Origin of the sequence: Micromonospora polyrhachis, from assembly GCF_014203835.1 — a bacterium.
Taxonomy (GTDB): domain Bacteria; phylum Actinomycetota; class Actinomycetes; order Mycobacteriales; family Micromonosporaceae; genus Micromonospora_H; species Micromonospora_H polyrhachis.
On sequence record NZ_JACHJW010000001.1, the window covers coordinates 3031766 to 3144728 of the forward strand.

General features: G+C 67.9%; 120 protein-coding genes, 3 tRNA genes and 2 pseudogenes (2 of these 125 cut by a window edge). 82 read left to right on the top strand and 43 right to left on the bottom strand.

The window, feature by feature from the left end:
- Together FHR38_RS12925 and FHR38_RS12930 are read right to left on the bottom strand one after the other, a co-directional pair.
- Window positions 1–570, bottom strand: the start of a protein-coding gene (locus tag FHR38_RS12925) for a hypothetical protein (protein WP_184534906.1). 8433 nt of this gene lie to the left of the window's left edge; the window shows 570 of its 9003 coding nt (coding positions 1–570); it begins with the start codon at window positions 568–570; the stop codon falls past the left edge of the window.
- Window positions 571–811: 241 nt separating this feature from the next.
- Complete coding sequence (locus tag FHR38_RS12930) at window positions 812–9511, bottom strand: hypothetical protein (protein ID WP_184534907.1); 8700 nt, start codon at window positions 9509–9511, stop codon at window positions 812–814.
- 255 nt (window positions 9512–9766) lie between these two features.
- Between FHR38_RS12930 and FHR38_RS12935 the strand changes: the two genes are divergently transcribed.
- On the top strand, window positions 9767–10054 hold the full coding sequence (locus tag FHR38_RS12935; RefSeq protein WP_184534908.1) for a hypothetical protein: 288 nt from the start codon (window positions 9767–9769) through the stop codon (window positions 10052–10054).
- Between the two features lie 37 nt (window positions 10055–10091).
- Here the strand turns inward: FHR38_RS12935 and FHR38_RS12940 are convergent, their stop codons facing one another.
- Window positions 10092–10835 carry an SDR family NAD(P)-dependent oxidoreductase gene (locus FHR38_RS12940; protein ID WP_184534909.1) on the bottom strand — a complete coding sequence of 248 codons (744 nt, stop codon included), beginning with the start codon at window positions 10833–10835 and terminating at the stop codon, window positions 10092–10094.
- A gap of 322 nt (window positions 10836–11157) precedes the next feature.
- Here FHR38_RS12940 and FHR38_RS12945 point away from each other — a divergent pair, with 322 nt between their 5' ends.
- The 3 genes from FHR38_RS12945 to FHR38_RS12955 all read left to right on the top strand — a co-directional run bounded on the left by FHR38_RS12945 (window position 11158) and on the right by FHR38_RS12955 (window position 13605).
- On the top strand, window positions 11158–11781 hold the full coding sequence (locus FHR38_RS12945; protein ID WP_184534910.1) for a TetR family transcriptional regulator: 624 nt from the start codon (window positions 11158–11160) through the stop codon (window positions 11779–11781).
- A 441-nt stretch (window positions 11782–12222) separates the two neighbouring features.
- Complete coding sequence (locus tag FHR38_RS31580) at window positions 12223–12615, top strand: hypothetical protein (protein WP_221450233.1); 393 nt, start codon at window positions 12223–12225, stop codon at window positions 12613–12615.
- Window positions 12616–13122: 507 nt separating this feature from the next.
- Entirely contained in the window at window positions 13123–13605 is a 483-nt protein-coding gene (locus FHR38_RS12955) for an NUDIX domain-containing protein (protein WP_312882083.1), read from the top strand.
- A gap of 51 nt (window positions 13606–13656) precedes the next feature.
- Here FHR38_RS12955 and FHR38_RS12960 read toward each other — a convergent pair whose 3' ends face one another.
- The 3 genes from FHR38_RS12960 to FHR38_RS12970 all read right to left on the bottom strand — a co-directional run bounded on the left by FHR38_RS12960 (window position 13657) and on the right by FHR38_RS12970 (window position 14645).
- Window positions 13657–14124: a hypothetical protein gene (locus FHR38_RS12960; RefSeq protein ID WP_246446481.1), complete on the bottom strand. Its 468-nt coding sequence runs from the start codon at window positions 14122–14124 to the stop codon at window positions 13657–13659.
- A 320-nt stretch (window positions 14125–14444) separates the two neighbouring features.
- Window positions 14445–14520, bottom strand: a tRNA-Arg gene (locus FHR38_RS12965).
- 35 nt (window positions 14521–14555) lie between these two features.
- A tRNA-Ser gene (locus FHR38_RS12970) sits at window positions 14556–14645 on the bottom strand.
- A gap of 191 nt (window positions 14646–14836) precedes the next feature.
- Between FHR38_RS12970 and FHR38_RS12975 the strand changes: the two genes are divergently transcribed.
- Window positions 14837–16081: a hypothetical protein gene (locus FHR38_RS12975; protein ID WP_184534911.1), complete on the top strand. Its 1245-nt coding sequence runs from the start codon at window positions 14837–14839 to the stop codon at window positions 16079–16081.
- Window positions 16082–16100: 19 nt separating this feature from the next.
- Here the strand turns inward: FHR38_RS12975 and FHR38_RS12980 are convergent, their stop codons facing one another.
- Window positions 16101–16832 carry a CPBP family intramembrane glutamic endopeptidase gene (locus tag FHR38_RS12980; RefSeq protein WP_184539603.1) on the bottom strand — a complete coding sequence of 244 codons (732 nt, stop codon included), beginning with the start codon at window positions 16830–16832 and terminating at the stop codon, window positions 16101–16103.
- A 153-nt stretch (window positions 16833–16985) separates the two neighbouring features.
- On the opposite strand from FHR38_RS12980, the gene FHR38_RS12985 reads away from it, so the two are divergent.
- Complete coding sequence (locus FHR38_RS12985) at window positions 16986–18101, top strand: globin domain-containing protein (RefSeq protein WP_184534912.1); 1116 nt, start codon at window positions 16986–16988, stop codon at window positions 18099–18101.
- A gap of 175 nt (window positions 18102–18276) precedes the next feature.
- Here FHR38_RS12985 and FHR38_RS12990 read toward each other — a convergent pair whose 3' ends face one another.
- Window positions 18277–19797: a peptide deformylase gene (locus FHR38_RS12990; protein ID WP_184534913.1), complete on the bottom strand. Its 1521-nt coding sequence runs from the start codon at window positions 19795–19797 to the stop codon at window positions 18277–18279.
- A gap of 519 nt (window positions 19798–20316) precedes the next feature.
- Here FHR38_RS12990 and FHR38_RS12995 point away from each other — a divergent pair.
- Complete coding sequence (locus FHR38_RS12995; RefSeq protein ID WP_246447264.1) at window positions 20317–21039, top strand: IucA/IucC family C-terminal-domain containing protein; 723 nt, start codon at window positions 20317–20319, stop codon at window positions 21037–21039.
- 102 nt (window positions 21040–21141) lie between these two features.
- Here FHR38_RS12995 and FHR38_RS13000 read toward each other — a convergent pair whose 3' ends face one another.
- The gene (locus tag FHR38_RS13000; protein ID WP_246446484.1) at window positions 21142–23082 is read right to left on the bottom strand and encodes a DUF6311 domain-containing protein; all 1941 of its coding nucleotides are present in this window, start codon (window positions 23080–23082) and stop codon (window positions 21142–21144) included.
- Window positions 23083–23294: 212 nt separating this feature from the next.
- On the opposite strand from FHR38_RS13000, the gene FHR38_RS13005 reads away from it, so the two are divergent.
- On the top strand, window positions 23295–24005 hold the full coding sequence (locus tag FHR38_RS13005; protein ID WP_184534914.1) for a class I SAM-dependent methyltransferase: 711 nt from the start codon (window positions 23295–23297) through the stop codon (window positions 24003–24005).
- A 240-nt stretch (window positions 24006–24245) separates the two neighbouring features.
- Here FHR38_RS13005 and FHR38_RS13010 read toward each other — a convergent pair whose 3' ends face one another.
- On the bottom strand, window positions 24246–24788 hold the full coding sequence (locus FHR38_RS13010) for a YbhB/YbcL family Raf kinase inhibitor-like protein (RefSeq protein WP_184534915.1): 543 nt from the start codon (window positions 24786–24788) through the stop codon (window positions 24246–24248).
- A 131-nt stretch (window positions 24789–24919) separates the two neighbouring features.
- On the opposite strand from FHR38_RS13010, the gene FHR38_RS13015 reads away from it, so the two are divergent.
- On the top strand, window positions 24920–25543 hold the full coding sequence (locus tag FHR38_RS13015; protein WP_184534916.1) for a TetR/AcrR family transcriptional regulator: 624 nt from the start codon (window positions 24920–24922) through the stop codon (window positions 25541–25543).
- Between the two features lie 121 nt (window positions 25544–25664).
- The gene (locus tag FHR38_RS13020) at window positions 25665–27284 is read left to right on the top strand and encodes an MDR family MFS transporter (RefSeq protein WP_184534917.1); all 1620 of its coding nucleotides are present in this window, start codon (window positions 25665–25667) and stop codon (window positions 27282–27284) included.
- A gap of 87 nt (window positions 27285–27371) precedes the next feature.
- Here FHR38_RS13020 and FHR38_RS13025 read toward each other — a convergent pair whose 3' ends face one another.
- Window positions 27372–29027 carry a TlrC/CarA/OleB/SrmB family ABC-F type ribosomal protection protein gene (locus FHR38_RS13025; protein ID WP_184534918.1) on the bottom strand — a complete coding sequence of 552 codons (1656 nt, stop codon included), beginning with the start codon at window positions 29025–29027 and terminating at the stop codon, window positions 27372–27374.
- 187 nt (window positions 29028–29214) lie between these two features.
- Between FHR38_RS13025 and FHR38_RS13030 the strand changes: the two are divergent.
- Window positions 29215–29541: pseudogene (locus FHR38_RS13030) on the top strand (response regulator transcription factor); the annotation flags it as partial.
- 29 nt (window positions 29542–29570) lie between these two features.
- On the opposite strand, the gene FHR38_RS13035 reads toward FHR38_RS13030, so the two are convergent.
- A complete protein-coding gene (locus FHR38_RS13035) occupies window positions 29571–30308 on the bottom strand; it encodes a GbsR/MarR family transcriptional regulator (RefSeq protein ID WP_184534920.1) in 738 nt (245 codons plus the stop codon).
- 221 nt (window positions 30309–30529) lie between these two features.
- Here FHR38_RS13035 and FHR38_RS13040 point away from each other — a divergent pair, with 221 nt between their 5' ends.
- Together FHR38_RS13040 and FHR38_RS13045 are read left to right on the top strand one after the other, a co-directional pair.
- Complete coding sequence (locus FHR38_RS13040) at window positions 30530–31204, top strand: DUF4097 family beta strand repeat-containing protein (RefSeq protein WP_184534921.1); 675 nt, start codon at window positions 30530–30532, stop codon at window positions 31202–31204.
- Window positions 31205–31419: 215 nt separating this feature from the next.
- Window positions 31420–32643, top strand: a complete 1224-nt coding sequence (locus FHR38_RS13045; protein ID WP_184534922.1) for a serine hydrolase domain-containing protein — start codon at window positions 31420–31422, stop codon at window positions 32641–32643.
- 151 nt (window positions 32644–32794) lie between these two features.
- On the opposite strand, the gene FHR38_RS13050 is transcribed toward FHR38_RS13045, so the two are convergent.
- The 6 genes from FHR38_RS13050 to FHR38_RS32195 form a co-directional block, all read right to left on the bottom strand.
- Window positions 32795–33694, bottom strand: coding sequence for a 2-hydroxyacid dehydrogenase (locus tag FHR38_RS13050; RefSeq protein WP_312882087.1), 900 nt, complete (start codon window positions 33692–33694; stop codon window positions 32795–32797).
- A 111-nt stretch (window positions 33695–33805) separates the two neighbouring features.
- Window positions 33806–34912: an oxidoreductase gene (locus FHR38_RS13055; protein ID WP_184534924.1), complete on the bottom strand. Its 1107-nt coding sequence runs from the start codon at window positions 34910–34912 to the stop codon at window positions 33806–33808.
- Between the two features lie 58 nt (window positions 34913–34970).
- A complete protein-coding gene (locus FHR38_RS13060; protein ID WP_184534925.1) occupies window positions 34971–35354 on the bottom strand; it encodes a MerR family transcriptional regulator in 384 nt (127 codons plus the stop codon).
- A gap of 153 nt (window positions 35355–35507) precedes the next feature.
- Window positions 35508–35897: a fluoride efflux transporter FluC gene (locus tag FHR38_RS13065; RefSeq protein ID WP_184534926.1), complete on the bottom strand. Its 390-nt coding sequence runs from the start codon at window positions 35895–35897 to the stop codon at window positions 35508–35510.
- A 5-nt stretch (window positions 35898–35902) separates the two neighbouring features.
- Window positions 35903–36250 carry a fluoride efflux transporter FluC gene (locus FHR38_RS13070; protein ID WP_281385064.1) on the bottom strand — a complete coding sequence of 116 codons (348 nt, stop codon included), beginning with the start codon at window positions 36248–36250 and terminating at the stop codon, window positions 35903–35905.
- A gap of 881 nt (window positions 36251–37131) precedes the next feature.
- The gene (locus FHR38_RS32195; RefSeq protein ID WP_246446494.1) at window positions 37132–37539 is read right to left on the bottom strand and encodes a hypothetical protein; all 408 of its coding nucleotides are present in this window, start codon (window positions 37537–37539) and stop codon (window positions 37132–37134) included.
- A 649-nt stretch (window positions 37540–38188) separates the two neighbouring features.
- Between FHR38_RS32195 and cutA the strand changes: the two genes are divergently transcribed.
- The gene (gene cutA, locus FHR38_RS13080; protein ID WP_184534928.1) at window positions 38189–38512 is read left to right on the top strand and encodes a divalent-cation tolerance protein CutA; all 324 of its coding nucleotides are present in this window, start codon (window positions 38189–38191) and stop codon (window positions 38510–38512) included.
- Here cutA and FHR38_RS13085 read toward each other — a convergent pair.
- Together FHR38_RS13085 and FHR38_RS32200 are read right to left on the bottom strand one after the other, a co-directional pair.
- On the bottom strand, window positions 38469–39692 hold the full coding sequence (locus tag FHR38_RS13085; protein WP_184534929.1) for a helix-turn-helix domain-containing protein: 1224 nt from the start codon (window positions 39690–39692) through the stop codon (window positions 38469–38471). The genes cutA and FHR38_RS13085 overlap by 44 nt on opposite strands.
- Window positions 39693–39833: 141 nt before the next feature.
- Window positions 39834–39999: pseudogene (locus FHR38_RS32200) on the bottom strand (NUDIX hydrolase); the annotation flags it as partial.
- Between the two features lie 83 nt (window positions 40000–40082).
- On the opposite strand from FHR38_RS32200, the gene FHR38_RS13090 reads away from it, so the two are divergent.
- Both FHR38_RS13090 and FHR38_RS13095 read left to right on the top strand, forming a co-directional pair.
- The gene (locus tag FHR38_RS13090) at window positions 40083–40589 is read left to right on the top strand and encodes a helix-turn-helix domain-containing protein (RefSeq protein ID WP_184534930.1); all 507 of its coding nucleotides are present in this window, start codon (window positions 40083–40085) and stop codon (window positions 40587–40589) included.
- A 12-nt stretch (window positions 40590–40601) separates the two neighbouring features.
- Complete coding sequence (locus tag FHR38_RS13095; protein ID WP_184534931.1) at window positions 40602–41141, top strand: DUF6036 family nucleotidyltransferase; 540 nt, start codon at window positions 40602–40604, stop codon at window positions 41139–41141.
- Between the two features lie 290 nt (window positions 41142–41431).
- On the opposite strand, the gene FHR38_RS13100 is transcribed toward FHR38_RS13095, so the two are convergent.
- Entirely contained in the window at window positions 41432–42598 is a 1167-nt protein-coding gene (locus FHR38_RS13100; RefSeq protein WP_184534932.1) for a tyrosine-type recombinase/integrase, read from the bottom strand.
- 5 nt (window positions 42599–42603) lie between these two features.
- Complete coding sequence (locus FHR38_RS13105) at window positions 42604–43023, bottom strand: helix-turn-helix domain-containing protein (protein ID WP_221449006.1); 420 nt, start codon at window positions 43021–43023, stop codon at window positions 42604–42606.
- Between the two features lie 275 nt (window positions 43024–43298).
- Here FHR38_RS13105 and FHR38_RS13110 point away from each other — a divergent pair, with 275 nt between their 5' ends.
- The 33 genes from FHR38_RS13110 (at window position 43299) to FHR38_RS13265 (ending at window position 64380) form a co-directional block, all read left to right on the top strand.
- Entirely contained in the window at window positions 43299–43523 is a 225-nt protein-coding gene (locus FHR38_RS13110) for a helix-turn-helix domain-containing protein (protein ID WP_184534934.1), read from the top strand.
- Complete coding sequence (locus FHR38_RS13115) at window positions 43520–43936, top strand: HNH endonuclease signature motif containing protein (RefSeq protein ID WP_184534935.1); 417 nt, start codon at window positions 43520–43522, stop codon at window positions 43934–43936. Before FHR38_RS13110 ends, FHR38_RS13115 begins: the two co-directional genes overlap by 4 nt.
- Before the next feature lie 73 nt (window positions 43937–44009).
- Entirely contained in the window at window positions 44010–44399 is a 390-nt protein-coding gene (locus tag FHR38_RS13120; protein WP_184534936.1) for a hypothetical protein, read from the top strand.
- Between the two features lie 46 nt (window positions 44400–44445).
- On the top strand, window positions 44446–44676 hold the full coding sequence (locus FHR38_RS13125) for a hypothetical protein (protein WP_184534937.1): 231 nt from the start codon (window positions 44446–44448) through the stop codon (window positions 44674–44676).
- Window positions 44673–45239, top strand: a complete 567-nt coding sequence (locus tag FHR38_RS13130) for a hypothetical protein (RefSeq protein ID WP_184534938.1) — start codon at window positions 44673–44675, stop codon at window positions 45237–45239. The genes FHR38_RS13125 and FHR38_RS13130 overlap by 4 nt, the downstream gene beginning before the upstream one ends.
- Window positions 45239–45793, top strand: a complete 555-nt coding sequence (locus FHR38_RS33725; RefSeq protein ID WP_446685672.1) for a WhiB family transcriptional regulator — start codon at window positions 45239–45241, stop codon at window positions 45791–45793. The genes FHR38_RS13130 and FHR38_RS33725 overlap by 1 nt, the downstream gene beginning before the upstream one ends.
- Window positions 45793–45972: a hypothetical protein gene (locus FHR38_RS32840; protein WP_184534939.1), complete on the top strand. Its 180-nt coding sequence runs from the start codon at window positions 45793–45795 to the stop codon at window positions 45970–45972. Before FHR38_RS33725 ends, FHR38_RS32840 begins: the two co-directional genes overlap by 1 nt.
- Complete coding sequence (locus FHR38_RS13145) at window positions 45969–46481, top strand: hypothetical protein (RefSeq protein WP_184534940.1); 513 nt, start codon at window positions 45969–45971, stop codon at window positions 46479–46481. The genes FHR38_RS32840 and FHR38_RS13145 overlap by 4 nt, the downstream gene beginning before the upstream one ends.
- Before the next feature lie 72 nt (window positions 46482–46553).
- Window positions 46554–47456 carry a hypothetical protein gene (locus FHR38_RS13150; protein WP_246446497.1) on the top strand — a complete coding sequence of 301 codons (903 nt, stop codon included), beginning with the start codon at window positions 46554–46556 and terminating at the stop codon, window positions 47454–47456.
- 65 nt (window positions 47457–47521) lie between these two features.
- Entirely contained in the window at window positions 47522–48091 is a 570-nt protein-coding gene (locus FHR38_RS13155; RefSeq protein WP_184534941.1) for a hypothetical protein, read from the top strand.
- A gap of 113 nt (window positions 48092–48204) precedes the next feature.
- Entirely contained in the window at window positions 48205–51066 is a 2862-nt protein-coding gene (locus FHR38_RS13160) for a hypothetical protein (protein ID WP_184534942.1), read from the top strand.
- Window positions 51067–51256: 190 nt separating this feature from the next.
- Window positions 51257–51598: a hypothetical protein gene (locus FHR38_RS13165; protein WP_184534943.1), complete on the top strand. Its 342-nt coding sequence runs from the start codon at window positions 51257–51259 to the stop codon at window positions 51596–51598.
- Between the two features lie 10 nt (window positions 51599–51608).
- Complete coding sequence (locus tag FHR38_RS13170; protein WP_184534944.1) at window positions 51609–51974, top strand: hypothetical protein; 366 nt, start codon at window positions 51609–51611, stop codon at window positions 51972–51974.
- On the top strand, window positions 51971–52330 hold the full coding sequence (locus FHR38_RS13175; protein WP_184534945.1) for a hypothetical protein: 360 nt from the start codon (window positions 51971–51973) through the stop codon (window positions 52328–52330). Before FHR38_RS13170 ends, FHR38_RS13175 begins: the two co-directional genes overlap by 4 nt.
- A complete protein-coding gene (locus FHR38_RS13180) occupies window positions 52323–52520 on the top strand; it encodes a hypothetical protein (protein WP_184534946.1) in 198 nt (65 codons plus the stop codon). The genes FHR38_RS13175 and FHR38_RS13180 overlap by 8 nt, the downstream gene beginning before the upstream one ends.
- Window positions 52517–53350 carry a WDGH domain-containing protein gene (locus FHR38_RS13185; protein WP_184534947.1) on the top strand — a complete coding sequence of 278 codons (834 nt, stop codon included), beginning with the start codon at window positions 52517–52519 and terminating at the stop codon, window positions 53348–53350. Before FHR38_RS13180 ends, FHR38_RS13185 begins: the two co-directional genes overlap by 4 nt.
- Entirely contained in the window at window positions 53347–53634 is a 288-nt protein-coding gene (locus FHR38_RS13190; RefSeq protein WP_184534948.1) for a hypothetical protein, read from the top strand. Before FHR38_RS13185 ends, FHR38_RS13190 begins: the two co-directional genes overlap by 4 nt.
- A 106-nt stretch (window positions 53635–53740) precedes the next feature.
- A complete protein-coding gene (locus tag FHR38_RS13195) occupies window positions 53741–54208 on the top strand; it encodes a DUF5662 family protein (protein WP_221449007.1) in 468 nt (155 codons plus the stop codon).
- Between the two features lie 82 nt (window positions 54209–54290).
- Complete coding sequence (locus FHR38_RS13200; RefSeq protein WP_184539615.1) at window positions 54291–54731, top strand: DUF7341 domain-containing protein; 441 nt, start codon at window positions 54291–54293, stop codon at window positions 54729–54731.
- A 144-nt stretch (window positions 54732–54875) separates the two neighbouring features.
- Window positions 54876–55133, top strand: coding sequence for a hypothetical protein (locus FHR38_RS13205; protein WP_184534949.1), 258 nt, complete (start codon window positions 54876–54878; stop codon window positions 55131–55133).
- An 88-nt stretch (window positions 55134–55221) separates the two neighbouring features.
- Window positions 55222–55572 carry a DUF8602 domain-containing protein gene (locus FHR38_RS33760; RefSeq protein WP_512698622.1) on the top strand — a complete coding sequence of 117 codons (351 nt, stop codon included), beginning with the start codon at window positions 55222–55224 and terminating at the stop codon, window positions 55570–55572.
- A gap of 176 nt (window positions 55573–55748) precedes the next feature.
- Window positions 55749–56276: a hypothetical protein gene (locus FHR38_RS13210; protein WP_184534950.1), complete on the top strand. Its 528-nt coding sequence runs from the start codon at window positions 55749–55751 to the stop codon at window positions 56274–56276.
- Window positions 56269–57957 carry a terminase large subunit domain-containing protein gene (locus FHR38_RS13215; protein ID WP_184534951.1) on the top strand — a complete coding sequence of 563 codons (1689 nt, stop codon included), beginning with the start codon at window positions 56269–56271 and terminating at the stop codon, window positions 57955–57957. Before FHR38_RS13210 ends, FHR38_RS13215 begins: the two co-directional genes overlap by 8 nt.
- A gap of 15 nt (window positions 57958–57972) precedes the next feature.
- A complete protein-coding gene (locus FHR38_RS13220) occupies window positions 57973–59412 on the top strand; it encodes a phage portal protein (RefSeq protein ID WP_184534952.1) in 1440 nt (479 codons plus the stop codon).
- On the top strand, window positions 59402–60010 hold the full coding sequence (locus FHR38_RS13225; RefSeq protein ID WP_184534953.1) for a hypothetical protein: 609 nt from the start codon (window positions 59402–59404) through the stop codon (window positions 60008–60010). Before FHR38_RS13220 ends, FHR38_RS13225 begins: the two co-directional genes overlap by 11 nt.
- 16 nt (window positions 60011–60026) lie before the next feature.
- A complete protein-coding gene (locus FHR38_RS13230; protein ID WP_184534954.1) occupies window positions 60027–60314 on the top strand; it encodes a hypothetical protein in 288 nt (95 codons plus the stop codon).
- Window positions 60315–60352: 38 nt separating this feature from the next.
- The gene (locus FHR38_RS13235) at window positions 60353–60946 is read left to right on the top strand and encodes a hypothetical protein (protein WP_184534955.1); all 594 of its coding nucleotides are present in this window, start codon (window positions 60353–60355) and stop codon (window positions 60944–60946) included.
- Between the two features lie 46 nt (window positions 60947–60992).
- Complete coding sequence (locus FHR38_RS13240) at window positions 60993–62201, top strand: SU10 major capsid protein (protein WP_184534956.1); 1209 nt, start codon at window positions 60993–60995, stop codon at window positions 62199–62201.
- A 5-nt stretch (window positions 62202–62206) separates the two neighbouring features.
- Entirely contained in the window at window positions 62207–62560 is a 354-nt protein-coding gene (locus FHR38_RS13245) for a hypothetical protein (protein ID WP_184534957.1), read from the top strand.
- A 21-nt stretch (window positions 62561–62581) separates the two neighbouring features.
- Window positions 62582–63166: a hypothetical protein gene (locus FHR38_RS13250; protein ID WP_184534958.1), complete on the top strand. Its 585-nt coding sequence runs from the start codon at window positions 62582–62584 to the stop codon at window positions 63164–63166.
- The gene (locus tag FHR38_RS13255; RefSeq protein ID WP_184534959.1) at window positions 63166–63567 is read left to right on the top strand and encodes a DUF6093 family protein; all 402 of its coding nucleotides are present in this window, start codon (window positions 63166–63168) and stop codon (window positions 63565–63567) included. The genes FHR38_RS13250 and FHR38_RS13255 overlap by 1 nt, the downstream gene beginning before the upstream one ends.
- 1 nt (window position 63568) lies before the next feature.
- Window positions 63569–63958, top strand: coding sequence for a hypothetical protein (locus FHR38_RS13260; RefSeq protein WP_184534960.1), 390 nt, complete (start codon window positions 63569–63571; stop codon window positions 63956–63958).
- Window positions 63955–64380 carry a hypothetical protein gene (locus FHR38_RS13265; protein WP_184534961.1) on the top strand — a complete coding sequence of 142 codons (426 nt, stop codon included), beginning with the start codon at window positions 63955–63957 and terminating at the stop codon, window positions 64378–64380. Before FHR38_RS13260 ends, FHR38_RS13265 begins: the two co-directional genes overlap by 4 nt.
- On the opposite strand, the gene FHR38_RS13270 is transcribed toward FHR38_RS13265, so the two are convergent.
- On the bottom strand, window positions 64377–64574 hold the full coding sequence (locus FHR38_RS13270; protein ID WP_184534962.1) for a hypothetical protein: 198 nt from the start codon (window positions 64572–64574) through the stop codon (window positions 64377–64379). The two genes, FHR38_RS13265 and FHR38_RS13270, sit on opposite strands and share 4 nt — an antisense overlap.
- A 79-nt stretch (window positions 64575–64653) precedes the next feature.
- Between FHR38_RS13270 and FHR38_RS13275 the strand changes: the two genes are divergently transcribed.
- The 13 genes from FHR38_RS13275 to FHR38_RS13335 all read left to right on the top strand — a co-directional run bounded on the left by FHR38_RS13275 (window position 64654) and on the right by FHR38_RS13335 (window position 74652).
- Entirely contained in the window at window positions 64654–64989 is a 336-nt protein-coding gene (locus tag FHR38_RS13275) for a hypothetical protein (protein WP_184534963.1), read from the top strand.
- Between the two features lie 7 nt (window positions 64990–64996).
- On the top strand, window positions 64997–65224 hold the full coding sequence (locus FHR38_RS13280; RefSeq protein WP_184534964.1) for a hypothetical protein: 228 nt from the start codon (window positions 64997–64999) through the stop codon (window positions 65222–65224).
- 4 nt (window positions 65225–65228) lie between these two features.
- Complete coding sequence (locus tag FHR38_RS13285) at window positions 65229–65711, top strand: phage tail tube protein (RefSeq protein WP_184534965.1); 483 nt, start codon at window positions 65229–65231, stop codon at window positions 65709–65711.
- 83 nt (window positions 65712–65794) lie between these two features.
- On the top strand, window positions 65795–66355 hold the full coding sequence (locus FHR38_RS13290; protein ID WP_184534966.1) for a hypothetical protein: 561 nt from the start codon (window positions 65795–65797) through the stop codon (window positions 66353–66355).
- Between the two features lie 104 nt (window positions 66356–66459).
- Complete coding sequence (locus FHR38_RS13295) at window positions 66460–66717, top strand: hypothetical protein (protein WP_184534967.1); 258 nt, start codon at window positions 66460–66462, stop codon at window positions 66715–66717.
- Between the two features lie 3 nt (window positions 66718–66720).
- The gene (locus tag FHR38_RS13300; RefSeq protein ID WP_184534968.1) at window positions 66721–69534 is read left to right on the top strand and encodes a phage tail tape measure protein; all 2814 of its coding nucleotides are present in this window, start codon (window positions 66721–66723) and stop codon (window positions 69532–69534) included.
- 12 nt (window positions 69535–69546) lie between these two features.
- Window positions 69547–70911: a hypothetical protein gene (locus tag FHR38_RS13305; RefSeq protein ID WP_184534969.1), complete on the top strand. Its 1365-nt coding sequence runs from the start codon at window positions 69547–69549 to the stop codon at window positions 70909–70911.
- The gene (locus FHR38_RS13310) at window positions 70908–72551 is read left to right on the top strand and encodes a hypothetical protein (protein WP_184534970.1); all 1644 of its coding nucleotides are present in this window, start codon (window positions 70908–70910) and stop codon (window positions 72549–72551) included. The genes FHR38_RS13305 and FHR38_RS13310 overlap by 4 nt, the downstream gene beginning before the upstream one ends.
- Before the next feature lie 16 nt (window positions 72552–72567).
- Window positions 72568–72762 (top strand): hypothetical protein, encoded by a 195-nt coding sequence (locus FHR38_RS13315; protein ID WP_184534971.1) that lies wholly within the window; start codon window positions 72568–72570, stop codon window positions 72760–72762.
- Complete coding sequence (locus FHR38_RS13320; protein WP_184534972.1) at window positions 72762–73628, top strand: peptidoglycan recognition protein family protein; 867 nt, start codon at window positions 72762–72764, stop codon at window positions 73626–73628. The genes FHR38_RS13315 and FHR38_RS13320 overlap by 1 nt, the downstream gene beginning before the upstream one ends.
- A 5-nt stretch (window positions 73629–73633) precedes the next feature.
- Complete coding sequence (locus FHR38_RS13325) at window positions 73634–73927, top strand: hypothetical protein (protein ID WP_184534973.1); 294 nt, start codon at window positions 73634–73636, stop codon at window positions 73925–73927.
- The gene (locus FHR38_RS13330) at window positions 73924–74163 is read left to right on the top strand and encodes a hypothetical protein (RefSeq protein WP_184534974.1); all 240 of its coding nucleotides are present in this window, start codon (window positions 73924–73926) and stop codon (window positions 74161–74163) included. The genes FHR38_RS13325 and FHR38_RS13330 overlap by 4 nt, the downstream gene beginning before the upstream one ends.
- A gap of 231 nt (window positions 74164–74394) precedes the next feature.
- Complete coding sequence (locus tag FHR38_RS13335) at window positions 74395–74652, top strand: hypothetical protein (protein ID WP_184534975.1); 258 nt, start codon at window positions 74395–74397, stop codon at window positions 74650–74652.
- A gap of 860 nt (window positions 74653–75512) precedes the next feature.
- Here the strand turns inward: FHR38_RS13335 and FHR38_RS13340 are convergent.
- Together FHR38_RS13340 and FHR38_RS13345 are read right to left on the bottom strand one after the other, a co-directional pair.
- A complete protein-coding gene (locus FHR38_RS13340; protein WP_184534976.1) occupies window positions 75513–75917 on the bottom strand; it encodes a hypothetical protein in 405 nt (134 codons plus the stop codon).
- Between the two features lie 65 nt (window positions 75918–75982).
- The gene (locus FHR38_RS13345) at window positions 75983–76387 is read right to left on the bottom strand and encodes a hypothetical protein (protein ID WP_184534977.1); all 405 of its coding nucleotides are present in this window, start codon (window positions 76385–76387) and stop codon (window positions 75983–75985) included.
- Window positions 76388–76929: 542 nt separating this feature from the next.
- On the opposite strand from FHR38_RS13345, the gene FHR38_RS13350 reads away from it, so the two are divergent.
- The gene (locus tag FHR38_RS13350; RefSeq protein ID WP_184534978.1) at window positions 76930–77148 is read left to right on the top strand and encodes a winged helix-turn-helix domain-containing protein; all 219 of its coding nucleotides are present in this window, start codon (window positions 76930–76932) and stop codon (window positions 77146–77148) included.
- On the opposite strand, the gene FHR38_RS13355 is transcribed toward FHR38_RS13350, so the two are convergent.
- The 6 genes from FHR38_RS13355 to FHR38_RS13380 form a co-directional block, all read right to left on the bottom strand.
- The gene (locus FHR38_RS13355; protein WP_184534979.1) at window positions 77145–77711 is read right to left on the bottom strand and encodes an NUDIX hydrolase; all 567 of its coding nucleotides are present in this window, start codon (window positions 77709–77711) and stop codon (window positions 77145–77147) included. The two genes, FHR38_RS13350 and FHR38_RS13355, sit on opposite strands and share 4 nt — an antisense overlap.
- 25 nt (window positions 77712–77736) lie before the next feature.
- The gene (locus FHR38_RS13360; RefSeq protein ID WP_184534980.1) at window positions 77737–77952 is read right to left on the bottom strand and encodes a hypothetical protein; all 216 of its coding nucleotides are present in this window, start codon (window positions 77950–77952) and stop codon (window positions 77737–77739) included.
- Window positions 77953–78100: 148 nt separating this feature from the next.
- Entirely contained in the window at window positions 78101–80017 is a 1917-nt protein-coding gene (locus FHR38_RS13365; protein ID WP_184534981.1) for an FtsK/SpoIIIE domain-containing protein, read from the bottom strand.
- A 2-nt stretch (window positions 80018–80019) separates the two neighbouring features.
- The gene (locus FHR38_RS13370; protein ID WP_184534982.1) at window positions 80020–80388 is read right to left on the bottom strand and encodes a TraA-like protein; all 369 of its coding nucleotides are present in this window, start codon (window positions 80386–80388) and stop codon (window positions 80020–80022) included.
- Between the two features lie 86 nt (window positions 80389–80474).
- Window positions 80475–81077, bottom strand: coding sequence for a hypothetical protein (locus FHR38_RS13375; RefSeq protein WP_184534983.1), 603 nt, complete (start codon window positions 81075–81077; stop codon window positions 80475–80477).
- A 69-nt stretch (window positions 81078–81146) separates the two neighbouring features.
- Complete coding sequence (locus FHR38_RS13380; protein ID WP_184534984.1) at window positions 81147–82586, bottom strand: hypothetical protein; 1440 nt, start codon at window positions 82584–82586, stop codon at window positions 81147–81149.
- 149 nt (window positions 82587–82735) lie between these two features.
- Between FHR38_RS13380 and FHR38_RS13385 the strand changes: the two genes are divergently transcribed.
- Both FHR38_RS13385 and FHR38_RS13390 read left to right on the top strand, forming a co-directional pair.
- Complete coding sequence (locus FHR38_RS13385; RefSeq protein ID WP_184534985.1) at window positions 82736–82969, top strand: hypothetical protein; 234 nt, start codon at window positions 82736–82738, stop codon at window positions 82967–82969.
- A gap of 76 nt (window positions 82970–83045) precedes the next feature.
- Window positions 83046–84173, top strand: coding sequence for a helix-turn-helix domain-containing protein (locus FHR38_RS13390; protein ID WP_221449008.1), 1128 nt, complete (start codon window positions 83046–83048; stop codon window positions 84171–84173).
- A 776-nt stretch (window positions 84174–84949) separates the two neighbouring features.
- On the opposite strand, the gene FHR38_RS13395 is transcribed toward FHR38_RS13390, so the two are convergent.
- Window positions 84950–85036: transfer RNA gene (locus tag FHR38_RS13395), tRNA-Ser, on the bottom strand.
- A gap of 88 nt (window positions 85037–85124) precedes the next feature.
- On the opposite strand from FHR38_RS13395, the gene FHR38_RS13400 reads away from it, so the two are divergent.
- Both FHR38_RS13400 and FHR38_RS13405 read left to right on the top strand, forming a co-directional pair.
- On the top strand, window positions 85125–85709 hold the full coding sequence (locus tag FHR38_RS13400) for an AAA family ATPase (protein WP_246446504.1): 585 nt from the start codon (window positions 85125–85127) through the stop codon (window positions 85707–85709).
- Window positions 85710–85712: 3 nt separating this feature from the next.
- Window positions 85713–86690 carry an NAD(P)H-quinone oxidoreductase gene (locus FHR38_RS13405; RefSeq protein ID WP_184534987.1) on the top strand — a complete coding sequence of 326 codons (978 nt, stop codon included), beginning with the start codon at window positions 85713–85715 and terminating at the stop codon, window positions 86688–86690.
- A 45-nt stretch (window positions 86691–86735) separates the two neighbouring features.
- On the opposite strand, the gene soxR is transcribed toward FHR38_RS13405, so the two are convergent.
- Window positions 86736–87176, bottom strand: coding sequence for a redox-sensitive transcriptional activator SoxR (gene soxR / locus FHR38_RS13410; protein WP_184534988.1), 441 nt, complete (start codon window positions 87174–87176; stop codon window positions 86736–86738).
- Between the two features lie 47 nt (window positions 87177–87223).
- Between soxR and FHR38_RS13415 the strand changes: the two genes are divergently transcribed.
- Both FHR38_RS13415 and FHR38_RS13420 read left to right on the top strand, forming a co-directional pair.
- A complete protein-coding gene (locus tag FHR38_RS13415) occupies window positions 87224–87922 on the top strand; it encodes a thiamine pyrophosphate-binding protein (protein WP_246446506.1) in 699 nt (232 codons plus the stop codon).
- Window positions 87923–87945: 23 nt separating this feature from the next.
- Window positions 87946–88824: a transketolase family protein gene (locus FHR38_RS13420; protein ID WP_184539619.1), complete on the top strand. Its 879-nt coding sequence runs from the start codon at window positions 87946–87948 to the stop codon at window positions 88822–88824.
- A gap of 2 nt (window positions 88825–88826) precedes the next feature.
- Here FHR38_RS13420 and FHR38_RS13425 read toward each other — a convergent pair whose 3' ends face one another.
- Window positions 88827–89534: a glycosyltransferase family 2 protein gene (locus FHR38_RS13425; protein ID WP_184534990.1), complete on the bottom strand. Its 708-nt coding sequence runs from the start codon at window positions 89532–89534 to the stop codon at window positions 88827–88829.
- Window positions 89535–89782: 248 nt separating this feature from the next.
- Here FHR38_RS13425 and FHR38_RS13430 point away from each other — a divergent pair, with 248 nt between their 5' ends.
- Together FHR38_RS13430 and FHR38_RS13435 are read left to right on the top strand one after the other, a co-directional pair.
- Window positions 89783–91918: a hypothetical protein gene (locus FHR38_RS13430; protein ID WP_184534991.1), complete on the top strand. Its 2136-nt coding sequence runs from the start codon at window positions 89783–89785 to the stop codon at window positions 91916–91918.
- Window positions 91919–92124: 206 nt separating this feature from the next.
- The gene (locus tag FHR38_RS13435; protein WP_246446508.1) at window positions 92125–93750 is read left to right on the top strand and encodes a ricin-type beta-trefoil lectin domain protein; all 1626 of its coding nucleotides are present in this window, start codon (window positions 92125–92127) and stop codon (window positions 93748–93750) included.
- A 58-nt stretch (window positions 93751–93808) separates the two neighbouring features.
- Here FHR38_RS13435 and FHR38_RS13440 read toward each other — a convergent pair whose 3' ends face one another.
- Window positions 93809–94264, bottom strand: a complete 456-nt coding sequence (locus tag FHR38_RS13440) for a hypothetical protein (protein ID WP_184534992.1) — start codon at window positions 94262–94264, stop codon at window positions 93809–93811.
- Between the two features lie 158 nt (window positions 94265–94422).
- A complete protein-coding gene (locus FHR38_RS13445; protein ID WP_184534993.1) occupies window positions 94423–95595 on the bottom strand; it encodes a thiolase family protein in 1173 nt (390 codons plus the stop codon).
- A gap of 131 nt (window positions 95596–95726) precedes the next feature.
- On the opposite strand from FHR38_RS13445, the gene FHR38_RS13450 reads away from it, so the two are divergent.
- Window positions 95727–96164 carry a PH domain-containing protein gene (locus tag FHR38_RS13450; protein ID WP_184539624.1) on the top strand — a complete coding sequence of 146 codons (438 nt, stop codon included), beginning with the start codon at window positions 95727–95729 and terminating at the stop codon, window positions 96162–96164.
- A 72-nt stretch (window positions 96165–96236) separates the two neighbouring features.
- Here FHR38_RS13450 and FHR38_RS13455 read toward each other — a convergent pair whose 3' ends face one another.
- On the bottom strand, window positions 96237–97148 hold the full coding sequence (locus FHR38_RS13455; RefSeq protein ID WP_184534994.1) for a rhomboid family intramembrane serine protease: 912 nt from the start codon (window positions 97146–97148) through the stop codon (window positions 96237–96239).
- 53 nt (window positions 97149–97201) lie between these two features.
- Window positions 97202–97732: a peptidylprolyl isomerase gene (locus FHR38_RS13460; protein ID WP_184534995.1), complete on the bottom strand. Its 531-nt coding sequence runs from the start codon at window positions 97730–97732 to the stop codon at window positions 97202–97204.
- Window positions 97733–97850: 118 nt separating this feature from the next.
- Here FHR38_RS13460 and FHR38_RS13465 point away from each other — a divergent pair, with 118 nt between their 5' ends.
- Complete coding sequence (locus FHR38_RS13465) at window positions 97851–98579, top strand: hypothetical protein (protein ID WP_184534996.1); 729 nt, start codon at window positions 97851–97853, stop codon at window positions 98577–98579.
- Between the two features lie 57 nt (window positions 98580–98636).
- Here FHR38_RS13465 and FHR38_RS13470 read toward each other — a convergent pair whose 3' ends face one another.
- From FHR38_RS13470 to FHR38_RS13480, 3 genes are all read right to left on the bottom strand, one after another.
- The gene (locus tag FHR38_RS13470; protein WP_184534997.1) at window positions 98637–99794 is read right to left on the bottom strand and encodes a magnesium and cobalt transport protein CorA; all 1158 of its coding nucleotides are present in this window, start codon (window positions 99792–99794) and stop codon (window positions 98637–98639) included.
- A gap of 281 nt (window positions 99795–100075) precedes the next feature.
- Window positions 100076–101176: an aminotransferase-like domain-containing protein gene (locus FHR38_RS13475; protein WP_184534998.1), complete on the bottom strand. Its 1101-nt coding sequence runs from the start codon at window positions 101174–101176 to the stop codon at window positions 100076–100078.
- A 127-nt stretch (window positions 101177–101303) separates the two neighbouring features.
- Window positions 101304–101696 (bottom strand): CBS domain-containing protein, encoded by a 393-nt coding sequence (locus FHR38_RS13480; RefSeq protein WP_184534999.1) that lies wholly within the window; start codon window positions 101694–101696, stop codon window positions 101304–101306.
- A 114-nt stretch (window positions 101697–101810) separates the two neighbouring features.
- On the opposite strand from FHR38_RS13480, the gene FHR38_RS13485 reads away from it, so the two are divergent.
- The 5 genes from FHR38_RS13485 (at window position 101811) to FHR38_RS13505 (ending at window position 105721) form a co-directional block, all read left to right on the top strand.
- Window positions 101811–102260: an NUDIX domain-containing protein gene (locus FHR38_RS13485; RefSeq protein WP_184535000.1), complete on the top strand. Its 450-nt coding sequence runs from the start codon at window positions 101811–101813 to the stop codon at window positions 102258–102260.
- Window positions 102257–103009, top strand: a complete 753-nt coding sequence (locus FHR38_RS13490; protein ID WP_184535001.1) for a hypothetical protein — start codon at window positions 102257–102259, stop codon at window positions 103007–103009. Before FHR38_RS13485 ends, FHR38_RS13490 begins: the two co-directional genes overlap by 4 nt.
- 225 nt (window positions 103010–103234) lie before the next feature.
- Window positions 103235–103966, top strand: coding sequence for a phosphocholine cytidylyltransferase family protein (locus tag FHR38_RS13495; RefSeq protein WP_184535002.1), 732 nt, complete (start codon window positions 103235–103237; stop codon window positions 103964–103966).
- Complete coding sequence (locus FHR38_RS13500; RefSeq protein WP_184535003.1) at window positions 103954–105021, top strand: iron-containing alcohol dehydrogenase family protein; 1068 nt, start codon at window positions 103954–103956, stop codon at window positions 105019–105021. Before FHR38_RS13495 ends, FHR38_RS13500 begins: the two co-directional genes overlap by 13 nt.
- Window positions 104996–105721, top strand: a complete 726-nt coding sequence (locus FHR38_RS13505) for a CDP-alcohol phosphatidyltransferase family protein (RefSeq protein ID WP_184535004.1) — start codon at window positions 104996–104998, stop codon at window positions 105719–105721. Before FHR38_RS13500 ends, FHR38_RS13505 begins: the two co-directional genes overlap by 26 nt.
- Before the next feature lie 58 nt (window positions 105722–105779).
- Here the strand turns inward: FHR38_RS13505 and FHR38_RS13510 are convergent, their stop codons facing one another.
- The gene (locus FHR38_RS13510; protein ID WP_184535005.1) at window positions 105780–106952 is read right to left on the bottom strand and encodes a glycosyltransferase family 4 protein; all 1173 of its coding nucleotides are present in this window, start codon (window positions 106950–106952) and stop codon (window positions 105780–105782) included.
- A 328-nt stretch (window positions 106953–107280) separates the two neighbouring features.
- Here FHR38_RS13510 and FHR38_RS13515 point away from each other — a divergent pair, with 328 nt between their 5' ends.
- From FHR38_RS13515 to FHR38_RS13530, 4 genes are all read left to right on the top strand, one after another.
- Window positions 107281–108141 carry an Fpg/Nei family DNA glycosylase gene (locus FHR38_RS13515; protein ID WP_184535006.1) on the top strand — a complete coding sequence of 287 codons (861 nt, stop codon included), beginning with the start codon at window positions 107281–107283 and terminating at the stop codon, window positions 108139–108141.
- A gap of 320 nt (window positions 108142–108461) precedes the next feature.
- A complete protein-coding gene (locus FHR38_RS13520; RefSeq protein ID WP_312882100.1) occupies window positions 108462–109991 on the top strand; it encodes a sugar transferase in 1530 nt (509 codons plus the stop codon).
- 70 nt (window positions 109992–110061) lie between these two features.
- Window positions 110062–111282 carry a sensor histidine kinase gene (locus FHR38_RS13525; protein ID WP_184535008.1) on the top strand — a complete coding sequence of 407 codons (1221 nt, stop codon included), beginning with the start codon at window positions 110062–110064 and terminating at the stop codon, window positions 111280–111282.
- 120 nt (window positions 111283–111402) lie between these two features.
- Window positions 111403–112158 carry a LytR/AlgR family response regulator transcription factor gene (locus FHR38_RS13530; protein WP_184535009.1) on the top strand — a complete coding sequence of 252 codons (756 nt, stop codon included), beginning with the start codon at window positions 111403–111405 and terminating at the stop codon, window positions 112156–112158.
- A gap of 144 nt (window positions 112159–112302) precedes the next feature.
- Here FHR38_RS13530 and FHR38_RS13535 read toward each other — a convergent pair whose 3' ends face one another.
- Window positions 112303–112963 carry the end of an erythromycin esterase family protein gene (locus FHR38_RS13535; protein ID WP_184535010.1) on the bottom strand. 695 nt of this gene lie beyond the right edge of the window, so 661 of the gene's 1356 nt are visible here — the last part of the coding sequence; the start codon falls outside the window, past its right edge; the stop codon is at window positions 112303–112305.

Below are 112963 nucleotides of genomic sequence, written 5' to 3' on the forward strand. Positions count from 1 at the left end.
AGACTCCCCCTCACCCACCCGCACACTCATCGCCGCACCAGAAGCAAGCCCAGCCAACTCCCGCCACAGCCCAACCACACCACCACGCACCACACGCGGCGCACCCACCGCCACCGCCGTGACGAAAGAACCACCATGACGAGCAGCAACAACCGCCAACGGCAACCCAAACTCGACCCCACCAGAGGTCAACCGCACCTGACCCGGCATCGGCCCACCCGAGCGCACCCGACCCAAATTCCGGTCAGCACCCGACGACACATGCTCCGCAACCAAATGCGCCGCCGGCAACACCAACACATAAGCAACCCGACCAGCATCCGCCGGCCCACCCCGCTCATCGACCGGCAACACCCGATCACTACCCAGATCGGCAAGAGCACGCCCCGGCCCACCATCCACCCGAACCGGCAACCGCAACCGATCAGCCCACCCCAGCGCCCCCACCAAATCAAGCGAGGCCACCACCGAAGCCGGCGGCACCACCACCATCCGCGCCACCACATCCAACGACGCAGCCAACAACCCCTGCGCCACCAACCCCGCCGCACCCGCCGCACCCTCAGCCACATGAACCAGATGCGCCCCCGACACCGACGGGAAAACCCGAACCTCCTCCGGCACACCCCCCGGCTCAAGACTCAGAAACTGACCAGAACGCACCCAAGACGAAAGAAACTCAGGACACGCCACACCCGTCGCATCCACCATCTGCCGCCTCCAGGATCACCTGTCGTACCCGCTGCCCCCTGCAACGGCCACGCCGACGCTCCGGTTCACACCAGCAGCAGAACAACCGATATGTCCAAGATCAGCAGTTCAGTACGGCCTCCGACAACATCTGAAGCTCCCTCACACGACCCGGCATAGCAGAACCCAACCCAGTGATCGCATCAACCCACTGACCCCGCTCCACCACCGAAAGCTTGCCCCGATTGTCATCAATAAACTGCCTGACATCCGTAAACTTCCCCGCCCGGATATCACCAATCACCGCCAACACCGGCACCGAAATATCCCTGACACCAACACCAGCCGCGACCACCATCGCCGCCAAACGATCCGTGGTAAGCCCACCACCAAGCTGCCCGACGCTCTCAAGCTGCGCCACCGAATCAAGCAACACCCTCGGACGATCCACCACCTCAGCAGCGGCATAGTCGAACACAATGTCCGACTGCCCCACCGCACCAAACTCCAAAACCGGCTCAAAAACCGCCAAAGCAGGCTGATCCGGCACCCGCAGCACCATCTCCCTGACACTGGCCAAGTGAGACTTCATCTGATCAGGCGACCAACCCAACCGCCCGAACGTCGACCGCGCCACCCCAAAATCAGACGCCCAGATCAGCTCACCGAGTCCGTCATCAACCCGCTTCACCGCCGCCGTCGGACGAGCAAGCCTCACCGCCGCATCCAACACCGCAGGCGTAACCCGATCCCACACATCCGACGCGCCGCTAACCCCCTGAGCAGCATTCGACGCGGTAACCGTCCAATTGTTGTCCACACTCAGCTTCAGCCCACCCAGGCCACCCAACCCAGCGCCAGCCGACTTCTTCAAAGTCTGGTGAACCACCGCCGCCCCATAGCGACCAACCACACTGAGCAAATCACCACTCACACGACCCCGCGTCACCACAACAACCGACTGCCCACGCTGAGCGAACTGCTCCAAAAGAACATTCACCCCAGCCACATCACCCGACAACGCATCACGACCAGGCCCCGCCACACCAAGCACCACCACCGGACGATCCACACTCGCCCCCGCACGAAGATCAGCAATCAACCCAGCCGGCTCACCCCGCACCTGCGACGACACCACAAACACATTGCCCTCAACAACAACCCCATCACCCAACCGCAAATCCCACGACGGCGGACCCACCGCCACCCTCACCGGTGGATCCACCGACCCGGCCGACACCGAACCCACCTGCCCGGGCCCGGCCCCGTCCCGCTGTTCTGGCACCCACCCACGCTCGGCGAAGGATTCACCGAGACGTTGGAGCCGTGCTGGGTCAGGCAGGCCAAGGGCAAGCAAACTGCTCACCGCCGGCGCCCGCACCCCGGTCAACAACCGGCCAAGACCATCAGTGAGCGCAACCCCCACACCAATCCGGGCCTGGGACAACCTCGGCCCGTGCTGCACCACCATCGGAGTCCGTACGCCCGAAACCCGTACGGCATCCGGCGCTTCCCGCACCTCACGCACCCCACCGGACACCAACCGGAACCGACCATCATCACCAAGCACCGTCGGAGAAACCACAACCTCCGTCAACGCACCAGCCGCAGCCTCGCCGGCCGTCAACGGCATCACCTTCGCGACCCCGCCCATCGCCAAAACCCGCCGATTGCCCTCCGGCAGCAGAGCAAACAACCTCGTGGCGAAATCGTCCAACACAGCACCAGCCTGCACCGGCACCGCCGAATCACACTGCACCAACACAATGTCACGGCCCCGCGCCCGAGGATCAGCAACAATCAAATCACGCACCTGCGCCGGAGTCAGCAACCGGCCATTCACCACCGGACCAGCAACAGTGCCCTCAACAAAAACCACATACTCCCGATCCGACGCACGGAAACCCTCCGCAGCCCGAATATGAGCCCCACGATCCGCACCCAACAAACGCAACCCCGGAAAGTCCGGCAAATACCTCGCCACAGACCCAGGAGCATCATGCACCAGCAGATCGCCGGCTACCGCCACACCAAACGTCGGACCACCACTCCCACCAACACCGCCACGATCATCCTCACTGTCGCTATTAGCGGTACCCAAAGCCTCATCGTACGAGTGAATGGTTGACCAATATTGCGACATTCCTCGGTAGTCTCCGGTGGGATTCGACACCTCCTCAAGCGGATACGACGGCACCTTGCTCCAAGCGACCATTCTGCGCCCGTAGGCGAAGAAGCCGACTCTTCTTTCTGTTGGCGTAAAGGTATGGGTTTCCTCAACTTTGTTCTGCCGCAGCCAGTAGTTCCTGACTGTGACCGAACTGGGCCGCAAGGGCCACGGGTCGATCACCAGCGAGTTCGGATGCCCGAGCGGACCAACCACGAGATACACGTGGTCGTCGAGATGCGATACCACCGTGATCGGAATACCGACCATCTTCGGATCGTCCCACAGGTATCCGAGAGCCACCGCCGCGTGCTCGTGGCAATTCCCGGTCTTGAAGTGCTTGGCGAGAACTGCACTTATCGCCAGCTGCAAGAACCTGTTGTTCATCCTGTCCTGTTGGAAGATACCAAGAGGCCGCTTCGTAAGATCGAGATAGGCTATAGATCGAATATGCCCCACCAGCCGCATAGCCCCGCCATCGTATTTCGTGCCGATGGCTTCATTATTGGCCGGCCCATACGAGAGCTCGCTCCGCACATAGGAAATTACGTCTCTGGCCACATCTCGCGAGACTCGACGCCACGCAGTCTCCGCGGTCAACAGTTCTTTGAACCTACCGACGTGGCGCTCTAACTTATCAGCATTTTTGTTGAGGGCCACTACCTCTCCCGCTCGCGCTGCCTCCAGGTTCTTGACCAGGCGGGCAATTTGCTCAGCGGGATTAATGCCGTTCAGTTCATCCTGTCGAGTCTTCCGTTGATCACGCAGGACACTCCGCTTCTCTTGCAGCTCATCCAATCGCTGGGACAAGTCGACCCGCTGCCGCTCCAATGATCCAATCCGGCCGATCAGATCCTGAAGGGTGTCCTGATACGAGATCAGACGACTTCTTTCCGTAAGCAGCTGCTGTTGCGACCACTCGGCATAACGACTAGGAGCATCCGGATAGTAGAGAGTTGAATCTATCTCCTGCAAAACTCGGCCGACCTCGGCAAGCTTGTTGTCAACGCGGCGAAGACTCACCCCGGCGTGAGTAACAAGCTCCGCCCTGAGGCTCGCCAACTCGCCTTCCACGCCGGAGTACGCCTGCTGGCTGGCCGACAGGTCCTGCTTAATCCCGGCTATTTCCCGGGAAGTATCGTCAGCCTTGTGCTGAATCAGGCTCAGCTCATAGGCGTACGCGATGTATCCTTCGAAATTTCTTCGCTGGCCTGCGCCAAGGTACTGCTCGACCATCTCGGCGAAAGCATCAGGGTCCCCGTCCCATGCCAGATTCAGCAGGCGTTGCGGCTCGCCCTTCTGGCGGTCCAGCTCAGCGCTTTCACCCCTGACGCTCTCCGCCATCTCCTCGACGATCTCGATCAGATTCCAGAGGATGGTGTCGTATTTCCCGCCCAAGCTCCCGAGGCGAGTCCACTGATCAGGAGAAATCTCACCCGGAGCCACATCCAGAGAATTGTAGAGGTCGACATACTCTTGTACGACCTCTTGCATATACACAAGATTGCCGTCGTGACCGCCGGGATTTCTTGCCTCTGCGTACCCATGCAGGGCCTTGCCGCTGTTGTACGCGGCCAGCCGCGCATTGGTGACCCCGTGGAAAGCCTGACTGAAGTTGACTCTTCTGCTTTCCTGCGACGGGGCGTATGTCGTGCTCGGCCAAGGAAACGCGACCCCGGTCTGCTCGACATTCCCCGTAACGTTCTCCTGTGTCTCCTGTGGTGTGTTCAGACCGAGCCGCCGTAGATCCCCAGGCTTGGGTGCCTGCTCACCGACGAGCACCACGCCCCGGACATCGGTCAACGGCACACCACGCCCCGTCCGAGCCGCAGACAACCGCGGACCGTGCTGAATGACCAGCGGAACCCGCTGACCAGACCCCACCGAAGCATCAGGAGCATCCACGTAACTCCGGATACCACCCGACGACAGTCGGAACCGGCCATCCGCCCCCAACACCGTCGGCGACACCAACACCTCAGACAGTTCACCCGTCGACCCGCCGGCCGACCAGGGCTGCACCCGAGCAACACCGCCCATCGCCGTCACCCGGCCATGCTCAGACGGCAACACAGCAAAAAGCCTGGCCCCATAGTCGGCCAAAACAGCGGCAGACCCCGCCGAATCACAAACCACCAGCAGAATGTCCATACCCCGGGCACGAGCATCCGCCGCGATCAGATCCCGCAGACTCTCCACGGTGATCAACTTCCCGTCATAGACCGGCCCCGCCACCGTCCCATGCACAAACACCGGATACTCGTTGTCCGCCGCCCGGAAACCCAGCGCCGCCTCAACCTGCTCACTCTGCCCCGGATCCAACAACATCAACCCCGGACGAGGCCACACAAACCGAGCCACCTCATCAGGCGCCTCATACACCGACAAAACAACATCCGGCTCGGCCAAGGACGCCAAATTCCATTCCCCATACCGCACAGCAACCGGGGTCACCGCGACAGTGCTCAACTCACCCGGCAACACCGCCCCCACCAACCCCGACGGGGTCTCCCTCGCGCGCTCGGCGAAGGATTCACCGAGACGTTGGAGCCGTGCCGGGTCAGGCAGGCCAAGAGCAAGCAACCTGCTCACCGCCGGCGCCCGCACCCCGGTCAACAACCGGCCAAGACCATCAGTGAGCGCAACCCCCACACCAATCCGGGCCTGGGACAACCTCGGCCCGTGCTGCACCACCATCGGAGTCCGTACGCCCGAAACCCGTACGGCATCCGGCGCTTCCCGCACCTCACGCACCCCACCGGACACCAACCGGAACCGACCATCATCACCAAGCACCGTCGGAGAAACCACAACCTCCGTCAACGCACCAGCCGCAGCCTCGCCGGCCGTCAACGGCATCACCTTCGCGACCCCGCCCATCGCCAAAACCCGCCGATTGCCCTCCGGCAGCAGAGCAAACAACCTCGTGGCGAAATCGTCCAACACAGCACCAGCCTGCAACGGCACCGCCGAATCACACTGCACCAACACAATGTCACGGCCCCGCGCCCGAGGATCAGCAACAATCAAATCACGCACCTGCGCCGGAGTCAGCAACCTGCCATCCACCACCGGACCAGCAACAGTGCCCTCAACAAAAACCACATATTCCCGATCCGACGCACGGAAACCCTCCGCAGCCCGGATATGAGCCCCACGATCCGCACCCAACAAACGCAACCCCGGAAAGTCCGGCAAATACCTCGCCACAGACTCAGGAGCATCATGCACCAGCAGATCGCCGGCTACCGCCACACCAAACGTCGGACCACCACTCCCACCAACACCGCCACGATCATCCTCACTGTCGCTATTAGCAGTACCCAAAGCCTCATCGTACGAGTGAATGGTTGACCAGTAGCCGTCCTCCTCTAGGTATTCACCGACCGGATCAGCCACCTCTTGAAGTGCCGGAAACGCCGGCACCTTATTCCAATCGATCAGACTGCGCCCGTAGGCGAAGAAGTCGATTCTTCCGTTCGGCACAAAGGTGCGGACGGATTCAACTTCGCCCTGCCGTAGCCAGTAGTTCCTGACTGTGACCGAACTGGGCCGCAAGGGCCACGGGTCGATCACCAACGAGTTCGGATGCCCAAGCGGACCAACCACGAGATACACGTGGTCGACACCGTGTTCTACCTGCGAGATCGGGATGCCGACCATCCTCGGATGGTTCCATAGGTAGCCGAAAGCCACTGCCGCGTGCTCTGCACAGTTCCCGGTCTTGACATGTTTGGCGAGAGTAGCGTTTTCCGCCAGTGCCCAGAACGCATAGTCTTCCTCCTCGTCCTGGAAGACAGCAGGAGGCGGTGAGGAAGGTTGATAGTCTTCATCCCTAATTTGTTCGACCCGCAGCTGAGCCGCGCCGTCGTATTTAATGCCGTTGACCACATTATTAGCCGGCCCATACGGAAGCTTTCTCCGCACATAGGCTATCGCCTCTCTGGCCATGTCTCGCGAGACTCGACGCCACACCGTCTCCGCAGTCAGCAGGCCTCCGATCCTACTGCCGGCGCGCGCTATTACATCAGCATTTTGGTTGAGGGCCAGCACTTGCCTTGCTCGCGCTGCCTCCAGGTTCGTGACCACGAGGGCAAGTTGCCCAGCGGGATTAATGCCGTTCAGTTCATCCTGTCGAGTCTTCCGTTGATTACGCAGGGCTCTCGACTCGTTTTGCAGCTCACCGATACGCTGAGACAGGTCGGCTCGCTGTTGCTCCAGCTGCCCAATTCGGCCAAGCAACTCCTGATGAGTCTCTTGATACGAGATCAGACGGCTTCTTTCCGCAACCAACTGCTGCTGCGACCATCCACTATAGGGACCAGGCTCGTTTGGGTAATACAGGGCCGCTTCGACGTCTCGTAAATCTCGGCTGACCTCGGCAAGCTTGTTGTCAACGCGGCGAAGACTCACCCCGGCGTGAGTAACAAGCTCCGCCCTGAGGCTCGCCAACTCGCCTTCCACGCCGGAATACGCCTGCTGACTGGCCGACAAGTCCTGCTTAATCCCGGCTATTTCCCGGGAAGTATCGTCAGCCTTGCGTTGAATCAGGCTCAGCTCATAGGCGTACCCGATATATTCTTCGACCTTGTCTCGCTCGCCTGCGCCAAAGTACTGCTCGACCATCTCGGCGAAAGCATCACGGTTCCCGCCCCATGCCAGATTCAGCAGGCGTTGCGGCTCGCCCTTCTGGCGGTCCAGCTCAACACTTGCACCCCTGGTTCTTCCCGCTACCCGCGTGGCGGCCTCGACCAGATTCGAGAGGATTGAATCGTATCTTCCCCCCAATTCCTCGATGCGGCTCCGCTCATCAACAGAAAGCTGATCCCAGCCTTTTCCCAGAAATTCGAGTAGCTCCGTGTACTCTCTCGCGAAACTTTGCATGTTCGCGAGATCGGGGTCGTGGCCGCCGGGATTGTTGGCCTCTGCGTACCCATGCAGGGCCTTGCCGCTGTTGTACGCGGCCAGCCGAGCATTGGTGACCCCGTGGAAAGCCTGACTGAAGTTGACTCTTCTGCTTTCCTGTGACGGGGCGTATGTCGTGCTCGGCCAAGGAAACGCGACCCCGGTCTGCTCGACATTCCCCGTAACGTTCTCCTGTGGTGTGTTCAGACCGAGCCGCCGTAGATCCCCAGGCTTGGGTGCCTGCTCACCGACGAGCACCACGCCCCGGACATCGGTCAACGGCACACCACGCCCCGTCCGAGCCGCAGACAACCGCGGACCATGCTGAATGACCAGCGGAACCCGCTGACCAGACCCCACCGAAGCATCAGGAGCATCCACGTAACTCCGGATACCACCCGACGACAGTCGGAACCGGCCATCCGCCCCCAACACCGTCGGCGACACCAACACCTCAGACAGTTCACCCGTCGACCCGCCGGCCGACCAGGGCTGCACCCGAGCAACACCGCCCATCGCCGTCACCCGGCCATGCTCAGACGGCAACACAGCAAAAAGCCTGGCCCCATAGTCGGCCAAAACAGCGGCAGACCCCGCCGAATCACAAACCACCAGCAGAATGTCCATACCCCGGGCACGAGCATCCGCCGCGATCAGATCCCGCAGACTCTCCACGGTGATCAACTTCCCGTCATAGACCGGCCCCGCCACCGTCCCATGCACAAACACCGGATACTCGTTGTCCGCCGCCCGGAAACCCAGCGCCGCCTCAACCTGCTCACTCTGCCCCGGATCCAACAACATCAACCCCGGACGAGGCCACACAAACCGAGCCACCTCATCAGGCGCCTCATACACCGACAAAACAACATCCGGCTCGGCCAAGGACGCCAAATTCCATTCCCCATACCGCACAGCAACCGGGGTCACCGCGACAGTGCTCAACTCACCCGGCAACACCGCCCCCACCAACCCCGACGACGTCTGCCGAACAACCGACACACCATCCGGATCACCCAACACCAAAAACTCGGAAGCAGACTCCCCCTCACCCACCCGCACACTCATCGCCGAACCAGAAGCAAGCCCAGCCAACTCCCGCCACAGCCCAACCACACCACCACGCACCACACGCGGCGCACCCACCGCCACCGCCGTGACGAAAGAACCACCATGACGAGCAGCAACAACCGCCAACGGCAACCCAAACTCGACCCCACCAGAGGTCAACCGCACCTGACCCGGCATCGGCCCACCCGAGCGCACCCGACCCAAATTCCGGTCAACACCCGACGACACATGCTCCGCAACCAAATGCGCCACCGGCAACACCAACACATAAGCAACCCGACCAGCATCCGCCGGCCCACCCCGCTCATCGACCGGCAACACCCGATCACTACCCAGATCGGCAAGAGCACGCCCCGGCCCACCATCCACCCGAACCGGCAACCGCAACCGATCAGCCCACCCCAGCGCCCCCACCAAACCAAACGAGGCCACCACCGAAGCCGGCGGCACCACCACCATCCGCGCCACCACATCCAACGACGCAGCCAACAACCCCTGCGCCACCAACCCCGCCGCACCCGCCGCACCCTCAGCCACATGAACCAGATGCGCCCCCGACACCGACGGGAAAACCCGAACCTCCTCCGGCACACCCCCCGGCTCAAGACTCAGAAACTGACCAGAACGCACCCAAGACGAAAGAAACTCAGGACACGCCACACCCGTCGCATCCACCATCTGCCGCCCCCCAAAACACCAGCCGCACCCGATATCCCCCTGCAACGGACACAACGGCGCCCCGGTTCACCGCCAGCAGCACAATCAGTAATTAACGCGACCGGAGGGTGTCTGCGGCTGGGTGGCGTGCGGCGGTCATCGCGGGAAGGGCGGCGAAGCGCGGCGATGGCAAGCGGGACTCCGCACGCCGTGGTGAGCAGCCCGGACGTGGGTGCGTACCGAAGATCGCCGTTACCGAGGAATAGGAATAGTCCAATGTCGACGGGCGTTCCGGCGACGACGCCCGGGTATGGCGGGTGGCTGTGCTACCGCCAGGCCGGTGCCGGCGGCGGCGGCGGCGAGCCTGATCACGAGGTACTCGGCGAGGTGAACGGCGGCGATCATGGCGGGTCCGGCACCGACGGCCTTGAGCAGCTTCACCCGGCGACGCTGCGCCACCCGCAACCGCCGCCGAGAACGGTCTACAGCTACTCGCCAGCTGGTCCGTCACGGACCGGACAGGGGCAGGACGCGGAATCCGTCAGCAAGCCGCCAGCCCGGTAGCCCTTGACGGACCGCACCGGCCCCCGCCTGACGTTGTTCAGCGAAGCTGAACCCCGCCCCCATCGGCCATGAGCGTCTGACCCGTCATGTATTTGGAGTCGTCGCTGGCGAGGAAGGCAACGATCGGTGCGACATCCTCTTCGGGGTCGCCGAAGCGGCCCAGCGGGATTTTCCCGACCGACGCCGCATACAGCTCGGGAAAGGCCTCACGCCAGGCCTTCACCCCGCTGGTGAGGGCGGCCGGACTGACGACGTTGACGCGAATGTTCTCGTTGGCCCACTCGTTGGCGACCACCCGGGACAGCCCACGAATCGCCTCCTTGGCCGAGGCGTAGGAAGCCTGGGTCACCTGGCCGAGAAGTCCGGCACCGGAGGCGAAGTTCACCACCGAGCCACCTTGCTTCCTCAGCTCCGGATAGGCGGCGAGCATGAACCTCTTCGTAGCCTCGAAGCCGGTCCCGAAAGACAGTGCCCACTGGTCGTCGGTGAGGTCGGTGAACGGTGCCTGCCGGGAGGCATGCGCGTTGTTGATCAGGGTGGTCAGCAGACCGAACCGCTCCACGGCGATGCTCACCGCCCGGGGTGCGATGTCAGGGTCGCGGACGTCCCCGTGCAGGAACGCCACCCGCTCACCCAATTCGGCGGCAAGGGCGTTGCCGGCCTCGGGATTCGTGTCCACCGCGACGACCTTGGCACCGCGACGTACGAAGACCCGGGACACCGCACCACCGATGCCGGTTGCGCCACCGGTGACGATGGCGACCTTGCCATCGAGCTGCATAGTCGATTCCTTTCGTTGAGCTACCGCCACCCACGGTCCAGTACTACCGCGCGATAAAATGCGGTATTTTCGTAGTTAATCACGAATGGCCGGATACGCCTGGCCTATACGGATGCAAGGAGCAGTTCAGCCTGCAAGGTCGTCGCCTACCGATGCCGGACCCGCCCGCGTGGCGAGAACTCCGTCTGTCCCCACACGCCGCATGCCGACTCCTTCCGTCGGGGGCTCCGCGCCTGCTGTAGAAGCATCCGCCGAGGCAACCGCGATGGCAGCCTATGCCAAGCTGGCACTTCATGCCAAGGCTGGCTCGTAGACTGGCTCCGTGACGAGCGTCAACCTCACCGAACGCCGTAAACAGGCCACCCGGCTGGAAATCGCCCGGGCTGCGGCCCGGTTGTTCGCGCAGCGTCAACCTCGCGATGTGACCGCCGAGGAACTGGCGACCGCCGCGGGGGTCTCCCTCCGTACGTTCTTCCGCTACTGCCCGACCAAAGAGGATGCGATCGAGCCTCTCGTGGCCGCGGGAGGCACCGCCTGGATCGCCGCGTTCCGGGCCGCACCCCCGGACCTGCCACTCGGGGAGGCCCTCAGTCGTACCGCCGTCGCCGCGCTGACACCCGGCACCGACAACCGCATGTCCGAGGACCAACGAGCGCTGCTGCGCATCACCATCGACGACTCCTGCCTTCGACGGGTATGGCAGCAGGTCAACTTCGACTGTGAGCGGGAACTCGCCATCGCGATACGCGAGCGGCTGGGGCACGGGCCCAGCGACCTGGAAGTACGACTGTGGGCCGCGGCCACCACTGCCGCCATCCGGGTATCACTCGAACACTGGGCGTGCGACGACTCGACGTCGGTGTTGTCCCCCGCCGAAATCGTCGTTCATGCGATGACCGCGTACACCCGGGGACTGCCGGGTTACCCCTCGGATGGCCCGCCATGATCGAGATACCAGCACCGGCAGGGATGCGGTGATCGCCTCACTCGACTCTTCCTCGCCTTGACATTCAGCACCGGAGGGCAGCCGACACGGTCGGGGAGCTATTGAACCTGCTGACCGTCGGACACCCGCCCGAGTTGGCCCGGAGCCGTCTACTTGCCGTGCTCGCCCACTCCGAGCCCAGCCGGTCCACGGTCCGGCCCCCGCCCCGGTCCACGGTCCGATCCCCGGCCCGGTCGACCGCCCGCCCAGCCGGCCGAGGCGGTCAGCCGCCGGTCGCCGCCGGTACGCCGTGCGCCTGGACGAAGGGTTGCTTGAGGTGTGCGGTGGCGAGCAGGGCCCGACGACGACCTGCCTCGGCCAGCAGTGCCCGTCGGCTGCGCCGAGCGGCGTCCGAGTCGCCCTCGAACCGGTAACCGACGTCGGGTTTACGAGCTGCACCGTGTGCACCAACACGTCACCGGTGATCGCGATCTGCCGCTGGCCGTGCTCGACGAGCACCGACTGGTGACCGGGAGTGTGACCGGGGGTGGGGACGACCCGGACCGTGCTGCCACCCCGACCCCTGGCGCCACCGATGAGCGCGGTCGCACCGTCCACCTCATGCAGTTGTCCGGCCCGCCGCAATGGCTCGACAAGGTAGTCCAGCATGGCGTCAGCACCGGCTTCCAGGGCCGCGACCTCGGTGTGCTGGAGCACGTAGCGGGCATTCGGAAAGGCGGGTGCCCCGAGGTCCAGGTTCCACCTGCCGTCCGGTCCGAACGCGGTGTGCGGCGGCACGAAGAACTCGTCCGGCAGAACGGTGCGCGCATGGACGAGCGCGCCGACGGACGATGAGGTTCTGAATCTCGACTAGCACCGCATCAGCGACCCTGTGCTGTGGTGCGGTGACGCGTCGTCCGGATTCCGCCCGGGGCCCTCACGCCGACACCGAAGCTGTTCTTCACCCCCGCAGAACCCGTCCCACTATCTCGGACTTGAGGGCCGACTCGGGACGCCATGATCAAACCAATGCGGACACAACAAACCTTTTACGGACCGGGTCGGACCTGAGGGACGTTTGCTCGCCGCACAAGCACCCACCGACAGCCGGCCGTCCACAAGGTACGAAAACTTCAGGGGCCGGACCCGCGTTTCCGCAGATCAGGCCACTGACGATCTTGCGAGCCCGAAGACACTCGAACCCTACGTCCCTACGCGACATCCTTCTGACAAAAGGGCAAAAGGTTCCACCTGACGCGACGCATCGTGTCTGCGGTGCGCCGCCACGGACTGGCTCGCCCTGCCAGTGTTGGACCGCCGGAGGTGACGTGCCGGGCCGGCTGGCGCGGGTAGCCTGCGGAGGTGAGCACACCGTCCGGCGACTACACGGCAACGCTTCCACGCAAGCGCATGGGCGCGGCAGTTCTGTTCACCGACGCTGGCGGGCGGGCGTTGCTGGTCGAGCCCGTCTACAAGAACTACTGGGAGATCGTCGGCGGGTGCGTTGACGCGGATGAGTCCCCTCGGCAGGCGGCGGTCCGCGAGGTGAAGGAGGAACTGGGCAAGTCGATCGTGCCCGGCCGGCTGCTGGTGACCGACTGGGTGCCGCCCCGGCCGGGCCGCACCGAGGGGGTCATGTTCGTCTACGACGGCGGCGCCCTCGATGAGGTGGGCACGGCCGACATTCACCTGCCGCCGGAGGAGCTCAGCAGTTGGGCTTGGTGCACGGAGGAGCAGATCCGGGAGCGGATGTCGGAGTTGCTGGCACGCCGGGTCATCGCTGCGCTGCGGGCCAGGGCCGAGGGCACGATGGTCGATCTGGAGAACGGCTTCCACATGCACTGATGTGCGTCGGCGGCGCGCTTCCCTGGTGAGGAGGGAGCGCCGCCTGGCTGTTCAGGCCGCTTTGTCGTAGCGGTCGGTGGCCGCGATGCCGGGCCGGACGGGCACCGCAGGGGTGACCAGGTCAGTCAGGAGGGTGGCACCACTGGAGCAGTAGAGGCTGTCGTGGATGCCGTCGGCGTACAGCAGTCCGGTCAGGTCGGCGCGGGCCTTGGCGACCGGGTGGGCCCGCTGGAATTTCGCCGCGCCGATCAACGGCGCGAGGTCTGCCACTGCGCTGTCGCGCACCCGGGGCAGCATCCCGACCCGGGTCTTGGCGGCCAGGGCATCGGTGACCAGGGTGTGCACCCCGGCGGCGACGCCCAGTGCGGTCGCGGTGACCAGCGGCCGGAACCGGGCGAAGTGCCGCCGGAACACCCCGAGGCCGTCACCGGTGCGGCCGACCAGCTCTCCCGCAACAGCCACAGCCTGCCAGGCAGGCGTGAGTTCGCCGGCCGCGTCGGCGTGCTCTGACTGCCTCACGCCACTGGCATCCACTCACGCCAAGCTAGGGACGGCCCGTCAGGGGTTGTCTGCCAACGCTGAGAAAAAGCTCTTCGTTCGGTAGGGCGGCTTGCGGCGAGCGCTCAGCAGCCGCTGTCGACCCTCTGATCACTAGCCACTGCACCCCGTACCAGTTCCGCCACCGCCTGACCGCCGAGACACCGCCCGAGGGATGCGACGGCCAGAAAAAACCCTCTGACCTGCCCAAGCATGGGTCAAACGTGGGCTGCGGCCGCATCCCACACGTGCCCCACATAAAAGCAGGGAATATAGCCAGTCGGCTATATTCCCTGCTTTAGTGGTGCGCCCGAAGGGACTCGAACCCCTAACCTTCTGATCCGTAGTCAGATGCTCTATCCATTGAGCTACGGGCGCAGCTGCTGGGCCAGTCTACACACCGACCTCTAGCGCGGAGACTCCGGGATTCGAACCCGGGTGGGGCTTTAAGACCCCTCCGCATTAGCAGTGCGGCGCCATAGACCAGACTAGGCGAAGTCTCCTCGGTGGCCTGTAGACCACCGCCGGTCGAGAATACATGGACCCGGCGGTCGGGGGCAAAGCAGCTACCCAACGACCTCACGAACGTCGTCGGACTGGCGTGACGCAGATCGCAAGACCTCTTGAGCAACCGCACCTCCGTCGATGCCCCACGAGGTGAGAACAGCCACCCACCCGACTAGGCTCCCTGGTCATGGAGGAGCAGCCGGCCACCGAGCCATCGCGAAACCGCCAGCCACGGTCGAAGTCGACACCTCGTACGCGTCCCGGCGAGGCGGGCTTCGAGCCGGGTTCCGGGTCGGCATCAGCCACACCGGCGAAATCGACCCCACCAGCGAAAGCGGTTCCCCGGTCCCGATCCGGCAAGACGGCACCGTCGGTGATCTTCCAGCCGCCCACCGAGCAGGCTGGGCCGTCCGTAACCGAGCAGGCCGGGCCGTCCGTAACCGAGCAGGCCGGGCCGTCCGTAACCGAGCAGGCCGGGCCGTCCGTAACCGAGCAGGCCGGGCCGAGCCCCAGCGAGCCGGGCGGCACACCCCGGACGACACCCCGGAAGCGGACGAGCAAGACTGCGGCCGCCGGAGGTCGGACGACCGGCAAGACCATCGGAGGGCGGACAACCGGCAAGACCGCCGCGACCGCCGGGGCCACGGCCGAACCGCTCGACTCGCCACCGCTCGACTCGACTCCCAGCAAGCAAGCCGCCCGCAAGGCGACCTCCGCCACACAGGCAAAGCCGCGCAAGACGGCCACCGCAAAGCCACCCGCCACGCCAACCGACGACCGCACCGACGACCGGCCAACGACAGCTACACCGGTCACGGCACGGATCATCCTGACGCACCCGGGCTACGCCCCGGAACTGCTGGCCACCGCCGCTGTCGAATCGCTCGGACCAACTGCCGCAGCCTGGGCTCGACGTACCCGGTCGACCTATCCGACCGCGTCCCCGGCGGGGCTGGCCCGGTTGGCGACCCAGCGGTTCGTCCGGTCGGCCAGCATCGGCGGAGTGGTCTCCATCACCGCCGCCGGTCTGCTCGCCCCGCTCGCCGAGCTGGCCACCGTCTCCTGGGCCCAGGCTGCCCTGGCTCTGCACCTGGCTGCCGCGTACGGGCACGATCCGGCCCACCCGGACCGGGCCGTCGACCTGCTGGTGCTGACCCAGGTGCATCCGGACGACGAGAGTGCCCGGGTCGCCCTGGCCGCCAGCCGCCAGGCGGGCCCGGAGGGCGAGCTGCCGGCGTACCGGATCATGGAGGCCGCGTGGCGACTCGCCGCGCCGCTCGCTGCCCAGACCGGTGGCTGGCTGGCACTGCGCCTGGCTGCGCGGCTGCTGCCCGGCGCGGCGGCCCTGGCCGTCGCGGCTGGGGACGCGGCGATGACCCAACGGCTCGCGGCACGGGCGGTGGCCCGCTACCGGCCCCACCGGCACCCCTGAACCACATCGCCGCACCGGTTCACAGCCAGTCGAACCATTCCCGGGGCAGCAGCGCGTAGCCGACGAACGCCACGACGTCCAGCAGGGTGTGCGCGACGACCAGCGGCAACACCCGACGGGTACGCAGGAAGAACAGCGAGAAGACGAGGCCCATCACCACGTTGCCGACGAACGCGCCGAACCCCTGGTAGAGGTGGTAGCTACCGCGCAGCACCGCGCTGGCGGCGATCACCGCGCCGACCCGCCAGCCCAGTTCCCGCAGCCGGGTCATCAGGTAGCCGACGACGATCACCTCTTCGAGGATGGCGTTCTGTGCGGCGGCAAGGATCAGCACCGGTACCGCCCACCACAGCTCCGGCAGTTTCGCCGGCACCAGGCTGGCGTTGATCCCGAGCTGCGCGGCGACCCAGAACAGCGCGATCCCGGGCAGTCCGATCGCGGCGGCCAACGCCGTACCCCAGGCCAGGTCGCCACCGGGCCGCCGGACGTCCAGGCCGAGCGTCCGTCGCGCCTTGCCGTTCTCGCGGTTGAGCAGGTGTACGGCGAGCAGCACCGGCACCAACGCAAAGATGATCTTCAGTAGCTGGTACGTCAGGTCCAGCCAGGGCCGGGCCGACTGCGATGCGTTCATGGTGGCGGTCTGCTCGCCGAGCGGCCGCTCGGCGGTCATCCGGGCGATGATCGCCACGATGGCGTAGACCGCCGACTGTCCGAGGGACACGCCGAGGACCAGCAGCACCTCGGCACGCATCGTCCTACGGGGCAGCAGCGGAGCCTGATCAACCGTCACCCGAACACTCTGCCTGACCCGACCGCACCGCTGAAGTGTCCAACCGCTCGACTCCCGTCCCGGGTCGCACAATCTGTACGACACGACGTGACGCGGAATGTGCACGCTGTGCACATGGACAACCTCGGGCGTCTGTTGAAGGAGAGCTGGGTCCTCGTCGAGGAGCAGCGAGAGAAGGTATCCGGCTACTTCTACGCACGGATGTTCCTGACCGAGCCCCGACTCCGCGACCTCTTTCCGGTCCAGATGGCCGGGCAACGGGACCGACTGCTCGAATCGATCCTGACCGCGATGCAGACCATCGAGGATCCCGAACGGCTGGACGAGTACCTCCGCTCCCTCGGGCGGGACCACCGCAAGTACCACGTCCGCCCGGAGGACTACGACATCATGGGGGACGCGCTGCTGGACGCGTTCCGTACCTGCGCCGGGGACGAGTGGACCGTCGAGTACGACCAGGCGTGGCGTGACGCGTACCGGGTGATCGCCGATCGCATGCTCGCCGGGGCGGCCAGCGACGACAACCCGCCGTTCTGGCATGCCGAGGTGCTCACCCACGAACGACGTGGCCCGGACATCGCCGTCTTCACCTGCCAGCCACTACAGCAGCCACTGCCCTACAAGGCCGGCCAGTACGTCAGCCTCGAAGCGCCCCGCTACCAGCCGCGCCTGTGGCGTACGTATTCGATCGCCAACGCGCCCAACGACGAGAACACCCTGGAGTTCCACGTACGGAGTCTCGGCGCGGGGTGGCTCTCCGGGGCGTTGGTCCGCCGGGTCAAGCCGGGCGACCTGCTCCGGGTCGCCGCGCCGATGGGTTCGATGACCTTGGACCAGACCTCCAAGCGGGACGTGTTGTGCGTGGCCGGCGGGGTCGGGCTGGCCCCGATCAAGGCGTTGATCGAGGAGCTGACCCGGTACAACCGCACCCGCTGGGTGCATGTCTTCTACGGCGCGGATCGGGGCGAGGACCTGTACGCCCTGGCCGAGCTGCTCGACCTCGCCGATGGTCACCCCTGGCTGTCGGTCATCCCGTGCTGTGGTGACGATCCGGAGTTCCCGGGCGAGCAGGGCAACGTCGTCGAGGTGATGACCCGCTACGGCCCGTGGACCTCGCACGACTGTTTCGTTTCCGGCTCGGCGGCGATGGTCCGGTCCACCCTGCGTGCGTTGGCCGAGGACGAGGTGCCCCCGACCAACATCAGGTACGACACCTTCGGCGAGGTGTAGTCGTCGACCTCGCCCCACACTGACCCGCCTCCCCCCAAAAAAAGGCCGGGTCTCGTGCCTCGCCTCCTCGGGGCACGAGACCCGGTCCCCGTCTTCCTCGGGCCCGGGTACCGTCGACCGTGAGGCCGGTCTCCGTCGACCGTGGGGCAGATCCCCGTCGAACGTAGGGGTCCGGCTAGTAGTGCCAGGGGACGCCGGTCTCCCGGTATTCCTCGACCGGGACGAGCGGCACGCCGGGGGCCATCCGGTCGACGTACAGCCGACCCTCCAGGTGGTCGATCTCGTGGGCGACCAGGCGGGCCATGGCGAACTCGAACGAGGTGATGACCCGGCTGCCGTCCCAGTGCGCGTGCTCGACGTCGAGACGCAACGGTCGGGGCACCAGTCCCCGTTCGTCGAAGAAGGACAGGCAGCCCTCGTACTGCTCGTCGGTTTCGGGAGCCCCGTCGACCACCCTCGGATTGAGCAGTACGACCGGCTCCGCGTCCCGGTCGGGTGGCCGCACGACGACGGCGGCCCAGGAGAGGCCGATCTGTGGGGCGGCGAGCCCGACCCCCTTGCTGAACGGGTGCAGCTCGTCGATTCGCGTCAGCGCCGCCCGGAGCCGGGCGACCACGTCGCGGGCGGTGGCCCCGTCTCGGGGGAGGTCGAAGTGGCGGGCGGGTTGGCGGAGCAGGTCGGCTCCGCGCTGGACGATGCCGGCCGAACGCATCCGATCACTGGCCTTGGCCTCGGGTGCGGTCAGTGCCTCCGGGCTGGTCGGCGGAGGCACCTTGAACCGCCATTCGAGGCGGTAGCGGGCGTTCAGTGACGGGTTCTCGGTGGACCACTCGAACTGCGCCCGGCCGTCCTCGTCGTACCGGTTGATCGGCGTACGTAGTGGGCCTTCCTCGGCCGACATGGAGGTCTCCACCCCCCACACGTGCGGCTCCAGTTCGAGCGGCAGGTCGAGCCGGACGGTGAGCTGCCGGGTGGGCAGCCGTACGGCCCGTTGGAACCACTGCCCCCACTTCTCGTGACCGACCGTGTAGGCGTATTCGATGGTCACGCGCTGCCCGGGGTAGAGGGGGAAGCGGCCCTGGGTGTTCTCGAAGAGCAGCCACACCTCCTTGAACGCGTCCCGGTCGTGCTTCTTACGCCACTCCATCGGCTCCCGGGTGCCCTCGTTGTCGCAGTACGCCTGTAGGTCCAGTTCGGCGAAGGTCAACGGGTGTTCCCGGTGGTGCCGGTTGGAACGGCCGGGGTCACTGGGGTAGCGGTCGACGGCGACCCGGGCCAGGTATCGACTGACCGGATCGGTGCCGGCGTTGTACAACGCCCGGCGGATGACGCACCGGTAGGAGTTCTCCTGGTAGGTGAGGGTGGCCAGTTCGTGTTCGACGATGAGGCCGGCGCCGGGGGGCAACCACTGTTCGGGTACGGGCGGGTCCCGGCGGGCGACGGAGCGGGCGTGCCGCAGGTCGTCGTACTCCTGGAAGCGCTGCCAGATGGCACCGGCCGCTTTGAGGACCGCGTCGGCGCGGCGGGCGAAGTCCTCGGTGGGTCGATGGCGGCGGCCTTCGACGTGACTGACGTAGGACGGGTCGAAACCCATCTGGGCGGCTAGTTGCTTCTTGGTCATGCCCTGCTCGACACGCCGACGGGAAAGTTCGGCCGCGAACGAGTCGGCAGCCCGTTCGATGGGCGAGGTCGTCATGGGGGTCCTCATGGCCGGGAGTTTCAGTCTGCCCTTCAAGTCGCCCATCTAGGCACAAGTGCCACATTCACGACATTCACCTTGACATTCAGCTATTATCGTCGATCCTACCGTGAGCCGCGACCGGGTTTCACGTTCAGCAAACCAACGCACATCACCCCAACCACCCCCATCCGGTGGGTGACGCAACACACCCCATATCCGCAGCCAGACGCACTTGACCGACACCTTCCATGGTTAGGCTAACCTTAGTGTTAAGGTGACTGTCGGTACGCGGAATTGTTGGCCCACTCGATGCATTCGGGCCGCTATCAAGGGGAACGGGGTCGGGGTGACAGCGACCAACCAGGGACGGAACCCGACGGGCTACCAGCCCGCTCCGGATCTGCGCCCAGCGCTCGACCACACCACCGTCGGTTACCCCGCCGTCCGGTTCGGCGGCCGTCCGTGACCGCCGCGCTCGACCAGAGCAGCCGCATCGCCGGCCCGTTGGCCCCGGTGACCGCGACCCTGCGGACGATGTTCGGCACCGACGACCTACCCGGTCTGGCGCCCGGCCTACTGGTCGACGATCCCGCCGGCTGGCTGTCGGCCACCGAACTCGTCGACGGCTCCCGCCTACCCAAACTGCTCGACGCCGCCACCAACACCTGGAACGCGGCTCCGCATGCCGCCGCCGCGCTGGCCTGGAAGTCGTACACCTACTGGTTGGCGCTGCCCACCGTACTGGGCTGGGCCTCCGCCCGCCGAGTGCCGCTGCCCCGGCCGTCGGACGTGCTGGTCGACCTCGGCGACCACCGGCCACTACTCGCCATCGGGCTGCGCCCCGCCACCACGGTCGCCGTACTCCCCAGCGACCCGCTGGCTCTTGCCGGGCTGCCGGAGGTCCGGGTCGTCGCCGACGAGGCGGAACTGCTCGACACCCTGCGCACGGCCCTGCTCGACGAGCACCTTTCCCCGCTCCTCGACGCCATCCAGGCGCGAGTCCGGGTCGGTGCCCGTACGCTGCTGGGTTCGGTCGCGTCCGGCGTGGCGAACGGGATCCTGCGCGCCGCCGATGCCCTGCCCGGATCCTCGACGCAGAACATCGGCACGCTGTTGTCCGCGCTCGGCGTGGACGACCTGATCGAGTTGACCACCGGGCCGAACGGCGGGCTGACCGTGCAGCGCAAGACCTGCTGCCTGGCGTTCACCCTGCCCCAGCCGAAGTACTGCGCCGGCTGCTGCATCCGCCCGTCCTGACCCCGCCGGGCCACCCAACCTGTAGCCGGGCCACCCAACCTGTAGTCGGGCCACCCGACCCGTAGGAAGAGAGGCAGTTCTCCGACCAGCAGGAAGGCTGCCTCACCCGACCAGCGGGCGGACGTCCCACACCCACACTCCGCCGGTCCGCTTCGGCTCGATGCCGGTCAGCTCGGTCATCCCCCGCCGGAACGCGTCCTCATGCCGGTGCGGGGCCAGAACCACCACCCCGGCCCGCCAGTACCTCAGATCCTCGACCGCCTCTGCCCGCCGTCGCGCGTCGACCGGGGGCACCTTGCCGCTGCGCCGGATCGTGTTGAAGAAGGCGTTGGTAGGCCGGTCGGGGCCACCGAACCGCGCCACCCGGTCTCCGGAAGCGTCGCCATGGCGACCCGGGCCGAGGAAGTAGCCCCGGGCCAGTCGCAGTTCCAGCCCGGTCTCCGCGGACCAGCGCAGCGGGTCCGGGTAGGTGCTGGCCGGCAACGGCAGGGTGACCATCGACCGGTCACCGGCGACGTACTCGCGCCAGGCCCCGGAGGAGATGAACTCGGGCGTGGGCGTGATCCGGGTCGACGGCACCGGGGTCGGCGCGTTGGGCAACAACGCCATGACCGTCACCGTCACCGCGGCGAACCGGATCTGCCCGGCCGACGCCGGATGCTGCCGGGTCAGCCGGGCGATGCGGTCCCCGCCGAGCGCGAGCAGGATCCCGACGACGGGGGTGGTCGCCAGGGCCCAGCGGGTGGGGACGGCCGAGTCGAACACCGGCAGCCCGCCCAGCAGGCGCCACGGGCCAGGAATCCCGGTCGACCGACCCTCGAACAGGATCGTCGGCCCCAACGACAGCAATGCGAAGATCAGTCCGGCAACGGCCAGGCCGATCACCGCCGCGTTGCGGCGGAGCCACCACACCAGGGCCCCCACCAGTACGACCAGCGGCCAGCCGAAGAAGGCGTTCTCCTCGCTGGGGTTCTGGGCCAACCGCCGGGCGGTCTCGGGATGGCCGGCGATCGACTCTCGGGAGAAGGCCACGAAGGAGGCCAGGTCGGCACCGTACTCCCGGATGTCCCTGGGCAGCCCGTGGTAGGCCTGCGGACCGAAGAACTGGACGTAGAGGGGGTAGGCGAGCAGCACCACGGCGACCCCGGCGGCGATCCCCAGCCCGGCCAGGAAGGGGCGATGCTCGCACCGCAGTCCGGGGCGTAGGACGGCCAGCACCACCACCACGATGCCGAGGCCGATCGCGGTCATCAGCAGGACCTCAAGGTTGATGAACGCCTGCCAGACGATCAGCAGGCCGAGCAACACCCCGTTGCGGGCCCAGCGGCCAGGCTGCCGCAGCCGCAGCGTCCGCCAGATGATCAGGGGTACGAGGAACTGCGCCACGATGTTGGGGTGGCCGTTGGCGTGCGAGACCATGCTCGGCGCGAAGCCGCAGAACAGCGCGCCGACCCAGGCCGCGACCCGGGAGCCGACCAGGTGCCGGGAGAGCACGAAGTACCAGGTGCTCGCGGTGACGATCAACGCGAGGGTGAGGAAGACGTTGAAGGCGACGCGCGGCCCGAAGGCCAGGGTCACCGGGGTCATCGGGATCGAGATGGCCAACACGGAGGTGTTCGCCATCAGGTTGACCCCGTCCGGGACGTTCATCTGGTCGGAGACGAACGGGTTGGTGGGGCCGGTGACCACCCGGGCGCCGTGCGCCATCATCCACTCAAAGAACGCCTGGTCGGCCAGGTTGTCGCGTAGTCCGTGGCTGGGTTGCCGCCAGATTTGGGCGGTGACCCACAGGCCGAGTACGACGAAGCTCAGGATGGCGGCGAGGTCCGGCAGCCAGGCATGTCGGAGCCATCGGCGGGATCTGGCCGTGGCGGGCCCCTCGGCAGATGGATCGGCGGGCCCCTCAGCAGATGGATCAGCCAGATCTTGGGCTGAATTGTTATCGTCCGCACGCTTGCCAGCCGACGCCGTCGATCGAATACCATCCCCGACAGGTGGCGGCTCCCTGGACGAGCCGTCGGCTCCTATACGAGAAGTAGTCATGATGACTCGGACCGTAGCGGAGCGTGATCGACCTGGAAGCCATTTGCCAGCAACGGCGAAGTCTGTCCGGAAACGTCCCTGAGGCGAACCCGGTATTCTGAGAATCATTCACATTCAGCCCCACCGGTGCCCCGATTTCCCTACCGTCGTCGTAGATGGTTCACTCTGTCGGTCGAGGTGCAGGTCGAGTTCAGATCGTGAGGAATCGACGCATGGTAGAGATCACTGGGGATCAGCGGGTGCAGTCGGAGGTCCTTGAAGGGCTCGCGACAGCGGTCAACCACCGGCGATGGTTCGTCGAGTTGGCCATCCCGTACCTCGGTGACAACCCCATCGAAATCGGCAGCGGCCTGGGCGACTACGCCCTGGAATGGGCCCCCCACTTCGAGCGGTTCACCGCCACCGAGGCCGACCCCGACCGGCTGGTCGCACTGAAGGAGCGGCTCGCCGACCACCCCAAGATCGAGGTACGGCAGATGCTGCTGCCGCACTCCGAGCGGGGCGACTACAGTGCCGCCGTCTCCTACAACGTCCTCGAACACATCGAGGACCACGTCGACGCGCTGCGCAGCATGCGTGACCTCGTCCGTCCCGGTGGGGCCATCGTCCTGATCGTGCCGGCATTCCAGTTCGCGATGAGCCCGGCGGACATCGCCACCGGCCACGTCCGCCGCTACACCAAGAAGACCATGGCGGCCGCGCTGACCGAGGCGGGCCTGCAGATCGAGAAGCTGCACTACGCCAACGCACTCGGCCTGATCGGCTACTTCATGGCGACCAGCGTCTTCCGCCTGATGCCCAAGGAAGGGCCGATGGTGAAGATCTACGACAGCCTCGTGCTTCCGGTCACCAAGGCGGCCGAGCAGGTCGTCCGCCCGCCGTTCGGCCAGTCCGTCTTCGCCGTGGCCCGGGTCCCCGACTGATCTCGCACTGACACCCACCACCCTCCGCCCGCGGGCCGGTTGCACCCACCACCCCACCACCCTCCGCCCGCGGGCCGGTTGCACCCACCACCCCACCACCCTCCGCCGGTGGGCCGGTCGCACTCACCACCCCACCGCCCGCCGGCACCGCGGACCAGCCGCGATGCCGGCGACGACCGGCAAGATCCACCGCTTGACCTGACCGGCAGAAGGGTCACTGCGTGATCTGACCAGCGGGGGTCACTGCGCGATCTGGTACGTCGGGCGGATCACCGCCCGAGCCAGCGTGTGGAAGGTCAGGTTGAACCCGACGTACGCGGCCGTCGAGTTGGGCGTGACGTCGAGACGTTCCGTGTCCAACGCGTGCACCGCGAAGACGTACCGGTGCGGCCGGTCACCGGCCGGCGGAGCCGCACCGCCGTACCCCTCCACCCCGTAGTCGTTGCGTACGCTGAACGCGCCGCCCACCCCCGGCGCGGGCGTACGGCCGGCACCCCGGTCCAGTTCCGTGACGTTCACCGGGATGTTGACCAGCACCCAGTGCCAGAACCCACTGCCGGTCGGCGCGTCCGGGTCGAAGCAGGTGACCGTGAAGCCACGGGTCGCCTCCGGGAAGTCCGACCAGGCCAGCTGGGGTGACCGGTTCGCGCCACCGACGCTGTCGTGGGCGAACTCCAGGTCCATCGGCTCGCCGTTGCGGACGTCGTCACTGATCAACGTGAACGACGGTACGGGCGGCAGCATCTCGTACGGGTCGGGCGCGATCGGTCGATCAAGGAACATCGGGTGTCCTCTCCAAGACGTCTGACTCGTGCTCTTTCTACCCCGTCAGCCTCGTAACGTGCGCCAGCTCACTTCGTTGCAGCCTATGAAAGTTTGCGGGGCCAGAAAGATCGGCGGTAGCGTGCAACACGATGACCATGGAGCAGGATGCCGTCGTGGGGCGTCGGGACCGCAAGAAACAGCAGACCCGAGCCGCCCTCACCATGGCTGCGCTACGCCTGGTCGCCGAGCGGGGTATGGATGCGGTCACCGTGGAGGACATCAGCGACGCCGCCGACGTCTCCGCACGGACGTTCTTCAACTACTTCGCCTGCAAGGACGACGTACTCACCAGCAACAGCGATCGTCAGGCCAAACAGTTCCTGAAACTGCTGACGGCCATCCCGGCGGACGTTCCGACGACGGAGGCCGTCCGCCGCGCGCTTGGCGCGGCCCTACAGGAGGTCCAGACCGAACACGAGATGTGGCTCCTGCGGATGCGAGTCGTCGAACGCAACCCCTCGCTACTCCCCCGGCTCGTGGCCAGCGGCAAGGAGACCGAGCGGGAGATAGTCGAAGCCATCGCCACGCGGGTCGGCGTCGACCCGGACACCGACAGCTACCCACTGCTCGTCACAGGCATGATCAGTGCCGCCTGCCGTACGGTGATGACCTGCTGGGTCGCCAGCCACGGCGCGAAGTCCCTCACCGAACTGGTCGACGAGGTCTTCGCCGCGCTCGCCGCCGGGCTACCCGACCCCCGTCCCACCGTGTGACCGGCTTGATCCGGTAGTCCCCGCCGATCGACGTCGGCGGCCCCAGCCCATCGACAGCCACCACATATCCGTTGGTGGCTGAGTCGACCCGCCCATGTAAGCACCACAAGGAAGAAAACACATGACGGCCACCGCCGCGCCACCAGAACCCGCCGACGCCGCAACCGCGTCCGGCCCGATGTCCCGCAAGGAGGTCCTCCAGGCCCTCTCCGGCCTGATGGTCGGCATGTTCGTGTCGATCCTGGCCTCCACGGTGGTGGCCAACGCGCTGCCCCGGATCATCGCCGACCTCAACGGCAGCCAGTCCGTCTACACCTGGATCGTCACCAGCGAACTGCTGGCCATGACCGCCACCGTCCCGATCTGGGGCAAGATGGCCGACCTGTTCAGCAAGAAACTGCTCATCCAGCTCTCGCTCGGCCTGTTCGTCGTCGGCTCGCTGATCGCCGGGCTCACCCCGAACGTGGAGATCCTGCTGGTCAGCCGGGTCGTCCAGGGCATCGGTGCGGGCGGCATGACGGCCCTGGCCATGATCGTGATGGCCGCGATGATCCCACCACGCGAACTGGGCCGCTACGCCGGCATCTTCGGTGCGGTCTTCGGTGTCGGCACCATCGCCGGCCCGCTGATCGGCGGCGTGCTCGTCGACACCTCCTGGTTGGGCTGGCGCTGGTGCTTCCTGATCGGCGTGCCGTTCACCCTGCTCGCGATCGTGCTGCTGCAACGCACCCTGCACCTGCCGGTGGTGAAGCGGAAGGTGAGCATCGACTGGCTCGGCGCCCTGCTGATCACCACGGGTGTCTCCACCCTGCTGATCTGGTCCTCGATGGCGGGGAACAAGTTCGCCTGGGCGTCCTGGTGGACCGCCGGCCTGGTCGCCGGGGGTCTGATCCTGCTCGTCCTGGCCGTGCTGGTGGAGTCCCGCGCCGCCGAGCCGATCATCCCGCTCGACATCTTCCGCAACCGCACCGTCTCGCTGGCCACCCTCGCCAGCATCCTGGTCGGTGTGGCGATGTTCGGCGGCACCGTCTTCCTGTCCCAGTACTTCCAGATCTCCCTGGGTAAGACGCCCACCGTCGCCGGCCTGATGAGCCTGCCGATGGTCTTCGGTCTGCTGATCTCCTCGACGGTGGCCGGTCAGCTGATCAGCAAGTTCGGCCGCTGGAAGATCTTCCTGGTCGCCGGTGGCGTGATCATGACGATCGGCATGCTCCTGCTCGGCACCATCGACGCACAGACCAACATCGTGCTCCTGTCGATCTACATGGCGGTCCTCGGTGTCGGCGTCGGCATGCTCATGCAGAACCTGGTACTGGCCGCCCAGAACGACGTACCCGCCCACGAACTCGGTGCGGTCACCTCGGTCACGACGTTCTTCCGCAGCATGGGCGGTGCCATCGGGGTCAGCGCGCTGGGCGCGGTGCTGGCCAACCGGGTGACCACCCTGATGACCGAGAAGCTCGGCCCGATGGCCCAGGGCGGCGCGGAGGGCGGCGGCGAGGCCAAGGTCCCGGACCTGACCACCCTGACCGGCCCGCTCCTGAAGATCGTGCAGGACGTGTACGGCACCGTCACCGCCGAACTCTTCCTCATCGGTACGCCGTTCGCCGTCCTGGCGCTGATCGCGGTGCTCTTCATCAAGGAGAAGCCGCTGCTCACCACCAGCGGATCCGAGCGGCTCGCCCAGGAGGAAGCGGCAGCCGAGACGGCTGCCGTCGCCGGACCGGTGGCGAAACACTGACCGCATCAGGCGTACGCCTGGAATAAGCAAGCCGGTGTGCCGGTGGGACATTCGCTGTCCCACCGGCACACCGGCTTCTACTGTCTGCTAGACCGCTTGCAACTGCGACACCCGGCTATTCGTAAGCGCGAGAACCGGGCCGGTGAAGGTGGCACGTAGCCGGCGGTCGTGTGTGACGAGCACCAGTGCGCCCCGATAGTCCGCCAGTGCCTGTTCCAGTTCCTCGACCAGCGCGGGTGACAGGTGGTTGGTCGGCTCGTCGAGGAGCAGCAGGTCCGTGGGTTCGCAGACCAACCGGGCCAGATCGAGCCGACGCCGCTGGCCGACGGAGAGCGTACGGACTGGTTTGCCGAGGTCGGCAGCGCGGAAGAGCCCCAGGCCGAGCAACGTGTCGGCGTACTCGTCCGGGACTCCCGGACGCCCTGCGGCGAAGGCCGCCAGGACAGTACGCCGATCGTCCACCCCGGACCGGATCCCCTGACGCAGCCAACCGACCCGTCCCGTCCGATGGACCGCGCCGGAGTCGGGGGCGAGGTCACCGGCCAGGACCCGGAGCAGGGTGGTCTTGCCCGCACCGTTGGGACCGGTGACGAGCAGCCGCTGGCCGGGCTCTATCCGTAGCGCTGGCACGTGTAGTCGACCGACCACCCGTACCTCGGTCAGTTCGGCGACCGGACCGCTGTCTCCGGTCACCTCGCTGGTGATGCGGGCGGTGAAGCTCAGCGGTCGGGGTGGCGGTGGCACCGGATCGGTAGTGAGTCGCTGCAACCGTTCCTGGGCGTTACGAATCCGGCTCATCGCCCCGTGTGTCCGGGACCTGGCCCGGAACGCACCTGCGCCGCTGAAGCCGCGCGGGAGCTTACGCGGGATGGCCGTCAACCGGACGCTGTTGGATTCGGCCAGTACGGACTGCCGCGCCACGTCGGCGCGCCACTGCTCGTACTCCTGGGTCCACCGTGCCCGCGCCGCAGCCTTGGCGGCCAGGTAGCCGGTGTAGCCGTTGCCGTACCGGTGTACGGCGTGCAGGTCGTGGTCGACCTCCAGGATCGTCGTGGTCACCCGGTCGAGAAACGCCCGGTCGTGCGTGACCGCGACCATCGTCCCCTGGTGGCGCCGCAGATATTCCTCCAGCCAGTCGATCGCCGCATCGTCGAGATCGTTGGTGGGTTCGTCCAGCAGCAGCAGTTCCGGTGCGGCGGCCAGGGTCGCGGCCAACGCCAGCCGGGACCGCTGCCCGCCCGACAGCGTGCCGAGCGGCCGGTCCCGATCGAGGCCGGGTTGTCCCAGTCCGTGCAGCGCGATCTCCACCCGGGCGTCGGCCAGGTAACCGTCGCGTGCCTCGAACTCGGCGACCAGCCGGGCGTATTCGGCCAAGCCGTCGGCAGTGGCGTCGGCCAGCCCGGCCTCGGCGTGCCGGATCTGCTGCTCCAGGTTGCGTATGTCGGCCAGTGCGAGATCGATGGCATCACCCACGATCGCGTGGTCGGGTAGGTCCAGGGACTGGGCCAGGTAGCCGACGCCGCCGGGCGCGACGACGGTCACCGACCCGTTGTCGGGGCGATCCCGGCCGGCGAGCAGCCGCAGCAGGGTCGACTTTCCGGAACCGTTGTCCCCGATCACCCCGACCTTCTCGCCGGGCCTGATGGTGAGCGAGACCCGGTCGAGCAGGACATTGTCGTCGTATCGCTTGGTCACATCGGACAGGGCCAGTTGCGCCTCAGGCGCGGAATGACCGGTACGCATAAGGTGTCCTCCGCTCAGTCGGGGTACAACCCAACAGGGTGACTTCCATCGATATATCTCCTGTTGCTCATAGGGCCGCCGACGCCCGGCCACCACCAGATTCTCTCCGCCCCGGCCGCCGATCGCCGCTTTTCGCCACTCGACCCTGCCTAGCATGGTCCGGCAAGGCCACCACCTGCTCCAGTGGGAGCGGGTGGTCGATATCGACGACTTCGTTGACGCGCTCACCCGGGTCGCCAACGGTGGGACCGCGTTGGACCCCGAGGTGGTGACCCAACTGTTCGGCACCGGACGCCGCAACGACGGCATCGCCACGCTCACCCCACGGGAACGGGAAGTGCTGGCGCTGATGGCCGAAGGACGGACCAACGCGGCCATCGCGAAGTCCTTCGTGGTCACCGAGCGCGCCGTCGAGAAGCACATCGCCAACATCTTCGCGAAGCTCCGACTACCCGCCTCCGACACCGACCATCGCCGGGTGCTCGCCGTACTCCGTTATCTGGAAGGCCGCTGACCCGACGGCTGCCTATCCGCGAGCTGAACTCAGTCTGGCACCACCCCCGTGGCCGCTCCGGGTTTCGTGTGCAGGACTTCGCGGGCCTGCTCGGCGGCACGGGTGGTGCTCTCGTTGACGAAGTCGAGGAAGCGGGCGACGTTCTCGAGGCGGGCACCGGCCGGGGTGTCGGGACCAAGGATGCCGACGCCCTGCCGGGAGGCATGGACGATCTGGGCGAGAGCCTTGGCACTGGCCATCATCGACTGATACCAGACGTCGTCGTCAACGATGTAGTGATCGCGGCGACGTTGGTCGCGTTCCCGGCGGATGAAGCCCTGGCCCTCAAGGAACGTGGTTGCCTTGGAGATGGACGCCGGACTGACCTGGAGACGCGAGGCGAGTTCGGACGCGGTGAGGCTACCCGAGTCGGTGGTATAGAGGCAGACCAACACCCGGGCCTCCATCTTGGGCATCCCTCCTTGCATGGACGCGGTGGCAAACACCTCCTCGTATTCCCGTACGGCCTCGGGGTCGCGTCCGTATGCCTGCGGGGTTGTCTCCGGCCCCCGGGGCGCGGTTTGTCTGCGCCGACGGGTGCGGTGTTCGGTGGCGCGGTGGGCCAGGTCGGCTCGATAGGCGGTGGGACCGCCGTTGCGCATCACCTCACGCGTGATCGTCGAGGTCGGACGGTCGAGGCGCCTGGCGATCTCCGCGTAGGCGAGGCCGTCGGCCACCCCCAGCGCGATTTGCTGGCGTTCCTGTTGGGTGAGTCTGCCTCCGGGCATCGCAACCTCCGTTGTGCATTGATGCCGTCAAGATAGCGTTCACCCTCATCCCATTGCAACAAGCAACACCGCCATTCGTTGCATTGCGCCCCAAGTCGTTGCAACGATTTACCTCTGCTGACCTGCAAAAATGCCACCACTTCGCAACGAACAGCTTGAAGAATCACTGAAGGCAACGTAGCGTTTCCATTGTTCGAAACAACGACTCGCAGGAGAACACGATGCAGAAGTTCGACACCACCGCCCCGATCTCCGCCGTCCTGGACATCCCCGCAGGGCGCATCCGGTTCATCGCCGCCGACCGGGCCGACACCACGGTGGAGATTCTGCCCACCGACGCATCGAAGGGCCGCGACGTGAAGATGGCGGAGCAGACCAAGGTCAAGTACGGCGACGGCGTCCTGCGGATCGAGGCCCCCGCGGTGAAGAACAAAGTCCTCGGCCCTTCTTCCGGATCCGTCGAGGTGACGGTCCAGCTACCCGCTGGCTCCCGGGTCGAGGCAAAGGCCGCCAGCGCCGAATTCCGGGGCGTCGGACGGCTCGGCGACGTCGCCATCGAGGGCGCGCAGGGCTCGGTCAAGCTCGACGAAACTGAAAGCGCCCTTCTCACCCTCCTCGCCGGGGATATCTCGGTGGGCCGCCTGGGCGGCTCTGCGGAAATCAGCACCGCAAAGGGCGACATCCGCATCGCTGAGGCCGTACGCGGCACGGTCGTGCTGCGTACCGAGGCCGGCGAGGTGTCGGTCGGCGCCGCCGCCGGAGTCTCGGCCTCCCTGGACGCCGGCACCTCCTACGGTCGGATCCAGAACTCACTCAAGAACAGCGAAGGTGTCGCCGCCCAGCTCAACATCCAAGCGACCACCTCCTACGGCAACATCGTCGCCCGCAGCCTCTGAAAAGCACGACGCCGACGAGGCACCCCTGCCCCGCCGCGCCCTAACCCCTGCCGCCCGACCAAGCGCCACCTTCCCTACCGCAAGCCTGCTCGCGAGATGCCCAGGGCCCTCGCTTGAGCCTGCTCACCCTCCGCCCCCTGCCGCAATGGCAACCACCGTGGAACCCGCAGAGAAATCACCGTGCCCAAAAGTGGCACCAAGAAAGGACGCCCCAAATGAACACCACCCAGGACTTCCAGGTCGCCACCGCGGCCAGTGTGGCCGTGCCGCAGGCCACTGCCGGGCAGGATCGCCCAGAGCTGCAGAAGGTCATCCAGGACATCGTTGATTCCGGTTTCGTCGGGGTGCAGCTACGCGTGAACGATGAGCGTGGCGAGTGGGTCGGCAGCGCCGGGGCGGCCGAGCTGGGCGGGGACGAGAAGCCGCCGCCGAACGGGCACCATCGGATTGGCAGCAACACCAAGACGTTCATCGCGACTCTCGTGCTGCAACTGGTCGCCGAGGGCAAAATCGGCCTGGACGACCCGGCCGCCAACCACCTACCCGAGTTCGGGCTGGACGAGCGGATCACGGTGCGGATGCTGCTACAGCACACCAGCGGGGTGTTCAACTTCACGGGTGAGTTCTACGAGGACGGGACAGTCGTGCCGGGGATCATCTGGTCCGGCCAGGAGTGGGTGGACAACCGGTTCAAGACCTACCAGCCGGAGGAGCTGGTACGGCTGGCGTTGTCCAAGCCGGCACGGTTCGAGCCGGGCGCGGACTGGAGCTACTCCAACACCAACTACGTCCTGGCCAGGCTGCTGATCGAGAAGGTCACCGGCCGCTCGTACGCCGAGGAGATGCAGCGGCTGATCCTGGAGCCACTCGGGTTGCGGGACACCGTGGCACCGACCACCGAGTCGGAGATCTCCGAGCCGCACGCCCACGCCTACTACCGGTACGAAGAAGAAGGCCAGGAAAAGACGGTCGACGTCACCCAGCAGAACCCGTCCTGGATCTCCAGCGGTGGTGACATGATCTCGACCACCCAGGACCTCCACACGTTCATCTCCGCGCTGATGGCCGGCAAGCTCCTGCCGCCCCCGCTGCTGGCCGAGATGTGCGACCCGCATCCCAAGGTCGGCTACGGGCTGGGGGTGTTCGTGCAGGACACGGGCCCGAACAACGGCGGCACCATCATCACCCACAACGGTGGGATCTCCGGCCACGCGGCTCTGATGTACAGCACGCCCGACGGCAGTAAGACCCTGACCGCCGCGCTCAACTATGTCGACGACGCCACTATGTCCCTGGCAGTGGAATTCCAGAAGGCGACGCAGCGACTCGTCAAGGAGGTGTTCGGCGGTGGGCAAGCCGAGTCGGCGGGCGAGGCAAGCAAGGCCGACGAGGCGGGCGAAACCGACGAGGCGGCCGAGCCAGCTCAGCCTACGAACTAAACAGCGTGAATCCGTACGCGCGGCGATGATGGTCGCCGTCACTGATCAGGCATGAGCAACGGATCGGGCCACGCCGAGTTCGGCGTGCCCCGATCCGTTTGTGCAGCCCGTGGGCCGCGCGGCCTACGCTCGCCCCGACGGAACGCGACAGTTACGGGGCGACGACGACGTTCGCGAGCGGCTCGCCGGCTGCGTACCGCCGGACCTGGTCAACCAGCAGCCGCAGGGCTCGGGGTGCCAACGCGGCGGTCAGGCCACCGGCGTGTGGGCTGATCAGAAGATTCGGCGCGGACCACAGTGGATGGTCGGCGGGCAGCGGCTCGGGCTCTGTGACGTCCAGAGCAGCGTGCAGCCGGCCCGCGTTCAGCTCGGCGAGGAGCGCATCGGTATCCACCACCCGGCCCCGGGCCACGTTCACCAGCAGGGCACCGTCGGCCATCCTGGCGAGGAAATCCTCGTCCACCAGCCCCTCGGTCTCCGGGGTCAGTGGGGTGGCCAGAATAACGACGTCTGCTCGCGGCAGCATCTCCGGAAGTTCGGAGATTGGCTGTACGCCGGGGCGGGCGCTCCGGGCCACCCGGCTGATTTCCACCTCGAACCCGGCGAGCCGGCGCTCGATCGCGGCGCCGATCGAGCCGTACCCGACGATCAGCACCCGGGCGTCCGCCAGCCCGGTCGACCAGGTCGGGGTCCACCGGCTCTCGTTCTTCGCCTGGACGAAGTCCGGCAGCCGGCGCCGGGCGGCAAGGATGAGCGCCACAGTCAGCTCGGCAACGGCCGTATCGTGTACGCCCCGACCGTTGGCCAGGGTCACGCCGGGCCGCAGGTACGGCAGGACATGGTCGTAGCCGGCGGTCAGGGTCTGCACCACTTTGAGCCGGGGCATCCGGGCGATCGGCTCGCAGAAGCGTGGATCGATGATCCCAAACGGAACCGCGTAGAACTCGACATCGTTCAGGTTTGCCGGCACGGGTTGCGTGCCGTCGTACAGCGCGACGTCCAAGTCGCCAAGCTCGGCCAACGCGTCAGGGTGGGAGATCAAGTAGCGCACAAAGACAATCATGCGGGATCCGGCCAAGCTGGGCATCCGGGATTTCTGACGAACCGGTACGGCGGCTACGAGAAAAATCACCCAGGTGACCCACCGCCGGCCGCTAGCAAATCAGTGGTACGTGTCCTCGTGGGACTTCTGGTAGTCGAAAATATCGTCGAGTCGTCCCGCAGCGGTGTGGGTGACCCAGGCGGGGTTGCCCAGCAGGATCCGGCCGAGCGCGACAAGGTCGAACTCGCCGGCCGCCACCCGCTGAACCAGGCCGGAGACGGACTCGGGGCTGCCCGGTCGCAGGAAGTCACGGGTCAAACCGACCGAGCCCACCGTGATCGTGGGCAGTCCGGTGAGCCGCTTGGCCCAGCCGGCAAGGTTCAGTTCGGAGCCGGGGAACGCCGGCTGCCAGAACCGCCGCTGAGACGCGTGCAACGCGCTCGCGCCGGCCTCGGCGAACGCGGTCAGTATCGTGTCCAGCTCAGCGGGGCTCTCCGCGATCCGGGCGTCGAACTGCCGCTCCTTGAACTGCGAGAACCGCACGATCACCGGCCGGTCTGCGGGGAAGTTCGCGCGGACGGCACGCACCACCGCAGCCGGGAACGCCGCCCGCCGTGCCGGTGAGCCGCCGTACGCGTCGGTGCGCCGGTTGGTGAACGGCCACAGGAACTCGTCCAGCAGGTAGCCGTGCGCGGCGTGGATCTCGACCGCGTCGAATCCGGCCCTGGCCGCGACCCGGGCCGCCTCGGCGTACGACTCCAGCAGCTCGTCGATATCCACGACCGTCATCGGATGGCTCGCCGGCCGACCCGGCTCAGGCACCCCCGACGGCGTCCACGACGTCACCCCGTCGACCGGCTCACGCAGGCTGCCCAGGTGCCACAGCTGCGCGGCGATCCGACCGCCGACCGCGTGCACCTCGTCGACCACGTGCCGCCAACTCGCTTCGGCAGCACCCGCGGTCATCCTCGGCACGGTGTCCTCGTGACCGGCGGTGGGATGGTCGACCCAGATCCCCTCGGTGACGATGAGCCCGACGCCGTTCTCGGCCCGACGCCGGTAGTACTGGGCCACTTCGGGGGCGGGCACCCCGCCCGGAGAGTGGAACCGGGTCATCGGTGCCATGACGAACCGGGAGGCCAACGACATACCGGCGAACGTGACCGGTTCGAGCAGCGGTGCCAGTGGCAGTTCGATGTCGGGGTGAAGGGTGAGGTTCGCTGTCATGCCCCGCACGCTAGGACTTGACACCAGCGTCAGAGGCAAGCCCGAAGTGTCACCGGTCTCATCCCACGGCGACGCGAGCGGAGCGCCCTTCGGCCCGTTCGGCGACGGCCATGTCGTCGACGATGCGGTCCAGCGCCGACACCGTACGGGCGAGCTGGGCCATCTCCGCGACGATGCGCTCCCGCTCCGCACACAGCCGATCGGTCAACCACGACGTACGAATGTCCGGGTTCGTCATGCAGGGCAGCAACTCGTACATGCGCTTGCTGCTCAGGCCGGCGTCGAACAGCCGCTGAATCAGAACGACCCGCTCGACCGCCGCCTCCGCGAAGACCCGCTGGCCGCTCGCCGTCCGCGTCGACACGAGCAGCCCCTGTTCCTCGTAGTACCGGATGGACCGCGCGCTCACCCCGGTCCGGGCCGCCAGCTCGCCGATTCGCATCGCGTCCCTCCCCGCCTGACACCTGCTGTGGCCTCGGCTGAAGGCTACGTCGCACAGGAACTCTACGAGCCCATCACCGCTGCACCGGCCGGTCCGGTTGGTTCCGGCGCCTGTGCCGAGCTGCTGCGCCACGCCCGACAGATACGTAAGCAGCTAGATCAGACCGCCGAGCCACAGGCCGAACGCGGCCAGCACAAGGCTCGCGCAGAGGCCGCCGAGCACGTTGAATGCCTGGACGGCGGAGTTCTTGCGCAGCAGTCCCAGCCTCTGAAACTCCTCGGTGGAGAAGGTGGTGTAGGCACCAAGGAAGCCGACTCCGACGACCGCGGCGAAGTCCTGCGCTCCGCCGGAGGCGTTCTTCGCGGCATAGCCGGTGACGATGCCGAGCAGAAAGGCACCGGAGACGTTGATCAGAAATGTGCTCGCCGGAAATGCCCTACTGGCCCCGGTGACCCGCGCCTTCCACCATGGCTTCACCAGCGCGTCAACACCGGCACGGGCCAGCGCCCCGAGCCTGCCCGCCAGGAACACCGCAATGCCCACCCACATCACGATCGCCCGCCCGTCGGCCGCCCCACCCGGAGTTCCGCAAGACGAGCGCCGAGCGCTGCGGTGAACACTCCACCGACGATGCTCGCGACGAGGTAGGCGATGCCCACTCCGGTGCGCTGCGCCCCAATCAGTTGATCGGCCTCGACGATGAAGTGCGACCAGGTGGTGAAGCCGCCGATGACACCGGTCGCGAGAAAGGGCTTACCCCACGGCCCCGGCAGCCGGTGCGCCGCGAGCAGCGCCATCACGGCACCGAGAAGCAAAGGCACCCACCAGGTTGACCACAAAGGTGACCCAGGGAAAGTCCGGTGGCGTGGGTGGGGCAAGGCCGAGCCCCAGGACATACCGCAGGGTGGCACCGATGCCACCGCCGAGGATGATCGCTAGGACTGACATACCCCCATTAACCCACCGAGTTTCTCCGCAACCGCCCAGGTTGGAGAAGGCCTCACCTGTACGGATGCATCAGGTGGCAATCCCCTGACGGAACGAGCGTCACGGCACTACAACGACGATCGCGAGTGGCTCGACAGGTCGACTGCCGTCGTACACCGCGATGCCACAGGCTCCGGATGCATGACGATCCCGTACGGCGGGCCCTCCGTGTGCGGCCGAGTCACTCGGGTACGAAGATGCCGTACCCGAAGTGGCTGAGCTGGCCGAGCAGCAGCGGACCTCGCCTCTGCTCGTCTTCGGACTCCGGAGTGAGACCGAGTCCCGGCGCTCGCATTCCCTCCGCATGCCCGAACAAGATCCCACGCAATACCTGCGAAGCCCGGCCATTGTGAGGAGACTCCGATAATCAGCCGGTAAGGCACCTTGGTGATCTGAGCACCATGGATGTTACGGCGGCCCGGTAACATCCATGGTGCTCAGATCACCTTTGTCGGCAGCGCGGTCCGGTTCACGATTCGAGCTCGCCCGCGCATAGCGAATTGAATCAGCCCGCTTCATGCGCGAGCGAAAACTCAGCGGCCTACTCGTGACGTCGCACTGCAATCTGCTGATGGGATGAGGTGCAGACCGGCGAGGCGTACGAAGATCTCTCGCTTCTCCGTCGCCTGCCCGTGCTGGTCGAGGACGTAGCCGGTAATCCACGCCCAGCCCCGATAGGTGGGCTTGTCGCACACCGAAATGACCCGGAAAGTGAACCCAGGCTGACCGGCAAACTGGGCAGAGGCTCGCCGGTCTATCTTGATCAAAGCTCCCGGTGCCAGCTTGCCGGTCAATCCCGGACCATCGTTGACCAGGCGATAAAACGCTCGCGCAGCTCTTCGGCGGGTACGGTCGTCTCCCCCGCAGCCAAGATCAGCAGCCGGCACAGGTGCACCAACAGGCCCACCGGATCATCGACGTACGCCTCACCCAGCTCGACGCGGGCCGGCGAGCAGGGCCACGGCTGACCGCAGGTGCCACACGACCAGGCGGGACGGACGAGGCGCTGGTGGTTCGTGGCCCGCAGCGACCAGCGGGGCGGCAGGTGTAGCAACTCCCGGGACCACTCGTCGAGCATGCAGCCGTCGGGCTCACACTGCGGGCAGACAGCGTGCAACGTCCATGGCTCGCGGCGGGTGTCGTGCAACAAGCTGGCCTGGCGGGCCAGGGCGTACAGCTCGGAGTCGTCGTCGCTCACCGATAACCTCCCATGCCCGCGACAGCAGGTGCGGCACGCAGTTGCTGCCCAAGGGGCAGCAGGGGTCCGTACAGGATCGTGGTGGGTGCGTCGTCCCACGCCGGACCGAAGAGCAGCAACGGACGGCTCGACTTCCCGCGCCGGCTACGGCCAGGACCGGCAGGACGTATGGCGTCGCGCCGGTGTCTGCCCTGGTAGCCACGCGGGCGGACAGCTCGCCGATGCCGGCTCATCGCAGGTCACCACACATCCGCACCGGCCCAGGCGGATCAGGTGGTTCCTGGCCTTCCTCAAGACGTACGAACAGCGGCCGAGGAATCGGCGGCGTCGGTGGCGGCTCCGGCGACTGGTCCGGCTCGTCGCTGCTGCCTCTGCCTAGCCATCTCGGTCGACGCAAGGCATCTCTCCCTTCTCCGGGAGGGTGCAGTGCCCGACACCCGCACCTGCGTCGACCGCCGCACCCAACAAAGGCACGGCAGGGCGATCCCATGCCGCACCGTCCCACATGGAGACGGCAGTGATGGGCAGCCGCATCCACTGGTCACAGGCTGTCGAAAGGCACTTGTGGATGCCAGGTATTGGCTGTCCGCCGGGCGCTGGTCGATGTCCGCGGACACCCGACAGTCACTGGTTCGGCTAATCTGATCGCGTGACCAGCTACCTTGAGGTATCGACAGCAACTGCAACGCAAGACGAGGCAATCAGGCTCGCGGAATCTGCCGTCACCGCCCGTTTAGCAGGAAATGCACAGGTCATCGGCCCGGTGGTTAGCGTGTTTTGGCATCTTGGTGAACGTGGTACTGGCCAGGAGTGGCGGTTGTTGCTGTACACCACGGAGAGGCGATATGAAGATCTAGAAGCATACTTGTTGGCACATCACCCGTGGGATAACCCACAGGTTACTGCCACCTCGATCGTGGCAGGCTCCGCTACCTGTCTGGAGTGGCTACGCAAGTCTGTCGATGATGAATGAACTCCGTCGCCTCCGCCATTACGTCGGCGACACAGGGGAGCAGAGGCTCGATCGCTAGGCGATCAAGGACAGCCTGGAGTCGACTACCCGGACGGACCGAGCCAACACCTACAGACAACTTCATAGCTCTACTTACCGCTTCGCATGCCTGCTCGATTTCGTTCGCGTCGATATAGGCATCCGCTAACCACAGTAGGTAGAGAGACTTGTCTCTTCCATGCGTATCGTCGTAGACGCTGAGCGCCAATTCAAGAGCAGGTATCGCCCGCACTGGACGGCGCAGGATTGCCCAGCATCTGCCCGTCATGATCTCGACCTCGGTCTCATCGACCCAATAGACCCAATCGGGCTCTGGCCGATCATCTTGCTCCGTCAGTGCCGCAGCCCCAATATTCAGATGAGTTTCGGTTTCGCCAACATCTCCAGCCACCGCGAGCGCCCACGCTTTACGCGTATGGAGGAGCGTCCGCACACGAGGAGTAGCCTCTTTGTCGGCGATTTCGCACGCAGCGATGGCCAACTCCGTGGCCTTCTTCCCGGTCGCCCCATAAGCCTGAAACGCCATTGCATTCGCAGCAAGCGCCGCACTCGCCCCGTCATGGGCAGCATCGAGGCTCAGTCGGTATAAGCGGTCCGCTTCACCATGCCGCCCAGCATCGAACGCTGCCCAACCTGCCATTTGCGCCTGCTCCGAGACGACCGCCAACAGATCACGACCAGTGACCTCTGAATACGAGCACTCCTTGACCAATCGGAGTGTAGAGTCAAGCTCAGATACGTACATTGAATAGGTATCAATACCGCCAAGGTAATCGTCGACACGCCGGAGTCGGGCAGTACGGTCGAGAAGCTGTCGAGGAACGCTTGAGCCTAGTTTCGGCCCGCCATCAAGGAGAGCACGAGGAAGGGCGGCAGCGATGCCCGCTGCCGCGACCAGGCTACGTCGCCGCACCCCCTCTGGCCGCACGTCAACCATTGCCACCAACTCGCCACCCGCGTCGAGCGCATCATCAATCCGCTGTGCGACTTGATGCGTGGGCTGCTTACGCCCAGTCTCTAACTCGTGAATATAGCTCTTCGCGTAGTAGCTGACCCCTGCTAAGGCGCGAAGGGACAGGCCGCGCGAAGCGCGCAATTGCCGTAGGCGGCTGGCGAACGATGACGCATCGAATTGTGACATTTACCCTTCCCCGTAACGGGCTGATGCGAGCCTACCCGGCCGCTACCTGAACAAGCACGGCACGATCGACGCTAACACACAATAATTTACTAAGCATCCACGAAGATCGCCATACAGGCCAATTAGATTAGGCGCAACTGATCACTGCAACTCGCCCCGAGCTTGTCGAGCGACTAACTCCAAGATCGCGATAACGGCGCCTGCGCCGACAATCTCTCCTCGATGGACGAGTTCCCGAGTCTCCGCCGGGGAACCAGGCCACCCACTCAGCCTCGTTCACGTCCATGGGTACACCGATGTGCTTGGCCCAGATGCTCCTACGAAGGCTTGACCGGCGGGAATGCGATCAAGCGAGTTGTGTTTTTAGCGTTTGTGGCGCATGCTCCAACTATGGCGACAATAAGTGGAGACCTCCTGACCACCGGTCAGGTTGCCAAGCTGCTGGGGTCGTCGCGCCAGCAGGTGGTCAACCTGTGCGAGCGTGGAGAACTGCCGTTCGTAAAGGTCGGCAGGCATCGGAGAATCAAGCGGGACCATGTTGAGGCGCTGCTGCGCCCCAAGCCGGAGCTGACTCGTGATCAGCTCAAGTCGCTGTGGCTGCACCAAGCGGTAGCGGGCAGCTTGGTCACCGACCCGGACGAGGTACTGGGCAAGGCCAGGGAGAATCTCGATCGACTCCTCCGGCAGCACCGAGAGACCATGACCGAGGTGTGGCTGAAGCGCTGGCAGGAAAAGATCAACGAAGGCGTCAGTGTCGTCCTCAAGGTGCTGACCTCGGATGATCCGGAAGCTGTGGAGCTACGACAGAACTCGCCCTTTGCTGGGGTCCTATCACAGGCACAGCGCAAGAAGGTTCTTGAGTCCTTCACACGCAGCGGCTGGAAACGAGCGGCATGAGACGCGAGCGGCATGAGACGCGAGCAACTGGAGCATGTCCTGCGGTCCGCGTGCCAAATCGCCGGAGACCCGGACGTCCTCGTCATCGGCAGCCAGTCGGTGCTGGGGGCGATCCCGGAGAGCAGACTTCCGCTAGAAGCCACCGCCTCGATGGAGGTCGACGTGGCATTCTTCAATGACCCGGACGACCAAAAGGCTGACCAGGTCGACGGCGCTATCGGCGAGTTCTCATTTCACGAGATGAACGGCTACTACGCCCAGGGCGTAAGCGTGTCGACCGCTACGTTGCCCGAGGGGTGGCAGGATCGGCTAGTTCTGGTGGAGTCTCAGAGCACCCAACCGGGGCGCGGCTACACGCTCGAACCACACGACTGCGTCGTGTCCAAGCTGGTAGCTGGCAGGGAGAAGGACTACGCCTTCGCCGACGCGCTGATCCGAGCCGGGCTCATCGAACCAGCAGTAGTCGCCGAGCGGATCGAAATGGTCGACGTCCGCCCATTGGTGCTGAAACGGCTGAGGGACTGGATCACCATGCACCTGCCGGTAATCTGACGGCTGCAGAGCGGCGGTCACATCGCTCCGCCGATACGCCTCGATCACGGCGGTCATACGACTTGTTGGCCACTGACGCAACAACCAGGACAGAGCCGGGAGATGCCGACAGGTAAACGGCATGACCAGTGAGACGCGGCAGCCCCGAGCGAGACGAAACAGGTTCACAACCCACAAACGCGCCCCCTGATCAGCGTTCGCGGTGGTCAGGGGGATTTGCTGTCCACAAAAGCGGAGGGTGTGGGATTCGAACCCGGTTCACCCCCCAGGTCAGCCGATCAACACGCTGATTACCTCGTAATTTGCGCCGGAGTCGTCCGGCCTTCTCCGGTCTGCTCCGGAGTCATTTCCCCCACGATCCCCCCATCAGGAGGAGCCGGAAGCATGCCGGCAACGGCGGCCATAATGCCCTCGTCGACCTCCGTCAACAGGTGCCCGTACACGTCTGAGGTGACAGCGATCGAGGCGTGACCCATGCGCCGGGAGATTGCCGTCAACGGCCGCCCCGCGCTGATGAGGTGCGCGACGTGGGTGTGCCGCAGGTCGTGCAGTCGGACCCGTCCCAGCCCCGCCTCGTCAAGGATGCGGGGCCACACGCGCTGCCGGAAGTTCCGAGTCACCGGCCGGACACCGTCCAGGTCGGTGAAGACCATGTCGTCGCGGTCCTTCCCGACGAGCAGCGGCGCCAGCGCGTGGCCGACCGCTGGCGGGAACGTAACCGTCCGACGCGACCGCTCCGACTTCGGGTCGGTGAAGATGGGCACCCCCCCGATCCCGTCGTGCATCGCTTCGAGGACTTCCAAGCGGCCGGCGAGCACGTCGACCCGGCCGACCCGCAGTGCGGTCGCCTCCCCATACCGGAGACCGGTCGCGACGAGCAGGGTGACAAGGGGCTTCCAGTGCTCCGGGGTGGCGGCGAGCAGCCGGCCGATCTCGGGAGTGGTGAGGAACCGCATCTCCTGGCGGCGCACCCGCGGCAAGCCCGTTGACCCCGCAGGGTTAACCCGCAGATACCGCTGCGCTACAGCCGCGTCCAGGAGCTTGTGCAGGATCGCGTGGCTGTTGCGGATCGTCTTCGGGCTGAGCTTCCGCCCGCCCGGCCATTTGCCGGCGGCAAGCCGAGACACGAACTGCTGCACGGCCAAGGCGTCAACCTCATCGAGCGACAGGTCTCCGAGCAGGGGCCGAATGTGGTTGCGCACCCGAGAGTCCTCTGTCCGCTGAGTGGTCGGCTTCAGGGTGCTCGCGTACGACGGCCACCACGCGTCGATCCAAGCGGAAAGGGGGATCCGGCCGGCGCGGGGGTCGATGTACTCGCCACGCATCCGGTCGGCGCGCATCCGGGTCATCGCCGCCTTCGCGGCGGTCTTGGTCGGATAGCCGGACTCGATAGTCAGCTTCCGGTCGCCGAGCTGCTCTCGAATGCGCCAGCCGGGGCCGTGCCGCTCGACCCACACGCTCGCTAGCCCGCCCGGCGCGGTCGTTCGTCGCCGGCCTTAGACGTGGTGGCGTCAAACCACTCACTCACCCAGGCAACGCGCTGAAGCAACTCATCGCGACGGCTGGGGTCAGCGGTTTGGTACTGGTCGAACAGCGTCTCCAGCTCTGGGGGGAGCTGTGTCGGCATGGACGCGTGAGTGAAGCCCTCGGCAACCCCGGCCCGGGCCGCAAGGTCACGCTGGTCTACGTCGAGCGCAGCAGCCAGCTTTCCGATCGCCGCCAAGCTGGGACGCTGCTTCCCCGACCGCCAGTTGCTGATCGCGGAGTGGCTGATCTCGGCGGCCTCGGCGAGCGCGATGTCGTAGCGAAAGCCCCTGGACTTCTTCAAACGGTCCAGGTGGGCAATGAAGCTCTCTCGCTCCGGCCATTCGACTGTGCGCACACGCACGAGGTTAGGGACATCTGCGCGCCCTGTCACGTGCGTGCCCTCACACACATCGTTGCTGGTCAAGGCCAAACTGTTGTAGACGGCTGCCATACCTCGGCTCTCCCAGCAGATTCATGGATGTGCGCGTGGGCAGCATAGCCCGTTTGGTTGATACGCCACATCCGCTTGGCCCTCTTGTGCGCGTGCGCACGCACACGCTATGTTCTGTGCGCGGCCGAAAACCGGAGCAGACCGGAGAAGGCCGGAGCAGAGAGAGGAGGACAGCAGCGATGAGCGAGAAGTGGCTGACGATCGACGACCTCGCGGAACTGCTCAACGTCAAGCGGACGTGGGTGCGCGACAAGGTCACCGCCCGAGTGCTTCCCCACCGTCGCGTTGGCGGCGTTCGCTTCACGCCCAAGGACGTCGCCGCCATCGAGGAGATGTTCTTCGAGCCGGCGATCACTGACACCCCGTCCAGGGCTGCCGCCCGTACTCGGCAGGCCGCCGCATGAGCACGCGCAGCCTCAACGCCTTCTTTCGCGGCATCGCGTCCGCACCGAGCATGACCGCCTGCTGGATCTGGGGTGGCCAGCCCTCCTGGGACGGCTACGGCAAGTTCGGCAAAGGCGGCCACCGGGCACACCGCCGAGCCTACGAACTCGCGATCGGACCGATCCCGCCCGGCATGGTCATCGACCACCTGTGCGAGGTGCGGGTGTGCGTCAACCCGCTGCACCTGCGGGCCACGACGCAGCGAGAGAACGTTCTGCGCAGCGTCAAGACGATGCCGAACATCAACGCCGCCAAGACCCACTGCCCGGCGGGCCACGCGTACACCGCTGCAAACACGTACCGCCGCCCGCGCGGTGGGCGTGACTGCCGCGCCTGTCGCCGCGAACTGGTGGCACTACGTCGGGCCGCCTGACCCGGACAGAAACCAGCGCCCCGCATCCCCAACCACGAGCACGCGGAGCGCCAGAACGAAAGGAACCGTACCAGTGACACAGCCCCACAGCCCCTACGACCTGGGTGACGTGCCGGCCCTGGTCGCCAACCTCGGCCCCGCCCCCACGCCGACCGTCACCAACGGCATCCACGTCGGCCCCGCCAGCATCGCGGTCGCCCTCGAGCGGGCCGCCGCCGACTTGCGCGCCATGGGCGACGTCAGCATCGCGCCGACGTGGGTCACCCTGAGCCTGCAGGTGGTGCAGCGCCCGACCAGCGTCACCGCCGACCGCTTCGCCACCGTCGACCGGCTCAGCAAGGCGCTGGTCGGCGAGGCCGGTGAGCACGGAAAGAGTTCGTACGGCGTGCCGTACCGGTGGACCGACGCCCGCGGCGACCTGATCTGCCAGGTCTACACCAATCCGGGCGAGGTGGACCAGTGACCGCCGGACCGCGGCCGACGACCCCGCCGCAGCCGACCGGCCCGTGGTGGCCCTGCAACCGCCCGGCGGTGACCCGGTGACCGCCCCGGCCTACACCGGCCGCCACCGGCCCGCCAACACCAACCCCACCACCGGCGGCCGGCGGCTCATCCCCACCGCTGACCGGGTGCCGGCCGGGTGGACGCCGCTCGCCGACGACGTCCGGGCCGGACTGGCCCCCACCCACACCGCCACCGCCACCACCACCGTCATGCCCGCCCTGGAGGCAACGCGATGACCACCACCGACCCGACCCCGCCGCTCGACCTGGACGCCATCCGCCGGCGCATGGACGCTGCCAGCCCTGGACCGTGGATCGCACATCCCGACGGGCTCGTCTGGACCGAGCAGGCCATCCCGGGCGACCCGGTGTCCGGCTCCGTTGAGCTGGCCGACGCCGAGTTCATCGCCCACTCCCGGGCCGACATCGAGCTGCTACTGGCCGAGCTGACCGAGGTTCGCGTCGAGCTGGACTACCAGCGGCAGATGCGCGCCAACTACGACGAGCTGCACGCCGACCAGGTCGAGCAGTTGCGCGCCGAGCTGGCCGAGGCCCGGGACACGATCGCCACCCTCCGCCAGGTCGTGGCCGATGCCGCCGACGCACTCGGCGAGGGCGAGCAGGGCACCGACCACGACCACCCCGACGAGCCGACCAACCCGGACGCCGCCGTGGCCTGCCTGCTCTGCACGCCGCTCGCGCTGATCACTGTCGGCCAGCTCGACCAGCACAACCGCGAGCACCACGCCGAAGCCCTGGCCGAGGCCGCGCAGACCGTGTCCCTGCCGGGGGTGTCGTGATGCTCGGCGCACAAGCCATCGACGAAGGGCCGGCCGTCACCCGGCTCACCGCCGGCCCCGACGCCGAAGCAGTCCGCGCCGACCAGGCCGCAACCGCCCGCCGGGTCCTCTCCGAGCAGGCCCTCGACCTGCACCCCGGGGCCCGAACCGGCGACCCGACCGCACTGCAAGCCGCGAAACGCTGGCGGGACCACATGTACGACCTGCTCGGCCTCACCCAGCTTGTCGAGCAGCCGGCACCCGTGCGGGCCGCCAAGCAGCCCCTGGAGACCCGGGTCATCACCCGAATCCGGCCGCAGGGCGACGACCTCGACTGGCGACCCAACGCCGCATGCGCACAAACCGACTCGGAGACCTTCTTCCCCGTCGGATGGGGCCGCGCCGACCGGGAGCTGGCCGAGCAGGCCAAGGACATCTGCCGCCGCTGCCCCGTCCGCGACCAGTGCCTCACGTGGGCGATCACCCACCGGCAGGCCCACGGCATCTGGGGCGGCCTCGACCCCGACGAGCGGGCCGCCATCAAGCGCCGCGACACCGGACGGGCGGTCGCGTGATGCGCCGCGCCGACACCGCCCGCGTGCTCAAACCCGCCCGCCGCCGCCCACCACCCGGCCACTGGATCATCGCCAGCCTCACCGCCGGCCACCCCGTCGCCGCCGAACAGCAGCCCGACCCGGACTGCGCCCAGTGCGTAGCCACCACCAGCCCCACCAGCCAGGAGGTACAGCCGTGACCACCACCGCCAACCCGACCCCGACCACCGCCGACGACGACCAGACCCTCACCACCTGGTGCGCCCAGGTCGCCGCCAGCCACCACAACTACGAGACCCGCGAGTGGATGCACTACGAGACCCAGGACATCCGCGACCGGGCCCTCGTCAAGTGGACCATCCGCTGCCTCGGCAACACCGGCTACTCCGCCGCCGAGAACACCCGGCGGGTCGTCAGCATCCTCGCCGAGCGGCACGCGCTGCTGGAGTGGCTGCGCGCCGAGCTGGCCGACGCCCACGACGGTTTCGCCCGCCTCACCGCCGAGCTGGCCGAGGCCCGCAAGGTCGCCCTGATCTACCGCGACGCCATGGTCAGCCAGCACGAATGGGGCGGCCACCTGGTCGAGGGCAACTGCGCCGACTGCACCCGCGCCGCCGAGGCGCTCGACGGCAGCCTCGCCTGCGACCGGTACCGCCAGTGGCAGCGCCAGTACGTCGACGCCCTGGACACCCATCTACCGCAGTCCTGACCCGACCCGGGTGGCCCGGTCGAGGGGGCCGGGCCACCCACCAGCCCAACAACAACCCGAGAGGAGGCAGCGGTGACCATCTCCGACACCGCGCTCGCCAACGTCATCGCCAGCCTCACCACACCCAAGCCGCCCGCGCCGCAACCGGCCGGGCCACCACCGTCCACCGTCACCGAACTACGCCAGGTGCTCATCGACTACGACGCGTCCCGCCCCAGGTCGATGCAGAAGCGGCTCGGACCATCCGAGCTGGGCACCCCCTGCCAGCAGCAGATGGCCCGCAAGCTCGCCGGGGCACCCCGCCGGCCGATCACCGCCCCCACCTGGGCCCCATTCCAGGGCACCGCCGTCCACGCCGAGATGGAACAGGTCGTCAACTTCTGGAACCAGCAGCTGGGCTGGGAGCGGTGGCTGGCCGAGGACGACCTCGAAGTCGACCCTGGGCTACCCGGCATCGACGGCATCCGCGGCCACGGCGACGCGTTCGACCTCGACCACGGCATGGTCGTCGACTGGAAACACGTCGGCACCACCGCGCTCAACAAGCTGCGAACCGCCAAGCGGCTCGGCAAACACCCCGCCCAGCAGGTATCACCTGAGTACCGGGTACAGGCCCACCTGTACGGGCTCGGACACCAGCGCAAGGGCCGCGACGTGCGGTACGTGCGGCTCGTGCTGCTCGCCCGCAGCTGGCAGTACGACGACTCCGACGAGTGGACCGAAGAGTTCAACCCGGACATCGCCTACATCGCGATCATGCGCTACTACGAGACGCTCGACATCCTCGCCGCCCTCGATGTGGCCAACCAGCCGGACATGCTTGCCGCCGTACCGGCCGCACCTAGCAGCGACAGCTGCAAGTGGTGCCCCTTCCACCGCCCCGGACAGCCCTCCGGCTGGGCCGGCTGCGCAGGTGACACCGGAGCCCACGAGCGGCGCATCGACCGCATCACCAACGGGCTCATCGCCCCATAGACCCCGGCACCCAAGCAGGTGCCGGCCAAGGAAACCAGCAAACCAGGAAGACAGGAGCACCCCTAGTGGACGCGAACGACCTGCTCATGGGAGGCGGCATCAAGTCGGCCGCATTCCCCGACCAGCAGTACGGCACCACCGTCGGCGGCCCCATCGTCCGGGAACCCCAAGTCCGGCAGCAGACCGACTTCGACTCCGGCAAGCCCAAGGTCTACGACGACGGGAAGCCCGTCATGCAGATCATCGTGCACGTCAAGACCACCCAGCGAGACCCGATGACCCCGACCGACGACGGCGTCCGGGCCCTGTACCTGCGCGGCCAGATACAGCAGGCCGTCCGCGACGCGGTCCGGGCCGCCGGGGCACCCGGGCTGCTCGTCGGCGGGGAACTGCACGTCACCTACGTGCGCGACGAGCCGAACAGCCGCGGACGCGGCAAGCCGAAGAAGGTCTACGAGGCCCGCTACACCCCGCCGCCCAGCCAGGGCAACAACGCCCTCATGGGTGACGCCCCGGACAGCCCGGCACCGCAGGCGGCGACCACCGCCCCGGCCGGCGTCGACCAGGCCATCTGGGACCAGATGAGCGGCGAACAGCGCACCAAGCTCCTCGCCGCCATGGGCGTCAACCAGTAGCCGGAGCACCAGCGTCGCTGCCAGCCCGTCGAGAGGGCGGACTGGCAGCGGCCCCGGAGCCCCGGAAACACCCACAAGCCCAAACCGCAGACCACGACAGCTCAGGAGCCACAGTGACGACGAGCACCGAGCAGCAGACGAGCCAACTGGACCCCACCATGGTCCGCACCTGGCTCAACGTGCTCTACGTCAACACCCCCGGCCTCATCCACATCAGCTCCACCGGAAACTGGGCCGGCCGCGCCTTCACCGAGCACAACCAGGCCGCCGACTACGTCACCCGGCTCGACGCCGGGCAGCCCGAAGGCATCTACCTGCGGGCCACCACCCTGCGCGGCCAGCCCGAGCGAGGTGGCCGGGGCAGTGCCGCCGACAGCCATGCCCTACCCGGCATGTGGGCCGACCTCGACATCGACGGGCCCGGACACAAACACCAGGTGTGCGCCGACGACTGCACCAAGACCCACGTGCACATCACCCGGCCCCTGCCACCCACCGACGACGCCGCCCGACAGATCATCACCGACAGCGGCCTACCCGACCCCACCCTGTGGGTGCACTCCGGCGGCGGCCTCTACCCGTGGTGGCTACTCGACCAACACGTCGACATCACCGCCGACAACCTCGCCGACATCGAACAACTCTCCATCCGCTGGCAGGCCGCCATCGGCCGGTCCGCCGCCGCCCTCGGCTGGCACTACGGCACCGGCGTCAGCGACCTCGCCCGCGTACTGCGCATCCCCGGCACCGTCAACCGCAAAGAAGGACTCGCCCGGCCCTGCCGCATCGTCGACGCCCAACCCGAGCGATACAGCCTCAACCAGCTGCGCGCCGGCCTCACCGCAGCCCAGCAGCGGCACCCCGAACCCGCCCCGCCACCGGTGCCCGTGCAGCGTCGGCTCGAAGTGGTGCGCGGCCCCGGCGAGATCACCCCCAACGACGACTTCGAGCAGCAGGTTGCCTGGGACGACCAGCTGCTGCTCGGCGGTGCCGGCTGGACCATCACCAAAGGCGCACCCGGCACCTACTGCGAATGGCGACGCCCCGGCAAGACCACCGCCGGCATCTCCGCCACCACCGGCAAAGACCCCGCCCGCGACCGGCTCTACGTGTTCTCCGACGACGCCGGCCTGCCCGTCCAGCAGGAAATGACCAAGCCCTACGTGTACGCCCTGCTACACCACGGCGGGGACACCCGCGCGGCCACCCGTGAACTGGCCCGCCTCGGCTACGGCACCCCACTACCGCCCCGCGACCCGGCCGCCGAGCAGCGGGCCGCAATCGCCGAACTGGTGCCGCCGGCCAGGGCCAACGGCCGCAACCTGGCCGCCGTGGACGGCACCGCCGCCCGGGTGCTCGACAGCGCGGTGCCCGCAGCGACCGGACCGAAGCCCCGAGCGTGGACGGCAGAACTCGACGTCAGCAACGCGGCGATGGCTGCGGAGTGGCTGCGCGACGAGATCGGACGAGGTCGCCTGGCCGGCATGTTCTACCGGGCTCCTGAGATCGTGCACACCCCCCGCGAAGGCGAAGACGGCTACATCCCGACCGGCACCGATAAGGACGACGACGGGCCAGCCCAGGTGCGTGTCGTCAGTGACTCCACCCTCGCCTCTCGCATCCAATACACGTACGGCGTCTACAAGATGGCGAAACGTGACGAGGACTGGGAGGCCGTACCCGCCCTGTTCCCGCGGGCAGCCGCCCACGTCGCCGTTGACGTCCCCGACATGCTGCCAAATCTGCGGCCGCTGCGAGGCGTCACCCACTCGCCAATCCTGCGCGCAGACGGCACCGTACTGTCCGAGCCCGGCTACGACCAGACCACCGGACTGCTTCACCTGCCCGAGCCGGGGCTGACGATTCCGCCGATTTCCGAGCGGCCCACCGTCGTCCAGGTCGCCAACGCGGTCGCCCTGCTCGACGAGATGGTGGCCGGGTTCGCGTTCCTCAGCGAGCACGACCGGGTCAACTACTACGGCATGCTGATCACGCCGCTGCTACGTGACCTGGTTCCGCCGCCGTACAAGCTGGGCGCGATCGGCGCACCGCAGCCAGGCAGCGGGAAGACCCTGCTCGCCAACATCGCCCGCATCATCCACGGCGGGGTATTCCGGTCCGAGATGCCCGGCGACGAGAACGAGCTGCGCAAGCAAATTTCCACCATCCTCGACCACACCACCGGGCCGGTCGTCCACTTCGACAACGTCACTGGGGTGCTGCGCTCATCGGTCATGGCCGGCCTGCTGACGTCGGCCAAATGGGATGACCGCAGGCTCGGCGCCAACGAGATGATCAACGCCAAGAACGATCGGCTCTGGGTCATCACTGGCAACAACTTGTCCCTCGGCGGTGACCTCAGCCGCCGCGCCCTCTGGTGCACCATCGACCCTGGCGTGCCAGACCCGCACCTGCGCACCGACTTCGCCATCAAGAACCTGGAGGAGTGGGTCCGTGCTCGACGGGGAGAGTTGATCTGCGCGCTGCTCACCATCGCCGCCGGCTGGATCAGCGACGGTGCCCCAACCCGTGGCGAGCGGGGCAGTGACTCGTACGCCCGCTGGATTGAGACAGTCGACGGCATCTTCGCCCACGCTGGCGTGCCTGGTCGATTCGCCGACGCCGAGTCCGCCCGGCAGGAAACCGGGTCCGACGACGACGAGTGGCGCGACTTCTTGGCAAAGATTCGCGAGGTCTTCAGCAACCGACCGTGGACCGGCAAAGAGGTGATCGATTCGATTGACACGGGCTCGCTGATCGACCGGCGACCCATCCCGATCGACGCGCTACCGACCGACCTCGCCGAGAAGGCAGCCAGATCCGCCACTGGGGTTGCCGGCATCGGCCGGTCGCTCGGGCGGTGGCTGGCCAACCGAGAAGGCCGTTGGGCTGGAAACCTGACCGTCCGGTCTCTTGGCAAGGATCGGACTGGCGCTGGCCTTTGGAAGATCCAGATGGTCGGAGAGTCACGATGAAAGCCGCTTTTGTAGCGATGAGTAATCGGGGTGCAGAGTTTGCCGAGTTTGCAGAGTTTGTTTTAGCCCTTACCGCGCGTACGACTTACGAAGTAATCACAGTGCGTAATCAAGTTGTTAGGCGCTTTATGTGGGGCCGCCGAGAGGAACTCTGCAAACTCGGCAAACTCTGCAACGGCTGGCGGCCCCGATGACCGCCCACCTGATCACCACCCCCGTTGCCGCCGGCATCCACCTCCGCTGCGGCACCCCCGTCATCGTCGGCGTCGCCGAAGGACTACTCGCCCGCGTTGACCTCACCCCACTCAACCGCGCAGGCGAGATCCACGCCCTCATCGCCGGACTGCAGACCTACACCCTCACCCGCCACGGCCTGATCCACCGCGACGCCGGCCGCATCGCCGGCACCTCGCTCGCCAAGGCCGGGCCGGTGCTTGCCCAGCACACCTGCCGCCGACAGATCCCCGCCGAGCACCGCGCCAACACCCCACCGCCCGCTCGCGTTGCCACCACTGGCAACTGCCCGTTCTGAGGAGACCCCGATGACCACCCGCCTCACCATCACCCTCTGCGGCAGCCTCACCCGAGCCGGCCGCGACCTGACCCGCGTACATCGCGCACTCGCCCTCGCCGGCCACCTCGTCCACGCACCCACCCCACCGCTGCCGGGCGAGCCGACACCCACCCCCGAGCAGTACGCCAACCTCGTCCTGCGACACCACGCCGCGATCCGCCGCAGCGACCTCGTCATCGCCATTTGCCCCGACGGTGAGCCCGGCGACGCCACCCGCAGCGAGATGGCCTACGCCCAACTCGTCGGACGGCACACCCGGTGGGCGTACGACATTGACGCCCTGCTGGTCGACATCGCCGCCGGCCGGCTCGACCAGACCGAGGTGCCCGCGTGAGCCGCAACCGCGACAAGGGCACCGCCTGGGAAACCGCCATCGTCGGCTATCTCCGCACCGCCGGAGCCACCCAAACCGAACGCCGAGCCCTTGCTGGCAACCTCGACCGAGGCGACATCGCCGGCATCCCCGGCCTTGTCATCGAAGCCAAGAACGAAAAGACCATCACCCTCAGCGCGTACGTCACCGAAGCCGAGCAGGAGCGAGTCAACGACGGGGCCCGCATCGGCCTCGCCTGGGTCAAACGTCGCGGTAAGACCAGCCCCGGTGACGCATACGTCGTCATGACCGGCGACAACCTGATCCGCCTCCTGGCCGACGCCGGCTACATCCAGTCGGAGGCCGCCCGTGGCTGAGGACCCCGACCGCACCACCGCCGTCGAGCTGCCCCCGGCGGTCATCCGCCGCATCCTCGACGCCGGCCAAGACGTAGCCCACGCCACCGAAGCCGCCCTTGCGCCCGTTGCCAGCTACGCCTACCGCGAGGGCTGGGTCGAGGGCTACCTCGCACGCCACCGAGAGATCCAGGGAGACCCGCAGTCATGACCGACCGAGTACGCCTCACCGACGTGCCACTCACCCCAGCCACCCACACCCGCCTCGCCGACGTGCTGGCCGCCATCGCCGCCACCGACCCATCCCGACACGGACACACCGGCCCCGACACCCCGGAGACCACCGCCCGCTACAACCGGCGTAACCGGCTGGTCTGGGCCGCGCTCACCCTGGCCCGCGACGCCGGCATTCCGGCCGGTGTCGGCGTGGATGTCGGCGACCCGCGGCCGGTTGTGGTCTACATCGACTTGCCGACCGGGCAGGTCTCCTGGCACCTGCCCGCGTACGACGGCGAGTGGGACGGACACAGCACCAACACCAAATACCGGCGCCTGGCGTCGTACGTCCGCATTTATGGCCGGCTCGACAGCGGCCAGCCGCCACTGGCCGCCGAGACCGCCCACCAGGCCCTCGACGCCATGTACGTCGTACGTGACCAACTCGCCGCCGAGCTGGAGCAGGCCCGCGCCGACCTTGCCCAGGCCCGGCGGGAGGCCGAGTCCCTCAAGGACGACCTCGCCGCAGGGGACGCCGTCATCACCGCCGCCCGAGCGGTGGCCGACTCCACCCGGCTCAGCCGGTCGGCACTCATGACCCTCGCCGATGCACTCGCCCACTACGGCACCCCGCCGCCGTACACCGCCCCGGCCCCCGGTTCCGCCACGCGCGCGGAGGAGCCCGCCGCCGAGAGTGCCGCCACTCAACGGCCCAAGCCCGGCCAGTTCTGCACCCAACACTGGTCGTGGCTATGCCAGGCCGGTCAAGGCCGCTGCCCCGCTGCCCTGCACGCCACCGACCGCGCCACCGGCGGTGACCGGTGACCACGCAGCTCGAACTCTTCGCAACCACCGCGCCAGTTGATGGCGCACCGCTCACCGTCGCCGACCTCGACGAGTGGATCGCCGTAACCCGCAACGTGGCTAACTCGCACGCCGCCGGCCACTATCCGTTCGAGTGGGCCCGCGCAGGCCTTGGCGCGTTACTCGGCGAGGTGATTCCGCATCGCCGCTGGTCGACGCGGGAACTGCTCGATGCGCTTGCTCGCGCCCGCCAGATCGCCGCCAAGGCCGACGTCGACGACCGCGTGATCGGCGGTGACCGGTGACCGCCACAATGCCCCGCCAGCCCGCCCAGACGGCCGTACAGCCACCGTCCACACCAGACGCACCCACCAGCACCCCCGACACCGCACACACCGCCTAAGGAGCCCCATGGCCGGCTACGACAGCACCGCCGACACCCTCAAGCACAGCCTCCGCGTTGGCGCCCTCCTGGCCCCCGTGGTCGCCGATCTGGCCCGCCGAGCCGTCGAGCACGACCTCAGCAAGCTCGCTGATCCCGAGCTATCCGCCTACAACGAGACCGTCCCGCTGTTACGGACCACCACCTACGGCACCGCCGAGTACGAACGCCACCGGACAGCAATGGGCGATGCGCTCACCCACCACTACGCCCACAACCGGCACCACCCAGAGCACCACCAGGGCGGAATCAGCGGCATGACTCTCGTCGACCTGATCGAAATGCTCGCCGACTGGCGGGCTGCCACTGAGCGCCACCCGGACGGCAGCCTCGCGGCCAGCCTGCCAATCCAGCAGCAGCGCTACGGAATCAGCGACCAGCTGATGCAGATCCTGACCTCCACCGCCCGCCACCTCGGATGGCTCGACCCGTCCTGACGCCCGCTGGCCGCCGCCACCACGGGGCGGCCACCACCCCGCACCCCGCACCACCCGTACCGACCCGGGAGAGACCAACGTGATGACCCCGACCGCCCACGCGGACACACTTACCGCCGACGTAGACCAACTCACCAAACCCATCCACGTCGCCATCCAAGGCCGGATCATCACCCACCCCAGCCTCCTCGACGCACTCCGCGACGCCTGCACCCCCAGCGCCAACAGCGGCGGCAACATCACCCGCCGAGCCCCCACCAGCCGGCCACCCGCCCGCCTCGACACCATCGACCGCCTCGCCGAGATCTACGTAGGCATCTCCACCTGGCACAGCCGCCTCAACCTGCCCAGCCCACCCCGCAACGCCGACTGGCAGAAAGCCGTGTTGCGAGCGTTCCCCGCAGCCGTACCCGACCTTGCACCCGCCATCGCCGACTACCTGCGCGACGAAATCCACGACTGGTGGCGCGTCGCAGCGGTCGGATCCGGGTGGCGGCCCGAGCAACTCCGCAAGCTCCGATAGCAGCGTGTCCGAAATGACCAACCAGGGTCATGATCTGCTACGCTTGCGCTCAGCGCAGCCTCATACCCAACGGCAGTGAGGCCCAACAACAGCCCGGTCGAGCGTGACGCTCCCGGGCTGTTGCCATTCCAGCGAGGAGCCGCCATGCCACAGCCCAGCGTTGGCCGCATCGTCCACTACACCAGCTACGGCACGCCGAATGGCGAGTACCCCAGCGTCTGTCGGGCCGCCATCACCGCCGTCGACAACTACCAGACCCCCGCCGTCAACGAGGCCGGACAGCACATCGGACACGTCGACCTGGCCGTGCTCAACCCCGAAGGCCTGTTCTTCAACTGCGGCGTGCACCAGGCCGACGCCGCCCACCGCGGCGGCACCTGGCACTGGCCCGAGCACGTCTAACACAAACGTTCCGTGGCGGAACGGTGCTGGGTCGCTGGGGAAGCGGGCAGGCGATGGCTGCGCCTGCCCGCACAGCACGGAGGTGACCATGCCCCGAGCGCTCCGAGTCTGTTCAACCCCAGGCTGCCCAGAGCTGACCACTGGCGGACGCTGCGACCAACACCGACAGCAAGCCGAGCAGGCACGAGGCACCGCAGCATCGCGCGGCTACAACGCACGCTGGCGCAGACGACGCACCGCCTACCTACAACGCAACCCCATCTGCCGCCTCTGCCACGGCCTCGCCACCGTCGCCGACCACTGGCCCACTAGCCGACGCGACCTTGTAGCCCAGGGCGCGGCAGACCCCGACGCAGACCACCAACTCCGACCACTGTGCGCGCCATGCCACAGCAAGGAGACGGCACAGCATCAGCCAGGCGGATGGCACACCACCTGACCGCCGTTACGCTCCGTCACCAGGGGTGGGGGGTGACCCCCTAGACGCCCAGGTCAGGGGACCGCCGGGGAGGGCTCCGGGATGTGCGGAGGGTTCAGACATTCAGAACGACCAAGGATCGTCACGCGATGTGACGGCCACCCGATGCCGCGCGATGCGGCTGAGGAGCGATCGACATGGCACGTGGTGGAGCACGTAACCGGTCAGGCCCCACGCCCGACCCTAAGTCGGCCCGATCGGACCGGCGCAGCTACAAACTGACCGCGCTCCCGGCGGAGGGCTACGACGGCGAGGTGCCGGACTTTCCGCTGCCGGACCTGCCCGTCTGGCATGAGTACTTCGTCGACAAGCAGAAGGTCCGCGAGCTTGACCAGGAGGCTACCGAGGACCGGAGCGACCGTGAGCGGGAGTTGTGGCGGTGGGCGTGGCGCACCCCGCAGGCCTGCGCCTGGTCGACGCAGCCGTGGCGTTGGCATGCGGTCGCGATGTGGGTGCGTACCTCGGCGCTGTGTGAGTCGTCCGACGCTACCGCCGCCGACAAGAACTCGCTGCACCGGTTCGCCGACCAGATCGGCCTGAGCCCGGCCGGGATGAAGGAGAACGGTTGGGCGATCGCCGTCGACGAGGTCGCCGCCAAGCGCGAGCAGACCACCACCGTGGCGGCCAAGCCCAAGCGGCGGCTGCGCGCCGTCGGCGATGAGTGAGTTCGTTGTCGACTTCCCCACCCTCGGCGACCTGATCGACGCCTGGATCGAGCGGCACTGCCGCGTCCCGGACAAGTTCAAGCGGGGCGACCCGTTTCGGCAGGCCGACTGGCAGTTCTGGTGCACCGCGAACCACTATCGGGTCCGCGAGGGCATCCGGTTCGTTGCGCCCGAGGACGCCGACGAGCACAACCAGGTGCTGCTGAACCAGGCGTTTGTCTACCGACGGTCGCTGATTGCTGCGCCGCAGAAGACTGGCAAGGGCCCGTGGTCGGCGTCGCTGGTTGCGGTGGAGGCATGCGGCCCGAGCTTGTTCGCTGGTTGGGCGGAAGAGGGCGACGTCTACCGGTGCGATAACAACGGGTGCGGCTGCGGCTGGGAGTACGAGTACCTGCCGGGTGAGCCGAAGGGGATGCGTCACCCGTCGCCGCTGATCCAGCTGACGGCAAACGCCGAGGACCAGGTCGATAACGTCTACAAGCCGTTGAAGGCGATGATCCGGCTCGGCCCGCTCAGCGAACTGCTACTGGTCCGAGAAGGGTTCATCCGCATCGCGGGCCTGTCCGACGATGAGGACCTGGACCGGATCGATGTGGTGACCTCGTCTGCGCGCACACGACTGGGCAACCCGATCACGTTCGCGATGCAGGACGAGGCTGGCCTGTACACCAAGGCCAACAAGATGATCGACGTCGCGGAGACCCAGCGCCGGGGTGCCGCCGGCATGGGCGGCCGGACTGTGGCAACCACGAATGCGTGGAACCCGGCCGAGGACTCCTACGCGCAGCGAACCTACGAATCGGCGAGCAAGGACATCTTCCGGTTCTATCGGGACCCGGACAAGGCGTTGCGAGGCCGGGACGGGAAGCCGCTGCGGTACGCGGTCAAGCGGGAGCGGCGCTTGATCCACGAGTACGTCTACGCCGGTTCTTGGTGGGTCAACCTCGATAGCATCGAGGCGGACGCGGCCGAGCTGATGGAGACCGATCCGGCTCAGGCCGAAAGATTCTTCGGTAACCGGCTGGTGTACGGGTCGGGCTCGTGGTGCAACGGCGAACGGTGGGATGCCCGGGCAGCGCCCCGCGAGGTGCCGGACGGTACGCCGATTGTGTTGGGCCTCGACGGCTCAGACGTGGATGACTGGACCGTGATCCGTGCCGAGACGCAGGCCGGCTACCAGTTCACCCCGACGTACGGGCCGGACCGGCGGCCGACCATCTGGGATCCCGCCCAGTGGTCCGGGCAGGTGCCCCGCTCCGAGGTGCGCGCCGCCGTTGACGAACTGTTCGCCCGCTACCAGGTGGTTCGGATGTATGGCGACCCGCCGTACTGGGAGACCGAACTGGACGAGTTCGCCGCTCAGTACGGCGAGAAGCGGGTGGTTCGCTGGGAGACGTACCGGCCGGTGCAGATGCACGCTGCTGCCGAGCGCTTGTTGACTGACGTGAACAAGGTCGACTCCGGGTGGACCCACGACGGGTGCCGGATCACTGCGATTCAGGTGCGCAACGCTCGGAAGCTCGCTCGAAACAACGGCCGGTACGTGCTCGGCAAGCCGGCGCAGGCTCAAAAAATCGACGCCTGCGTCACGTCGATTATCTGCCACGAGGCGGCTGGTGACGTGACCGCCGCAGGGCTGTGGCCGAAGCCGAAGACCCGCCGGAAGCTGATCGTGATGTGAGGTGAAGGAGGTGCCGTGGCGCTGCCTACCGATGACCTGGGCTGGTTGACGTGGTTGGCGCAACGCCACGACGCACGCCTGCCACAGCTCAAAGAGCTGAACTCGCTGTACGAAGGAACTGCGCCGCTGCATTACCTGCACCCGGAGATCCAGCGTGAGCTGGATGGCCGGATCCAGCCGGTCAGCCTCGGGTGGCCGATGCTGGCCGTTGACCCGCTTGAGGAGCGGTTGGACCTGCTGGCGTTTCGGTATCCGGAGGACGACGACCTGACGGACGCGTCGCCGGAGGAGCTGGCGTCCTACGCGGCTGACGCGAATCTGTTGCGGGTGTGGCGGGATAACCAGATGGATGCCGAGGTCACCATGGCGCACGTTGATGCGCTGGTGATGGGCCGGTCGTACATCTCGGTCGGCACCGGTGATGATTCGGACACTCCGCTGGTGGCGGTCGAAAGCCCGTTGGAGATGTACGCCGACATCGACCCGCGTACGAGAGTGCCGAGGGCGGCGCTGCGACGGTGGCGGGAGGATCAGGACTCGCTGGCGCGGTTGCCGGAGCAGTACGCGACCTTGTACCTGCCGGATCGGACGGTCTGGTATGACCAGGGGCCGCAGGGTTGGCGTGAGACTGGCCGGGATGAGCACGGCCTGGGCGAGGTGCTGGTTTCGCCGCTGGTGAACCGGGGTCGTACGGCGGACCGGTACGGGCGGTCGGAACTGACTCCGGCGATGCTCAGCCTGTCGCACGCGGCGAACAAGATCGCCACGGACATGATGGTCGCGGCTGAGTTCCACGCGATCCCGCTGCGGGCCATCTTCGGTATCGGGCCCGAGGATCTACAGGACGCCGACGGTAACCGTCAATCGGCGTTGCAGGTCATCATGGGCCGGCTGTTGACGGTGCCGACGGAGACGGCCGGTGACGTCAAGCCGCACGAGTTCCAAGCGTCGAGCCTGGCGAACTTCCACGACACGCTTAACCAGCTCGCCCGGTTGTGTGCTGGTCTGCTCGGGCTGGATCCGTCGGTGATGGGCTACACCACTGACAACCCGGCCTCGGCGGAGGCGTTGAAGGCGCGTGAGGTGCGGCTGATCCGCCGGGCCGAGCGGGCTCAGGTGGCGTTCGGCGGTGGTCACCGGCGGGCGGCCCGGCAGGTACGCCGGTTGCAGGAGGGTGGCCAGGAGGATCCGCGGGCGAAGCGCATCGAGGTCATGTGGCGTGACGCAGCTACCCCAACCAGGGCGCAGGCTGCGGACGCCGCTACCAAGCTGCTGACCGCTGGTGCGATCACGAAGCGACAGGCCCGGGAGGACATGGGCTACACGCCGGGCCAGATTCGGCGGATGGAGGCGGAGGACCAGGCGGCGGCTGAGCAGGACCCGGTCCGGCTGATCGCCGATGATCTGGCCAACCGGGCGTCGGTGCCGCAGCCGGAGCCGGCTGGTGTCGCCTGAGGCTGTGGCGCTGCGCCACTATCGGGACCGGCGCAGGCTGATTCGGGCTGTCGCCCAGACTGCCCGGGACGCGTGGCGTCGGGTCGATCCGGCCAACATCGCCGGGTCGTGGCATGGCGAATTGGTGCGGCTGCTGGTGACGCTGGTCGGGGCGCAGCAGGCCGCAGCGCAGCAGGCGGACGGCTACCTGTCGGCGGTGCTCGCCTCTCAGGGGGTGGCTGCGGAACCGGTGGGACTCCTGGTGTCGTCGGCGTTGACCGGTGTCGCCTCGGACGGCCGTCCGCTGGACAGCCTGCTGTACCAGCCGGTGGTGACGTCCCTGACTGCGATCGGGCAGGGTGCACCGGTTGGCCGGGCACTGGCCGGCGGGTACGTGCACCTGGACATGATTGTGCGGACGCAAGTGGCGGACGCTGGTCGTGTCGCGGATCAGGTCGCGACGGTGGCACGTAGGCAGGCGACCGGCTATGTGCGGATGGTTGTCGGCCGGACGTGCGGCAGGTGTTTGATCCTCGCGGGGAGGTGGTACGGGTGGTCGACCGGGTTCCGGCGCCACCCTCGATTACCGCTGCGACTGCATCCACATTCCGGCGGCTGAGAACACGGCTGGCGACTTGCGTACCGACCCGCGTGCGGCGTTCGACGCGATGACCCGTGAGGAGCAGGCCAAGGCGTTCACGGTGGCCGGCGCTGAGGCCATCAGATCCGGCGCGGATCCGGCGCGGGTCGTCAACGCCCGCCGGGGCATGTACGAGGCGGGCGGGCGGCTGCTGACGCGGGAGGCGACGACCCGGCGCGGCATCGGCCGTCCGATACGGCTCATGCCCGAGCAGATTTACCGCGACGCCCGCGACCGCAGCGAGACGCTACGCCTGCTGCGGCTGCACGGATACATCATCTGACCTGGCGCGATGCCGGGTCACCAACCCGAGAGGTCGCGATGACCCAGCCTGACCCGACTACCCCGCCGCCGGGCGATCCGGCGACGCCCCCCACCACCCCGCCGGCTGATCCGGCGCCGTCCACGCCGCCCGCCGATGAGCCGCTTGGCCCCGGGGGCACGAAGGCGCTCGCCGCCGAGCGTGAAGCTCGGAAGGCACTGGAGAAGCAGCTCGGCGAACTCGCCCCGCTGAAGCAGATCGCTGACCTGCTCGGCGGCAAGCCCAGCGGCGACGGCCGGACCGACCTGGAGCGGCTTACCGAACGACTCACCCAGCACGAGACCGAGCTGGCCGCCGAGCGGTCCGCCCGATACCGGGCTGAGGTCGCCGCGGAGAGAGGCCTGACCCCGCAGCAGGCGGCACGGCTTCAGGGGGCGACCCGGGAGGAGCTGCTGGCCGACGCTGACGCGCTGCTGGCTCTGTTCCCCACCGCGCCGGCCGGGCCGCGTATGCCGGCACCGGACCCGTCGCAGGGGGCACGCGGCACCGCCCCGGCCGACCTGGACGTCCAGATTGCCGATGCAGAGACGCGTGGCGACTGGCAGCGCGTGATCAGCCTGAAGCGCCAGAAGGCCAGCCAGACCAGCAAGTGACCAGGGCCCGGTATCCGGCGCCCGATACCGAAAGGAGCGGCCGAGCATGGCCGGAATCACCGGGCAGGGCACGACTTTCAACCTGCCGAACTACGTGGGCGAACTGTTCGCCCTGTCGCGGGAAACGACCCCGTTCCTCAGCGCGATCGGCGGACTGTCCGGCGGCCGAGAGGCCGGCGCCACCGAGTTCGAGTGGCAGACCTATGACCTGCGCGACGCGAGCCACCAGCGGCAGCGCTTGGAAGGCGCAAACGCGCCGACGGCCGAATCCCGCGTCCGGGCCAACGTCCGCAACGTCGTCGAGATCCACCAGGAGACGGTCGAGACGTCGTGGACGAAGCAGGCCACCTCGCGTCAGATCGCCACCCCGTCGTCCGCCCCGTACCGGGGGCTGCCGGGCAGCAACCCGGTCGACGACGAGCACTCCTGGCAGGTCGTCCAGGCGTTGAAGCAGATGGCGCTCGACATCAACTTCAGCTTCATCAACGGGACGTACAGCAACCCGACGACGAACGCGACCCCGCGTAAGACCCGAGGCCTGCTGGCCGCCATCACCAGCAACGTGGTCAACAAGGCCACCGACGGGGCGACCGGCCTGTCCGCCGCGACGGACACCATCACGGAGACCACGACCGACCGGGTCAACGGCGACAAGATCGTGTTCACCGACGTGGGCGCGTCGACCGGCATCTTCCCGGGCCGGGTCTACTACGTGCGCGACGTGGCCACCAACACCTTCAAGGTGGCGGCCACGGTGGGCGGGCCGGCGGTCACCATCGGCACGGCCACCGTGTCGTACACCGTGCCGTGGACCACGGACCTGAACACCACGGTGGTGGAGGACCTGATCCAGATGGCGTGGGACGGCGGCGGCATGCGTGAGGAGTCCACCGCCGTGTTCCTGTGCAACTCGACGCAGCGGCGGGCGCTCAGCGTTGCCTACGCCAACGCGTACGCCAAGACGGATCCGATCGGCCCGTCGCGGACTGTCGGCGGCGTGTCCGTCGACACCATCAAGACCGACTTCGGTACCTTCGGCATCCTGCTCGACCAGGCCGTGCCGCGTGACGCGCTCGCGGTCGTCACCCTCGACCAGCTCGCCCCCCGGTTCCTCAACATCCCGGGCCGCGGATTCCTGTTCGAGAAGGAACTGCCCGAGGAGGGGTCGGCGGACCGGTCGATGCTGTACGGCGAGATCGGACTGGAGTACGGCAACCAGGCCGCGCACGCCGTCATCCGCGGTCTGAAGGCCTGACCGTCATGGCGTATCGGGTGATCGCCGGGTACGTGACTGTGGAGATGGGCGTCCCGGAGGCTCCGAGTGCTCGTGCCCGTCGAGATGTGCGTCAGGGGCTGTTGCTGCCGGGCGACGTGCCGGAGTCCGAGGTGCGTGCCCTGTTGGAACAGGGGCATATCGAGCCGGTCGACGACGAGCCCGCCAGCCCGGACGACGACCAGGACGACAAGGTGCCGACCGGCACCATCGCCGAGATCCTCGCCTGGGTCGACGGCAACCCGGATCGGGCCGCTCGGGCGCTCGACGTCGAGCAGGCAGGCAAGGCACGGTCCACCCTGGTCGCGGATCTCACCGCGATCGTCGACGCCGGCGAGTAGCACGAGGGGAGGCGGGGACCGATGGCTGACCAGTTGGCGAGTCCGCAGGATCTCGCCTCCCTGCTCGGGCTCGTCTGGGCCGATCTCGACGCCGGACAGCAGGCGAGCCTGACGATGCTGGTGGAGGTCGGCACGGCGGTGGTGCAGGCGGAGCCTCGGCAGCGCCTGGTCGCGGTGGCCGACGACAGCATCACGTTGCTCGGTGACACCGGGTCGTGGCTGTGGCTTCCTCAGCGGCCGGTCACCGCGGTTACGTCGGTGACCCTCGACGGTGAGCCGATCAGCGACTGGCAGCGATTCGGGTCCCGGCTGTGGCGTGCCGGCGGCTGGGCTGCGGGCGCCTACCGTCCGTCCACGGTGGCCGTCGTCTACTCGCACGGCTACGCGCCGGACGCGCAGGGCCTGCAACTGGCCCGGGGCGCGGTGTTGGCGGTGGTCCGGGACTGGGCCGCCAACCCCAGCGCCGCGACCAGCTTGAAGATCGACGACTACGCCGAGACGTACTCGGCGATCGCCGCGCGATTTGAGGCGTCCACGCATCTGCGTACCGCGCTGCGCCGGCAGTACGGGCAGCGCGGTGGCCTGGCCAAGATCGGGGGCGGCTGATGTCGCTGGCTGCCGCTGCTCTGCTGGCCCGGGGACGTCGAGCCGCCGAGGCGCTGATGGTCGACGCCTGCACCATCCGTCGCCGTACCGGTGAGACCACCGACCCCGACACCGGGGTCATCACCCCCACCTACCAGCAGCTGTACGCCGGCCGGTGCAGGGTGCAACAGCCGACGGCGCAGGCCACCGCCCAAGACCCGGGCCAGGCGCATGTGCTGATGCTGCGCCTGGAGGTGCAACTGCCCATGTCCGTGACCGGCCTGGCGGTGGACGACGAGGTGCTGATCACGGCCAGCGCGCACGACCCGGACCTGCCGGGCCGGGTGTTCCTGGTGCGGGACCTGGCGCACAAGACCCACGCCACGGCCAGGCGGGTGCAGGTGCAGGAAAGGACCAGCTGACGTGGGCGAGCAGTGGGAGTACCACGAGATCCAGAGCCTGGTCGGCGAGTTCGACGAAGTGCTGGTCGACGCAATGCCCGAGGTGCGGAAGGTCGTCCAGAAGGGTGCGCTGAACATCAAGACCGACGCCCGTCAGCGGATCTCCGGCCACCCCCACGCCCCCGCCTACCCGTACAGCATCACCTACGACACGCAGGTGACGGGCAACTCGGCCGTGGCGGAGATCGGCCCGGACAAGGGCAAGAGGCAGGGCGCACTTGGCAACATCCTGGAGTACGGAACGCTGAAGAACGCGCCACTTCCGCACATCAAGCCGGCCGCCGACGAAGAACTGCCCCGGTTCGAGCGGGCGCTGGAAGACCTGGCGGCGAAGCACTGGGAGGGCCGATGAGCATCATCCAGGCCCACGCCCAGGCGTTGCTGGACCTTCTTGCTGCCGCTCCCGGCACGGTGCCGCTGGTGGTGCTCGACGGCGCGGTGCCGGCGGGTCGAACACCGCCGTACGTGCTGGCCTACCTCACCGTACGAACGCCTTCCGGCGAGATGCCGGCCGACTCGACCAGCCTGGACATGGACTCCGACCGGATCGTCCTGACCGCCTACCTGCACTGTGTCGGCGGCAACGCCGCAGCAGCCAGAGCGGTGGCCGGGCGAGTCCGCGGACAACTGCTCAACGTGGTGCCGGTGATAGCCGGTCGGGAATGCTGGCCGATCCGTCAGGACGACGGTCAACCACCGCAGCGGGACGAGACCACCGGGGTGCTGGTGATGGATCAGGTGGACGTCTACAGGCTGGAGACGCTACCGGCCTAGCGCTGCCGGAAATGGTGCAGCAGGGTCACCAGCACGTAGCTCACCCCGGCGACCGCCGCGAACACGGTGACGCGGACACCGCCAGTCAGGCCAGCCGTACCGCACAGGGCCGATAGCAGCAGCCCGACCGCGATGGCAAGGAGTACCCGGTTGCCGGTGTGGGCGAGGCTCCACCGTGATTCCTGCTGAGTCATGCCGGCCACCGTACCGGCCATTTGCAATCTTCAACCTCCCCTGGTCGGTGGAGGTCATTGTCATGGAGGTGACATCAGCATGGCGCTCTTGACCGCCTCGTCGGTCACACAGTCCGCGTCGAACGTCGCTCCGGCGGCGATCGGCACCAGCAACACGATTTCGGCGGGGGACATCGGCACCCGGGGGTGCCTGCTCAACGTCATCAACGGGGCGGCGGCGAGCGTGGATGTGACGCTGGTCGATCCGGGCCGTACCCCGGCTGGTAACGCCGGTTTGGTGTCGGCGCAGGCGGTGGCCAACGGCACCGACCGGTGGTTCCGGCTCGGTCCCGCCCTGGTGGATCCGGCGACCGGTGTGGCCACGGTGACCGTGTCTGCGGCCGCGTCGGTTACCTACAAGCTGATCCGGCTGTGAGGCGGAGATGACGACCTGGACGTGGATGCGGCACCCGCAGACTGGGGGTGTGCAGCGGTTCGCCGACGCGGCCGTATCAGCCTGGCGGGCGGAGGGCTGGGAACCGTGCGACCCGCCCGCCGAACCCAACCTGGCGATCGGCGGGGATCACCCCGCGCTTACCGCCCCCGAGCAGCCGGCCCCACCGGTGACCACAAAGACCCGGCGGGCATCCGCCACAGAAGAAAAGGAGTAGCACCGTGGCGGACATCATCGTCGACGGCAAGATCCTCGTCTACTGGCTGCCGGCCGTCGCCAACCTGGCTGCGCCGACGGTGGCCGAGCTGAACGCCGGGATCAAGCTGTCCCGCATCCTGACCAAGGACGGCCTGCCGGGCTGGGAACCGGACACTGCCCGGGTCGAGACGACCCCACTGGACGGCAAGTTCAACACCAACAAGGTCGGTCGATCCTCGTTCGGTGACCCCATGTTCCGCTTCAAGAAGCAGACGGGCGTCGACACGATCTACAACACGCTGGTGAAGGAGGCGGAGGGCATCGTCGCCATCCGCCGAGACATCGACCGTGACGTGGCGTGGGCGGCTGGCCAGCCGGTGGAGATGTACCCGGCCCAGTGCGGCGAGACGAAGCGCCTCGCCATCGAGGAGAACACCGTCAGCCGGTACGAGGTGCCGATCACCATCACCGACGAGCCGGAGCTGCGCGCCACCGTCGCGGCCTGACCGCGCCCCCTATACGAGAGGGCAGACCACCTGGCCCGGTCTGCCCTCTCCACGCGTCCAGGGCCAGGGCGAAGGGCCAGGACATGAGCATCAAGGACAAAATCAAGCGGGCACGGCTCGCCGAGCGGGACGTGCCGCTGTGCCTCGACGGCGCGCTGGTCGCAGAGATCGAGGCGGCCGACCGGGAGCTACAGCGACTGTCTCAACAGCCGTCGGCGGATAGCCTCGACGGTGGCGGGGAGCTGCGCGAGGTCGCCGAGCGGATCGAGGCGCTCCGCTCGGCGATGGCCGACAGCACCGTCGAGTTCCGTCTACGGGCCATCCCGGGCAACCGGTGGCAGGCGTTCCTCGACCAGCACCCGCCACGCCGAGACGGCGACGGCAACGTGGTCGCGCGAGACCGGGCGCTCGGTGTCAACATCGACGAGTTCTTCCCGGCGCTGGTGCGCCGCTGCCTGGTGTCTCCGGTGTTGGACGACGAGGACTGGACTGCGCTGTTCGGGTCCGACGAGGTCGACGGGGCGTTGTCCGACCGGCAGTGTGACCAGCTTTTCGACGTGGCGTGGGCCATCAACCGCAAAGAGGTCGACGTCCCTTTCTCGCTCGCCGCCTCGCGGATTCTGCGGACCTCCGAGTCCGAGTAGAGGCGGCCGAACGACTCGGCATCTCTCCCCGCCGACTGGACGGGTGGGAGCCCCGGGAGACAACCCGGCACTACTACGACCGGTCTGGTCGGCTGGTCCGGTCCGTGACCTGCCGCGAACCGGAATGGTCCGACGACGACCGCGCGTGGATGTTGGCGCTGGCCTACTACCGGGACACCCGCTGCCCTCTGTGCGGCGGTGACATCCGGGACTGCACCGCCCCGGAGGACGACGTGGTGGTGACGGTTCCGCCGCCGCGGCGGTGCTTGGCCACGGACGAGCTGCGGCTGGCAACGGACCAGCACAAGGACAAGCCGGGCGCTGGCGCGCTGTTGTGGCGTACCGAGGTGAGGAGGCGGTGACCTGTGGCCCTGCGGACTGTGGGGGTGCGTCTCCAAGCGGAGGTGGCTGGCTACATGGCCGGCCTGCGGCAGGCCCGGTCCGCCACTCGGGATTTCGTCGCGGAGCTGGACAAGGCCGCCCGCGCCGGCCGGTTGGACGCGGTTGCTGACCAGGCCGGTCAGTTGGGTCTGGGCTTGGTCGCCGGGTTCGGCCTAGCTGTGGCTGCCAGCGCCCGGTTCGAGAAGCAACTCTCGGCGGTGGAGGCGGCAACGCACGCCAGCGCATCCGAGATGGAGCAGCTGCGGGCTGCCGCGCTCGAGGCCGGCAAGGACACCGCGTACAGCGCCACCGAGGCCGCGGCTGCGGTCGAAGAGTTGGCGAAGGCCGGTGTCGAGACCAGTGACATTCTCGGCGGTGGCCTGTCTGGTGCCCTGGATCTGGCGGCGGCCGGTCAGATGGAGGTCGCGGAGGCGGCCGAAACCGCAGCGTCGGCGATGACCCAGTTCGGCCTGGCCGGGTCGCAGGTGCCGCACGTGGCGGATCTGCTCGCTGCCGGTGCCGGCAAGGCGCAGGGCAGCGTGCACGACATGGGCATGGCCCTCAACCAGGCCGGTCTCGTGTCGGCGCAGATGGGTCTGTCCATCGAGGACACCGTCGGCACGCTGACATCGTTCGCGTCCGCCGGCCTGCTCGGCTCTGATGCTGGCACGTCGCTCAAGACCGCGTTGTTGATGTTGGCCAACCCGACGGACAAGGCCGCCGGGTTGATGGAGGAGTTGGGCATCCAGGTCTACGACTCCAGCGGCCAGTTCGTGGGCATCACCGCGCTGGCCGGGCAGCTCAAGACCCAGCTCGGCGGGCTGACCCAGGAGCAGCGCAATAGCGCGCTCGCCACGATCTTCGGGGCGGACGCGATCCGGGCCGCGTCGATCCTTTACGAGCAGGGTGCCGACGGCATCCAGACGTGGATCACCAAGGTCGACGACCAGGGTTACGCGGCTGATACGGCCAGGCGGAAGACCGACAACCTGATTGGCGACATTGAGCGGCTCAAGGGGGAGTTGGAGACGCTGGCGATTCAGGCCGGCTCGACCTCCGATGGCGGTCTTCGCTGGCTGGTGCAAGCTGCTGAGGCGCTCGTGTCGCAGTTCGGGTCGTTGCCGCCGGCTGTGTCCGGTACGGCGGTGGCATTGGCCGGCGCGGCCGGTGCGGCGCTGCTGCTCGGCGCGGGCTGGCTCAAGGCGAGGCGCACCAACGCGGAGATGCTGACGGAGCTGCGGGCGACTGGTCCGGTCGGGGAGCGTGCCGCCCGGGGTATGCAGTCCGCGCAGCGGGGTGCCACCAGGGCCGCCGTCGCGTTCGTAGCGTTGCAGGTCGCGGGGGCGGCCCTCAACGCAATGCAGAAAGACCTCAATCCGCAGATCGAGGCTCTCGGTACCGGGCTCGCCGAGTGGGGCAAGTCCGGCAAGCTCGCAGGTGAGGCCGCGCGCCTGCTCGGCGAGGACCTGGACGACCTCAACGTCGGCCTCAAGTTCTTGGCCGACACGGACAACAACCGCCGGCAGTTCGCCCGATGGGGTCAGGATCTGCTGGAGACGGTCGTGCCCGGCCTCGACGGCACCAACACCAGCCTCACCCGGACGCGTGAGCGGGTGGAGGCAATGGACCAGGCCCTCGCTGGTCTGGTGCAGGGCGGCAACGCCGCATCGGCCAGCGCCGCATTCCAGCGGCTGGCCGAGGCTGCTGAGAAGGAGGGCGTCTCGGTCGAAGAGCTGCGCAAGCTGTTCCCCGCCTACGCCGCTGCTCTCGAAACGGCGGGCGCTGCGACCGGTAAGACCGCTGGCCAGGTCGGCGGGCTCGGTGCGACAGCCGCTGAGAGCGCCCAGGAGGTCGAGAAGCTCAAGGAAGCCTTCGATGCCCTCTTCGGCGCGCAGATGTCCCTCGACCAGGCCACGCTGAAGTACCACCAGGGCCTGGCCGATCTGAAGGCCGAGTTGCTCGACGGGAAGCGGACGCTGGACCTGAACAGCCAGGCCGGTCAGGACAACCGCGCCGCCGTGCTACAGCAGCTCCAGGCGATCGACGCCCTGCGGCAGGCGCGCGTTGCGCATGGCATGACGCTCGACGACGCGAACGCGAAGTACCAGCGGGAGGTCGAGGGCCTGCGTGCCACCCTGCTGGCGGCCGGCTACACGAAGGCGGCGGTCGACGAGCTGCTCGGCGCCTACCTGGCAATCCCGGACCAGGTGCAGACGGAGGTGTCCGCGCCAGGAACAGCCGCGGCGACGAAGAACGTCAAGGATCTGAACTACAACCTCGGTGTTGTGCCGAGCAAGAAGGTCGTTGGGATCTGGGCAAACACGGCCAGCGCGAACGCAGCCATCGCTGCGGTGAAGGCGAAGATCGCCGAGTTGCGCGATCGGAAAATCTACATTACGGGCACCGTGTACTGGACCAGCAAGGGTGACCTCAAAGTGCCGGGCGGCACCCAGGTCAAGCGGTCCGCCGGTGGCCCGATCCACGGCACCGGGCCGAAAGGCGTCGACTCCGTGCCGGTGCTGGCCGCCCCTGGTGAGCACGTCCTGACGGCCCGGGAGGTTGATGCGGCTGGCGGGCATGCGGCGGTGGAGGCGTGGCGGCAGTCACTGCTGCGGCCCGCGCCTGTGTCGTACCAGTCGGTGCCGACCTCCACCGCCGTCCCGGCCGCGTCATCCGTGTCGCCGGAGATGCTTGCCGCTGCTGTCCGGTCCGCCCTGGTCGGGGTGTCTGTGCAGATGGACGGCCGGACGGTCGGCTACATCCAGGGCCGCGAGGCCAACGTATTCGCCCGAGTGTGAAGGCAGGCTGATTTGTACGAGCTGCAGTTCGTTGACACGATCACCGCGGATCCTGTTGTACGGCTGGATCTTGCTCGGCCGCCGTGGAGGCTACGTGATGGCACCAGCTTCGGGCTGCCGGAGTTGCGCCGGTCCGCGGTGTCCACACTGCTGGTTGACGGCGAGCGGTATCCGGCAGCGGCGTACGGCAACCGCACGCTCCACGTGGTTCTACAAGTAGCCGGCACGGATGACGAGGTCGCTGCGGAGCTGCAGCGGCTGCATCGGGAGTTGGACCGGCCGACCGGCCTGCTGCGATATCGGCCGGGCACGAGCGAGCCGGTGTTCTTCCGGACGTTTCGGTCCGGTCCGGGGTCGGTGGTGTGGAATCCGTTCACCAAGGAGGTCGCTGCCTCAATCCCGGCCGACCCGTTCGCCTACGGCCTGCGGGTCGACCTGCCGGTGTGGTCGGCGGTCGCTGACCCTGCTACCGGCATGTACCTCGACGTAGCCGATGTGCAGGGCGATGTGGAGACGCCGCTGTTCCTGCGGGTCGACAACGGGGTGATCGATACTGGACGTCGCATGTCGGCCATCGGTGTGCGCCGCTGGGGTGACCCGGCGGCGGTGCCGTATGTGTTGCAGGCGGAGTCCATGTCGCCGTCCGCGAGTACCACTGTGCAGCCCAACGATCCGGCGATGAGTGGTGCCGGCAGCAACTACCAGCGGTGTACGTTCGGCATTTCGGGCATGACGACCCGCCTGTCGGCGACCCACCCGGCTACGCCGAGCCCTGAGGTGCGCGGCACCTATCGGGTGTGGTGCCGGGCGCGGAAGACCGTCGCTGCGGATACGATCCAGATGCGGCTGACAGTGTCCCTGGACGGTGCGACGGTCACCGGTGACACAGTGACCCTGCCGACTGGAATCGTGCCCCGGTGGGTGGATCTGGGGCTGGTGCAGTATCCGATGGGGCCGGATCCGGCTACGGACGGCTACTCGGGAACGCCGCTGGCGGTGCGGGGGCAAACGTTGCTGCTGGAGGCGGCGCGGCTGCTCGGCACCGGCAACCTCGACATCGACGCACTGGCGTTCGTCCCGGCGGATGACCGGCTGTGTCTGATCAAATGGTCGGCGTTCAGCGGTCCTATCCATTTTGTGGTCGACTCGGCCGCTGATCGGGTGTACGGGGTCGGCGCGTCTGGTGAGGTGCGTGCCAGCGAACTGGTGGAGGTGGCCGGCGGATATCCGATGGTCAGCCCCGGTGTCACCAACCGGCTGCACTGGATTTGGGATGTGGGATCGACCAGCGCCCCCGGCGCTGGACTGACGATCTCGGTCGACGTCAACCCCTACTACTGGCCCCGGTACCTGTACGTGAGGCCGGTGGCGTCATGAGCCTGCCTATCCCACTGACGGTGCGGCTGTCCACGTCGCGGGCGTTGCGGCACATCACCCGGGACGTGCGAGACCTAACGTTCGGCTGGTCGGACCCGGGCGGATACACATCTTGCCGGGTGTCCCTGGACCGGCCGCTTACTTTGCAGCCGGACGAGATCGCTTACTACGGCATCCTCACCGTGCACGATGCCCGCACCGGGATGACGGTGTGGGAGGGCCGCCTGGAGGATCCGGGCCGGTCGGCCGGCTCGGATGGGCAGGTGTGGGACCTGGCGGCCCTCGGCGGCCAGGTCCACACGAGGGACCGCACGATTCCGCTGATCTACGTGGACCAGCCGATGACCGGACTGGAGAGGGTCGACAACGCCACCCCGGGGGCGCAGGACTCGGTCGGCGCGGACCCGGGCGACACGACCGGCCTCCGGCAGGCCCTCGTCCTGCAATTCCCGTCTGGCCAGCCGGTGGTGACCAACTCGCGGGTGACCGTCCGGTACACCGCGGTACAGCGGGCAGGGCAGCGGCTGGCCCGCTGCGACTACCAGTGGGACGGCGGGCAAACGTCGAGCAACCTGCGGGTGGAGGCGATAGCCCGCACCGACGGGAGCCTCGGCGGGGGGTCGGTGGCCCGCTCGGACAACATCTCCACCGCCGGCGGCGGGTCGTCTCCTCGGGTGATCGGCACCCACTGGTCCACGGACCGCAACACCCTGGACTGGCGGCTCACCTACGTCGGTGGCGGCGGAACCGTCACCACCGACGACAACTGGGCGTCGATCTGGAACATGGTGGTGCTGGGCACCCGGTACAACAAGTCCGGCACCGAGCTGGGCGTCTACCCGAACAGCTATGTGCTCGCCTCCGAGGTGGCGGAGGATCTGCTCGGCCGACTGCTCACCCAGTACGACGGGCCGGGGGCGACGATTGTCACCACCACCCACCAGATCGACCAGCTCGCCTACCCGGACGGGGTCGACCCGGCCCGAATCCTGGAGGACCTGCTAACTCTGGAGGCCGGCCACACGTGGCGGGTGTGGGAGCGGGGCCCCACCGGCCGATATCGGTTCGAGTTTGTTCCAACGCCATCCCAGGTGCGGTACGAGGCGAGCGTGGTCGACGGCTACGACAGCCAGGGCAGCGCAGATGGCCTCTACAACCGGGTCACCGTGCTGTGGCGAGACTCCGGCGGGCACATCCGCACCACCGAACGCACCGCCACCGTGCCGCTGCTGGACGCCGCCGGCCTGATCCGGCAGGGCCGCATCGACCTCGGCAGCGCGGTCGGATCCGTAGCCGACGCGCAGCGCGCGGGGGACCAGTGGCTGGCTGACCGCCGCTACCCGCCCAACGCGGGCAGGCTTCGTATCGCCCGCCCGATCTTGGATTTGCAGACCGGGCGGATGGTGCAGCCGTGGGAGATCCGTCCCGGGCTGATCCGAGTGCGCGGCATCCTGCCCCGCCCCGACGCCCTCAACACCTCGGTGCGAGATGGGGTGACCGTGTTCCGGGTGCGCGGCGTCGAGTACCGGGCGTCCGACGGTGCCGCCGTCCTCGACCTGGACTCGTACGCGCCTTCCACGCCCCGGCTGCTCGCCACCGCCACCGACCTACTGCAGCGCAAGCTGCCACCCCGACGATGAGAGGACGGTGGTCGAGATGACCCAGCCGCCTGAGCCGCTGTACACGCTCGCCCAGGCGAGGCAGCTGCTACTGGAGGAGAGGTGTGCCCTGCAGGGGCACCAGTTGAGCATGGTGGACGGCTCTGCGTCGCGTCTGGCCTGCGGCCACTGTCGCAACGTGTTCAACCTTGTCGTCGAGCCGCCCCCGACCGTTCCGACCGGGGGCGAGTGATGGCCCGCCTGACGTGGCTGCCGGAGGTGCTGCGGGACGCTGGTCTGACCGTGCACGAGGTGTCCGGGTGGCGCGGCCGGGGCTCAGACCTCTCCACGATCCGGGGTATCACGATCCACGAGACGAGGGGTTCCCGACAGTCCACCGATGCTGGTGAGATCAACGTCCTGCTGCACGGGTCGAACACGGCACCGCCGCCGATCGCGCAGCTGTACCTGTCTCGCACCGGCGACTGGTGGGTCGTGGCGTCCGGCAGGTGCAACCACAACCTGGTCGGCTGGTCGGGGCCCAACCAGGGGCACGGCAACAACACGTTGGTCGGGATCGAGGCTCAACACGCTGGCGGGGAACCATGGACGGACCGGCAGTACCGGTCCTACGTGCGGGGTGTGGCCGCCCTGGTGCGCCGGCTCGGCATCCCCGTCAACCGGGTGGGCGGGCACAAGGAACACCAGCCCGCCGGCTACGGGCACGCCAGCACCAAGACCGATCCGAGTTTCGACATGGACCAGTTTCGGCGGGACGTCGCGTCGGTACTGGCGGGAGGGGATGACGACATGAGTGAGGCGGCGAGCCGGATCGTGGAGGCATGGTCGCGGGGCCTGCCCAAGACACCGGCCGGCGAGAACGTAGAGCCGGTGCAGTGGCGGATGCGGGACGAGGCGTGGCAGGCGCAGGTCCTCGCCCAGCTGCGCCAGCTCGCCGGCAAGGACTGGGTAGATGAGCAGCAGATCGTCGACGGGGTGCTGGCCGGGCTCGGCGGCCGGGACCTGGACGAGGTCGTCGAGGTGCTGGTCGCGGCGATGGGGCCGGATCGCGCGGCCGAGCTGGGCCGGCGGCTCACCCCCACCGGCCCGGCGAGCTGACGTGCGTGCGCGCCGAGAGGCTCATCACGATGGCCCGGGACGCCGGCTGCATCCTGGTCGGACTCGGGGGGATCACCCACCAGCAGATCACCGGGCAGGTCAGCGAGACCCTGCTGGCGGTGTACGTGGCACTGCTCGGCGTGCCGGCGGGGATCGGCCTGCTGTCGCTGCGGTCGAGTGGGACGACTGGCGAGACCGGTACGACCGGGCCATCGTCGTCGTCTCCCTCGCAGCCCTCGGAGCCGGCGCGGTCATCGCGGCCGGGCTCGTCGGCGGGGGCGGGGGGTGAACCGCGGTGAGACGACCGTCGCAGCCCCTGTGGTACACGCTGCTGGCCGTGGTGGTGTCTGTGCTGGTCACCGCCGCTGCTGCGCTGGTGATCGCTGACCGGGCCGCGCGGGAGTCGGAGCGGCGCTGGTGTGACGTCATCACCACGATGGATGAGGCGTACCGGGTGGCTCCGCCGCAGACGGAGATCGGTCAGCGGCTGGCCCGGGATCTCGCTGCCCTGCGTGAGGACTTCGACTGCCCGTAGCTACCGGCACTGGTGGTCCGGGTCGGTGGTGACCTGCTCACACGTCCGGCATGTCCAGACGCGGCCCATGCAGCCGCACGGGTTGCCACCCCAGCTCGGCACCGGTCCGGGGTGACCGGCGGGGCATGCGGCGGGCGCCCACTCGCGCCAAACCCGCTGGCCTGCCCGGTTCCGCATCCACCATCCGCGCACCACCGCGCAACCCTACTGTCCCTCTACCTGGAGGTTTCCATGTCCCACAACCTGCCCGCTTCCGGCTCGGAGCCGGCCGAGCCGCTGGTGACGGTCGGCACCATCACCGCCGGAGTGACCGCCCTGCTCGCGCTGCTCGTTGCGTTCGCTGTGCCGATCTCCGACACCCAGCAGACGGCGATCCTCGGCGTGGTAGCCGTCATCGCCCCGCTCGTGGTGGCGGCGGTCGGCCGACGTCGGGTGTACAGCCCGGCGACGGTCAACCGGCTGATCCACGTGTCTCGAAACCGCCTCTGACCTGCCGATATCCACCCTTGGGGTAGCACATCACCCCAGGGTGCCGCAGATCTTGGCCTAGCGGCCGTCTCAGACTGTTTTGCCTGGTCAGAACATTATCAACGCCCCCTCACTGCCTCTCGCGAGGTGGTGAGGGGGCGTTTCTGCAGCACGAAGCCGCCCCGCTCTCCCGTGTGGAGAGCGGGGCGGCTTCGTGCGTCCGGGGTCAGGCGATTCAGCGCCTCTTCTTCATCTCCTGCAGAACAGCTAGGGATACCCCCTCGCTCCTCGCTTCGCATCGGTTCGTGCAGTAGAACTTGCCGTCCGGCACCTCGTATCCGCATCCGGCGCGCATGCAGAGCCTCTTGGGCTTCTTGGACTTTGCCATCGCTCCTCCAGGTCTGGGCTCCTACTTACAAGTGAAATCATAGGGTGCAATAGGATTTCAAGTCAAGGGTTTACCAGAGCAAGCAGGGGTTGGTTGACCGAAAATCTTACTGCGGAATAATGGTTCGACATCAGTCGACAACACACCAAGGACCCACATGGCAGCCGATATCCCCGGCACGGACGGAAACCTCATCGCACTTGGGGCTGTGATATCAGCTGCCGCACACATTGAGGACCCAATCGCCCTGGCCAGACACCTACGCGCGCTCGCCGACGCAACCAAAACCGGCCTCGCCGCTGCACTCGACGCCGCTGTCGTACGAGCCACCGGCCAACATCCGTATGCCACTGTGGCCGATAAGCTCGGCGTCAGCGAGGCCGAAATTTCCCGACGCGTAGGTGCCCACCGCCGGCGGCAGGGCATTCCTGCACGGCCTGGGCGACCGCGCGCTACCTGACTAGAGATATCGGTGCTCCGCGCTCGACACCCGCTAGCTGTCCGCCGTCCACGCATCCAGGGTTGGCCTGGACACCTTGAGTTGGCGGGCCAGGCTGGACTTGCCCCGCCCCCCGGATGCGGCGATCACCTGCCGGGCATGCGCGGCGGTCGCCTCACGCACGGCGGTCACGTACTGCTCGGCGTGGTGTCGCTCGGCGACCAGTACGGCCGTGGTGGCCTCCGTATCCCGGATCAAACCGATCACCGTCAGGCCGTCGCATCCGGCCCGCTCGGCGATGGTCCGGTGGTTGACGCCGGCCAGTACGGCGGCGGTGACGGTCCTGGCTGCCGCCTGTTCGACGCGGTGGTAGGTGGTGGTGACGTGCGGGGTGCGGGCGGTAAGCATCGCGCGTACCGCGTCGACGGCCGTGGCCGCCAGTTGGTCCGTGTTGGTCATCAGCGCCTCTCTCTCATGTGGTTCAGCCGCCGCACCCCGGGATTGGGGTGCGGCGGCCTTGTTGGTTACAGCACCGGCTCGACCAAGTGGTCCATCTCGTGGGCCTGGAGCTTGAGCCGGGTGGCGATCTCCTTGCGGGCCTCGGGGGTGTCCCCCGCCGTCTTCAGCAGATCCCCGGAGAGCTTGCGCATGTCGGCCTCGATGAAGAGCGCGTCCTTCATGATCCGCCGGTACTCCTTCACCAACTCCCGCTCTCGCGCGGCCGGGTCGGAGACCATGTTGAGCAGCGTCTGCGGGTGGATCCCGGACTCTAGGGCCATATCCCACACGCTCGCCCCGGCGATCACTGCGGCGTTGACGGCCTCGGCGGCGCGCTTGCGCGCGTTGCGCCAGTGGGTCTCGGCCGGGTCGTAGTCGCCGCCGTTGAAGAGGTCCTTGACCAGGGTGATGGCGACCAGTACCTTGTCCATTTCTGGCTCCCTCTGTGTAGTTTTCAATGTCCCGCTTGCTTGTAAACCTATCTTACGCATATGAGCACTAGAACGTAAAGAGGGTTTACAAGATTCTTTGAGGTAAATCTAGAGAAAGATCAATGCCCGGGCCCGGACGTGCCGGTGACCTTCCGCCACCACCCGGCTGGCGGTGGCAGTGGCCTCGCCGACGGGTCGAGCCTGCCCGCCGCACCGGAGCCGGGCAACCGCCCGCGCGCCGCCTGTGGACAACGGGGGCGGCTGTGGACGACACCCTGATCATGTGCCCGGCGTGGTATGTGCCCGAACACAGCGCGACGCCCCGGAGACCTAGTCGCGGAGCGCCGCACCTGCAGGGGGTCTGACCCGGGGCCGGGCGCAGGCCCCTTAGCTAGGCCCGGCCCCGGAAGATGCCCTCCAACGCCAGCCAGAGAGACATCTGCAGGTCAACCTAGGTCACAGTGTGCACAGGGTCAACTGTGCGCTTGAGGCGGAGTGCCGGACATGATCGGATGGGCGGGCCAGCCAGGGAGAGATCCGCCATGCCTATCCCCATGTCGTCGCGTCAGATCGCGGACGACCTGACCGCCCGTATCCGCGGCGGGGAGTACCCGCCGGGTAGCCGCCTGCCGTCCCTGCGGGAGCTTGCCGCCCTCTACTCCGTCAGCGTCAGCACCATCCAGCGCGCCCTGGAGTTGACAAAGGACCGCGGCCTGGTGATCGGGTCACCAGGCCGCGGACTGTACGTGTCAGAGGGCTAGAGCGTGAGCTGCAGGGCGTAGAGCAGGGTCAGCGTTTTGAGGTCCGCCTCCGGCGACTGCCGGTACCGGGCGATGTGACCCGCCAGCCCGGACAGCGGCAGGTGCACCGTGGTGATGTACCCGTCGACCGGGCGGGCCGGCGTCGTACGGAGACCCGACGTCAGGAACGCCCACATGCGCTCGTCGGAGTAGCCGGGCGACACGTACGCCCCGGCGGCCACCGTCGTCCACACCTTGGCGGTCAGCCCCATCTCCTCGGCCAGCTCGCGGGCTGCGGTCTCGCGCGGGTCATCCCCCGGGCAGTCCAGCACCCCTGCCGCCGCCTCCAAGGTTGGTGCGCCGAGGGCCCCGATGCGGGGCTGCCGCACCAGCAGGTACTCCCCGGCCTCGTAGTCGACGGGCAGCACAGCGGCTGCCACCGGTCGGCGCACCAGGCCGCACTCCCACGGTTCCTGGTAGGTGGGCAGCTGGGCTCGGACTCGGTCCAGGCTGGTGTTGCCGACGGTGGCGAGCCGCTCGGGCTGGCCGAGGATCCGCATCGGACTGATCGTGGTGGTGGTCATAGCAATCGTCCCCTCAAATATCGACTCAGAACGCGATCCAGGCCAAAGCGCCACCGGCGAGCAGCACCAGGCCGACACCGATGACCCAGCCAGCAGCGTCGCCGGCGTACAGCCGCGCGACCCGCAACCGCTCGGCAGCGAGGGACCAGGCGAACGCCCAACGCTCGAATCGGCGGCCCGCCTCCCAGGCTCCGAGAACGCCGACGATGACTCCGACCGCGAACGCCAGAGCGAGTTTCATGATTCACTCTCCGTTTACTTCACACGGATCACGCGATTTGCACGAACATGTGTGCACGGCCATCCACATGGCCCCCTACCTGGGGGTCGGCGGCAACCGTGCGGGCCGTGCGCATGGTGCACACGGCCCGCCTTGCGGTTACTGCGGGTCACACCGGTTCTGGTACACGGATGCGGTAGTGACCCCGGTCGGTGGCGGTGAGCAGTGCGTCTGCGCCACGGGTGAGTGCTCGCAGCTGCTGGTACAACCACGAGCCGGACAAGCCGGTTTCGGCGAGCACGTCGCCCAACTCGGTCGGCCGGACCACGTCGACACCAGCGTCGGCGAGGGTCAACAGATGGGTACGGAGCGTCTCCCGGGCCTGGGCGGGGGCCATCTTCGGCCGCTCGCCGAATGAGAACCGGGGCATGCCGGGTGGGGCGCTGATCGGCGTCGCCGGGTCAACGTCGTCCGGCGGGTCTCCCGGGTCGATTGCCTTGTTGAGGGGTGGCGTCGGAGTCTCCTCTCTCGTCGGCGCGGAGGGGTGGATGCTCTCCGCTGGCGTTGTCTGCCGGGTGGCCGCCCCGGCCGGCCGGTACGGAGCGACGGCTGCCGCCCGGTCGTCCTCGTCCGCCACGAACGACCGGGCAGGCATGATCCAGCGGGCGGGGTCGGTGCCGGGCACCTCGGCGTACAGGTAGCCGGGCTTGGTGTTCTTCCAGGCCCACGGCATCGCCCCGGCGTCGAGGGTGGCGTCGGACAGGGCCATGCCAGCGTCGGTCTCGCTGTCGACTCCGAGGCAGATCGACCCGCCGATGTTGGCCCGTGCGCTGGTGGGGAATCGGTCGTGGCTGGCTCGCTGGAGTCCGAAGATGAGGCTGATGCCCGCGCTTCGCGCGGCCTCGGTCAGCTCCGTCACCAGCGGGTTCCCGGCGGCTACCTGCGCTGCTTCGTCCACGATCGCAACCCGGTAGCGCGGGCACTGGGCGCAGCCCTCGGTCCACTGCTTGTGCCCGTGCTGGCCGATCTGCCTTGCTCGGGTGGCGATGTCGGCGTACAAAACCTCCAGCATGTCGCTCGTGTCGTCCTCGGTCATCGCGAGCCGGGCCGCCCCATCCTTGGCCCACTGCGGCAGCTGGTGGCCCTTGCGGGGGTCAGCCAGCCACAAGTCGGCGTCGATGCGGGACAGCACTTCGGCGGCAATGTTGAGCAGCACCTCGGTCTTGCCGGCACCGGTCATGCCCACCACCAGGAAGTGGGCGGCGTTGCGTCCAGCAGCATGGTCACCGGGTAGCCACACCATCAGCGGCTCCCCGTCTTCCATCACGCCGAGCACCAGCGGCAGCGCGATGGACCTTCCCGGCGCGGACAGGCCAGGCCAGGTAAGCGTCTCCCGGAGCTGGTCAACCGGCACCACCTCGACCCGGCCACGCCGCGCAGAGTCCGGATCGGGCAGGACCCGTACCGCCGTCTCCGGCACGTCAAGCGCGGAGGCCAGAGCCGCCCGGTCACCAGCCAACTCCTTGACCGAGGTACCCGGCTCCAGCGTGATGGCGGCAGCCGCCTTGGCACCATTGATCGTCGGTCGACCAACGGTCGCATTACGCAGACTCTTCACTGCCTCTGCCAGGCCACCGCCGGCCGAGCTGGTCGGGTCCTCACCAACGGACCGCAGGATCCGCACGACCGCCATCGCGATGCTGGCCGTCGGTGCCCCGAGCAGCCACATGTCCAGCCACGGGGACGACCAGGGGGCGGCGATGGTGGCCCCGATCGCCCACGCCGACCCCGCCACGCAGGTGGTGGTGGCGACCGCCCGCCGAACGATGCCCCGTGCGGCGGCGGCCCGCCACGTCAGCGCTGTCAGCGCGGTACCTGCCAGGGTGAGACCAACGGCGACCCCGCCGATGGCGGCCGGGTCATCAGCCCACCGCCAGTGCGCCAAACCGGTGGCCACCGCCAGGCCGACCGAGCCGGCCGGGGTGACCAGATAGGGCCACAGCGGCAGCTTCACCGTGTGGACGCTGGCCAATCCGGTGTCGCCGGTGGATATCCCGGCGTTCTTCGGCATCTTCGTCTTCGCCATGTCTACGCCTTGAACTTGAAGTCGGGCTTGCGGGCTCCCCGGTAGCCGGCCGCCGACAGCTCGGGGTCGAACGCGGCGACAAACCGGTTGGAGGCGGTGATGATGTACTGGCTCGCGACCACCAGCGCCTCGCTGGCCTGGCCGATCGGCCGGGACACCTGGTTGGCGCGACGGCGTCCCGACAGGCCGCCGACGGACAGGCCGCCGGAGACAGTGCGGAGCTTGGCGTCCAACTCGCTTGCGCAGATGCCCAACTCCAGGGCGCCAGCGTGGAGGATGCGCCGAGAGTTCTCGCACCATTCGATCAGGGCGAGGTTGTCGGTGAGCGCGTCCGCACCGACGAAGAACGACTTGCTGGCGGGCTGTGTCATGGTTGGTGTTCCTCTCTGGGGGATGCGGAGGGCGACCTGCTGGTCTAGGGCGTGGTCGCCCTCCACGCTGATGAATGTGCAGGGACCTACAAACGCTGACCCGCAATGTCCAGATCCTGATCGGCCTGCATGTCCCACTCGGTGGAACGCCCGGCCCGCTGGTCCATCCCTAGTGCGGCGACCATGCCAATCCCGGCCAGGAACGCAACCCCTACCCCCGTCGCTCCGAGAGTGGCGCTGACCTCGCCTTGCGTCTCGACCGCGATCAGGGTGACGGCGATCAGGGCGATCAGCCCGGCCAGCGTGTACGCCACCGTGGTCCAGCGGGTGGTGTCGTAGCTGACCTGGGGCTCCGGGTCGACGTCGGCGCACGGCTGGTCCATGTCCATGTCGACCTCGACCGCGTACAGCACCTCCGGCGGCAACCCGGCGGCGGCCTCGACGTGACGGGCGAACCGGGACTCCTGCAGGGCCCGCACCCCGGCCGGGGTGAGCTGCCACACCCGACGAGCCGGGTCCGGCACCAGCGCGACGTGCCCCGCCAGCAGCGCCGCCCGCACCTCGAGGTCGAGGTAGGCGACGTTGTCGCCCTCGTCGGTCTGGGTCACGGCCTGGCCCTCGACCAGATCCAGGAGACGCTCCTGGTCTTCGTCCAGCCGGTGGATGACCGGTAGCTGTGTTGCGGTCATGATGGTGGTTCCTCCTCTGGGGAATGGGGCGCGGCCGGGATGTGAGAGTCGGTGGCCGCGCCCCGCTTGCTACTTCTTCTTGCCGAGCACCCGGCGCACCGTGCTGATGCTGACGTTGACCTGTGCAGCGATCTCGGCGTCGGGAGTGTTCTTCTTGGCGAGACGCTTGATCTGCGCGTCGCGCTGCTTGATGTCGCCCTCGCGGCCCCCCATGGCCACCTGGCGACCGGTGCGGCTGGCCACAGCAATGGCCACACCACCACCTGACTCGTGGCCGCCCTCAGTGGCCATCGACATGGCCACCTTGCTGGCCACAGTGGGAGCGTCTTGCGTGGCCGTCACGATGGCCAACAGATCCACATCGTCCTGGCCGCGATCCTGGCCACCGTCGTGGCCAGAGAGTTGGCCATCGAGATGGCCAGCCGCAGCGCTCGCGATGGCCACCTGCGGCGTACCGTCGATGGCCGCGCATGTGGCCACCGGCTTGGCCGCCACAATGCCGACCGTCGGCGACTGGTAGAACGCGTGGGCACCCATGGCCAGTCGGTATCGGGCCCGCTTCGCCTCGGCCTTGATTTCCTCCAACGCGGCACGGGTCGCGTCATCCAACTCGCCGGACGCGGGGGCAGCAGGCAGGGCAGCGGACCCACGTCGTAGCACTCGGCCGGCTACGCGCAGCCGGCCACCGTCCAGGGCCTGAGTCCGGCGCTGCCGCTCCTTGTTGTAGCCCTCCCAAGCCTTGCGCGGGTCTCGCTCGTTGTGTTCGATCGACCACCGCTTGGCGGCCCACGTCCGGAGCGGGAAGGCTCTACGGCGCGCTGGGGAAAACTCGACGCCGGCCTCATCAATCAGGCCTTCGGCAACCAGCTGGATGTGCTGCTTCCAGCGGCTGTAGAGGCCCCAGAGCCAGGGTGATGAGACAGACAAGGTCCCGAGGATTACGGCCATGGCCGTCGGCTGCCATCCATCGCTGAAGTGGCTGTAGTTGACGGCCCCGAAGAGCAGGGCAACCCCGTACGACGCGCGGCGCAACTTTGCCGCCGTCGAGTGGGCCTTCCGTAGCAGATGCTCGTGGGCCTGCCAGCCGATGTAAAGGGAGATGCTTTCGGCGGCGGCGGCCACCCCGATGGCCACGGCAACCTTCACGGGGGCTGGCCAATCCTCGGGGGCCTCCCCGTAGACATAGCCGATCTGCCCACCGATCGACGCGGCGTTGGACAGCAGCAGAGGGCCAGCGGTCCGGGCGAGGTGGCCAATTTTCTGGAGTTGGGCGACACGCTTTGCTCGGCGCTCGGCCTCTTCCTTCTTGCGTCGCTCCTCGGCTTCGGCCTGCTCTCGCGCTTCAGCCTTGGCGGTTTCGCGGGCGGCTTCCTCGTCTTCGCGACGCACCTTCGACAACAACCGCTCACGCTCGATGAGGGCGTTGGTCTCCGCAGCAAGGGCGGCAGCGATGGCTGCGGCGTCGGGGGCAACCACCGGAGTGCGCTGGGGGCGGCGGAACAGCTTCATGGCGGTCAGACTGCCACACGAATGGAAGAGTTGTAAAGCTTGGTAGGGTTGTGAGAGTGTGAGTCATGCTCATTCAGGCCAGTGATCGCCCACCGCCCCCGCATCTGAGACCATGGGTCAACCTGGCATGGTTGGCAGAGGGGGACGGCGTGACCGAGCAACAGGGATACCTGACAATCCGACAGGTAACCGCACGCCTCCACACCGCCGGCTACAACGACAGCCAGCAGACCGTTCGCAGGTTGATCGACGCCGGCCACCTCGGCACCGAGGGTGCGGACTGGTACCGCACCGAACGCGGCGGGTACCGCATGGTCAGTCCGGCGGCAGTGGACCGGCTTGTCGCGAAACGCAAGACGGCATCCACGCCGCCAGCCGAGTAGCAGTCGCACCCTTACCACCTCCGCGATCAAGCCTTGATCGCGCAACGATGATCCGTAAGGGTGGATGTGTCCGCTGGTGTCTGCAGACGGGGGGCGGACGATCGTGAGCTTCGGCAACGCGCTGAAAGATCTACGTTCTTCGCATGGCCTCTCACTCCGGGCGCTGGCCCAACGCGCCCACTACTCCCGCAGCTACCTCCACGAGCTGGAGACCGGTCGCAAGCCGCCCACCCACGATGTCGCCGAGCGGCTCGACCGCGTGCTCGACGCCGGTGGCCGGCTCGTCGCCCACCTGTCCGCCCCGATCCAGCGCCTGCCGGACTGGGCCGATGAGCGGGTGGGCGCAGTGAGCACCGGACGGTGCCGGCCCGACCCCACCGTCGTCGATCAACTCGGCCAGGCGCTCGCGGTGCAGCGCTCACTGGAGGATTCAGTCGGCGCGCGGGCGGTGCTGCTCCCGGTGCTCGGGCAGATCTCCACCGTCCAGGCCGTCCGCGGCAACGCGGACGGGCCACTGCATGACGAGCTGTTGTCGCTGGAGTCGCAGTACGCCCAGTTCGCCGGCTGGCTCTACCAGGACCAGGCCGACCGGTCAGCAATGGCCCAGTGGTACGCCCGCGCCCTCAGCCAGGCCACCGAGGCCTGCGACCCGTCCATGGTGGCGTCCATCCTGTCGATGCGGTCCAACGCCGCCTGGTCCGCCGGTGACCACCGCCGGGCGGTCACGCTGGCCGAGGCATCCTGCCGCCAGCCGGCCACCCCCGGCACCCTCGCCCTGTCCCAACAGCAGTTGGCCCGCGGCCTGGCCGCCGCCGGGGAGCGAGACGCCAGCCTGCGGGCACTCGACGAGGCCGAGCACCTACTCGACCAGGCCCGGCGACAGCCCGACCGCGAGCCGGCGTGGATCTACTTCCACGACCCGGTGCGCCTGCAGATGCAGCGGGCGTTGTGCCTGCGCGAGGCCGGCGACCACCAAGCCGCCATCGGCCTGGTCGAGGCGGGACTACGCGACCTGCCCGCGTCGTACACCCGCGACCGGGGCTCCTACCTGGCCCGGCTCGCCGTCACCTACGCCCTCTCCGGGGAGCGTGACGGGGCCCGCGCAACTGCCGCCCAGGCGCGCGTGCTCGCGGAGGCGACCGGGTCGACGAGGACGCTGGCCGAGATCGCGCTGGCAGTGCGACTCGCCGATCCGGTCGCTTGACATCGGCTGATCGACTCTGGCCTACTCGTACACTCGTACGAAACGCCCTCACCCGTCCTATCTAGACAGTCAGTTGCACCGCGCCCGGACGTGCAATTTGCATTGATCAGAGCGCCTGTCTCGATGTCTCCGATGGAGATCCTGTCGTAACATGAGTGATCCATCAGGACTTACGTAACGGTTTGTTTGCAGATGTACGGGTTGGGGGGCTTGCCCTCTAACCGCCCGCCACCCCACGACGGGCTCATGCCGACAGCGGCACCACACCAGCCGCCCAGGAATGAAGGTGCAGCCAGCCCACCTTCACCGTCGTCGAAGGAGAAGTCCGATGCACGAGACTCGGGGGCCGAGTCGCACCACCCTCACAACAGCCCTGACGTACCTCTCAATCGGCCTATGGGCGTCGGCTGGCGCCGCCGCAATTCTTACCTGGAGCGACGCGACGCATAGCTCGGTCGCGGCGCTCACCGCCACGGCAGCCGCAGTTTCCGTTGCGGCATTGCACCGTCAGGTCGCGGATCTACGCTCAGCACACCGCGCACTCCTAAAGCGAGTTACCGACGCGGATATGCAATCTGAGGTCAACGGTGTGCGAATGTTGAAAATCCTGGCCGCACTCGAAGCGATTCAGAGGCCTGGTGCCACTGTTATCGATCTTGCCCCTCATGCTGATCGAAGGTCGCGCGGGGCATGACTCCCCCCACCAGCCCCCCACGATCGTGGGGGGCTGCCCGGCAACTGCGGGATGACGTGCGATTATGGAGATCGCAGGTAAGCGGAGGGTGTGGGATTCGAACCCACGAAGAGGTTGCCCCCTTACCGGTTTTCAAGACCAGCGCCATCGGCCACTAGGCGAACCCTCCGTGGCTGGGTAAGTCACCTCACGCAGCCGCCCCTAGTGTGCCACGCCGGTCTCTCGGGCCGGGTGCCCCCACCACCCGGGACACTGGGATGATCAAGGACATGCCGGACACGCCACCGCCGCCGCCCGCCGTTGTCCTGATCACGGGCATCATGGCCGCCGGCAAGTCGACCGTCGCGCAGGAGTTGGCGAGCCGGCTGCCCCGATCCGTACACCTGCGGGGTGACGTCTTCCGCCGGATGATCATCAACGGTCGGGTGGAGATGACCCCGGAGACCGAGGCCGAGGCGGTCCGGCAACTGCACCTGCGCTACACCCTGGCCGCCAATGCGGCGGACACCTACTTTGCCGCCGGCTTCACGGTCGTACTCCAGGATGTGGTGCTCGGGGCGGACCTGGCCCTCCTGGTCGACACGATCCGGAGCCGCCCACTGCTGGTGGTGGCGCTCACCCCGCGCCCGGAGGTGGTGGCGCTCCGCGAGCAGGAGCGTTCCAAGACGGGGTACGGCGAGTGGACGCCACAGCAGCTCGACGCGGGTCTGCGTACGGAGACACCACGTCTCGGGCTCTGGCTGGACACCTCGGAGCAGACCCCGGCGCAGACCGTGGACGAGATCCTGGCTCGGGCGTGGACCGAGGCCGTGGTGAGGGATCCGGCAGTGGGGTATGACTGAGCCATGCGTGCGATCACGATTACCGAGCCGGGTGGACCTGACGTGCTGGCCTGGACGGAGGTGCCCGATCCGGAGCCGGGCCCCGGTGAGGTGGTCGTCGACGTACGCGCCAGCGCGGTGAACCGCGCTGACCTGCTGCAACGGCAGGGGCACTATCCGCCGCCGGCGGGTGCTTCGGCGTACCCGGGGTTGGAATGCTCCGGCGTGGTCAGCGCGACCGGCCCGGGGGTTTCCGGTTGGCAGGTGGGTGATGTGGTGTGTGCGTTGCTGACCGGCGGCGGCTACGCCGAGCGGGTGGCGGTGCCGGCGGGCCAGCTGCTGCCGGTGCCGGCCGGGGTCGATCCGGTCGACGCCGCCGCGCTGCCCGAGGTGGCCTGTACGGTCTGGTCGAACCTGGTCCAGTTGGCCCACCTGAGTATCGGCGAGACGCTGTTGGTGCATGGTGGCGGCAGCGGTATCGGCACCTTCGCCATCCAGCTCGGGGTGGCCCTAGGGGCGACGGTGGTGGTGACGGCGCGGCCGGCGAAGCACGAGCGCCTTCGTGAGCTTGGCGCGGCGCACACGATCGACTACACGACTCAGGATTTCGTCGAGGAGATCCGGCGGATCACCGACGGTCGGGGCGCGAACGTGATCCTGGACATCATGGGTGCGGCGTACCTGGGGCGGAACGTGGCCGCGCTGGCGACCGGCGGCCGGTTGGTGGTGATCGGCATGCAGGGTGGTCGGAAGGCGGAGTTGGATCTGGGTGCGCTGTTGGCGAAGCGCGGGTCGGTGTCCGCGACGGCGTTGCGGTCCCGGCCGATGGAGGAGAAGGCGGCGATCGTACGGGGGGTTCGCGAGGAGGTGTGGCCGCTGGTGGAGTCGGGGGCGATCGGCCCGATCGTCGACCGTCGGCTGCCGATGGCGCAGGCCGCCGAGGCGCATCGGATCGTCGAGTCCAACGATCACCTGGGCAAGGTATTGCTCACCGTCGACTGACCACGCTCATCTGGACTGACCGTACTCACCGTCGACTGACCGTGCTCACCGTGGACTGACCAGGAGCCGGGCGCCGGCTCCCTCCTCGGCCAGTTCGTCGCTGGCGTTCATCACGTTGCAGCGTTGTAGTGACAGGCAGCCGCAGCCGATGCAGCCGGTCAGGTCGTCGCGGAGCCGGGTGAGCAGGTCGATCTGTTCGTCCAGTTTGTGCCGCCAGCCGGCGGAGAGCCGGGCCCAGTCGGCCTTGGTGGGGGTGCGGGACTCGGGCAGCGAGTCGAGCGCGGTGCGGATCTCCTCCAGGGAGACGCCGACCTGCTGGGAGATCCGGATGAACGCGACGCGGCGCAGCACAGTCCGCTCGTACCGTCGTTGGTTGCCGCCGGTGCGGGTGGCCCGGATGAGCCCGAGCCGCTCGTAGTATCGAAGCGCCGAGGGTGCCACCCCGGATCGGATGGCCAGTTCGCCGATGGTCAGTGGTTCCTGCATCACGTTCGCCTTGAGTTGAAGTGCACTTCAACATGCAGGCTAGCCGCATGACCGCACCGACGACCACCGGCTACGTCGACCTCGACGGCCTGCTGCGCCGGCTCACCGGCGACGAGAAACACTCCGCCAGCGCCCATTCGACGCTCGATGTCGTCTGGGTGCTCTACGACCGCGTGCTGCGGGTCACTCCAGAGAGCGTGGACGACCCGGAACGTGACCGGTTCCTGCTCTCCAAGGGGCACGGTCCGGCCGCCTACTATGCCGTACTGGCCGTGAAGGGGTTCATTCCCGAGGCGTGGCTGGACGATCTGGCCGGTCCGGAGAGCCGGCTCGGTCACCATCCGGACCGGCTGCTGGTCCCCGGTGTGGAGATCAGTTCCGGTTCGCTCGGCCACGGCCTGGGACTGGGCGTGGGCACCGCGCTGGGGCTGCGGGCCCAGGGCATCACCCAACCCCGGGTGTACGTCCTGCTCGGCGACGCCGAGTTGGACGAGGGTGCCAACCATGAGGCGATCGCGTACGCCGGAGCCACCGATCTGCCCAACCTGACTGCGATCGTGCTCGACAACCAATCTGCCACGCACGGCTGGCCGGGTCCGGGCGGGATCGCCAGCCGGTTCACCGTCAACGGATGGACCGCCGCGACCGTGGACGGTCGGGACCATGACGCGATCCACGCCGCTCTGACCGCCCACCAGCCCGACCAGCCGCACGTCGTCGCCGCGGTCGTCGACCCGAGGAAGTGACCGTGGACTCGAAGGAAGTGACCATGCGGGACAGTTTCGTGACAACCACCAGCGCGCTGCTCGCGGACGATCCGCGTACCGCCCTGGTGCTGGCCGACATCTCCGCGTCCGTGTTCGCCCCGGCCGCCCACCGTCATCCGGAGCGGGTGCTCAACGTGGGCATCCGTGAGCAGTTGATGATCGGGGTGGCGGGCGGGTTGGCGTTGACCGGGCTGCGGCCGATCGTGCACTCGTACGCGACGTTCCTGGTGGACCGGGCGTACGAGCAGATCAAGCTGGATCTGGGCCACCAGGGAGTGGGCGCGATCCTGGTCAGCGTGGGTGCGTCGTACGACGGGTCGGAAATGGGCCGGACACACATGTCGCCGGGGGACGTGGCACTGTTCGACACGATCGGCGGCTGGACGGTGCAGGTGCCGGGGCACCGGGACGAGGTGCCGGCGCTGTTGAAGGCGGCCACCCCACACGACGATCCGGTCTATCTGCGGCTGTCCACACAGTCGAACCGGTTGTCGTACGGCGGGGACACCCGGTTGCAGGTGCTGCGGCGGGGTACACCGGGCGGGCCGCTGATCGTGGCGGTCGGGCCGATGCTGGATCCGACGCTGGCGGCGGTGGCGGGGCTGGATGTGACGGTGGCGTACACGCACACCCCGAGGCCGTTCGACACGACCGGTCTACAGGCGCTGGCCGGGTCGGAGGTGATCCTGGTGGAGCCCTACCTGGCGGGTACGTCGAGCGCGCTTGTGAATGGGGTGCTCAGTCACGTACCGCACCGGTTGTTGTCACTCGGGGTGGGTCACGCCGAGATCCGTCGCTACGGCACGCCGCAGGATCATGCCCGGTGGCACGGCTTGGACGCAGCGGGGTTGCGGGCCTCGATCAGCGCTTTCCTGAGCTGAGATCAGCGCTTTCCTGGGATGACGCCCCGGCGTCGGGTGCGCTCGCGACCGAGGATCCACAGCGCCTCGACGCCGTCCTTCCAGGTGATCTTCTTGCCTTCGTCGCGCCCTCGGGCGTGGTAGCTGATCGGCACCTCGTAGGGGCGGATTCGCCGCCGGAGCAGTTTGCCGGTGACCTCCGCCTCCATGCCGAAGCCTCGGGAGCGGATGTCCAGCGAGCGGTAGAGCCCGACGGGCAGCAGCTTGAAGCAGGTCTCCAGGTCGCCGATGTAGGAGTTGAACAGGACATTGGCGGCGGTGGTGACGGCTTTGTTGCCCATTACGTACCAGAAGCTGTAGGAGCTGTGGCTGCCGAATGTCCGATTTCCGTAGACAACCGTCGCGCGTCCGTCCAGGACCGGTTCGAGCAGTTTGGTGATGTCCTGCGGGTCGTATTCGAGGTCGGCGTCGAGGATCACCATGTATTCGCCCTCGGCGTTGTCTACCGCCGTACGGATCGCCGCACCCTTGCCCGCGTTGCGCGGATGGGTGATGACCCGGACCCGGGTGTCGTCGGCCCGACCGAGGATCTCGCCGGTGCCGTCCCGGCTTCCGTCATCGACCACGACGAGTTCGATCTCGCACGGGTAGTCCACCGCCAGCGCCTGCTTCAGGGCGTCCGCGATGCGTTCTTCCTCGTTGTAGACCGGCATGAGGATCGAGAGCTTCACGGGGACATCTCCACGGTGGCGACGACAGATCCTTGCTAGCCTAGCCTGCGGCGAGGAATAGGTCTGTCCTGACGTCTGCCGCATCCGGCCGTGTCTGCTCCAACCGCCATCGCCGGCACTATCGAGCCTGCCGCCACCGACAGTGGTACCCAGCCTGCCGCCACCGGCAGCGGTGCCTACTCCGTCCGACACCCGCACAAGGCTGCCTTCGCGTGGGGCAGCCAGGATCATGGTGTTTACTTCCGGCCATGCCGGCTGCATGGTCCCCGCTCGTGGTGGCACCCGTAATCGCCTTCTTCGCGATCATGTATGCCTTCCGTCCAGCGCCGAAGAGCGTTGGTCAGCCGGTACGCCTGTCGGTGGTCCGAGCGGCGTTGGTCACTGGCGCGTACGCGGTGCTGACCGTCGAGTTGCTCGGCGCGTACGGCTGGTTGACCGCGCCCGCGATCGCGGCGGTCTGGCTGCTCTTCCTGCTGGTCGCGCTGGCCTTGGCGGTCTGGCGGTGGCGCCGCTCGGCCGCATCATCGGACCAACCCCGGTCGATATTGCGGGACGCGCGCCGCGCCGCATCGAGCGGCTGGGAGACCATCCGGGCCGAGGGGTGGCGGCAGGCCAGCCTGGCCGAGCGGCTGATGATCTGTGTCATCGCTTTCCTGGTACTGGCCGAACTGGTCATCGCCCTGCTCGCCGAACCGAACAACTTCGACTCGCAGACCTACCACCTGCCGAAGGTCGAGCACTGGGTGCAGCAGGGCAGCCTGGAGATGTGGGCGACCGCCATCCACCGGCAGGTGAGCATCCCGCCCGGCGCCGAATATCTGTTGCTGCACCTACGCCTGTTGACCGGTGGCGACACCCTCTACAACCTGGCGCAGTGGGCGGCGGCGATCGGCTGTCTGGTGGTCGCGACGCGGATCGCCGCGCAACTCGGCGGGGGCCGGCGGGCCCAGGTCATCACCGCCTTCCTGGTGGCGACGACGCCGATGGTGGCGCTTCAGGCGACAAGTACGCAGACCGACCTGGTGGCCGCCGCCTGGGCCGGTTGCGCAGCGACCCTGGTGCTGGACAACCTGTCCCGGCGGGCCACCATCGGCGCGGTGCTCGCGCTCGGCACCGCCACCGGGCTGACGGCCGTCACCAAGACCAGCGGGCTGATCGGGGTCGGTCCGATGCTGGTCGTGTGGGGGGTCGCCCAACTCCGGCAAATCTTCCGGCCAGCGCCATCCGCAGACCGTGCGGCCGCCACGTCCGGTACGGGGCGGGTACGGGCGGTGTTGGGCATCGGTGGCGTCTCCATCGCCATCCTGGCCGTCGCCGCAATGATCACCGGGCCGTACCTGGTGCGGATGACCGTCGAGTTCGGCAATCCGCTCGGGCCGCCCCGGCTGCGCGAGTCGATCCCGACCACCCGACACGACCCGCCCGCTGTCCTGGTCAACGGGCTGCGGATCGGGCACACCGCGTTGGACACCCCGCTGAGTCCGCTGCGAGACGTCACCGCGTCCGTCATCAAGCAGGTGGCGGAGCTGGTCGGCGTCGACCCGCAGGATCCGGGCATCACCTTCGGCAAGACCACGTTCCCGGTGCGGTCCTGGTATCCCGACGAGGACCGGGTCGCGTTCCCCCTCGTCGGGGCGCTCGTCCTGATCGGCGGGGTACTGGCGCTGGCGCGTCCACAACGGATCTCACCGGAGCGCGCCGGCACGCTGCGTGCGTACGCAGTCGCGATCGGGGTCACCGTGGTCCTGCACAGCGCGATGATCAAGTGGCAGCCCTGGGGAAATCGGCTGGTGCTGTACGCGTTGCTGCTGGCCGTACCGCTGGCCGGGGTGTGGCTGGACGCGATGTTCCGGCGTCGGTCCAGCAACCAAGCAGAGGACGCTGGCCGAGCAGAGGACGCTGGCCGAGGTGGTCGGCGTTCGGTGGCAACCCTGGCGGCGGTGGCCGTACTCGCCACCTCCGCACTTTCCGGGGTGCTCGCCATCTCGTACGGCTTCCCCCGCCGACTGGTCGGTACGGGGTCGCTATTCACGACCTCCGACTGGGAGACCCGGTTCCTGCGTCGTCCGCAGTGGGCGGAGGAGTTCCGGTGGGCGGCCCAGGAGGTCGAGGCCGCTGGTGCCCGGCGGATCGGCCTGGTGCAGCAGAACGACAACTGGGAGTACCCCTGGTGGTTGCTGCTGCGCTCTGGCGACAGTGACTCGGATCGGGAGATCGTGGCGCTGCAGTCGGTGCTGGACGGCCGACCGCCAGCTGATCCGCGCACTGTGGACGCGATTGTGTGTACCGGTGACCGGAAGGCGTGCACCAGGTTGGTGCCGCCCGGTTGGCGGGTCGAGTTCCGCGGTTACGTGGGCTACGCCCTGCCACCGCACACTCCCTGAACCCCAGCCACCCGCCCGACGTCGTAGCCGTCGCCCCGCCCGAGCCGTCGCCCCGCCACGTCGTGGGCATGGTGCGCCACGCCGTACTGAGCTGCGACGACATCTGCGCGCAACAAGTTACTGAGAGGTATTCACATTCCCCGCCCGGGGGGCTACCGTCTGACCATCCGATTGACCAGTAACGATTGGATGGAAGGACCGCGTCGATGAGCGACCCCCGCCCACCGGGAGAACGCAGCCCGCTTCGGATGCCACGACGACGTACCGCCGTCGTGACCGCATTCGTCGCCGGCCTCGTCCTGCCGATGCTCGTCAGCCCTCTCCCCGCCTCCTCCGCCCCCGCACCGGCCCAGGCGCGCCCGCCGATCCAGGCATTGCCGGCCAACCTCGAATCGATCCGTGCCGCCGAGGCCACCCAGCTCTACGGCAGCCCGGCCATCCGCCCGATAGAGCAGCGGAAGGTCGCGCTACTCACGATGGGTGACAGCCAGATCTCCGGCGAGGGCGTGGGGAACTACGTTCCCGGCACCCACCAGCCGGGCAACTGGTGCGACCGGTCGTACGACCAGGCGGTGTTCCGTACCGGGATCTCCTCGGACGTGCAGTACAACATCGCCTGCTCGGGTGCCACCCCGTGGAACCTCATAGCCGGCGGCCCGACCCAGCACAACGAGTTGAACCAGGGTGACCACCTCGCGATCAAGGCACGGAACACCAAGATCAAGCTACTCTGGGTGATCGTCGGCGCGAACGGTGACGGCACGATCCAGTTCGGACCGGTCGCCACCGACTGCACCATCAGCCGGGTGTTCTTCCAGGGCGCGTGCTACCCCGACTACACCGACAACTGGTCGATCCGTACCGACGGTAGCCGGCAGGCCGTCGAGCAGGCGCTCAACGGCATCCGGCAGACCATGACCAACGCGGGCTACCTCCAGTCCGACTACGAACTCGTGTTCATGTCATACCCGAGTCCCGGGGGCCCGGACATCGAGGACAACGCGGACTTCCCGGGTTGGTACAACGGTGGCTGCCTGATGTACCTCGCCGACCTGGCGTTCGCCCGCAACAAGGCGGTGCCACTGTTCGAGAAGGCACTACGGGCCGCCGCCGTCAACACCGGCACCCGCTACATCGACGCCAGCCGACTGTTCCACGGTCACGAGGTGTGCTCGGAGAGCACCTCCGTACGCGGCCTCTTCATCGAGGTTGGCGTCTGGGACGAGAACGCCGCTCGGCAGTCGTTCCACCCCAACTATCGGGGACACGGCATGTTCGCCCAGTGCATGACGGCGTTCTTCAACTCCGGCCAGCAGCAGGGCACCTGCGTCGACCCGGCCAGCACCAACCAGGCCGTGTTCTATCCGGGGCTGTTCGAGTTCAAGCAGCTCCGCAACACGGGCACCGGCAACTGTATCGACGGTGAGGGCTACGACTCCCGAAACGGTACGGCGCAAATCTCGTACACCTGTCACGGTGGCCGAAACCAGGGCTTCTGGTACGACTCCACCCGCAAGTCGCTGCACTCCGAACTCTCCCACGACCGGTGCCTGGACGTCGCGGGCGGCTCGTTGACCGCCAACACCCCGGTCAACATCCACGACTGTCACGGTGGCACGAACCAGAAGTGGGTCTTCTCCGGCAGCCAGATCAAGGCCGCCGGCAACACCAACCTCTGCCTGGCCTTCGACAGCCCGAGCAGTGGTAACCCACGCCTACGCCTGGCGGCCTGCGGCAGCAGCAACCGTCAGCAGTGGTCCTTCCAGTCCCGCTCGTTCGCCAACCCCGTCGGCTACGGTCACGACGACTTCATCGGTTCCCGCGTCTACTGAGATGTAAGGAAGGGTCCCTTCTCATCGCTTTCAGCCATGGAAGGGACCCTTCCTAACGTCAGGTGGCCAGGGCCGGGGCGACCCGGCTCGCCCCGCCGGGCCGGAACCGGTGGTTGAGTACGGCGTCCAACTGCCACACCCGCTTCGGATCGCCGACCTGGATCAGGAACCGCTCGCGTACCCCGTCGATCGCGGTCGCCGCCAGCTCCACAGCGGACAGATTCGGGTCGGAGTTCCAGGTGACGTTGGTCAGGTGCCGCAGCTCGGCGTTGAGGTGCAGGCGCAGTCGACGCAGCAGTCGGGTCCGCCGCATCACCACCAGTCGACGATGGGTAAGCAGTAGCAGGTAGTCGCCCTGGGCCGGCCGATCGACCCGGGTACATCGGGTGACGAGCACGGCGTCGTCGCCGGACTCCATGCATCGCCGCAGGTTGGCCAGGTGTCGACCCGCCCTCGTGGCGGACACCCCGGCCACTACGGCCGTGGGTGGAAGCGTCTGGGAGAACACGTCCATGCGCTGTCCAACGAGGCGTTGACGGCAGATGGTGCGGCATTTACATGGATGAAAGTGAGATTAGCGTTCCCTGAATGTCGTGCGCATGCCGATGTAACGGCACTCCGACCTGCGTCACCACAGGCCAAGTGCCGTCAACCGGATGGTCAGGGAGATACCTACAGCAGTTCGACGATGGTGGCGTTGGCCATACCGCCGCCCTCGCACATGGTCTGTAGGCCGTAGCGGATGCCGTTGTCCCGCATGTGCTGCACCATCGTGGTCATGATCCGGGCACCGGATCCACCGAGCGGGTGGCCGAGGGCGATGGCTCCGCCGCGCGGGTTGAGTCGGGCCGGGTCGGCTCCGGTCTCGGCCAGCCAGGCCAGCGGCACCGGCGCGAACGCCTCGTTGACCTCGTACACGCCGATATCGTCGATGCCCAGCCCGGCGCGGCGCAGCGCCTTCGCGGTGGCCGGGATGGGTGCGGTCAGCATGATCACCGGGTCGTCGGCGGCGACCACGGCGGTGTGGATCCGGGCCAGCGGGGTGAGGCCGTGCTGCCGGGCCCACTCGGAGGTGGTGACCGCGACGGCGGCGGCTCCGTCGGAGATCTGCGACGCCGAGCCGGCCGTGACCACGCCATCGGCCTTGAACGGCGTCTTCAGCTCACCGAGCCGCTCCAGGGTGGTGTCCCGCCGGATGCCCTCGTCGGCGGTGACCTTGCCACCGTCGGCCACCGCGACCGGGGAGATCTCCGCCTCGAACAGCCCGACGTCCTGCGCCGCCGCCGCCTTCTGGTGGCTGGCCAGCGCGAACTCGTCCAACTGGGTACGGGAGAAGCCCCACCGCTGGGCGATCATCTCCGCCCCGACCCCCTGGTTGAACGGCACCGGCTCGTCGACGCCGAAGCCTTCGGCGTCGCGGTAGCGGTCGCGCACCAGATCCCCGTACGGCAGGCCGCCGGTGGCCGAGGAGCCCATCGGTACCCGGGTCATCGCCTCGACTCCGCCGGCGACGACGAGGTCCGCCTGACCGGAGATGACGGTGGCGGCGGCGAAGTGCAGCGCCTGCTGGCTGGAGCCACACTGCCGGTCGACGCTCGTGCCGGGCACCGACTCCGGCCAGCCGGCCGCCAGTACGACGTTGCGGCCGATGTTCCACGACTGCTCGCCGACCTGGGACACGCAGCCCCAGATCACGTCGTCGACGTCGGCCGGCGCCAGGCCGGAGCGCTCGGCCAACGCGAGCAGGACGTACGCCGACAGATCGACCGGGTGCACCGAGGCCAGGCCACCCTTGCGTCGGCCGATCGGGGTGCGTGCCGTACCGACGATGACCGCGTCCCGCATTTTCTACTCCCCAGTAACTAAGCTTTTCTCGATACTACGTCCTGCTGACCGCCTCGTCTCCCCGGCCGTGCCTCATCCTTGGAGGCGTGCACACCGACCCCACCGACGACGAGCGGCACGACAGCAGTGCGTTGCCGGACGACGACCGACCCAGGACCTGGCGCGTGCGCGCACTCCTGCCCGTGCTGAAGGTGGTGGGTGCCGGCGGCTTCGCCGTACTCGGGGCACTGCTCGCCGAAGGCGACCCGGTCCGGTGGGGTCTGGCCGCCCTGGCCGCCGCCGGGCTTCTCGGCTGGGCACTGCGCGACCTGGTCGCTCCGGTCCGCCTCGGCGTCGACGGGGCTGGCATCACGGTGATCACCGGATTCGCCGGTCGGCGACACCTCGACTGGGCCCGGATCGAGCGGATCGCCGTGGACACGCGCCCCCGGCGCGGCCTGCGCACCGAACTCCTGGAGATCGACGCGGGCGACTCCCTGCACCTGTTCGGGCGGCACGACCTCGGCACCGCGCCGGACGAGGTCGCCGCGATCCTCCAGACCAGGTGGCGACGGGCCACGGTCGGCTGAACATGGGCCACTCCGAGTCGAACGCAGGCAACGGTCGACTACACCCGGGCCACGCCGAGTAGCCCGGTTCCGTCAGCCGAGCAGGAACACCGTCCGCACGAGTGTCGCGACGATCAACCCGATCACGACGATGGCGGTGCCGACCGTCTGCACCAGGGCGCGACGGGACCGGGGCGCGTACGCCATCACCAGCGCCACGATCGCGCCGAAGACGAGGCCACCGAGGTGCCCGGCGATGGAGATGCCGGGCACGGCAAAGGTGAAGACCAGGTTGATCACCAGGATCGGGATGACCGACGAGGTGTCCCGGCCAAGCCGACGCATGATGATGAACAGCGCCGCAAAGAGACCGAAGACCGCGGTCGACGCACCCGCCGTCTGGCTGTTCGGCGCGGTGAAGACGTACGCGGCGACGTTGCCGCCGAGCCCGGCGACCAGGTAGAGGGCCAGGAACCGGACCGGGCCGAGAGTTGCCTCCAGCGATCGGCCCAGCACCCACAGTGCCCACATGTTCATGAGCAGGTGGATGAGACCGTAGTGCAGGAACATCGCGGTGATGAGGCGGTAGTACTCGCCATTCGCGATCCCGTGCACGGTGAAGTCGGGAAAGAGCGCCAGCCCGAGCACCGAGCCCCACGTGGTCAACGGGGTGCTGCCGCCGAGCAACCCCCCGAAGCCGCGTCCACCGGCGGCCGCGTCACCCCCGGAGTCCAGGGCGATGGAGAGCAACATGAGCACGACGTTGACGGCGATGATCGCCTTGGTGACGTAGCCGGCACGGCCGGCGGCACCGCCTCCGAAGACGGTACGCACCGGCCGCTGCGTCCGACGCCCCTCCGCCACACATTCCGGGCACTGGTGACCGACCGAAGCATCCCGCATGCACTCCGGGCAGATCGGCCGCTCACACCGGGTGCACCGGATGTAGGTCTCCCGCGACGGGTGCCGGTAGCAGACCGGCGTGGTCGGCGGGGACTCGCTCACGATGCCGCCTTGCCGTGCTCGTTCATGCGAGCAAAGGTACCCCGATCGGGGAATCAGGCCGAGGTACGTTCGATCTCGACGCGCTCGATGACCACGTCGTTGCGCGGCCGGTCGCCGGGACCGGTCGGGGTGTTGGCGATCGCATCGACCACCTTCACCGAGTCCTGGTCGGCCACCTTGCCGAAGATGGTGTGCCGGTTGTTCAGGTGCGGCGTCCGGTCGACGGTGATGAAGAACTGCGAACCGTTGGTGCCCGGTCCGGCGTTCGCCATCGCCAGCAGGTAGGGCTGGTCGAAGCGCAGGTCCGGGTGGAACTCGTCGGCGAACTGGTAGCCCGGTCCGCCCCGGCCGGTGCCGGTCGGGTCACCCATCTGGATCATGAACCCGGCGATCACCCGGTGCGAGATGGTGCCGTCGTAGTAGGGCCCGGAGCCGGGCGCGCCGGTGCGCGGGTCGGTGTACTTACCGGTGCCTTCGGCGAGTTCGACGAAGTTGCGCACGGTCTTCGGCGCGTGGTTCGGGAACAGTTCCAACCGGATCGGGCCGGCGTTGGTGTGCAAGGTGGCGTAGATCGCCTCAGCCACGGGTACTCCTCTGTTGTTGGTCAGTTTCCATGCGGATCCTCCCATGTGCCCGATCTGGCAGTGCGGAGGCATCCAAAGGTGGAGGATGACGAAGGAACAACACCCAGGAGGTGGAACGGTGTTCGGAATTGGTCGGCGTAAGACTCACGGTCAACTCGCGAAGGCAGAGCTGGGCGAGAGCCTCGATCACTTCAGGCGGGCCGCCACCCACGCGGCCGGCGGGGTCGGAGCGACCCTCGGGCCGCGGATGAACGCGGCCCGGGACTATGTCGGCCCGACGGCGACCAAGGTCAGGGGCAAGGCCGCCCACGGGTGGGCGACGACCGTGACGGCGCTCGCACCGCTGGCCGTGGCGGCGGCGGAAGGTGCCCGGCACGCCGGATCGACCGCCCAGAAGGTGAAGCCGAAGAACATGCGAGCGATGCGGAAGAAGGAGTCACTGATGGCACGTCGACGGTGGCCGATGTTGACCGGGATCCTGGCCGCCAGCGCCGTGGTCGGGGTGGCGGGTGCGGCGGCGGTACGCCGTCGTCGGCAGCAGGACTGGGACGCGTACGACGCGGGTCGGGCACTGGAGTCCGTCCGGGAGGACGCCGAGACGTTGGCTGCCAGCTCGACCTCCGCCCTCCGATCCGAGTCGGCCAGGGCCACGACCGGTTCGAGTAACGGTGCCACGGAGAAGGCCACCGACAAGCCGCTGGTCAAGACCGCGGAGAAGGTGGCGGAGAAGGCCAGCGACCGGCCGTCCCCGGCCACCCTCGCGGAGGCCAGCCGCAAGAGCCCGACCAAGAGCGGGGACGGGGTGCTCGGCAGCGCCGGTACGGCGACGAGCAACAGCCGGAACTGAAAAGACCCTCGGCTCGGTACCGCGACCAGATCCACCGGTCGCGGTACCGACGTCTGGTCAGAGCCAGCCGTTACGCCGGAACATCCGGTACAGCACCAGCGAGGATCCGAGCATCAGGGCGAGTACGACGGGATAGCCGTACGTCCATTTGGTCTCTGGCATGACGTCGAAGTTCATGCCGTAGATGCCGGCGATGGCGGTCCACACGGCCGCGATGGCCGCCCACGCCGCGATCTTGCGCATGTCGTTGTTCTGTTCGACGGTGACCTGGGCCAGGCGGGCCTGGAGGATCGAGTTGAGCAGGTCGTCGTAGGAGTTGACCTGCTCGACCGTACGGGTCAGGTGGTCCTGCACGTCGCGGAAGTAGCGCCGGATCTCCCCCGGCACCTCCCGGTTGATCTGGGCGGTCAGGGTCATCAGTGGACGCTGGAGCGGAACCACCGCCCGCTTGAACTCCACCAGTTCCCGCTTCATCTGGTAGATCCGCTGGATTCGCCCGTGCGCCTGACGACCGAACACCTGGGTTTCCAGGGTGTCCAGGTCGTCCTCCACCCGGTCACTCACCTCCAGGTAGAGGTCGACCACCCGGTCGGTGATCGCGTAGGCCACCGCCCACGGCCCCTGGGCGAGCAGTTCCCGGCTGCTCTCCAGGTCGGCCCGGACCGGGGCGAGTCGGCAGGCGTCGCCGTGCCGCACGCTGATCACGAACTGCGGGCCGATGAAGAGCAGCACCTGCCCGGTCTCCACGACCTCGGAGTTCTCCGTGAGTTCGCCGTGTGCGACGTACCGGGCGGTGCGGAGCACCAGGAAGCTGACCTCACCGAAGCGTTCCAGCTTGGGTCGCTGCTCGGCCTTGACCGCGTCCTCGACCGCCAACTCGTGCAGCCCGTAGCTGGCCGCGATGCTGGTCATCTCGGCCAGGCCCGGTTGGTGCAGGCCCAGCCAGACGAAGGCGTCGCGCCGCTGCTGCGCCTGGGCCAGCGCCTCGGCGTAGTCCCAGTCGCCGGTCTGCCGTACGCCGTCGATGTAGAGGGCGCAGTCCACCACCGCAGTGCGATCAGGGGTACTCACCGCCGACGGCTGTTGACTGCCGTCGGCGTTGAGGATGCGCGTCATCGCCCGTACCGGGGCGGTCCAGGCGCGGGATCGGGGTATCCGATCCTTACGAGCTTCTGCACCGGTCCCGGCCCGGCCGCGGTCGAATCGCTCCGCCATCGGGGCCCACCTCCCTCCCGCCAGCGTGACCTCTGCCGGATGCAGGCTACGCCGGTGGGTGGAACGGTCGGCCGGGCGTGGTTGGGGTGGCGCCGGGTGGACCGGCCGCTCGGGGGGTAGGTGCGGCCGGCCCACCCGGCGCCTTTGGGGGGCGGGGGGTTATGCACAGGAGGTCAACCGCAGGAACGGTTGGCGCTCGCAGCATTGTGAGCTGTGCAGCACCTCTCTGGAAACCCCCGACAAGCAACCTCGACCGTTTGTCGGATATCCGACAAACTTTCTTATCCCTGTCCGCGGACCGCTTCGACAGCCTCCGCCAGCCGTCGTACACCCTCGTCGATCCGGTCGGGGGTGACCGCCGAATAGGCCAGGCGCAACGCGTGCTGGCCACCGTCGAGAAGGAAGTCGCTGCCCTTGACAACGGCCACACCCCGCTCCGCGGCAGCAGGGGCGAGCTTGTCGACCTGCACGTCCGTGGGAAGTTCGACCCAGAGGAAGTAGCCGCCGTCCGGCTCGATGAACCGTACGCCCGGAATGTGCTCGCGCAACGCCGCGGCCAGCAACGTCGCCCGCTCGCCCAGCGCGCCACACACCTTCTCGACGGAACGGTCGATGTCGCCGGAGACGCAGAACTGGTGCACGATGGCCTGCGCCACCATGCCGGGCGAGATGTAGAGGCTGGTTGCCCGCTTGGCGATGTCGGCGATCAGCGCCGCCGGCCCGACCAGGTAACCCACCCGTACGCCGGGGCAGACGGTCTTGGTGAAGCTGGACGCGTGCACCACGACGTCGTGCTCGTCGAGGGAGAGCATGGACGGCAGCGGCTCGCCCCGGAACCGGACGTCGGCGTACGGGTCGTCCTCGAAGATGGTGAAGCCGTACTCGACGGCCAGGGCGAGCAGCGCCTGCCGCTTCTCCAGGGAGAGCGTGACCCCGGCCGGGTTCTGGTAGTTGGGGATGATGTGCGCCACCGTCGGGCGTACCCCCGACTCCAACAGTTTGCCCAGCTCGTCGGTGTCGATCCCGTCCGGCTGGATGGTGACCGCATGCACCTCGGCACCCTGCTGCTGGAGGTTGAGCAGGGTCCGGTCGTAGGTCGGCCGCTCCACCACGACCGCGTCACCCGGCTTGACGAGCCGGTCGAAGAGGAACGCGTCGGCCTGCAACGAACCGTTGGTGACCAGCACCTGGTCGACGGCGACACCGTGCTTGGCCGCGATCCACTCACGCAGCGGCAGGTAGCCCAGCGAGTTGCCGTACGCGGTGATGCCGGCCGGGTCCGCATCGAAGGCCCGCACGGCGGCGGCCTTGAGCCCATCGATATCGACGATGTCCAGCGAGGGTGCCCCACGGGCAAACGAGATCAGCTGCTCAGCGGTCATGACTACTCAGCGTACGGGTGACCATGGCCACAACGACGCAGGTATGGCCATGTCCGAATGGTGAGCCGTAGCCGGACGCTCCTCCCGCGTACCGGATCAGCCACTGCGGGACGGGTCCGGAGCGGGACTAGCGGGATGCGGCAGCCCGCTGTCCAGCCCAGACCCGGACGATGTCCCGAACCGAGATCACGCCGAGGACCTCGGCATCCGCCAAGACCACGAGGTGCCGGAACCCGCCCCGGACCATCGACGCCGCCGCCTCCTCCAGGGTCCAGTCCGGTCCGGCGTAGACCACGTCCCAGGTGAGATGGGCGGAGGTACGTTCCACATCGCAGTCGAGTCCGGCTCCGATGGCGTTAAGTACGTCACGTTCGGTCATGATCCCGATCCCGTGCGACTCGGGATCGACGACGACCGCTGAACCCACCCGTCGCTCCGACATCATCCGGGCGGCCTGCCGGAGCGTGTGCTCGGGGCCGACGACGAGAACCTGGCTGGACATCGCTTCACGTACCCGCATCAGACATCACTCCTGCGGACGGCAGCATCAGTACGGCAATACTGACCTTGCGGGCATCGAAGTACAAGACCTCCGTACTGTCCGGGGCAGCTTGCCGGTCGCTACTGTCGAGGGGTGCCCCCCGAGCCCCTACGCTGCGCCGGAGCCCTGATCGTCGATGACGACGGGCGGATCTTCTTCCAGCGGCGATCCCCGCACCGTCGGCTGTTCCCCAACGTGTGGGACATCGTCGGCGGGCATCTCGAACCCGGCGAGGACACCGAGGACGCGCTCCACCGCGAAGTCACGGAGGAGACCGGCTGGACCGTCTCCCACGTACTCGGGTTGGTCGGCGAATACCGCTACACCGGCAACGATGGCATCGAGCGGATCGAAGTGGACTTCCTGATCCGGGTCGACGGCGACCTCACCCGGCCCTGTCTGGAGGTCGGCAAACACACCGAGTTCCGGTGGCTGGCCGAACACGAGATCGCCGTACTCGACGAGCACCGCGAGGTCAACGACGGACTGATCCGCCGGATCGCCGAGGACGGTTTCGCCGCGCTACGTTCGATCGGCCTGTGAACGACGACGTTCCGCTGGCGCCCCCCGACTTCGCCGCACTGGTCGCGCCGGCCATCGACCGGATCTTCATCTCCGCCATGGCGACCGCGCACGAGTTCGGTGGCACGGAACTGAACCAGCGCTACGGCGGGCCGGCGGCCACCGGTTTCCTGGTCGAGTTCCGCAGCCGGGCAGCCGCCCCCGGTGGCGTGGTCAGCGGCCCCGGCTTCGCCGCCGTGACCCGCTATCGCGACTCGGTCGAGTGCCAACGCGTACTCGACAAGCAGGTCGCCCACGCGATGATCGTGCGGCAGGGTGACGGCGGTTTCTCCGCCACCGACCGGGGTCGGTCGTTCCTCGCCGACCTCTACGAGCTGCACGCCCGGATCACCCGCGAGATCTGGGACGGGTACACCGCGCGGGTGGCCCGGCTGGTCGGCATGCTCGGCCTGCTGCTGACCGCCGCCGCCGAGGACGCCGACGCCGCCGCGTTCCACGCGATGGCCCCACCGTACGAGCCGGACGGCACCCCGTCGGCCGTACTGCTGCTCAACCGGCTGGGTGCGCTGCGCTACCACCGAGCCGACGCGCACGCTGCCGCATGGGGGGCGGCCGGACACACGGCGCGCAGCATCGCCGAGCTCACGCCGGGTCCGCAACGGCAGACCATCGAGCTGGAGACCAACCGCCGGGCGGGTATGCCGTACGCCGCACTGACCGCACCGGAGCGGCTGGCGCTGCTCGCGGACCTGGCCGCTCTGCCCGGCTGAACCTGGCCGTGCTCTAGCCCGGCTGAACCTGGCCGCTCTGCCCGGCGGAACTTGGCCGGCGGCGGGCTGTGCTGCCGTTCAACGCTATCCTTCCGAGCGGTAACCCGATTAACCCGAGTAGCCCAAGTGTCCCGGAGCAGTTGTCGCGAATCGTCGCTATTGATCGTTCCGGGGACTGTTGTCATGGTTTTCGCGGCCCTCGTCGTCGCGAGAGAGGATCCACGAATGATCGGTATGGTGCTCGCCGCGGGCGCGGGACGTCGACTGCGCCCGTACACCGACACCCTGCCCAAGGCACTCGTCCCGGTCGACGGGGAGACCACCATCCTCGACATCTCGCTGCGCAACCTCGCCGCGGTCGGCCTGACCGACGTCACCGTCGTGGTCGGCTACGCGGCCGAAGCCGTCGAGAGCCGCCAGTCGGCCCTGGAGGACCGGTACGGCGTCAAGCTCAGCCTGGTGCACAACGACAAGGCCGAGGAGTGGAACAACGCGTACTCGCTCTGGCTGGCCCGGGAGCACTTCGCCCAGGGCGCACTGCTGGTCAACGGCGACACCGTGCACCCGGTAAGCATCGAACAGACGCTGCTCGCCCAGCGTGGCCCCGGCATCCTGCTCGCCATCGACTCGGTCAAGAAGCTCGCCGACGAGGAGATGAAGACCACCTTCGACGCCACCGGTCAGCTCACCCGGATCACCAAGCTGATGGACCCGGCGGACGCCTTCGGCGAGTACATCGGTGCCACCCTGATCGAGCCGCACGCCGCCGCCGGACTCGCCGACGCGCTGGAGACCACCTGGAAGCGGGACCCCAACCTCTACTACGAGGACGGCTACCAGGAGTACGCAGACCGGGGCGGTGAGGTACGGGCGGCCACCATCGGCGACGTACCGTGGGTCGAGGTGGACAACCACGACGACCTGGCCCGGGCTCGGGAGATCGCGTGCCACTACTAGCCCGTTCCGTCATGACGCCCCTGGCCATCGAGGTGCGCCGGGGGGCGGTGGCCGACCTGGGCGCGATCCTCTCCGACGGGCGGATCTCGGCCGGTGGCGACGTCGCCGTCGTGGTCGGCCCCGGTCAGGGCGAGAAGATCGGCGAGCTGATCCGCCCGACGCTCGGTTCGGCGGACGTCTTCACCGTCACCGGCGGCAGCATCGACTCCGCCACCGACCTCAGCGCCAAACTCGGGGCCCGCTCGTACGACGCGGTGGTCGGCATCGGCGGCGGCAAGACCGTCGACGTCGCCAAGTACGCGGCCACCCGGCGCGGCCTACCGATGGTCTCGGTAGCCACCGCCCTGGCCCACGACGGCATCGCCTCCCCGGTGGCGAGCCTGGTCACCGACGGGATCAAGGGCTCGTACGGCGTACACATCCCGATCGCGGTCATCGTCGACCTGGACTTTGTGGAGAGCGGCCCGGAGCGGCACAACCGGGCCGGCATCGGCGACGTGGTAAGCAACATCAGCGCGCTCGCCGACTGGGAGCTGGCCCGGCAGGTACGCGGTGAGCCGGTCGACGGACTCGCCGCGAGCCTGGCCCGAGCCGGCGCCGAGGCGGTCATCAACCACCCCGGCGACATGAGCGACGACGGCTTCGTCACCGTCCTGGCCGAGTCGCTGATCTCCAGCGGGCTGGCGATGGCGGTCTGCGGCACCAGCCGCCCGTCCAGCGGCGGCTGCCACGAGATCATGCACGCCATCGACGCCCTCTATCCGGGCACCGGATCACACGGGGAGTTGGCCGGACTCGGGGCGCTGTTCTGCACCTTCCTGCGCGGTGACGAGAAGCGGTTCGTCCAGATGTCCGCCTGCCTGGCCCGGCACAACCTGCCCCGTACCCCCGCCGACGTGGGGCTCAGTGACGACCAGTTCGTCGAGGCGGTGGCGTTCGCGCCGCGTACCCGGCCGGACCGTTACACGATCATCGAACACCTCGACATGGCGCCGGACGAGATCCGTGGGCGACTGGCAGACTACGCCGATGCACTCCGCGACCCCCTCGGCTGAGCTGTCCCGTCCGACCACCGCCGACTTCTACCGCGTCAACCGGGGCGGCGGTCTGTTCAGTGAGACCATCAGCCAACGCCTCGGCGCCGGCTTCGCACTGGCGGCGCACCGGCTCGGCCTGCCCCCCACCGGGCTGACCATCGCCAACCTGGTGCTCGGGCTGGCCGCATCGGTGACCGTGGTGGCGCTCGCCGACCGGGTCGCCGCTGGGGACGTACCGGCCTGGGTGGTCGGGCTGGTCGCCCTGGTCGGCTGGCAGGTGGCGTACGCCCTGGACTGCGCCGACGGGCAACTCGCCCGGGTCACCGGTCGGGGCAGCCCGGCCGGAGCCCGGGTCGATGTGCTCTGCGACGTGGCGGCGCAGATCGCGCTGGTCACCGCCCTGGGCACGGTGGCGGTGGCGCAGACGCCGAGCACCCCGGTGTGGCTGGTGGCCGCCTTCGCCGGCACCTGGATGGTCAACCTGGTGACCTCGGTAATGCAGGCCGGGCCGAACGCGGCCAGCATGGTCACCTCGACCTCACTGCCGGTACGACTGGTCAAGCTGCTCCGGGACTACGGCGCGGTGATCACCCTGGCCGGTTTGCTCCTCACCCTCGTCCCAGCGTGGACAGTGTGGCTGATCGTCGCGTTCACGATCGTCAACGGCGGCTTCCTGCTCGCCAGCATCGCCTTCTCCGCCCGCGCCTCCCTACGTTGATGTTAGGAAGGGCCCCTTCCTATCGCTTTTTGCATAGGAAGGGGCCCTTCCTGACGCCTCAGCGGCGGCGCACGCCCGCGTACACGTCCAACAGTTGTCGGGTCACCACATCCGGGTGGAATGTGCGTTCGTAGCGGGCCCGCGCCAACGGTGCCAGCGTGGTGGCCCCGGCCCGGGCAGTCGGCAGCGCGGCGGCCAGCGCCGCCGGGTCCGCCGGCACGACCCAGCCGGCCGCGCTTGCCGGGTCGTCCGCCCCGACCAGGTACGGAATGCCGCCGAGCGCGGTGCCGAGCACCGGCCGCCCACTGGCCAACGCCTCGATCACCACGGTCGGCAGCACGTCGTGCCAGGTCGACGCGGCGATCACCACCGCCGAGTCGTCGAGTGCCTTGCGTACCCCGGACCGGTCCTGTGGGCCGAGGAAGACGACGTCGGAGCGTTCGGCGGCGGCGGCTTCGGCCAACGAACGCAGCTCACCGTCGCCCGCGATCCGCAGCGGGCCGAGCGACCCGACCGGGTGCTGCCGCCACGCGTCGAGCAGCAGCCCGAGCCCCTTCTCCGGGGAGAGCCGCCCCATGAAGAGGAAGCCGTCCCCGAGGGGAGCCGGCTGCCCCGGGTCGGGAATGGCATTGGGCTTGACCACGATCCGATCGTCGGAAATGCCGTAGTCCCGCAGGTGCGCGGCGACCGCCGAGGTGAGCGCGATGAACCGGTCCACCGAACGCCAGGTCGGCCGGTGTACGGCGAGCGTGGTCGCCATCAGCGCACTCTGCGCCCGGGAACCCCGATAGCACCGGTGCTGGATCGCCGGCAGCCCAAACGCCCGGCCCCGGCAGTCCTGGCAGATCTTGCCATCCCGGAAGTAGAGCCCGGACGAGCAGACCTGTCGGTAGTTGTGCACCGTCTGCACCACCGGCACGCCGTACGCGTGCGCCGTCCGCACCACCCACGGGGAGAGCAACGGGTACGGGTTGTGCAGGTGCAGTACGTCCGGCTGGTGCTCCACCAGCAGCCGGCTCAGGTCCTGCTGGGCCTGGGGGGCGTAGATCGGGGAGAGCGGCAGCAGCGCCTTGGCGGTCTTCGGCATCGCGGGGATCTCGTCGGAGCTGCGCTGGAACGGCAGCACCTCGACCCCGACGGCGGTGAGCTGGGCGATCTCCAGGTCGACGATGGTGTTCTCCCCGGAGGGCTGGGCCGCCCGGTAACGGTTGTGCGCGATGACCACCTTCACGGTGCCAACCTTTCATTCGCGACTGCGGGGCTCGCAAGCTCACTCCTCGCGCTCACAGGTGCCAACCTTTCGTTCGCGACTGCGGGGCTCACTCGCTGCGCTCGCTCTACTCGCATTTCGGCTCGGCCGCGTCCCACGCGAGCCGCCCCGAAACGCTCGCTCCTCGCGCTCACAGATGCTCAACCTTCCTTCGCTGCGGCGGGGCCAGCAAGCGCGACTCGCGTTCCGGTGCGGCTCACGCGGGACAGGGAACGGCCGAAACTGGTCACTCCGTATGTTCGATGCTCGTTCCGCCTGCCTCACGCCGGCAGAGGCTACCGTTACTGATGTGCCTGAATTACCGGAGGTGGAGGCGCTCGCCGGCTACCTGCGCGAGCGCGCGGTGGGGCGGCACGTCGACCGGTTCGAGGTCGCCGCGATCAGCGCCCTGAAGACGTACGACCCGGGGCCGGAAGCCACGGTCGGGCGGCGCATCGTCGACGCCGGGCGACACGGCAAGTTCCTCGACGTGGTGTTCGACGGCGACCTGCACCTCGTGGTGCACCTGGCCCGCGCCGGCTGGCTGCACTACCGGGACGCCTTCCCGTCGGCGGTCCCGCTCAAGCCGGGTAAGGGTCCGATCGCAATCCGGGTACGCCTCGACGACGGCTCTGGCTTCGACCTGACCGAGGCCGGTACGCAGAAGAGCCTCGCTGTCTATCTGGTCACCGATCCGGGGCAGGTGCCCGGGGTGGCCCGGCTCGGACCGGACGTGCTCTCGATCGATCTGCCGACCTTCACCGAGCGGCTGCGAGGGCGACGAGGACAGGTGAAGGGGGTGCTCACCGACCAGCAGGTCTTCGCCGGCATCGGCAACGCGTACTCGGACGAGATCCTGCACGCGGCGCGGCTGTCGCCGTTCGCGATCACCGACCGACTGCCGGACGACCGGGTGGCCGAGTTGTACGAGGCAACCCGGCAGGTGCTGGGAGATGCGGTCGCCCGGTCGATGGGACAGCGGGCCGCCGAGCTGAAGGGCGAGAAGCGGTCGGGGCTGAAGGTGCACGCCCGCACCGGACTACCCTGCCCGGTTTGCGGCGACACAGTACGGGAAGTTTCGTTCGCTGACTCCAGCCTCCAGTACTGCCCCACCTGCCAAACCGGAGGAAAAACCCTAGCTGACCGACGGTTGTCCCGACTTGTGCGGTAAGTGACGATGCCGAGGTCGACGACGGGAATCGCCCAGTGAGCGAGGAACCGCCCACCGTCCAGCCCTACCGGGGCGCTCATCCATCGGTATAGTGACCCGGGTTGCGGCTCTGACCGCAGCAGCGACGAGCTCTCCTCGCCGCGCAGCGGTAGGCGTAATGTCCCTCGGGCCAGCGTCCCTTCGGGGCCTGCGTGGGAGACTGGGACAGTGGGCGACCAGACCCCTTTCGGGGATGGGCGACACGTGTCATGCGGGAGGACGTAGGTGAGGTGACGACAAGCCTCCAGCGCCCGGTAACCAACACAGGCCGGAGCAAACTCGTGCGGCACGTCGACAGCTTCGAGATCCAGCCGCCGACGCCTCATTCACCGAACGGCGTACCTCGGTCGGCGTGGGCGCGAGCCCGGCGACGGGTTTCCCGATGGCATCGCCCCTATGCCCTGATCCTGGCCGTGCTCGACTTCGGGGCCACCGCCCTGGCCAGTTGGCTCGCGATCTCCCTGTTCGACCAGGCTGCCGCTGGATTCGCGGCCAACAGGAACGATCCGAGCTGGTTCAACACATCGGCCTGGTTCCACACCGTCGCCTACCTCCTGCTACCACTGGGCTGGTTGATCATCCTGTGGGGCAACCGGGCGTACGACCGGCGCTATCTCGGGCTCGGTCCCGACGAGTTCAAGCGGGTGATCCGGGCGTCGGTGACGGTCGCCGCCAGTGTCTCGTTCCTGGCGTTCGCCATCAAGGCCGACCTGTCCCGGTTCACGGTCGGCTTCGCCCTGGTCGGCGCGACGGTGCTGATCCTGCTGGTCCGGTTCGTCGCCCGCTTCGCGCTACACACGGTCCGGAGGCGAGCCGGCCAGGCCGCCCACCGGATGGTGCTGGTCGGCACCCTGCCGGAGACACTTGAGGTCTACACGGCGGTGACCCGCAGCCCGGCCGCCGGCCTGATCCCGGTCGCGATCCACCTGACCGACGGCTATGCCGCCGCACGTGGGATCGAGACGCCGGTACCGGTGTACGCCGGGCGGGACGTACTCGCCCTGGTCCGCGAGGTCGGCGGCGACACGATCGCGGTCTGCGGCTCGGCCAGCGCCGAGCCGGGTGAGCTGCGCCGCCTGGCCTGGCAGCTCGAAGGCTCCGGCGTCGACCTGGTCGTCGCCCCCCAGCTCACCGACATCGCCGGTCCCCGGGTGCACATCCGGCCGATCGAGGGCCTGCCGCTGCTGCACGTCGAGGAGCCGACGCTCTCCGGCCCGGCCCTGCTGCTCAAGAACCTGATGGACCGGGTGGCCGCTGGGCTTGGCCTGATGCTGCTCATCCCGCTCTTCGTCGCGATCGCGATCGCGATCCGGCTCTCCGACCGCGGCCCGGTCTTCTTCCGCCAGCCTCGGGTGGGTCACGAGGGTCGTACCTTCCGGGTTTGGAAGTTCCGGACGATGTACGTCGACGCCGAGGAACGGCTCGCCGGACTGGTCGACCAGAACGAGACCGACGGGATGCTGTTCAAGATCAAGCAGGATCCCCGGGTCTTCCCGGTCGGTCGGTTCCTCCGGGCCAGTTCACTCGACGAGCTACCCCAGTTGATCAACGTACTCTGGGGCGAGATGTCCCTGGTCGGGCCGCGCCCGCTGCCCGCCGACGACGGCGACTTCCTCGGCGACGTACGGCGTCGACTGCTGGTCCGCCCCGGCATGACCGGACTGTGGCAGGTCTCCGGCCGCTCCGACCTGTCCTGGGACGAGGCGGTCCGGCTCGACCTCTACTACGTCGACAACTGGTCCCTGACGTACGACCTGAGCATCCTGTGGCGCACTGTCGGAGTCGTACTTGCCCGCAAGGGCGCGTACTGAGGGTCTCGGCAACGAGTGGCATCGGGGGCGACCCCTTGGCGAACAGTGCCAACTTCGCCAGGATTCGTGCGTGGACTCGAACCTGTTCGCCGCGTTCGCGGTCGTCGCGCTGGTCAGCGCGCTCGGCGCCGCGCTCTTCGCCGTCGTACGGCTGCGCGGGCGACGGGGCATCGCCACCGCGACCCAGCGGGCCACGTACGAGGTCCTGCACACCGCCGGACTCGCCGCCGAACCGCTGCGCGCCGGCCTGACCCCGGCGGGTGCCGCGAAGGCCGTACGGCATTTGCGCGCCCTCGTCGGCGCGGCTGGCCTGGCCCTGGTCGACGCCGCCGAGGTGCTGGCGATCGACGGGCGGGGCAGCCACCATGGCGAACAGTTGGTACTGGCCGCGCAGCGGGCCATCGCCGCCGACCGGTCGACCGTGCTCGGTGACGCGGAACTGCCCTGTGACCGGGTCGACTGCCCGGTCCGGGGTGCGGTCGTCGCACCGCTGACCGGGCCGGGCGGTCGGGCCGCCGGGGCGCTGGTGGCGATCGCCGACGGCCAACCAGCTCCGGGACTGGTGCAGGCCACCCTGGAGACCGCCGACTGGGCCGGGGCGCAACTCGCCCTGGCCGAGCTGGACTCGTCCCGGGAGCGGCTGGCCCGAGCCGAGGTACGCGCACTGCGCGCCCAGATAAGCCCGCATTTCATCTACAACGCGTTGACCGCGATCGGCTCGTTCGTGCGTACCGACCCGGAACGGGCCCGGGAACTGATCCTCGAATTCGCCGAGTTCACCCGGTACTCGTTCCGGGCACATGGCGAGTTCACCACGCTGGCCGAGGAGCTACGGTCGATCGACCGCTACCTCACCATCGAACGGGCCCGGTTCGGTGACCGGCTCCAGGTACGCCTCCAGATCGCCCCGGAGGTGCTGCCGGTCAGTGTGCCGTTCCTCTGCCTGCAACCGCTGGTCGAGAACGCCGTACAGCATGGCTTGTCGCGCAAGCCCGGCACCGGCATGGTCAGCATCGAGGCGCGCGACGCCGGGACGGAGTGCCACATCACGGTGGAGGACGACGGGGTGGGCATGGACCCGGAGCTGCTGACCACCGGCATAGTCGAGTTGGCAGCCACCGATCCGAGCGACGACACCGGCCAACACGTCGGTCTCTCCAATGTGGACGAGCGACTGCGGTCGGTCTTCGGCGACCAGTTCGGCCTGGTCGTGGAGACCGGCCTCGGTTCCGGTACGAAGGTGAGCATGCGGGTACCGAAGTTCCACCGTCACGTACGGGCAAACCCATGATCCGGGGAGGAGATGACGTGACCGAGCGCAGCGAGGTCACCAGCCAGCACAGCCCCGACGGTCACGGCGACGACGAGCGCAGCAAGGAGACAACGTGACCGAGCGCAGCGAGGTGGGATCGTGACGGGTTTCCTGCGGGTGTTGGCAGTGGACGACGAGCCGCCGGCGCTGGACGAGTTGGCCTACCACCTGCGCGCCGACCCTCGGGTCGCCCGGTTGCACACCGCCGCCGACGCCACCGAGGCCCTACGGGTGCTCCGGGACGCCGACGTCGACGCGGTCTTCCTCGACATCCGGATGCCCGGTCTGGACGGTATGGAACTGGCCCGGGTGCTGCGCCGGTTCGCCCGGCCACCGGCGATCGTCTTCGTCACCGCGTACGACGACGGGGCGGTGGACGCCTTCGACCTCGGCGTCACCGACTACGTCCGCAAACCCGTACGTGCCGAAAGGCTTGCCGAGTCGCTGCGTCGGGTGGTCAGCTCCCGGGTCGTACCGTCCCATCCGGCCGCGCTGGCCCGCGCGGAGGAGGATCCGACGATCCCAGTCGAACTGGCCGGTACGACCCGGATGCTGCCCCGCTCGGCGGTGCGCTGGGTGGAGGCGCAGGGCGACTACGCCCGGCTGCACACCGCCGACGGCTCGCATCTGGTTCGGGTGTCGCTGGCGACTCTCGCCGACCGCTGGGGGGACGCGGGTTTCGTCCGGATCCACCGCTCGTTCCTGGTGCAGATCCGGCTCATCGCCGAACTGCGGTTGGCCAACTCCGGCTACGTCGTGATCATCGACGGCAGCGAGTTGCCGGTCAGCCGCCGACACACCCGCGAGTTGAAAGACAAACTCGTACGCGCCGCCAAGCAGGACTGGAACCGGTGATGGAGCTTCGACCGGTTCGCCCGAGCAGGACGCGGTAAGGCTCAGCGTCCTGCTCGGGCGATTGTCTACCGCCACCTCGGCGGTCGATCGTGGCCTGCTGCCTCTAGTGTCCGGCTACCCTGCCCTGCCCTGTTTGGTCTCGGGTTAGCGAAGGTGACCGGCTTCGACCTGGTGCAGGTGGATGAGGATGTCGTAGGAACGGCCCAGAGCGGTTGCCGGGTCGTCAGTCGACCAGTACAGGCCGTAGGAGCGGGTGGGGCGGGCCGTGTCGAGCCAGGTTCGGGCTGCTGCGGGCGCGGTGCGCAGGTCGATGCTGAAGTCGCGGTAGCGGACCCTGTCGAGGACGTTCTCGTTGTGGCCTGCGGGGGCGGGGGCAATGGTATAGGTCTTGGGCTGCTGCGCGGTGTAGTCGGGCAGTGCGTTGACGGTGCCCTTGTTGAAGGTCAGGCCGATGCTGACGTAGTCGTCGCCGAGTTCGCGGTGCAGGACCGCGCCGGTGGTCTCGGGGAACTCGGATGGGTTGTCGCTGGTGTAGGCGATGTGGCCGTTGTTCGAGGCGAGCAGGATCCCGCTGCCTCGGTGGCGCAGCCACCAGGCGGTGTTGGCTGCCATGGCTTCGTCGCGGTAGCGCATCCGCTCGGAGAACTGCTCGTCGGGGAAGGCATAGCCGGTGAAGCTCTGGGCGATGGCGGTGGCGTTTTGCACCGCCCAGGCGTACGCCTCTTGGCTGTGCTGGTCGGCGCGGTGCGGGCGGCCCTGGTCACGCAGCAGCGCGAGGGCCGAGGCGGCCATGTCGGCGTCGCTC

Coding starts and splice junctions, on each gene's coding strand:
- FHR38_RS13090 (WP_184534930.1), top strand. CDS start 40,083: ATGGCGACAATAAGTGGAGACCTCCTGACCACCGGTCAGGTTGCCAAG.
- FHR38_RS12975 (WP_184534911.1), top strand. CDS start 14,837: ATGGAGGAGCAGCCGGCCACCGAGCCATCGCGAAACCGCCAGCCACGG.
- FHR38_RS12930 (WP_184534907.1), bottom strand. CDS start 9,511: ATGGTGGATGCGACGGGTGTGGCGTGTCCTGAGTTTCTTTCGTCTTGG.
- FHR38_RS13250 (WP_184534958.1), top strand. CDS start 62,582: ATGGCTGACCAGTTGGCGAGTCCGCAGGATCTCGCCTCCCTGCTCGGG.
- FHR38_RS13355 (WP_184534979.1), bottom strand. CDS start 77,711: ATGACCACCACCACGATCAGTCCGATGCGGATCCTCGGCCAGCCCGAG.
- FHR38_RS13420 (WP_184539619.1), top strand. CDS start 87,946: ATGCGGGACAGTTTCGTGACAACCACCAGCGCGCTGCTCGCGGACGAT.
- FHR38_RS13085 (WP_184534929.1), bottom strand. CDS start 39,692: ATGTCACAATTCGATGCGTCATCGTTCGCCAGCCGCCTACGGCAATTG.
- FHR38_RS13040 (WP_184534921.1), top strand. CDS start 30,530: ATGCAGAAGTTCGACACCACCGCCCCGATCTCCGCCGTCCTGGACATC.
- FHR38_RS12940 (WP_184534909.1), bottom strand. CDS start 10,835: ATGCAGCTCGATGGCAAGGTCGCCATCGTCACCGGTGGCGCAACCGGC.
- FHR38_RS12935 (WP_184534908.1), top strand. CDS start 9,767: ATGTCGACGGGCGTTCCGGCGACGACGCCCGGGTATGGCGGGTGGCTG.
- FHR38_RS13205 (WP_184534949.1), top strand. CDS start 54,876: ATGCCACAGCCCAGCGTTGGCCGCATCGTCCACTACACCAGCTACGGC.
- FHR38_RS33760 (WP_512698622.1), top strand. CDS start 55,222: ATGCCCCGAGCGCTCCGAGTCTGTTCAACCCCAGGCTGCCCAGAGCTG.
- FHR38_RS13470 (WP_184534997.1), bottom strand. CDS start 99,794: ATGGCGGAGCGATTCGACCGCGGCCGGGCCGGGACCGGTGCAGAAGCT.
- FHR38_RS13350 (WP_184534978.1), top strand. CDS start 76,930: ATGCCTATCCCCATGTCGTCGCGTCAGATCGCGGACGACCTGACCGCC.
- FHR38_RS13275 (WP_184534963.1), top strand. CDS start 64,654: ATGGCGCTCTTGACCGCCTCGTCGGTCACACAGTCCGCGTCGAACGTC.
- FHR38_RS13340 (WP_184534976.1), bottom strand. CDS start 75,917: ATGACCAACACGGACCAACTGGCGGCCACGGCCGTCGACGCGGTACGC.
- FHR38_RS13005 (WP_184534914.1), top strand. CDS start 23,295: ATGGTAGAGATCACTGGGGATCAGCGGGTGCAGTCGGAGGTCCTTGAA.
- FHR38_RS33725 (WP_446685672.1), top strand. CDS start 45,239: ATGCTCGGCGCACAAGCCATCGACGAAGGGCCGGCCGTCACCCGGCTC.
- FHR38_RS13045 (WP_184534922.1), top strand. CDS start 31,420: ATGAACACCACCCAGGACTTCCAGGTCGCCACCGCGGCCAGTGTGGCC.
- FHR38_RS13430 (WP_184534991.1), top strand. CDS start 89,783: ATGCCGGCTGCATGGTCCCCGCTCGTGGTGGCACCCGTAATCGCCTTC.
- FHR38_RS13415 (WP_246446506.1), top strand. CDS start 87,224: ATGACCGCACCGACGACCACCGGCTACGTCGACCTCGACGGCCTGCTG.
- FHR38_RS13130 (WP_184534938.1), top strand. CDS start 44,673: ATGACCACCACCGACCCGACCCCGCCGCTCGACCTGGACGCCATCCGC.
- FHR38_RS13095 (WP_184534931.1), top strand. CDS start 40,602: ATGAGACGCGAGCAACTGGAGCATGTCCTGCGGTCCGCGTGCCAAATC.
- soxR (WP_184534988.1), bottom strand. CDS start 87,176: ATGCAGGAACCACTGACCATCGGCGAACTGGCCATCCGATCCGGGGTG.
- FHR38_RS13400 (WP_246446504.1), top strand. CDS start 85,125: ATGATCAAGGACATGCCGGACACGCCACCGCCGCCGCCCGCCGTTGTC.
- FHR38_RS13365 (WP_184534981.1), bottom strand. CDS start 80,017: ATGGCGAAGACGAAGATGCCGAAGAACGCCGGGATATCCACCGGCGAC.
- FHR38_RS12980 (WP_184539603.1), bottom strand. CDS start 16,832: ATGCGTGCCGAGGTGCTGCTGGTCCTCGGCGTGTCCCTCGGACAGTCG.
- FHR38_RS13170 (WP_184534944.1), top strand. CDS start 51,609: ATGACCACCCGCCTCACCATCACCCTCTGCGGCAGCCTCACCCGAGCC.
- FHR38_RS13445 (WP_184534993.1), bottom strand. CDS start 95,595: ATGCGGGACGCGGTCATCGTCGGTACGGCACGCACCCCGATCGGCCGA.
- FHR38_RS13060 (WP_184534925.1), bottom strand. CDS start 35,354: ATGCGAATCGGCGAGCTGGCGGCCCGGACCGGGGTGAGCGCGCGGTCC.
- FHR38_RS13185 (WP_184534947.1), top strand. CDS start 52,517: ATGACCGACCGAGTACGCCTCACCGACGTGCCACTCACCCCAGCCACC.
- FHR38_RS13210 (WP_184534950.1), top strand. CDS start 55,749: ATGGCACGTGGTGGAGCACGTAACCGGTCAGGCCCCACGCCCGACCCT.
- FHR38_RS13280 (WP_184534964.1), top strand. CDS start 64,997: ATGACGACCTGGACGTGGATGCGGCACCCGCAGACTGGGGGTGTGCAG.
- FHR38_RS13310 (WP_184534970.1), top strand. CDS start 70,908: ATGAGCCTGCCTATCCCACTGACGGTGCGGCTGTCCACGTCGCGGGCG.
- FHR38_RS13200 (WP_184539615.1), top strand. CDS start 54,291: ATGACCCCGACCGCCCACGCGGACACACTTACCGCCGACGTAGACCAA.
- FHR38_RS13320 (WP_184534972.1), top strand. CDS start 72,762: ATGGCCCGCCTGACGTGGCTGCCGGAGGTGCTGCGGGACGCTGGTCTG.
- FHR38_RS13215 (WP_184534951.1), top strand. CDS start 56,269: ATGAGTGAGTTCGTTGTCGACTTCCCCACCCTCGGCGACCTGATCGAC.
- FHR38_RS13195 (WP_221449007.1), top strand. CDS start 53,741: ATGGCCGGCTACGACAGCACCGCCGACACCCTCAAGCACAGCCTCCGC.
- FHR38_RS13440 (WP_184534992.1), bottom strand. CDS start 94,264: ATGGACGTGTTCTCCCAGACGCTTCCACCCACGGCCGTAGTGGCCGGG.
- FHR38_RS13255 (WP_184534959.1), top strand. CDS start 63,166: ATGTCGCTGGCTGCCGCTGCTCTGCTGGCCCGGGGACGTCGAGCCGCC.
- FHR38_RS13000 (WP_246446484.1), bottom strand. CDS start 23,082: ATGACTACTTCTCGTATAGGAGCCGACGGCTCGTCCAGGGAGCCGCCA.
- FHR38_RS13265 (WP_184534961.1), top strand. CDS start 63,955: ATGAGCATCATCCAGGCCCACGCCCAGGCGTTGCTGGACCTTCTTGCT.
- FHR38_RS13165 (WP_184534943.1), top strand. CDS start 51,257: ATGACCGCCCACCTGATCACCACCCCCGTTGCCGCCGGCATCCACCTC.
- FHR38_RS13015 (WP_184534916.1), top strand. CDS start 24,920: ATGACCATGGAGCAGGATGCCGTCGTGGGGCGTCGGGACCGCAAGAAA.
- FHR38_RS13270 (WP_184534962.1), bottom strand. CDS start 64,574: ATGACTCAGCAGGAATCACGGTGGAGCCTCGCCCACACCGGCAACCGG.
- FHR38_RS13115 (WP_184534935.1), top strand. CDS start 43,520: ATGAGCACGCGCAGCCTCAACGCCTTCTTTCGCGGCATCGCGTCCGCA.
- FHR38_RS13435 (WP_246446508.1), top strand. CDS start 92,125: ATGAGCGACCCCCGCCCACCGGGAGAACGCAGCCCGCTTCGGATGCCA.
- FHR38_RS13070 (WP_281385064.1), bottom strand. CDS start 36,250: ATGTCCTGGGGCTCGGCCTTGCCCCACCCACGCCACCGGACTTTCCCT.
- FHR38_RS13480 (WP_184534999.1), bottom strand. CDS start 101,696: ATGCGGGTACGTGAAGCGATGTCCAGCCAGGTTCTCGTCGTCGGCCCC.
- FHR38_RS13380 (WP_184534984.1), bottom strand. CDS start 82,586: ATGAAGCTGTTCCGCCGCCCCCAGCGCACTCCGGTGGTTGCCCCCGAC.
- FHR38_RS13335 (WP_184534975.1), top strand. CDS start 74,395: ATGTCCCACAACCTGCCCGCTTCCGGCTCGGAGCCGGCCGAGCCGCTG.
- FHR38_RS12990 (WP_184534913.1), bottom strand. CDS start 19,797: ATGACGACCTCGCCCATCGAACGGGCTGCCGACTCGTTCGCGGCCGAA.
- FHR38_RS13235 (WP_184534955.1), top strand. CDS start 60,353: ATGACCCAGCCTGACCCGACTACCCCGCCGCCGGGCGATCCGGCGACG.
- FHR38_RS13055 (WP_184534924.1), bottom strand. CDS start 34,912: ATGACAGCGAACCTCACCCTTCACCCCGACATCGAACTGCCACTGGCA.
- FHR38_RS13370 (WP_184534982.1), bottom strand. CDS start 80,388: ATGACACAGCCCGCCAGCAAGTCGTTCTTCGTCGGTGCGGACGCGCTC.
- FHR38_RS13375 (WP_184534983.1), bottom strand. CDS start 81,077: ATGACCGCAACACAGCTACCGGTCATCCACCGGCTGGACGAAGACCAG.
- FHR38_RS13240 (WP_184534956.1), top strand. CDS start 60,993: ATGGCCGGAATCACCGGGCAGGGCACGACTTTCAACCTGCCGAACTAC.
- FHR38_RS13010 (WP_184534915.1), bottom strand. CDS start 24,788: ATGTTCCTTGATCGACCGATCGCGCCCGACCCGTACGAGATGCTGCCG.
- FHR38_RS32840 (WP_184534939.1), top strand. CDS start 45,793: ATGCGCCGCGCCGACACCGCCCGCGTGCTCAAACCCGCCCGCCGCCGC.
- FHR38_RS13405 (WP_184534987.1), top strand. CDS start 85,713: ATGCGTGCGATCACGATTACCGAGCCGGGTGGACCTGACGTGCTGGCC.
- FHR38_RS13290 (WP_184534966.1), top strand. CDS start 65,795: ATGAGCATCAAGGACAAAATCAAGCGGGCACGGCTCGCCGAGCGGGAC.
- FHR38_RS13360 (WP_184534980.1), bottom strand. CDS start 77,952: ATGAAACTCGCTCTGGCGTTCGCGGTCGGAGTCATCGTCGGCGTTCTC.
- FHR38_RS13475 (WP_184534998.1), bottom strand. CDS start 101,176: ATGACCGCTGAGCAGCTGATCTCGTTTGCCCGTGGGGCACCCTCGCTG.
- FHR38_RS13020 (WP_184534917.1), top strand. CDS start 25,665: ATGACGGCCACCGCCGCGCCACCAGAACCCGCCGACGCCGCAACCGCG.
- FHR38_RS13315 (WP_184534971.1), top strand. CDS start 72,568: ATGACCCAGCCGCCTGAGCCGCTGTACACGCTCGCCCAGGCGAGGCAG.
- FHR38_RS13025 (WP_184534918.1), bottom strand. CDS start 29,027: ATGCGTACCGGTCATTCCGCGCCTGAGGCGCAACTGGCCCTGTCCGAT.
- FHR38_RS13345 (WP_184534977.1), bottom strand. CDS start 76,387: ATGGACAAGGTACTGGTCGCCATCACCCTGGTCAAGGACCTCTTCAAC.
- FHR38_RS13035 (WP_184534920.1), bottom strand. CDS start 30,308: ATGCCCGGAGGCAGACTCACCCAACAGGAACGCCAGCAAATCGCGCTG.
- FHR38_RS13495 (WP_184535002.1), top strand. CDS start 103,235: ATGATCGGTATGGTGCTCGCCGCGGGCGCGGGACGTCGACTGCGCCCG.
- FHR38_RS13245 (WP_184534957.1), top strand. CDS start 62,207: ATGGCGTATCGGGTGATCGCCGGGTACGTGACTGTGGAGATGGGCGTC.
- FHR38_RS13505 (WP_184535004.1), top strand. CDS start 104,996: ATGCACTCCGCGACCCCCTCGGCTGAGCTGTCCCGTCCGACCACCGCC.
- FHR38_RS12985 (WP_184534912.1), top strand. CDS start 16,986: ATGGACAACCTCGGGCGTCTGTTGAAGGAGAGCTGGGTCCTCGTCGAG.
- FHR38_RS12995 (WP_246447264.1), top strand. CDS start 20,317: ATGTTCGGCACCGACGACCTACCCGGTCTGGCGCCCGGCCTACTGGTC.
- FHR38_RS13110 (WP_184534934.1), top strand. CDS start 43,299: ATGAGCGAGAAGTGGCTGACGATCGACGACCTCGCGGAACTGCTCAAC.